A 101248-nucleotide genomic window follows, 5' to 3' on the forward strand; every position below is an offset into this window, starting at 1 on the left:
GGTGGGCGGCTCGCCGGGGCGCATCATGCGGTAAATCTCGACCAGCGCTTCCAACTGAGAGCCGGTGGTATCCAGCTTCAGAGTGTCGGAAATGAACGAACCGCAGTCGAGGTCGTTGGTGTAGAGGGTTTCGATATGCGTGATACCGCCCTGCGCCATACGCTCGAGGACTTCCGGAGTGATTTCCGTGTTACACGGGCAGATCAGCTCACCGGTTTTGGTATCGATTTGGTCTTTGGCCAGCGTTTTGCCGAACAGGTACTCCATCGGCACTTCCAGACGCTCAAGGCCGGCTTTTTCAAGCTGACGAATGTGCTTCTGAGTGATCCGACGGCCCTCTTCGACGATGACGCCGCCTTCGCCATCTTTGATGTCGAACGTGGCCGTTTCACCGCGCAGACGTGACGGTACCAGCTCCACCGAGAAACCGCTCTTCTCGATGTGGAACTTGCTGGTTTCGAAGAATTCGTCGAGGATCTCTTCGGTGCTCATGCCCAGCGCACGCATCAATACCGAGGCCGGCAGTTTGCGGCGGCGGTCGATACGTACGAAGACGTTGTCTTTCGGGTCGAACTCGAAGTCGAGCCAAGAGCCACGGTAAGGAATCACGCGAGCAGAGTAGAGCAACTTCCCTGAGGAGTGGCTCTTGCCTTTGTCGTGATCGAAGAACACACCGGGCGAACGGTGGAGCTGAGAAACGATAACCCGCTCAGTACCGTTGATGACGAAGGTACCGTTCTCGGTCATCAGGGGGATCTCCCCCATGTAGACTTCCTGCTCTTTGATGTCTTTGATGGCCTTGTTCGAAGAGTCGCGATCGTAGATGATCAAGCGAACCTTGACACGCAGCGGAGCGGAATAGGTCACGCCACGCAGCTGACACTCTTTGACATCGAACGCTGGCGTACCGAAACGGTAGCTCACGTACTCCAGGGCCGCATTGCCTGAGAAGCTCTCGATCGGGAACACGGACTTGAACGCCGCGTGCAGGCCAACCTCGTGGCGCTCGTCGGGCGAACGATCCTGCTGGAGAAAGTCGTAGTAGGAATCAAGCTGGATGGCCAGCAAGTAAGGCACATCCATCACTTGGGGCAGTTTGCCGAAATCCTTGCGGATGCGTTTTTTCTCAGTATATGAGTAAGCCATCTGTATTCCCCAGCTTGTTCACCATGGGTGACCGATGCGTGGTCATCTGCCCCGCGGGCGTTTCAGACGCAGACAGCAAGCTCCTAAATCGGTAGCTCGCCGTCAAAAATCTTGATAGATAACAGTGTTACAGTAGTGCTGTTCGCGCTTTGCTGTCGCTTGCCAACATCACTCGCGCTTCACAACTGACGCGTCACAACAACGTACGCTTCACAACAACGGTCTTACTGTTTTGCTGCTTTTTACCGCAGCGCTTCTGCTGTTGCCTTGCAGCATATTACAACAGAAAAAGGCCGGCAGCGGGATAGCCCGCCGCCAGCCGTGGAAGCTTACGCAGCGCGTAAAGCCATCAGCACAAGGATTACTTGAGCTCGACGGTTGCGCCCGCTTCTTCCAGCTTCTTCTTAGCGGCTTCAGCGTCTTCTTTAGACATGGCTTCTTTGATGGTCGCCGGCGCGCCGTCAACGGCACCCTTGGCTTCTTTCAGGCCAAGACCGGTGATTTCACGAACGGCTTTGATGACGTTAACTTTCTTGTCACCAGCAGATGCCAGTACCAGGTCAAATTCAGTCTGCTCTTCAGCAGCTGCTTCGCCGCCAGCAGCCGGACCAGCCATCACGGCCGCCGCTGCAGAAACGCCGAACTTCTCTTCCATCGCTTCGATCAGCTCGACAACTTCCATGACGGACATGTCGGCTACAGCATTGATGATATCGTCTTTGGTCAGTGCCATTGTTTCATTCCTAACTTTGCGGGAGTCTCGGTCGACCGAGAACTCAGGGTTCATTGCTTGGTTCAGGCAACGCTACGACTCGATCGTTCACGCCGCCTGCAAGAAACGCTGCTTAGGCAGCTTCGGCTTCTTGCTTTTGGTCGCGCAGTGCGGCCAGAGTACGAACCAGCTTGCCAGCGGAGGCTTCTTTCATGACCGACATCAACTTGGCAATCGCCTCGTCGTAGGTCGGCAGGGTTGCTAGACGATCGATGTCAGCAGCCGGAATCAGCTCACCTTCGTAGGCCAACGCTTTGACTTCGAAGTTCTTCTCATCTTTGGCGAAATCCTTGAACAGACGAGCGGCAGCGCCCGGATGCTCAGTAGAGAAAGCCAGCAGAGTAGGACCAACAAAGCTCTCGTTCAGGCACTCCCACTGAGTGCCTTCGAGTGCGCGGCGAGCCAGCGTGTTACGAACAACGCGAAGCTCTACACCGTTCTCGCGGGCCTGCTTACGCAGATCGGTCATTTTGCTGACCGTAACGCCACGAGAATCGGCAACTACGACGGAGAGTGCGCCCTTGGCCGCTTCACTGACCTCGGCAACAATCGCTTTCTTGCCTTCAAGTGCTAGTGGCACAGTGATCACTCCTTCGTGCCGGAACCCATCAAGGCTCCGGTGGTTACCATCTCTTCCAAGGCATACTGCTGGCCTTGGAAGCCTTGGGGGATGGTGCTCACCAGAAAGCGGCTTGCGAAAAGCGTTAACCAACTGGCGGCCACACCATCTGCGCAGGCGCTCTAGGGCGATTAAGCCGCCCCGTCTCAAAAGACGAGGCGGCACCTGCGGTCTTTGACGGCGCCTCGCTCGACTGACTGCCTAGCGAGGGACCGCAAAGTTCTTGCTCGGTACTTACTAAAACCTGCCGACGACTCGCTTATACCAGCGCAGAGTGGTCGATGGTCAAACCCGGGCCCATGGTAGTGGACAGGGTAATTTTCTTAAAGTAGATGCCTTTGGAGGAGCTCGGCTTGAGCTTCTTCAGGTCAGCTACCAGTGCTTCCAAGTTGCCCTGAACGGACGCCGCGTCAAAATCCACTTTACCTAGGGTCGTGTGGATGATGCCGTTCTTATCGGTACGGAAACGCACCTGACCCGCTTTGGCATTTTTGACCGCCGTCGCCACGTCAGGCGTCACGGTGCCTACTTTCGGGTTCGGCATCAGGCCACGCGGACCAAGAATTTGGCCCAACTGACCGACAACGCGCATCGCATCCGGAGAGGCGATGACCACGTCGAAGTCCATTTGGCCTTTTTTGACTTGCTCAGCCAGATCGTCCATACCCACGATGTCAGCACCGGCTTCTTTAGCCGCATCAGCATTGGCACCTTGGGTGAAGACGGCTACGCGAACGTCTTTACCAGTACCGTTAGGCATGACGGTAGCGCCACGTACGACCTGATCGGATTTACGCGGATCAACACCCAGGTTGATCGCCACATCCAGAGACTCTTTGAACTTGACAGTCGACAGCTCGGAAAGTAGCGCAACGGCTTCTTCCAGAGAGTACGCTTTGTTCGGGTCTACTTTCTCGCGAATGACTTTCGCGCGCTTAGACAATTTAGCCATGATCAGAGACCCTCCACGTTTAAGCCCATGCTACGAGCGCTACCAGCGATGGTGCGCACCGCGGCGTCGAGATCAGCAGCCGTCATATCCGGCTCTTTGGTCTTGGCGATCTCTTCGAGCTGCTCGCGAGTCACGGTACCGACTTTCTTCTTGTTCGGCTCACCAGAACCGGACTTGATGCCAGCCGCTTTCTTGAGCAGAACGGCGGCCGGCGGTGTTTTGGTGACGAACGTGAAGCTACGGTCAGAGTAGACAGTGATCACGACAGGCGTCGGCAGGCCCGGCTCAATTTCTTGAGTCGCAGCGTTGAACGCCTTACAGAATTCCATGATGTTCACGCCATGCTGACCCAGCGCGGGGCCTACGGGCGGACTCGGGTTGGCTTTACCTGCAGCAACCTGCAGTTTGATATAAGCCTGTACTTTCTTGGCCATGGTAAATACTCCAGTTGGGTGATAGCGCCTGACGGCTCCCCGGTACGCGTAAAGCAGCGCTGGGCTGCTTTACATGAATCCAGACTGGCGCGCATAGGACACCAGCCTGCAACATTTTGAGATTACTCTTTTTCTACCTGCGAGAACTCGAGCTCAACAGGCGTTGCACGCCCGAAGATCAGCACGCTGACCTGCAGGCGGCTCTTGTCGTAGTTCACCTCTTCAACGACACCGTTGAAGTCAGCAAACGGACCATCGATGACACGAACGGACTGACCCGGCTCGAACATGGTTTTGGGTCGCGGCTTGTCGGTGCCGTCTTTCACACGACGCAGAATGGCTTCCGCCTCGCGACTGGTAATCGCGGCGGGCTTCTCTTTGGTGCCGCCAATGAACCCCATGACACGCGGCGTTTCATTCACCAGGTGCCAAGTTTCATCCACCATTTCCATCTCGACTAACACGTAGCCCGGATAGAACTTGCGCTCACTCTTGCGGCGCTTACCGTCACGCATCTCAACCACTTCTTCCGTCGGCACCAGGATCTCGCCAAAGCGATCTTCCATGCCGTACATCTTCACACGCTCGATAAGCGAGCGCATGACATGCTTTTCGAAGCCGGAATAAGCGTGGACGACGTACCAACGTTTGGACATGAAAACTCCTAACCAATGACGCCGGACATCGCCCAGCCAAGAAGAGTATCGATCAACCACAGCATCAGACCCACCACCAGCACAGCCACTAGCACGATCGCCGTGGTTTGGATGGTTTCAGGACGGGTCGGCCATACAACGCGCTGAATCTCTTTCTTGGCGCTGATGGCAAGCTCAACCAAGTCACGGCCTTTGGTGGTTGTTAAGGCGATCAAACCCGCAAGCGCACACAACACCACCACACCTAAGACGCGGTAGAGCAGGCCAACATCGGTGAAATAGGTATTACCAACGACTGCAACGACAAGCAGCGCCACAACCGCCGCCCACTTGAGCCCGTCATGGCGCGTCTGTTGCACCTCTTCGCCATGTTTTACGGAACTAGGCTTCATAAAAACGAGACTCCCAAGGGTGCAGCGAGCGACAAAGGAATTCTAGAAAAAGACATACCAACCTGGGGAAGGTTGGCAGGCCAGGAGGGAATCGAACCCCCAACCTGCGGTTTTGGAGACCGCTGCTCTGCCAATTGAGCTACTGGCCTGTATCGTCACGTGCGCAAGCAAACGCCTACGCAACAGCGGGCGCCATGATAGCGGAGAAACCCCCACCTGACAACCCTTACTTTTACCCTCCACCCAATGGGAGAGCAAAGACAAAAAAAGCGAGCTTCGCTCGCTTTTTTTGCAATATGGAGCTCATGGACGGAATTGAACCGTCGACCTCACCCTTACCAAGGGTGTGCTCTACCCCTGAGCTACATGAGCCAAACACATCAAACTGGAGCGGGCGGCGGGAATCGAACCCGCACCATCAGCTTGGAAGGCTGAGGTTCTACCATTGAACTACGCCCGCCGAACTTGCCTGTAGAATGACAATCCGTTGCACGAGAAACAGTAGCTAATGCCCGCTTACCGGCTTTTCATTCCCAAACGCTGACCAACTCAGCGCTCGATCAATCTGGTGGAGAGGGAAGGATTCGAACCTTCGAAGCTTTCGCGGCAGATTTACAGTCTGCTCCCTTTGGCCACTCGGGAACCTCTCCAGCTGTGGCGGCACATTATGCCAGCCTCCAAAACGGTGTCAAGCCTGCAAACCCTTTATTTATCAAAGCTTGCTGGAAGCAGCACTTTCAAAGCACGGCATCCGCTCTGGAACGCGCTGCATTCTGTCAAAGCAGCATGGAGAATGCAAGGCCTGCACGAATTTTTTCTAATGATACCGGCTCTGGCACTCGCGGCGCGCCCGACATCTTTCCAGCACGTTCGGCAAACGTGAGCGGATAGCAGGCCTCCAACCCACCATAGACCATGTCGGGCCACACCGCGTGAGGCACTTGCACGCCACGGGATACCACACGGGCATCGCCGCCGGTCAGCAGCACCGGTAGCGTCACCCCCTGCTGATCGCATACTTCACTGTAAATGCGGTTGATGGCGCTAACGGCGGCCATGTAAATACCATGGTTCACCGCATCCACCGTGCGTCTCCCCGGCTCTAATAACGCATCGGCTTCGCTTTCCGGATCGATGGCGACATTGCGTGTTCCCAACTTCAGGCTCTCTTTCATCAGCCGCAGCCCTGGGATGATAAAACCACCTAGATGCATACCGCCCGGTAATACGAAGTCGATGGTAATGGCACTCCCGCAATCCACCGCGCAGCACCCCCCCGCCAGCTGGTAGCCTGCCAGCGCCCCCATCCAGCGGTCGACGCCGAGTCGCCCCGGCTCTTCATATCCGTTGACGACACCGAGCGCCTCTGACGTCGAGCGAGCCACGTACACATGGCGCACCTGGCGCCGCAGCAGCGCGACGGTCTCTTCAAGCACGGCCGTCCTGGCCACGCTGGAGATACGTACCGCTTCCACGACGTCCAAATCGGGAATGTCTGCCCCGGGACGCCACTCCTCTCGCGTCCACACGGCGCCTCGCGAACGGATCTCGCTGCTCTCGGCATCCTTGAGCCGCCACTTCGACAGCGTGTTGCCGATATCCAAATCCAAAATCATAGGCGCCTACGTACGCTAATCTCACCGCCGACCAGGCGTCGCGAGTAACCATTTTCAGTAACCCATAGGTTACCACTTTCATCGACATCCCCGGCGACGGCATCGCTGGTACGCTCGCCTTGAATCACACGGATGGGCAGGCCTGCGTAGGCATGCCGCTGATTCCAGGCATTCAACCAGGGAGCAAACCCGCGGGTTTCGATCCCCGCCAGCATGTTCAAAAGCCCTGCTACCATGTCTGCCGCTAGCTGATTACGCGAAATGCCCGGCTGCGCATCGAACAGCGCCGCCACCGGCTGGTCGATCGTGGCGCGCAAGCTATCTGGCAATGACAGATTCATGCCCATGCCGATGACCACTTCGCAGGGGCCAGCCGCGTCGCCGGTCACCTCGATCAAAATACCGGCCAGCTTGCCGAGTTCACCACCCTGCTCGGCCAGCAGCACATCGTTGGGCCACTTCAACTTGGGCGACACACCATAACGTTCGAGCACTTGGGAGACCACCACACCGACGGCCAGACTAAGCCCCTCCAGCGCATTGACGCCAGACTCGAAGCGCCAACCCATCGACACCATTAGGCTCTGCCCCCAGGGAGTCGACCACACTCGCCCCCGGCGACCACGCCCAGCCGTTTGCAGCTCGACGAAGCAGACCTCGCCATGCCCCGCCCCTTGCGAAAAGCGTTCGCGCAGATATTCGTTACTGGACGGCAGCTGATCTTCGACGAATAGCCGTGTCAGCAAATGGCGGGCATCGGCGGGCAGCCGTTCGACGATCTTGGCGCCCTCCAGCGGTTCTAACGGGTAGGCGAGCCGGTAGCCGCGCCCTTTGACGGCCACCAGCTCGACACCCAGCACCTCTAATTTTTTTAGTTGTTTCCACACGGCGGCTCGGGAAACGCCCAGCGCTTCGCCTAATTGTTCACCGGAATGAACCTCGCCATCGCTTAACAAACGCATCAGGTTACCGATGGTCATGTGCTTGCCCCAACTGGGAAAACGCCTATCTTAACGGAAGCGTCACAACAGCGAAAACTGCCGCGTTTAGGTTATTGACTTGCTGCTTTGTTTAAGACAGCGCTGGTAGTAGACCATCCCCAGACCCTATAATGCCGCCCTATTTTTCCAGCAGGATCGCGTCGTGATCGAGAATCTTCGCAACATTGCCATCATCGCCCACGTAGACCACGGTAAAACTACCTTGGTAGACAAACTGTTAAGCCAGTCCGGAACGCTCGACCGCAAGGCCGAAGGCCAAGAGCGCATCATGGACTCGAATGACCAGGAAAAGGAGCGCGGTATTACCATCCTGGCCAAAAACACCGCTATTCAGTGGCAGGATGGTAATGGCAAGGGTTACCACATCAACATCGTCGACACGCCTGGGCACGCCGACTTCGGTGGTGAAGTCGAGCGCGTCATGTCCATGGTGGACTCGGTACTGCTACTGGTCGACGCCGTTGACGGCCCGATGCCGCAGACCCGCTTCGTGACCCAAAAAGCGTTCTCCCAGGGCCTGAAGCCGATCGTCGTCGTCAACAAGATCGACCGTCCTGGCGCGCGCCCCGACTGGGTCATCGATCAAATTTTCGATCTATTCGACAACCTCGGCGCCACCGACGAGCAGCTCGACTTCCCGATCATCTACTGCTCGGCGTTGAACGGTATTGCCGGCATGGATCCGGAAGAGCTGGCCGACAACATGGACCCGATGTTCCAAGCCATCGTGGACATCGTCGAGCCGCCGAAGGTCGAAGTCGACGGCCCCTTCCAGATGCAGATCTCAGCGCTGGACTACAACAGCTACGTCGGCGTCATCGGCCTGGGCCGCATCACTCGCGGCAGCGTCAAGCCGAACCAGCAAATCAGCGTGATCACTAAAGAAGGCAAGACCCGTAAGGGTAAGGTCGGCCAGGTGATGACCCATATGGGCCTCGAGCGAGTGCAGACCGATGAAGCCACCGCTGGCGATATCGTCTGCATCACCGGCATCGAAGATCTAGCGATCTCCGACACGCTGTGCGACGTGAATAATGTCGAAGCGCTGCCGCCGCTGACCGTCGATGAGCCGACCGTCTCCATGACGTTCCAGGTCAACGACTCGCCGTTTGCCGGTAAAGACGGCAAGTTCGTTACCAGCCGCAATATCAAGGATCGTCTGGATCAAGAACTGATCCACAACGTGGCGCTGCGCGTCGAGCAGGGCGAAACCCCCGAGAAGTTCAAAGTCTCTGGCCGTGGCGAGTTGCACCTGTCGGTATTGATCGAAACCATGCGCCGTGAAGGCTTCGAGCTGGCCGTTGGCCGTCCGGAGGTCATCATCAAAGAGATCGACGGCGTCAAGCAGGAGCCCTACGAAGAAGTCATCATCGACTGTGAAGAGCAGCACCAAGGCTCGATCATGGAAGAGCTCGGCTACCGCAAGGGCGAAATGACCAACATGAACCCGGACGGTAAAGGCCGTGTTCGTCTGGACTTCATCATACCCGCCCGTGGTTTGATCGGTTTCCGCGGCCAGTTCCTGACCCTGACGTCTGGTACCGGCATTCTAACCAGCCGCTTTGACCACTACGGCCCGCTAAAGCCCGACGCCGCCATCGAGCGTCGTAATGGCGTCATGGTCTCCATGGTCGACGGCAAAGCGCTGGCCTACGCGCTTTACACGCTGCAAGAGCGTGGCAAGCTGATCGTCGACCACGGCACCGAGGTGTACGAAGGTATGCTGATCGGTATCCATAGCCGTGCCAACGACCTAGTGGTCAACCCCACCAAAGGTAAGAAGCTGGATAACATGCGCGCCTCGGGCAACGACGAGAACATCGTACTGACCCCGCCAGTGAAGTTCACTCTGGAGCAAGCCATCGAATTCCTCGATTCCGATGAACTGGTCGAAGTAACGCCGAGCTTTATCCGCCTACGTAAGAAACTGCTCAAAGAGAACGAGCGCAAGCGCTCCAGCAAAAAGTAAGCTGACCGCTGCCGACACAAAGCCCGCCGCCGCGCGGGCTTTTTTATGTAAGTTCTCAGCGTAGCAACCTTTTTCGTACGACAGCCCCTCTGGCCGCGCGTTTTGGTTCATCGCCAAGCGTGCTCGTTAACGCACCCTAAACGCTAGTACGCTGGAAAGCGCTGACGTTCTATCGCAAAGTAGCGCTATTCTCAGCACGCCCTCGGGGTGCTGACATGCCATAATTCATACAAGTGTTTGGATACTTACCCCCATCCTGGCACCCCTATACGGACACTCCTTCACATGAGCGGTCATAACGTCTGGACACACAAAGGCACGTTTTTATTGGCGGCGGTGGGCTCTGCCGTCGGCCTCGGCAACCTCTGGCGCTTTCCCTACCTCACCGGTGAAAACGGGGGCGGGGCGTTCATCCTTATTTACGCGCTGACCATTTTTGCCGTGGGCATTCCTATCCTCATCGCCGAGACCATGCTGGGGCGCACCAGCCGTCAAAGCCCTATCATGGGTATGCGGCATTTGACTAAAACGCATCGCACATCACGGGCGTGGGAGTCGATAGGCTGGCTGGGCGCCGCCTCCGCTTTTTTGATTTTGAGCTTTTACTCGGTGATCGCGGGCTGGGCGCTGCACTACACCTGGCTGATGCTCACCGGTTCGCTGGTTGGCGCAGACGCGCAAACCATCAGCGAGGGCTTCAATGCGCTGCTCGCCTCGCCCGGATTAATGACGCTGTACCACACGCTGTTCATCGTGGGCTCCGCGCTGATCGTCGGTATGGGTATTCATAAAGGCATAGAGTCGGGCCTGCGCATCATGATGCCTGCGCTGTTCGTCATTCTGATCGTGGTGCTGATTTACGGCATCATCAATGGCGATGTAGGCGCGGCAGCGAGCTTCCTGTTCACCTTCAACATTGGCGATCTCAGCCTGGAAGGCTGGCTGCAGGCCATGGGTCAATCGTTCTTTACCCTAAGCCTCGGTATGGGCGCGATCATGGCTTACGGCGCTTATATGTCCAGCGACGCGTCGCTCACACGGACGGCCATTGCCGTCGCGTTCGTCGATACCGCCGTTGCCATGGTCGCGGGCCTGGCCATTTTCTCGCTGGTGTTCGGCGCGGGCCTGGAAACCGGCCAGGGCCCCGGGCTGATGTTCGTGACGCTGCCGCTGGCCTTTGCCGAGATGCCGTTTGGTGCCTTGGTCGGTGGTGTGTTCTTCATTCTGGTATTGGGGGCCGCCATTAGCTCCTCCATTTCGCTGATCGAGCCGGTCGCGGCGTTTCTGGTCGAGCGCTTCGACATGACGCGTCCCCAGGCGGTCACCATCATGGTCGTTGCGGCTTGGGCCATGGGGCTACTCACGGTGGTCAGCTTCAACGTCTGGGCAGAAGGCACGATTTTCCATACGCTGTTTGGACGCAGCGCCTTCGATGTCATCGAGCTGCTGACCAATATCTTCATGCCGCTGGGTGGCCTGTTGATCGCCCTGTTTGCCGGCTGGGCGCTGACCCAGAGCGAAGTCATGAAAGAGCTCGGCACCAATGCCACCTGGTTCGCTTTCTGGCGCTTTTTAGTGCGTTTCGTCGGGCCGGCGGCAGTATCGTTCGTCTTTTTACGTACGATACCCCACATTGAGGGGTATCTGATTCCAACGCTCGGCGCACTGCTCATCGTGGCGGCTTTTGCGCTTGCCCAGCGTCTGCGCCACTCTAAACCTTGATAACAATATCCCTGCTGCAGGCGGTGACGAGGCCGCCTGCCTTACGAGGACACCATGCAACCGCTTATCGAAGTACAACACGTCAATAAAGCGTTCGGTGGGCTACATGTCATCAACGACTGTTCGATCCAAGTCGAGAAAGGGTCGATCACCGGCATGATCGGCCCTAACGGAGCCGGTAAATCGACGCTCTTCAACCTGATCGCCGGGGCGCTGACGCCGGACAGCGGGCAGATCCTGCTCGATGGCGAAGACATCACCACCTTGAGCGCCGACCAGCGTTTCCACAAAGGACTGCTACGCACCTTTCAAATTGCCCACGAGTTCAGCCAGATGAGCGCGCTGGAAAATTTGATGATGGTGCCCCCCCGACAGGCCGGTGAAAATCTGTTCAATACTTGGTTCAAGCCATCGCTGGTGCGCGAGCAAGAGGCCGAGGTGCGCCGCCGCGCGCTGGAGGTCATCGACTTCGTCGGCCTGCACCATGTGCGCAACGAACTTGCGGGCAATCTCTCCGGCGGACAGAAGAAGCTTCTGGAGCTTGGCCGCACCATGATGACCGATGCCAAGGTCGTTCTGCTCGATGAAATCGCCGCCGGGGTGAACCGCACCCTGCTCGGCGATTTGATGGGCAACATCGAGCGGCTCAACCGCGAGATGGGCTACACCTTCCTGGTCATCGAGCACGACATGGACATGATTTCGCGGCTCTGCGATCCGGTCATCGTACTGGCCCAGGGCAGCGTCATGGTGGAAGGACACATCGAAGCGATACAGAACGACCCGGCAGTCATCGAGGCCTACTTCGGCTCGGATGCCGCCTAACCCCGGCAATACGCTTCACACCGTCACGACCAACAGCCCACCCACGGCTACAACAACATGATCGCGTCTGGAGACCCCAGCGCGACGCTTGCTGAGACGCGTTTATGTCATCGACACAGGCATCACCCCAGCCACTGCTTGAAGCACGCGACGTGCACGGTGGTTATGGCAGTATGAACATTTTAAACGGGGTCGATATGACCCTGTATGCCGACGAGGTCGGCGTCATCGTCGGCCCCAACGGCGCGGGAAAATCCACCATGCTCAAAGCCGTATTTGGGCTTCTGAACGTCAACCAGGGCGAAATCCTGCTCAACGGCCAACCCATCCACAATTTACCGCCCAACCAACTCGTGGAGCGAGGCATGGGCTTCGTCCCCCAGGAGAAAAACGTCTTCCCCAGCCTCTCGGTGAAAGAGAACCTGGAGATGGGCGCCTACCTGAAGCCGCAGAACGTCAAGCGCATGCTGGAACAGGTGTACGACTTCTTCCCGCCGCTGGTCGAGAAGCGCCACCAGCCGGCGGGCGAGCTCTCCGGCGGCCAGCGCCAGATGGTGGCCATGGGTCGTGCACTGATGGCAGAGCCCAGCCTGCTGCTGCTAGACGAGCCCACGGCCGGATTATCGCCACTCTATATGAATGAGATCTTTGATCGCGTGAAGAAGATCAACGCCGCAGGTGTGGGCATCTTGATGGTCGAGCAGAACGCCAAGCAGGCCTTGGCGATTGCCGATAAAGGCTTTGTCCTGGCAGCAGGCCAGAACCGCTTTACGGATACCGGGGCGGCTCTGCTGGCCGACCCCGATGTCGCCAAAAGCTTTTTGGGCGGCTAGCCCGGGGGAGAAACGCGTGAACGAACTGGCTTTTTTCATTAATAATGTGGTGATTGCGGGCAGCGTCACCGGCTCGATTTATGCCATTGGCGCGATTGGCGTGACGCTGATTTTCAGCATCATGCGTTTTGCCCACTTTGCCCATGCCGACATGATGACCTTCGGTGCCTTCATGGTGCTGCTGCTCACCACGGCGTTTCCTGCCGTCGGGGCCAGCATTGGCGTTCCCACGGCGCTGATCATGCTGCCGCTGGCGATGCTGCTCACCGCCCTGCTCGCCGTCGGTATCGATAAGGCCTTCTATAAGCCGCTGCGCGCCCATGGCGTAAAGCCCATCGTCATGGTGATTGGCTCATTGGGGGTCACGCTGATGCTGCAGGGCTTGATTCGTTTGTTCTCGGGCACCGGCGGGCAGAGTCTGTATGTCGATGACCGCAAAGAGATCTTTCGTCTAGCGCTACCGTTCGAAGGCGCGCGGGCACCGATCGTGATCACCGAACCGCAGATCTATCTGTTCGTGATCACCATCGTTGCGGTGATGGCGCTCCACCTGTTCCTCAACCGTTCACGGTTAGGCAAAGCCATGCGCGCCATGTCGGATAATCCGGAGCTGGCCCAGGCATCGGGCATTAATACCAATACCATCGTGGCGGTCACCTGGGTGATTGCGGGCGGCCTCGCAGCGATTGCGGGCACGCTGCTCTCGTTGGACGTGACCTTCAAACCGGACCTGAGCTTCTTCCTGCTGCTGCCGATCTTTGCGGCGGCCATCGTCGGCGGAGTGGGCCATCCTTACGGCGCGATTGCCGGTGGGTTCGTGGTGGGCTTTGCCGAAACCTTGGCCGTCTTCAACTGGAACGTGTTGATACGCCCTTTCCAAGACAGTTTTCCCGAGTGGCTGGCGCTGCCGTCGAATCTTGCCTTCGTGGGTACTGAATACAAAATCGTGGTGCCGTTCTTCATTCTGGTGGCCATCCTGGTGTGGCGCCCGACCGGCCTGTTCAAAGGCAAGGTGATCTAATGAGCCATCCAACCAATACTCGCAATCCGGCCTACACGCCGAAAGACGCCACCCCGCAGCGCCGCTTCCCGCTGCGCGAGCTGGTGCTGTTTGGTGCGCTGCTCCTCGCCGTTTTGGCGGTGTATGCCCTGATGGGTGCGGCCTACAGCACCCGCATGCTGGTCGAAGCCGCCTGTTACGCCATTCTCGCTTTGGGCCTGACGATTCAGTGGGGCTACGCCGGGCAGTTCAATGCCGGGGTTATGGGCTTCGTCGCCCTCGGCGGCTTCTGCGCCATGCTGTTTAGCGTACCGGTCAACGACGCCTTTTGGGGTACCGAGCTGCCGGGCGAGCTAGGCCAAGTGCTGCTCTATGGCCTTGCGGCCACGGTCGTGGTCATCGGTGCCACCAAACTCGACCGCTTGGGTGTACCCAAAACGCTGCGCACCGTGATCGCCGTAGTGCTGGCGGTGGTACTCTACCTCGTCGTGATCAGTCTGTTGCGCGATGTCACCAGCCAAATTCAGTCCCAGGCGGGCTTTGTGGGCGGATTTGGCCTGCCGCCTTGGGTGGGCTGGATCGTCGGCGGCGCGCTGGCCGGTGGCGTGGGCTACTTCATCGGCCATGTGTGTCTTGGGCTGCGCAGCGACTACTTGGCGATTGCCACCCTGGGTATTGCCGAGATCATCAAGGCGTTTTTGAAAAACTCCGACTGGCTGACCCGCGGCACGGCCACGGTCTCGCCGCTGCCTTGGCCCACGCCTGGCCCTGCCGAACTCGGCTTTACCCTCTCCCGCGCCATCTATCTATCGGTGACGGCGGTGGTCATTGCGGTGATCTTCTTCCTGCTGCACCGTGCTTATCACGCCCCTTGGGGGCGAATGATTCGCGCGATCCGCGACAACGAACTCTCATCGGCGGCCATGGGTAAGGACATCAACAAGCGTCGCCTGGAGATTTTCGTGCTGGGCTGCATTTTGATGGGCCTGGGGGGCGGCATGTTGGGCACGTTCAACAGCCTGTTCGATCCGCAGGGCTACCTACCGCTGAACCACACCTTTCTGGTGCTGGTGATGGTCATCCTGGGCGGCCCCGGCAATAACCTGGGCACCATTTTTGGTGCGGTGGCCGTCTACATCATCTGGATCATGTCCGAGCCGCTGGCGCTGTTTTTGATGGAGCTGTTCGTCGCACTCGGAGAGAACGCCTTTGGCTGGGAGGCACCCAGCAATATGGACAGTCGAGCGCTTCAAGCGCGCGTCCTGGTGATCGGCATGCTGATCACCCTGGTACTGCGCTTTGCCCCCAAAGGGCTGCTGCCTGAAAAGATCAAAAGCCACGGCTAATGACACAGGCATCGCCCAACGAAAAGCGCCCCGCTCAATGAGCGGGGCGCTGTGTTATGTAGCGATGGTAACGGCTTACAGGTCCACTTGCCCTTTGCTGGTAAAGGTGCCGTTTTCTACAGCCATCTCGACGACCACGCCCGGTACATCACCGTTGTCATCGAACTCGTGGGAGCCGGAGGCGCCTTCGTAGTTGATGTCCGTACCCGCAGCGATCAGCTCGACGGCTTTCTCCCACTCACCGGGCAGGATCACTTCACCGGGCGCACTCGATACGCTGCGCAGTGCTTCCGAGAGCCCTTCACGGTCTGCGCTGCCGTTCTGCTCGATGGCTAGCGCAATCAGGAAGGCCGCATCGTATGCCTGAGCCGCAAACACGGCGCTGGGATCGATATCCGCCTCAGTCGCTGCGTTGTTAAATATTTCGGTGCCGGGTAGCTCTGGGCTGCCGGGGCGAGTGGCAATCATGCCATCCAATACGTCGGCACCGATCGCTTCGACTAGGCTGTCGCCCACCATCCCGTCAGCGCCCACGTACTGGGTGAACATGCCACTCTCATAGGCTTGACGCAGTACCGTTTGGCCAGACGTGTCAGCGTAGGCCAAGACGACCAGGGTATCGGCACCGCTGGCGGAGAGTGAGCCCAGCTCGGAGCGGTAATCGGCCCGGTTATCTTCGTGGGCGAGGTTCTCGGCCACTTCGCCGCCACCGGCGGTAAACGCGGCGCTAAAGGCGTCCGACAGACCACGTCCATAGTCGTTGTTGACGAAGGTAACGGCCACATAGTCGATGCCTTTATCCAGCAGCAGCTTGGCCAGCATTTCCCCCTGGAAGGCGTCCGACGGCACGGTACGGAAGACCAGATCGTTGTCGTCCAGCTCCGATACCGCAGGCGCGGTCGATGCTGGCGACACCATCAGCACACCGCCAGGGATCGCGGCGTTGTTGGCGGCGGCAATCGTGGCACCGGTGCATAACGCCCCAACGATGGCCGTGACGTTCTCGGAGTTCACCATGCGGTCGGCGGCGTTGGAGGCGGCCGACGCATCGGAACAGGTGGTATCGCCCGAAGGCATGGCCAGGGTTTGCCCCCCCAAGATACCGCCCTGCGCGTTGACCTGTTCGACCGCCAGCTGAGCCCCAGCAAAGATCGGCGGTGTCAGACTCTCGATCCCCCCCGTAAAGCCGCCCAAGAAGCCAACTTTGACCTCCGCTTGGGCCATCCCGGTTAAAGCAAGTGATGAGGCCGCTACGGCAATGGCTAGTGCGCGCTTATTGATCATATTATTTGTCGCTCCCAGTAGATTGAGTGCCCTGACCGTCCAGCGCAGGGCTACCCATAATCTGGAACCGTCCCGTCAAAAACACAAGCAACGGTTTCTAACGCTCGTGGTTTTTCGGCTCTGATGCCTCTAAATGCTCAGCCAGTCGCTTCTGTCGGCGCTTGTTGCGGTACATGCGCACCAGTGCAATGAGCAGCGCACACGCCACCATGACGGCCAGTACCGCGCCCTGCCAGGGGCGGGCACCGTCACCGAGCACGGTTTCGAGAGTAATGATCAGCGCGAGGCCTAGCGCCTGACTGCCTATGGCCAGAGCGCGCAGGGTGTCAAAAGAGGATTGCGGCATCGACATCTCCATCGTGAGTAGCGTGCATGGTATGGTGCCCTAGTGTACCTGCTTACCGGAATGACGATGAATGCCATAGCCCTCGGCCCCCTGCTGATTTCGACGCCACGGCTTTACGCGCTGGCCTGCGCGCTGCTGCTGCTGCTGAGCAGCCGCTACCTGCTGGGGCTATCCGCCAGACCCCATGGCCGCTGGTTCAACGGCTTGTTGCTCGCCTGGCTCGTCGGCGCGCGGGTGACGTTCGTCGTCCTCCATTGGGAGAGCTACGCTGCGTCCCCGCTGGACGCGCTGAAAGTATGGCAGCCGGGCTATCACGCCCTCGGCGGCCTGCTTGCTGGCTTGCTTTGGACCGTCTGGGCACTGCGCGCGCGGCTATTGGCGATGATCGGCGGCCTGGCCATGACGGTAGGCGCCGCCAGCCTTTGGCTGGTGCTGGTCACGCTATCACCGCTGGGTCAATCATTTGCCGTCACGTCGCTACCCGATGTCACGCTAGACGATCTCGACGGCAACGCGGTGTCGCTGCCGTCGCTGACCCATCAAGGCGAACGCATCATCGTCAATCTGTGGGCCACCTGGTGCCCGCCCTGCCTGCGCGAGATGCCGCTGCTGGAAGAGGCGGACCAGCGCGAAGGCGTCACCGTCATCGTGGCGAATCAGGGCGAGGACTTGCTGCCCATCGCCCGCTATTTGGACGAGCAATCGCTCAGCTTCCGTTACCCGCTGCGCGACCCCGAGCAGACGCTGATGGCGCGCTTCCAAGCGCCGGGGCTTCCGACGACGGTGCTCTTCGATACGACGGGCAGAACCCTCGACGTGCACGTCGGTGAACTGACCCGCGCGCAGTTGGAGCGCTGGTTGAGCGATTGACCACGATAGACCTTAATCCCCCCGCTGCTTTGCGTTAGAATCCCCCGCCCTGTTAGCCGCCGGTCACCTGCCCCGGCGGCGTACGACCCGATTTTGACGACTTCCTCGAGGCATCATGAGCGATTTTTCTCCCGGCCAGCGCTGGATTAGCGACGGCGAAGCCGAGCTTGGACTCGGCACCGTGCTTAACTGCGACGCCCGTAGCGTTACCATTTTGTTCAGTGCCAGCCAGGAAACCCGCACCTACAACACTCGCCAGGCGCCGCTCACCCGCGTGATGTTCGGCAGCGGCGACCGCGTTCTCTCTGCCGATGGCTGGCAGATGATCGTCGATGACAGCAAAGAGAGTCGCGGCCTGATCACCTACATCGGTGAAGACAGCGACGGCACTCTGCGCGAGCTGCCCGAGGCCAAGCTGGCCGATACCATGCAGTTCGATCAGGCCCGCGACCGCTTGCTCACCGGTCAAGTCGACCGCAACGACTGGTTTGATCTTCGCTTTCGCACTCTTCACCACTTCCAGCGCATCGAGCAGCACGGGGCCCTCGGTTTTGCCGGGCCGCGCATCGACCTCATACCCCATCAGCTCTATATTGCCGACGAAGTCGCCGGACGCCATGCGCCGCGGGTTCTGTTGGCCGACGAAGTGGGCCTGGGCAAAACCATCGAAGCCGGCCTGATTCTGCACCGCCTGCTGCTGGCTGGCCGGGTAGAGCGCGCGCTGATTTTGGTGCCCGACAGCCTGACCCACCAGTGGTTGGTCGAACTGCTGCGCCGCTTCTCGCTGAACGTCACTCTGCTGGACGAGCACCAGAGCCAGGCCCACGGCAGCGTCAACCCGTTCGAGAGCGCCCAGCTCGTGCTGGCCAGCCAAGGCTGGCTGTTCGCCAACATTCATCGCCAGGACCAAGCCCTGGCCAGCCGCTTCGACCTGCTGATCGTCGATGAGGCCCACCACCTGGATTGGAGCCCGGAGAAGAGCGGCCCCGGCTACCAGTGCGTGGAACAGCTCGCCGCCGAGATTCCCGGCCTGCTGCTGCTTACCGCCACGCCGGAGCAGATGGGTCTGGAAAGCCACTTCGCCCGCCTGCGGCTACTAGACGCCGAGCGCTACCACGACATCGAGCGCTTCAAAGAGGAGGAGCAGCACTACGTCGCGGTGGCAGGCGCCATCGATGCCCTGGAGGAGCTGCCGCACACCGCGAGCGCCCGCGAACGCGTCGCCGCCGTGGCCGACGACCGCGACAGCCAGGCGCTGCTCGCCACGCTGTGCCACCCAGAGGCCAGCCCGGAGCAGCAGGACGCCGCACGCGCCCAGCTGCGCGATGCACTGCTCGACCGCCACGGCACCGGCCGCGTGATGTTCCGCAACAGCCGCCGTCACGTAGGTGGCTTCCCCGAGCGACGCCTGCATTTAGCTCCGCTCGAACTGCCGTCGGCCTACCGCCGCGTGCTGCGCCGCCTGGAGCGCGACGACGACTATTTGGACGAGCTGCTGATCGAAACCGGCATGGACCATCCGGACGTACTGATCTACCCGGACGCCATGTACCGCGAGCTCAGCAACGACCCGCTGAACACCGAGGCCTGGTGGCACATCGACCCTCGCGTCAACTGGCTGCTCGAAAAACTCAGCGACGACAGCGAGACGGGCTTCGCCAACGACAAAGTACTGGTCATTGCCCACCACCGGGAAACCGCAGAAGGGCTCGCGGAGGGCCTGCGGGTCTTGGGCGGCTACCATGCGCCGGTCTTCCACGAAGGCCTGTCGCTGGTCGAGCGCGACCGGGCCGCCGCCGCGTTTGCCGATGAAGAGGATGGCTGCCAGGTGTTGGTGTGTTCCGAGATCGGCTCCGAGGGGCGCAACTTCCAGTTCTGCCGCCACTTGGTCATGTTCGACATGCCGCAGCACCCCGACCAGCTAGAGCAGCGTATTGGCCGCCTTGACCGGATCGGCCAGCGCCACGCCATCGAACTGCACGTGCCTACGTTTACCGGCAGTCCCAGCGAGCGCCTGCTGCGCTGGTACCACGAAGGCATGGACGCGTTCAGCGCGCCCCATGGAGTGGGCAGCGACCTGTTCGATGCCTTTGGCGATGCTCTGGCCGATGCGCTGCTCGACGACGAGATGCTCGACGAGATCATCGACGAGACCCGAGAGATGTTCATCGCCAAGCTCGCCGAACGGGATGCAGGCCGCAACCGCCTGCTGGAACTCAACGCCTGCCGCCCCGGGCGAGCGCAGCAGGTGATCGATGCCGTGCGCGAGCTGGACGAGGATCCGGCGCTGCCTCGCTACGTGGAGCGTGCGCTGGATATCTTCGGGGTCGACAGCCAGGAGATCGGCAACGGTCTGCTGCACCTTCAGCCCAGCCAGCACATGCTGGATGGCCTGCCCGGGTTGGTCAAAGGCGAAGAGGGCTTCTCTGCCACTTACAGTCGCGCCCAGGCACTGGCGCGGGATGACGTACAGCGACTCTCCTGGGAGCATCCGCTGGTGCGCGAAATGATCGGCCGGGTTCTCGATGGCACCATGGGCAATACCGCGCTGGCGCTGCTACGCCACCCAGCGATTCCCAGCGGGCGTTTGATGGCCGAACTGGTGTTTCGCACCCACTGCCCGGCCCCCAAATCGCTGCACCTGAACCGCTTCTTGCCGCCCACCGCCGTACGCGTACTGCTGGATGAGTCAGGCGCCAATTTGACCAGCAAAATCTCGTTCACCGGGTTGGGCAAAAACCTGCAGAAGGTGAACAAGTCGCTGGCGCGGGATTTGATCAAGAGCCGCCATGATCAGCTTCGCGAGCTGCTCACCCAAGGAGAAGGCGAAGCCGAGCGTGAACTGCCGAGTATCGTAGAGGCCGCAGAAATCCGCATGCGCGCCCAGCTCGACGCCGAGCTGGCCCGCCTGACGGCGCTGGCGGAGCACAATCCGGCGGTGCGTAGTGAAGAGCTGGAAGCGCTGCAGCAGGAGCGTCAGGCGCTGAGCAGCGCTATCGAAAACACTCGCCTACGACTCGACTCGGTGCGGGTGATCATCACCGTCGACCCCAACGCGAACTAAGGCTCACGACGGGCGGCTATAGGATGGCCGCCAGTGCTTGGTCGAGCGTCGGGTACTGAAACTCGAAGCCCGCTTCGCGTAGCCGCTCGGGACGCATGTCTGCCCCGGTCAACAGCAGCCGCGACATCTCCCCAAAGCCCGCTTTCAGCACGAACGCGGGCACCGGAAACATGGCCGGACGATGCAGCTGCTTGGCCAGCGTTTGGGTGAATTCGGCGTTGGTCACCGGATGCGGTGCGCTGCCGTTGAACGCACCAGAGAGGGCTGGCTGGGTGATCAAATAGATGATCGCGGCCACCAGGTCATCTCGATGAATCCAGGGCATGAACTGCTGACCATCACCAAACCGCCCGCCTAGGCCGAGTTTGAACGGCGGCAGCATTTTTTGCAGCGTCCCGCCCCCCGCTTCGAGCACCAGCCCAATACGCAGAATCGCCAGCCGGATGCCCATCGTCTCCACGGGCTTGGCCGCCGCTTCCCACTGAGCGCACAGCCGATGCGCGAACTCGTCGTGGGGCGTGGTGGTCTCGTCCACCACCTTGTCCCCCTGATCGCCGTAATAGCCCATCGCCGAACCGCTCACCATGACGCTCGGTAAAGGTTGGCCGTTGGCCGTCAGCTGCTCGCAGAGGGCAATGAGCTGCTGGGTACTCTCGACCCGTGAGCGGATGAGTCGCTCTTTCTGTTCGGTGTTCCAGCGTTTTGCCGCAATGGGCTCCCCCGCCAAATTCACCAGCGCGTCTGGCGGTGTGTCCACGAAGGCTTGCGCGCTATCGCGGATATCGCAGGTCTTGGGCAGTTTACCGCGCACGTTGTGGGGCGTTCGGGACACCACCTGCACCTCGTGCCCTTGGTCGATCAGCACTTGGCTGAGTCGCTGGCCCACGAAACCGCTGCCCCCGGTGATTAATACCCGCATGGTGTCACTCCTTTGCCGTTAAACGTGGTGTGCAGGAGAGTGTTGCCTGCCACCGCCGGATGAGCGGTCTCGGTGGGCGAGGTTCGGTCACTCATACACATTGCAACTTATTTAATTGTACGATATTTATACATAACTGCTACGATAAAATGGAACCCGCCTACTGATACCGCGAGGACGTATGGCCGCAACGGCAAACGAGAGCTATCCATCACCCTTTGCGCTTCGCGTGGCCATCGTGGGCGCCGGGCTGTCTGGGCTGGCCTGCGCCCATCGACTGGCGCAGCAGGGCACCCAGGTTCGGCTATTCGATAAGGCACGCGGTCCCGGCGGGCGAATGTCCAGTAAACAGCGCCCTGCCGCCATGCTCGACCTCGGCGCCCAAGCCTTTACCGTGCGTGATGAGCGTTTTGCGCGTCAGGTCGACGAGTGGCGACACGCCGGTTGTGTGGACATCTGGCCAACACATCGCTATCAGGCTAGTGCATCCGGCTGGCAAACACACGACGATGGGCAGATACGCTATTGTGGAGCGCCGCGCATGAGCGCCATTACTCGCTACCTGGCCGACGGGCTGAGCGCGTTCGCTGATGCCACGCTCTTGCTCGAAACGACCATCACGGCCTTAGAGCGCCAGCCCAAAGGCTGGCAGCTTCGCGATGCTCAAGACAACCGGTACGGTCTTTTCGATTGCGTGGTGATCAGCGCCCCGCCGCCCCAGGCGAAAGCGCTGCTGGCAGATTGGGAACCGATGCTGTCCGACGCCTGTGAAGAAAGACCGCAGCGGAGCTGCTGGGCGGCATGGGCCATATTTGACGAATCGCTTCCAAGACTTCCCGTCGGCGACCAGTGGCAGAGCCTGCATCTTGAGCATCCTGCTCTACGCTTGGTCTCTCGCAACCACACCAAACCAGGGCGAAAGCACCAGCCGGAAAGCCTGAGCCTGCTGGCCCAACTCGACTGGAGCGATGCACATATCGACGCGACACCAGCATCCGCGGCGCAGCAGCTATGGGAGGCATTCGTCATCACACTGCCCAGCGACACATCGCTCCCCTCTCCTATTGACGTAGGGGCGCACCGCTGGCGCTATGCCCAGCCTGCCTCGCCAGGCAGGCAGTCGTTCTTGTACAGTGAGAGCGGTTTAGCACTGTGCGGTGACAGCTTCCGCGGTAGCCGTGTCGAGGATGCTTGGCTCTCTGGAAACGAGCTGGGGGCGGCATTATTAGGCCGGTCGGTCTAATAATACTCCGACTAACAGCGCACCAAGATGGACACCGCAAAGGTTGTACCCAGTCGCCACAAATTGTACAAAGGTGCCTATAATAGCGTGATCCTATTCCATCGATTAGGTGTTATTCAACGAATCGCTATACGACATCGCTATACGGCTAGATGGCCCTGCGCCGAGCTGGCGCGGCAACATAGCTATCGCAATTATTGACAGACCCCTGCAGCGCTGGCTGCAGGCAACCAAGAGGCAATGGCGCCCATGAGCAACAAGGCGACCCACCCACCCGATACTCCCCTCTATCCGATCCGGGAAGTTTCCCGTTTGACGGGTGTGAACTCGGTCACTCTACGCGCCTGGGAGCGACGCTACGGTTTGATTCGTCCACAGCGCACGCCCAAGGGCCACAGGCTCTACGCCCAGGACGATATCAGCCGCATCGAGCGCATTCTTCAATGGCTAAACCGCGGCGTACCGGTCAGCCAAGTGGCGGACCTGCTCGACCAACCTGAAACGGTCGAGGCACCAACGCCGAATGCCGGTGACTGGGCCAGCCAACGCCAGCAGCTTCAGGCGGTCATCGAAGCGGTCGACTTGCCGAAGTTAGAAGCCCTGTATCACCAGAGCCTGGCGCTTTATCCGCTGAGCGTGGCGATCAACGAGCTTTGGCAGCCGGTCATTCTGACCCTAGAAGCCAAGTGGGCCGCCGAGCCCGACGACTTGGTACGCCGCACGTTCGAAGCGTTTTTCCGCAGCCAAGTAGGTATTCGCTTGCACTACGCCAACCAAGCGACACGGGGACCGCTGATCCTACTCAGCGCTATGCCTGACGACCCCGGTCCGCTTTGGGTGTTGATGTGCGCGCTCATGGCCAGCGAACAAGGCTACCGCGTGCAACTCTTCGATCACTCGCTGCCACTCGACGATTTGCCGCAAGCGGTATCTCGCCTACATTCATCGATGGTGCTGCTTTCCAGCGGTCAGCGGGAAAACGATCGCTATATTCGCGACGATTTACCCAAAGCCGCCGAAGCCCTCGGCGTGCCCCTCGGCGTTTGCGGCGAAGTGGCGCGGCTGCGCGAGAACGACCTCCGTGACGGCGCCGTTCACATGCTGGGGGACGACCTTCCCCAAGCGATTGCTCGTTTGCGCCCGCTGCTACGTGAATCCGGTATCCTGTAAACGCGGTGGCATCGGCTAACCTAAGGATTTTGCATGAACCTGCAGCTTGTTTGGTTTCGCAGCGATTTACGTATTCATGACAATTCCGCACTCGCCGCCGCTGCCGCCAAAGGGCCGGTCGTAGCGGTTTTTTTACGCAGCATCGAGCAGTGGCGTGACCACGGTCACGGTGCGAACAAGCTCGATTTTTGGGCGCGCGGCGTCAGTGCACTGAAGACGTCGCTCAACGGTCTGAACATCCCGCTTCTGCACCGCGATATCGAACGCTACGACGACGCCCCTCAAGCGCTGTTGGAGATTGCCCAGAAGTACGGCGTCGAGCGGCTACACTTCAATTACGAGTATCCGCTCAACGAGCAGCGCCGCGATCAGGCAGTACTGAAGGCCTTTCAACAGGCAGAGATAACTGCTCATGGTCACCATGACGCCGTTGCCTTTGCCCCAGGCAGTTTGCTGACCGGCAAAGGCGATTACTACGGCGTGTTTACACCCTTTGCGAAAGCGTGGCACAAACAGGTAACGGCGGATCAGCTTGCGCTGCGCGACACGCCAGAAGCCCAGTCGCCCCTCGAGATCCAAAGCGACTCGCTTCCGTCTCTGCCCGCGCTCGACGACGAGCCGCTGGATGGCCGCCAGTGGCCCGCAGGCGAAAACGCCGCTAGCGACAACTTGGAGCGCTTCTTGCGTTTTCGCGGGCGGCATTACAAGGATCAGCGCGATTTTCCCAAGGTGCGGGGAACCAGCGAGCTGTCACCCTATTTAGCCCTGGGGATGATCTCGTATCGCCAGTGCCTACAAGCCGTGATGAGCGAAAACGGCGGGAGCCTCGCCGACGGCGACGCGGGCTTGACGGCCTGGGTGAACGAGCTGGTGTGGCGGGAGTTTTATCAGCATGTGGCGGTCGGCTTCCCCCAGGTGTGCCGCTACCAGCCGTTTCAAGAACACACCAAGCAGCTCGACTGGCGCGATGACGACGACGGCTTTGCCGCTTGGTGCGAGGGCCGCACCGGCTACCCCATCGTGGACGCTGCCATGCACCAACTCGTGTCGACCGGCTGGATGCACAACCGTCTGCGCATGATCACGGCCATGTTCTTGAGCAAACACCTGCTGATCGACTGGCGACGTGGTGAGGCTTTTTTCATGCGCCACTTGGTGGATGGCGAGTTCTGCGCCAACAATGGCGGCTGGCAGTGGGCCGCTTCGACGGGAACCGATGCGGCACCCTATTTCCGCATTTTCAACCCCACCACCCAATCGACTCGCTTCGACCCCGACGGCGAGTTCATCGCCCAATGGCTGCCCGAGCTTGCATCGCTGCCAGCCAAAGCGCGACACGCCCCACCAAAAGACATGCTCGATCCCATCGATTACCCAGCGCCCATCGTCGATCACAAAGCGGCGCGCCAGCGGGCACTCGACGCCTTCAAAGCGCTCTCGAAGTAGCCGCCACATACGCCTCTTCATGGCGGCCATGTGCCGCTATGCTGCCTATCTACCTACCATTCTCTCATCATGACGCCCTGTCACTTGCAAGGAGTGTGCGATGACCGACGACCGCGCTTTGGCCAAGTTTTGTGCTTTCTTCAACAAACTAGACAACACCTGTACAGAAAAACTATACGAGGTATATACTGAGGAAGTTGTTTTCAACGATCCGCTACATCACATTGAGGGTCGCAAGGCGCTAGAGCGCTACTTCGCCACGATGTACGAAAACGTTGAGCGCTGCCGCTTCACGTTCCATACCCAGCAGATGCAGGGGTATCAAGCGTTCGTGACGTGGACCATGGAGTTCGTTCACCCTCGCTTGGCCCGGGGAAGGCCAGTGAGTGTGGAGGGTTGCAGTGCGCTGACGTTTACCGAGGACGGAAAAGTGTCGCGTCACCGCGACTATTTCGATGCTGGGGCCATGCTGTACGAGCACCTTCCCATCATGGGACGTGTCATACGCTGGTTAAAGCAGCGCCTGGGTTGAGTCGTGTGACCTCGTTGATACGCACGCAGGCTGCGTGCTAACAGGCCGCTACAGGAGAGCAGGATGAGCACATGGAATACGTCCCAACGTATCTGGCTGACCGGCGCGACCTCCGGCATTGGTGAAGCGCTGGCCAAACAGTTAATCGAACAGGGACACCGCGTGGTATTGAGCGCCCGCAACGAAGAGGCATTGCATGCGCTTTGCAATGGCCATGACAACGCTTATCCGTTGCCCCTGGACGTCAGCGACCATCAGGCCGTATTAGCCGCCGGTGAGCAGATTCGCGAATGGCTGGGCGCATTAGACGTTGCACTATTCAACGCGGGCACCTGCGAGTATCTCGACGCGCGACACTTTGATATGGCGCTCGTCGAACGTGTTTTCACTCCAAACCTGTTTGGCACGCTGTATGGCGTCGACGCCGCCCTTCCGCTGCTGCGTGCTGCTCGTCAGGAAGGCAAACCAGCACGCTTGGCCGCGACATCGAGCGCCTCGGCCTACTTGCCGCTGCCTCGCGCGGAGGCTTACGGCGCGTCGAAGGCCGCCGTGAGTTACTTTCTTGAATCTCTGCGTCTTGATCTGCACCAGGAAGGCATCGACGTCAGCTTGATCCACCCGGGCTTCGTGAAAACACCGCTCACCGACCGCAACGACTTTCCTATGCCCATGCAGGTCACGGCCGACGAAGCCGCCAAGGCGATCATTGCAGGGCTTGCCAAAGGTCGCCTGGATATCCATTTCCCACGGCGGTTTACCTATATCGTCAAATGTTTGGGCATTTTACCCCCCGCCCTGCGGCGATGGATTGGCCTGCGCATGACGCGGCAAACCAAGGAGTCACCATGAGCGTCACAGCGTCACAGCGCATTGCGGTTATTGGCAGCGGCATCAGCGGGATGGCCGCCGGATGGTACCTATCCTCACAGCATGAGGTGACGCTGTTCGAAGCCGATCGTCGACTAGGCGGCCATACGGCCACCATGGACGTCGAGGTCAATGGCGAGCCCTACGCCATCGATACCGGCTTCATCGTTTTCAATGACTGGACCTACCCCCATTTTCAACGCTTGTTAGCGACCCTCGGCGTGCCCAGCCAAGCCACCGAGATGAGTTTTTCGGTGCATGAGACGGACGTCGACTTCGAGTACAACGGCCATACGCTCACGTCGCTCTTCGCCCAGCGCCGCAATCTGCTCAATCCCTCGTTCTATCGTCTGCTACGCGATATTTTACGCTTTAACAAACAGGCCACCGCCGACCTAGAGAGCAAACGGCTACCGGCGGACATGACGCTGGGTGAGTACCTCGATAGACACGGCTACGGCGACGCGTTCCAGCGTCGTTACCTGCTGCCCATGGGGGCCGCCATCTGGTCGGCGAGCATTGGTGATCTACGCGCTTTCCCACTGACGTTTTTCGTTCGCTTTTTCCGCAACCATGGACTGCTATCGGTCAACCACCGCCCCCAATGGTATACCCTCGTGGGCGGCTCCAAGCGCTATATCCCTAGCTTGACCGCGCCCTATGCGTCGCGCATCCGTCTCAACACCCCGGTGACCCACATCACTCGCAGCGACACGGGTGTCGTGGTGACCACGGCCCAGGGCAGCGAACGCTTCGACCAGGTCGTACTGGCCTGTCACGCTGACCAAGCGCTCGCCATGCTAGGAGATGCCTCTGCCGCCGAGCGCGAGATCCTGGGAGCAATGCCTTACCAGGACAACGAGGTCGTGCTGCACACCGACACCTCGCTGCTGCCCCGCCGCCAGCGCGCCTGGGCAAGCTGGAACTACCGGTTGGATGGCCGCGGCGCCGACGAGCGAGTATCGGTCACTTACAACATGAACATCCTGCAGCGTTTAGCAGCAGACACCACGTTTTGCGTCACGCTGAACGATTCCGACAGTATCGATCCGACCAAGGTGCTTGGCCGCTACACCTATGCCCATCCCCAGTTCACGCTGGCAGGTCAGGCCGCTCAAATGCGCCACGACGAGATCTCGTCGGTGGCACGGCGCACCCACTTCTGCGGCGCCTACTGGCGCAACGGTTTTCATGAGGACGGCGTTTGGAGCGCGCTACGTGTGGCGCAGGCACTGGGCTGTGACGAAGCCGCTGAGCCGCCCACCACGCCGACGGCGCTGCCCGCGCATGAGTTGATGCCCAACAGCGTTGGGGAGGGGCTGGGATGATCGCTGCGCCGCGCTCGCGCATCTATCGCGGTACGCTTCGCCACCGCCGCTTTACGCCCAAGGTTCACACGTTTAGCTATCAGATGTGGATGGCGTGGCTCGATCTCGATGAGCTCCCCACGCTCTTCGACGGCGTGCCGGGATTCAGCGCGCGACGCCCGGCGCTGGCGCGCTTTCGTCGCGAAGATTATCTGGCCCCGACGGACCGCCCGCTGCGCACCGCCGTGCGGGAAGAGTTGGCCCGCCAGCTAGGCAGCGCCCCTAACGGTCGTATCTGCATGCTGACCCAACTGCGCACCCTCGGCACGATGTTCAACCCTATCACCGTGTACTACGCCTACGATGAGCTGGGACGCCTAGCCGCCGTGCTGGGTGAAGTCACCAATATGCCCTGGCGCGAGCGTACTTGCTACGCCTGCCATGTCGAGACCGACCGCCACGCGCATCAGGCACGCTTTGCTAAAGCCATGCACGTGTCGCCCTTCAACCCCATGGAGATGACCTATCGCTGGAAATTCAATTCGCCCGGCGACCAGCTCTATCTGCATATGGAGAACTGGCAGCACGAACAACGCCATTTCGACGCTACGCTCACGCTCGATGCAGCGCCCGCCACGCGCGGCGTGCTCCTGGCCACCCTCGCCAAGCACCCTTGGATGAGTCTGAAAACGGTCGCGGGAATCCATTTTGAAGCGCTTCGCCTGTGGCTCAAGCGCATCCCCGTTTATAACCACCCTAAGCGCAAGGAGACTTCAAAATGACCACCCTGCGTACCACGCCTCCCAATAGCCAGCCAGCGCGCCAAGACCGCTTCACTCGCTGGCTAAAACCCCGTTTGCTGGCTCAGTTGGATGCCTTTCGCGGCGGACGCATCACGTTGATCGAGGGCAACCAGTGCCATCACCTGGGTCAGGAGGGCCCGCTACAAGTCACCGTGGTGATCCGTCACTCACGCGCCTGGAAGCGGCTCGCCTTTGGCGGCACCGTCGGTGCCGCAGAATCCTATATGGACGGCGATTGGGACGCCGATGACTTGGTGGCGTTGGTCCGCCTGTTTGCGGCCAATCTGGATCATGTCAATGGCCAGATGGAGAACGGTAGCGCTCGCCTCACCCGCTGGCTGCTGGGACTGGCTTACCGCTTCCAACGCAACAGTCTGTCCGGTTCCAAGCGCAATATCGCCGCGCACTATGACATCGGTAACGATCTGTTTGCGACATTCCTGGATACACGCCACTGGATGTACTCCAGCGCCGTCTTCCCCTACCCGGAAGCCAGTTTGGAAGAGGCCTCGACCTATAAGCTCGACATCATGCTCGAGAAGCTGGACGTTCGCCCCGAGCACCACTTGTTGGAAATTGGCACGGGCTGGGGCGGCTTGGCCATTCACGCTGCCAAGACACGCGGCTGCCGGGTGACCACCACGACGATTTCCGAGGAGCAGTACGCACATACCGCCCTGCGCATCAAAGAAGAAGGGCTGGAAGATAAAATCACGCTGCTGAAGCAGGATTATCGCGAGCTGACCGGACGTTTCGATCGGCTGATCTCGGTAGAAATGATCGAGGCGGTGGGACATCAGTATCTCAATACGTATCTCGAAAAGATCGACAGCCTGCTGACCGATGATGGTCAAGTGATGCTGCAAGCGATCACCATTCGCGACCAGCGCTTCGAAGAGGCCAAACGCGACATGGACTTCATCAAGCGCTACATTTTCCCCGGTGGTTTTTTGCCCTCCCATCACGCCATGCTCTCGAGCGTAATGCGTAAAACGTCTCTCAACGTCGTAGCGCTCGATGAGATTGGCCAGCACTACGCACGGACGCTGCGGGAGTGGCGCCACCGTTTCGAGGCGAGTCTCGACCAGGTACGTAGCCAAGGCTATGACGAGCGCTTCATTCGTATGTGGCGCTACTACCTGTGTTACTGCGAAGGCGGCTTTATCGAGCGCTCCATCGGCACCTGCCACCTGTTGCTGGCCAAGCCAGCGGCCAAACCGGCCCCGCTCACCGGAGCGCTGTAAATGGCGTCGCCCTCCCCCATGCCAGTACGCGCGATGTTATTCAATGCGCTGCGCTTCGAGGCGGGCTGGCTGCTATGTGTGCTGGGCGGCTCATGGATCGCCGCGATCAGCGGGGCGGCACTGCTGGGCTGGCACTTTTGGCACTGGGCCAAACCCGGCGAATGGCGTTTCATCGGGCTATTCGCTCTATTGGGGCTGGCGCTGGATGGCGGACTACATGTGGCAGGCGGCTTCGATTTTGGCGACCAAGCGCTCGTTGCGGGACTGCTGCCCGTATGGCTATGGATGCTCTGGCCGCTGTTCGCCACGCTGGTATTTCACTCGCTTGCTTGGCTATGGCGCTACCCTTTGATTGCCGCCGCGTGCGGGGCGATCAGTGGCCCACTCTCTTATTTGGGAGGCGCGGCGCTGGCCAACGTAAGTTTGGCAGCGTGGCTTTTGCCGGTGCAAGCGGTCATCTGGGCCGCGCTTTGCCTAGGCATTAGCTACTACGCACGGCGGGTCGCTGCAACGACTCAATGAACACCCTCGGCAAGCGCCACCGGCGACCAGCGCTGCTCTAGCTCGGAGGCAGGCAGCGGTTTGGCGAAGTAAAATCCCTGCACCAGCGTACAGCCCGCTTTGATCAAAAACTGACACTGGGCTTGAGTTTCAACGCCCTCCGCCACGACTTCCAGTCCCATCCCATCGGCCATGGCCAACACCGCCGTGACGATGGCCGCATCGGCTTGGTCATTGGGGAGCTCGCGGATGAACGCACGGTCCAGTTTGATCTTATCCACCGGCAGTCGTTTCAAATAGCCTAACGATGAATAGCCGGTACCGAAGTCGTCGATGGCAATGGCGTAGCCAAGCGCCCGAAGCGCCTGTAGGCGGGGGCCCATGTCGCCGGCACGCTCGTCCAGCAGCACCGACTCGGTGAGCTCCAGACCAATTTGCGACGGTTTGAGCTGATAGCGCTCCAAGCAGGTCGCCAATTGGGTTTCCAGATCGCCCTGAAAGAGCTGCAGCGCCGAGATGTTGATCCACACGGTCACTTTGGGCATACCGCTGTTTTGCCAGTGTGCTTGCTGAGCACACGCTTTCTCGATCACCCAGCTACCTAGCTCGGCCATCAGACCATGACGCTCGGCCAGAGGAATGAACTCGCCCGGCGAGATCATGCCATCCTGCGGATGGCGCCAGCGTAGCAATGCCTCCATGCCCATCAGCTCACCGCTGCCTGGGTGGTGCTGAGTTTGGTAGTGAAGCTCTAACTGGTCACCGGACACCAGCGCGGCGCGCAGATCGCTGACCAGCGCCAGCTGGGGATTATCCTGCTTGTCCAAGGCTGGTCGAAAACGCTGGCTATGGTTACGCCCCAATCGCTTGGCGCTATACAAGGCGGACTCCAAACGCTGAAACAGCACGCCGGAGTCGCGGCCATCTTCGGGTGCGCGGCAGCTGCCAATGGTCAGCCCTAGGCGCAGCGACTGCTCATTGATCTCGAAAGGGCTGCACATATGATCGCGCAGGGTCATGATCCATTTGTCGTGATCATCGAAGGTGGTGGTGCGAATCACCAAAAACTCATCACCCCCCAGGCGGCCGACGACGCTGCCCGCCATGTAGCTGGTGAGCCGCTGAGCAAACCGCGCAAGCAACCGATCCCCCTGCTCGACGCCCAGACTGTCATTGACCGACTTCAAACCATCGATATCGATCAGCGCCATGTCCAAACTCTCACCCGCGCGCAGGTGGCGCAGCCTTGAGGCCATTAGGTCATGCAGGCGGCGACGATTAGGTAGCCCGGTCAGCGGGTCCTCGTAGCCGATGCGGCGCAGGTCACGCTCGCGAGCCTTTTGCGCCGAAATATCGGTAAACAGACTGATGAAGTGGGTAATCTTGCCGCGTTTGTCGGTCACGGCACGAACCTTGAGCCACTCGGGGTACTCATCGCCATGTTTGCGGCGGTTCCACATTTCCCCTTCCCAACGGCCCGTGGCTTTGAGGGTGCTCCAAAAGCTTTCATAGAAGGCTTTGTCGTGGCGCTGCGCCGCGAGGGTTTCAAGCTTGCGGCCGACCATCTCCTGACTCTCGTAGCCGGTAATGTCGGTAAAGGCCGGATTGACGGCCAGAACGCGATTTTGCACGTCGCTGATGACCATGGCATCCCCCGCCAACCCCATGGCATCTTGGGCAAGCCGCAGGCGCAACCGCTGCTGACGAACTTGGTGCCAAGCATCCCATAAACCCAACGTAACCAAGCTGGCGGCCACCATGCGCAGCGCGGTATCAGGAATCCATACACACGCAGGCAGCGCCATGAGCGCTACCCAAACCAGCGGACGATTAAGAGAAACAGGCAGCCACATGGCGGGTCTTGTTGTCCTATCAGCAGTCACTAACTAAAAACAAGGGTCGACGACATCATGCCGTCTAACCCAAAACTTGGATAGAGCATATTACGTCAATAGGCCGTTTATTGTGCGAATTCGCTAAGTGAAACGTTACACTCATGACGATTGCCGTATTGGCAAATCATTAAAAAGCATTAGAAAGTGACGATAAGGCGCCCGTGACGTGCATTCGGTGGTCTCGGGAAGTAGACTAGGCGCAACAACCATCTTCATACTCGGAACGATTCAGTGACCAAGCAACACTCCTTTGATCGCGAAGAACTGCTGGCCTGCTCGCGTGGCGAGCTTTTTGGCCCAGGCAATGCACAGCTGCCAGCCCCCAACATGCTGATGCTCGACCGTATCACGCATATCCATGAAGAGGGCGGTGAACACGGCAAAGGCGAACTGATCGCCGAGCTGGATATCACTCCGGATCTGTGGTTCTTCGACTGCCACTTCCCCGGCGACCCGGTGATGCCTGGCTGCTTGGGTCTCGACGCGATGTGGCAGCTGGTAGGTTTTTATCTGGGCTGGCTTGGCCATCCTGGCCGAGGCCGTGCGCTAGGCTGCGGCGAAGTGAAATTCAGCGGCCAAATTTTGCCCGACGCTCAAAAAGTGACGTATCGCATCAACATGAAGCGCGTCATTACCCGTCGGCTCATTTTAGGCATCGCCGACGGCACCGTGTCCGTCGACGGGCGCGATATCTACCAGGCTAATGACCTGCGCGTTGGCCTATTCACCTCCACTGCGAATTTCTAACAGGAGGCTCCCATGCGACGAGTGGTAGTCACCGGCCTTGGCATCGTGTCGTGCTTAGGCAACGACCAGCAACAGGTCCTAGACGCGCTCAAAAGCGGGCGCAGCGGTATTCGTTTCAAGGAAGAGTACGCCGAGCGCGGCTTCCGCAGCCATGTGGCGGGCAGTGTCGATATCGATCTCGATACGCTGATCGACCGCAAGCTGCGCCGCTTCATGGGCGATGCAGCGGCTTACGCCTACGTCTCCATGGCTCAAGCCATCGAAGACGCTGGTCTGACCGAAGCGCAAGTGTCGAACGAGCGCACCGGCCTGATTGCCGGTTCGGGCGGCGCGTCTAGCGCCAATCAGGTCGAAGCCGCCGATCTCATGCGCGAGAAAGGCCTGCGCCGCGTTGGCCCTTACCGCGTGACCCGCACCATGGGTAGTACGGTATCCGCCTGCTTGGCCACGCCGTTCAAGATCAAAGGCGTGAACTACTCCATCTCTTCTGCCTGTGCGACCTCGGCCCACTGCATTGGTAGCGCCATGGAGCAGATCCAGCTCGGCAAGCAGGACGTAGTCTTTGCTGGCGGTGGCGAAGAGGAGCACTGGACGCTGTCGTGTCTGTTCGACGCCATGGGTGCTCTCTCTACGCACTATAACGACACCCCGGACAAAGCTTCTCGCCCTTACGATCAGGCCCGCGATGGTTTCGTCATCGCCGGTGGTGGCGGCATGCTGGTGCTGGAAGAGCTCGAACATGCAAAAGCGCGCGGCGCCAAGATCTATGGCGAGCTCGTCGGCTATGGCGCGACCTCGGATGGCCATGACATGGTGGCCCCCTCTGGTGAGGGCGCGATGCGCTGCATGCATCAGGCCATGGCCACGGTGCAGGGCGATATCGACTACATCAATACCCATGGCACCTCGACGCCGGTTGGCGATGTCGCTGAACTGAAAGCGATTCGAAGCGTGTTCGGCAACTCAACGCCCGCCATGAGCTCGACCAAGTCGCTCACCGGCCACTCGCTGGGTGCCACTGGCGTACAGGAAGCGATCTACTCGCTGCTGATGATGCAGCACGACTTCGTGGCCGCTTCTGCCAACGTCGAGCAGCTCGACGAGCAGGCCGACGGTTTCGATATCGTGACCGAGCGTCGCGACGGCGTCACCCTCGAGCGCGTGCTCTCCAACAGCTTTGGCTTTGGCGGCACCAACGCCTGCTTGGTGTTCCAGCGCTACGACGGCTGATATCCATGTACGGCATCAAAAACGGCGCCTTCGGGCGCCGTTTTTGCGTGAATATGTGTGGATAGTTGCTCAGCGTCGCTTAGCGAGCCACGGGCCTTGGGACCTCGGAAATCTCCTGCAGCTGCCCCTCGATCCAGGCTTCGACATCCACCAACACCTCGTCGGGCGTGCGCCCTTCGGTCGCGATGGGCGGTCCAATGCGCACGCGAAGCACCCCTGGGCGCTTGACCCAGTGACGACCAGGCCAGCGCTCACCGGCATTGTGAGCAACGGGAAGCACCGGCACACCGGCTCGGCAAGCAACGACGCTACCGCTTTTGTTATAGCGCTTGCGCACGCCAGGATCTACCCGCGTGCCCTCTGGGAAAATCAGGACAGACAGGCCAGTGCCCAGGCGTTCGACGCCCTGTGTCAGCACCTGTTTCATGGCTCGCGCGGGCTTGGAGCGATCCAAACTGATCGGGCGTAGCAAGCGCAGCCCCCACCCAAAAACGGGAATGCGCAGCAGCTCGCGCTTGAGCACGGTGCACACCGGCGGCTTCATCACCTGCAGAAAGACCGTCTCCCACTCACACTGGTGATTGGCTTGAATGACGCAGGGCCCTGACGGGATATTCTCCCGCCCCTGAATCTCATAGCGCACACCGCAGGCAATGCGGAACCACACCATCAAGAAGTAGTTGTAGAGATTCAACAGCCGATAGCGAGCCGCCAGTGGCAGAAACGGTGCGATGGGTAAAAAAAGCACCCCAATGAGCAGCATGGCAGTGAAATAACCTACATAAAACAGCAGGCTGCGACCCACATTGATCAAACTGACTCTCCTGTCCCAACGTCATCGGGCTGCTGGTCGCGGGTGAGACACCAAGCATCCAGCATGCGTCCAACTTCCAGCCGCCATGGCTTTTGATGAACGCCAAACACATCCAGCACGCGGCGACAGTTCAATACGCGGCGTAATTTAGCATCGTGGTGATGGTTCAGTGCTTGCACCTCACCTAGCGCGACCGTCTCACCTCGGCCCTCCAGGTGTGTCGCCAATTGTGTGCGCACCATCGAGGTAAAGGTGAACGCACTGACCGGCTCCGTCCCTGCCAAATGGTAGGCCCCCCAAGCGTCGGCCCCGCAGGCCTGCTGCTGCAGCATACCGATGAGCGCCATCGCCACTGCATCGGCCGATGTTGGGCAACAGACGACATCCTCGGCGGCCCGAACCGCCTGCCCGGTCACCAAGCTATCAATGATTTCATTCAGCCAAGCGTGGCTGCCTTCCAGCGCGAACAGGGGCCCCAAGCGCACGATCAGGTGTCGGTGGTAGTCGGCGCGAATGCGGTCGCCGGTCTGGACGAGGCGGCGCAAACACTCGTCGCGTGGGGCGGGCACGACGTGCTCATCGATGGGGATATCGAATCCCTCTTCGTAAAGCTGATCGGACACGCACCAGACCAGCGCCACTCCTTGGGTTTGACACGCATCCACGCAGCGCTCCACGGCGTCCGCATGGGCTTTTACCTCGGCAGGGGTCATGCTCAGCGGATGCGCCAGCGGCGGAATGATCACCGCATCGGGCGCGATGGCCTGCAGCTGGCTCGCCGAAACGGCGAGGCCCTGTTCGATTACCAGCTCGGTATCGGTGCGCCGGCTCGCTTCCCGAGCCAATGCTAAACTCAAGCAGTGCCCGGCATCCAGTATCAGCAGCTTCAAGACAGACCCTCTTCCTCAACCCAAGAACGTAAACTCTTGCGTCATGCGGTGACGAACGCCTGCCAGCGTTAGAACGGAATTTCGTCGTCGAAGTCGTCGAAATTGCCCGGATCAGGCGCACCGTAGCTGTTGTTCTGCTGGTTAGGCGCAGGCTGCTGGGGCGGCGCAGAGCGCTGCGGAGCGCCTTGATTGGGGTAACCACCTTGTTGGGGTGGCTGCTGCTGACCATAGTTTTGGCCATAGTTCTGCTGCGGCGGGGCCTGCTGAGCAGGTGCCTGCTGGGCATAGCCACCTTGCGGCGCACCGCCGCCCTGGTAGTCACCGCTGCGGCCATCGAGCATCTGCATGTCGTTGGCGACGATCTCCGTACTGTAGCGGTCCTGGCCATTTTGATCCTGCCATTTGCGCGTTTGCAGGCGGCCTTCGATATAGACTTTCGAGCCCTTTTTCAGGTACTGCTGGGCAATTTCGGCCGTTTTGTTGAACAGCACCACGCGATGCCATTCGGTGCGCTCCTGACGCTGGCCGCTTTGACGATCCATCCAGGTATCAGAGGTGGCCAGGTTCAGGTTCGCCACCGCGGTACCGGAGGGAGTGAAACGGACTTCCGGATCCTGGCCTAAGTTGCCAATCAAAATAACTTTATTAATCCCGCGCGCCATAAGGTCGCTCCTCATCATTCATCGTGTACATTAGCGGTCACTGACAGCTGGTCACAGCTAAGCCAGCGGTGAGTCATTAGGTTCGTGGCGGCGACATCAGTCTCGACAACGCCGCCTGGTCCAATGCGTCGCGATTGACCTTCAAGTAGACCAAACGCTCTTCTGGCACGACCATCACATCTTCTACGCCGACCACGTCGGCAAGATGCTCCATCAACAGGTTCATCGCATCGGGCTGCGTTTCGTGCAGCGCCATCACTTCACTCGAGAGCGGCGGCGGCGACGGCATACGCCACATGGCCGTCCACCACCCTAGCGCCAACAAGGCACAGCCTATGAAGACGGCGTTCAACCCCCAAACGTTGGCTAACAAGCCGCCCAGCGTGCCGCCTAAAAAGGCGCCTAAAAACTGGCTGGTGGAGTACACCCCCATGGCCGTCCCCTTGGCACCCGCTGGGGCCAGCTTACTGAGCATGGAGGGCAGCGTCGCCTCCAGCAAATTAAATCCGGTGAAAAACACGAACAACCAAACGAACAGCCAACGTCCTTGCGAGAGCGACATCCCCAGGCTCGCCAGGCTCAAGGCAATGGCCCCAATGGCCAGCAGGCACATCAGCTTCATCCGCTGACGTTTTTCCGCGACGATGACCAGCGGCACCATGGCGACGAATGACAGTGCCATGATGCCGAGATAGGCAAGCCCATGGTACTCCGCTGCTACGCCTGCATTGAGCAAGCGAAACGGAATGGCGACGAAAATGGCCATCAGTACCAAATGCAGCGCAAAAATCGATAGATCCAGTCGCCACAAATCGGGTCGAGTCATCACGCTCTTGAACTGTTTGCGATCCAGCCCAACGTCGCGGTGGCGCAACCGGCGCGGAGCGGGCGGCACCCAGCGCCATAGCACCACCAGTCCCACCAGCGTCAACAGGGCGGTAAACCAAAACACGCCGGAGAGACCGGCCCAGGCGGCCAGCCAGGGACCAAGCACCATGGCAATGGCAAACGACACGCCGATCGAAAGACCGATGGTGGCCATGGCGGCGGTGCGAACCTGCTCGCGGGTTTGATCGGCCAGTAGCGCCATGATGGCCGCCGCCACGGCGCCACCGCCCTGCAGCGCGCGCCCGGCGATCACGCCGACAATCGTATCCGCCATTGCAGCGATCACACTACCGACGGCGAAAATCACAAGCCCCATGGCAATCACTCGCTTGCGCCCGATACGATCAGAGAGCAGGCCAAACGGAATTTGCAGCGACGCCTGGGTAAGGCCATAGATGCCTAACGCGACCCCCACGAGCAGCGGCGTTGCACCTGCCAACGTATCAGCATAGAGCGCGAGTACCGGCAGAACCATGAAGAGTCCCAGCATACGAGACGCGTAAAGGCCAGCCAAGCCGCTGATTGCACGGCGTTCAGCGGCCAGCAGCAGTGCGGAAACCTTGCGCATAGTGCCCTTGTGTATGGTGGATGGGCCAGAACGGCCTGAGATAACCGACCATTCTAGCGCTTTGTCACCACGCTGGAAACGCCAGCGCGGTGGCGACAGCAGAGACAGTTTTGCCGGGAAGGGTACAGCAAACGTATAATTACGCTTTTGCCACGCGATTCGAGGTGTTGATGGACAGCATTCTGGTCAGGGGTGCCCGCACCCACAACCTCAAGCAGATCGATGTGGAGCTGCCCCGTGACAAACTGATTGTCATTACCGGGCTCTCCGGTTCCGGCAAGTCATCGCTGGCGTTCGATACGCTCTACGCGGAGGGGCAGCGTCGCTACGTGGAGTCGCTTTCCACCTACGCGCGACAGTTCCTGTCGATGATGGAAAAACCCGATGTGGATCACATCGAGGGACTCTCTCCGGCCATTTCCATCGAGCAGAAGTCCACCTCGCATAACCCTCGCTCGACGGTCGGTACGATCACCGAAATTTACGACTACCTGCGCCTGCTGTTTGCCCGCGCCGGCACACCGCGCTGCCCCGAGCACGGGGAAGACCTAGAAGCCCAGACCATCTCGCAAATGGTCGACCAAGTCATGAATCTCGCCGAAGGCACCAAGCTAATGCTGTTGGCCCCAGTGGTGAAGGGCCGCAAAGGCGAGCATTTACAATTGCTCAGCGAGCTGCGTGCCCAGGGGTTCGTGCGGGTGCAGATCGACGGTCAAGTGCTCGAACTCGACGACATCGCACCATTGGATAAGCGTAAAAAACACGATATCAGCGTGGTGGTCGACCGCTTCAAAGTACGCGACGACATTGCCCAGCGGCTGGCAGAGTCGTTCGAGACGGCGCTGAACCTGGCCGACGGCACGGCGATGATTCACTTCATGGATGGCGAGCAGGAGGATCTCGCCTTTTCATCGCGCTTTGCCTGCCCGGTGTGTGGCTACTCGCTCTCCGAACTCGAGCCGCGCATGTTCTCTTTCAACAACCCGGCGGGGGCCTGCCCGACCTGCGATGGCTTGGGCGTTCAACAATACTTCGACCCCGACAAGCTCATCAGCCACCCGGAGCTATCTCTGGCGGAAGGCGTCATTAAAGGGTGGGATCGGCGCAACATTTATTACTTCACCCAGTTACAAGCACTGGCCAAGCACTACCGCTTCGAGCTGGAAACGCCCTGGCAGGACTTAGCGCGACACGAGCGCGACATCATTCTCAACGGCAGCGGCAATGAGCAAATTCCGTTCGTGTACGTGGGGGATCGCGGCCGCAAAGTCACTCGGGAGCATGCGTTCGAGGGTGTCTTGCCCAATATGCAGCGCCGCTATCGCGAAACCGAGTCCAACATGGTGCGCGACGATCTCGCCAAGTACATCGCCGTCCAGCCGTGTACGACCTGCGGCGGCTCGCGGCTACGCAAAGAGTCGCGCCATGTCTACGTGGACGAACACAACATTGCCGATATCGTCCACCTGCCGATTGGCGAGGCGTGGAACTACTTTGCCGAGCTCGACTTACCCGGTCGTAAAGGCGAGATCGCCGCCAAGATCGTCAACGAGATCCACGCGCGCCTGGAGTTCTTGGTCAACGTGGGCCTGGACTACCTGAACCTGGAGCGCAGCGCCGACACCCTCTCGGGCGGCGAAGCCCAGCGCATTCGTCTGGCCAGCCAGATCGGCGCGGGGCTGGTAGGCGTCATGTACATCCTGGACGAGCCCTCCATCGGCCTGCACCAGCGGGATAACGATCGCCTGTTGAAAACCCTGGAGCGGCTGCGCGACCTGGGCAACACCGTGATCGTGGTCGAACACGACGAGGACGCCATTCGCGCGGCGGACCATGTGCTGGACATTGGCCCCGGTGCCGGGGTGCACGGCGGTGAAATCGTCGCCCAAGGCACGCCTCAGCAGGTGATGGACAACCCTCACTCACTGACCGGTCAATATCTCTCTGGCACCCGCGAAATTGCCGTGCCGCCCTATCGCATTCCCGGCAATCCCGATAAGCAGCTAGTGGTACACGGCGCGACGGGCAATAATCTGCAAAACGTCACCCTCAGCCTGCCGCTCGGGCTCTTCATTGCCGTCACCGGAGTATCCGGTTCGGGCAAGTCGACGCTGATCAACGGCACCCTGATGCCGATTGCGGCCCGCGAGCTCAACCGTGCCACCACGCTCACTCCCGCGCCATATGAGAAGGCCGAGGGCCTCGATCAGCTCGATAAAGTGATCGATATCGACCAGAGTCCGATTGGTCGCACGCCGCGCTCTAATCCGGCCACCTACACCGGCATTTTCACGCCCATTCGTGAGCTGTTTGCGGGCACCCAAGAGGCACGTTCACGGGGCTACAAACCGGGCCGCTTCAGCTTCAACGTCAAAGGTGGGCGCTGCGAGGCGTGCCAGGGCGAAGGCATGATCAAGGTCGAGATGCACTTTCTGCCGGATATCTACGTGCCTTGCGACGTGTGCAAAGGGAAGCGCTATAATCGCGAAACGCTGGATATTCATTACAAGGGTAAAACCATCCACGAAGTGCTGGAGATGACCGTGGAGGACGCCCTGGCATTTTTCAGCCCAGTGCCTGCCATCGCCCGCCGCCTACAAACGCTGATGGACGTTGGGCTTTCGTACATTCGCTTGGGCCAGAGCGCGACCACCCTCTCTGGCGGTGAAGCCCAGCGAGTGAAGCTCGCCCGCGAACTCGCCAAGCGCGACACCGGGAAAACGCTCTATATTCTGGATGAGCCCACCACGGGACTGCATTTCGAGGATATTCGCCAACTGCTCACGGTCTTGCATCGCCTGCGCGATCACGGCAATACCATCGTGGTGATCGAGCACAATCTGGATGTGATCAAGACCGCTGACTGGCTAATCGACCTGGGCCCGGAAGGCGGCTCGGGTGGCGGACAAATCATTGCCGAAGGCACCCCGGAGCAGCTTGCCAAGCAGCACGTCTCGCATACAGGGCGCTTTTTGGCCCCGCTTCTCGAGCGGGGTCACCGCGCGTCAACCACCTCTTAAGCGGCCGTCCCGGCGCAAACGCGCCGGGAGACGCAAAAGAGCGAGCATGCCGCGTGACGACTGCTTATAGTAAGTAACGACGCCGTTTAACAAAGGTGGTTTGCACGAGGAGAAGCACGCGTGGAACAGGATAAGAGCTGCATTATTCGCCACTTTAGCCACTACTGTACGCTGACAGACGACGAAAAGCAGTTGCTCAATTCACTCGAAGAGAGCCCTGACGACATCAAGGCTGGTTCGCTACTATGGGAGATGGGCGCCCCTGCCAACGAGTTTTGCACGCTGCGCAGCGGCTGGGCTTACTCTTACCGTCACCTAGAAAATGGTGATCGGCAGATTCTCGAAGTTTTCCTCCCCGGGGACATCATCGGCCTGCGGGAGTTTGCGTTTTCTCAGCGTCTCGAGAACGTGCGCATGATTACGGACGGAGTGGCCTGCCATTTCCCCCATAAACGGATGCTCGATCTCTTTCGTGAGTCGCTGCCGCTCACCTCGGTGATGTTCGCCATCGGCGGCCGTCAGCAGGCGCTGCTCACCGAACGGTTGGTGAACCTCGCACGGCGCAGCGCGCGCCAAAAGATGGCCCACTTCCTCCATGAAATGTACCTGCGCCTACGCCAAACCAATGACGATATTAGTGGGCAGTTCCGTCTCCCGCTCTCCCAAGAGCAGCTGGCCGATATTCTGGGGCTGAGCCCGGTGCATGTCAGCCGCACGTTCAGCGCGCTCAGCGAGGATGGTTTGGTCTTCCGCGACCGCCACCACGTGTCGATTCCCGACCTGGATGCTCTGGCCACGGAAGGAGAGTTCGATGACTGCTACCTGACCGATAACGTCCGCCCCCTGCTCGACGGTTGATCCTCCGATGACGGCTGATGCGACGTGTGCCGCCCGCTGGCCCAGCGCGCAGCACTTAGCAAAGGGGGCGCGTCAGCCACACTTGGACCAGCCGCATCCGGCGTAGCAGGTAGGACAGCCATCCATCATGATCAAGTCCCCTCGGCACTCGGGGCAGGTGCCCACGGTGGCCGGCGCGCCGCTGGCGGATACAGGCGCGCCTGAGGCCTCATCGACAGTTGGACGCTCCTCGGGCTGCCAAGCATGGCCATGCTGCATTCGGTGGGCGTAGCGGGCAACCAGCGTCTCGACCGGCACTTGGTGGCCGTCCTGATCCAGAAAGCCACGCCGATAGAGAATCTGCTGAATCGACCAAGCAATCGCCGCCACTTCAGAATCGTGAAACATGGGCTTATCCCAGCGATTCATGCCACAGCGCACCAATCCCTTATCCCAGGCCACCTTGCGAAGATCCGCCACGGCCTGCGTGACATAGCCGCCCCGCGCCGCTAGCGACAGGCTACGCATCGTGGCAGTGATCCACTGATGCTCGCTGGAGAGCTGGCCCGACGGAAAGAAAAACTCCACCGGGCGCTCGATCACCACGCGCTTACCACCGACCACCCCCTCCACCGGCATGAACGACACCAGCAAATAGACCTTCTTACGCCCTTCGGCCCCCACGTAGGAGATCTTCTCCGACACCGCCTCCAGCGTCCCCTCCGGACGCGAGGGGATACGGACCGTCAGCGGGTCCTCCTCGGCCAACACGGGCTCGGGGGTAGGCCGTTCCGGCTGTTTGATTCGGTAACCGACAATTTTCGACGTGATTTCGACCGCCATAACGCTCTCTCCCAATGTTTGACCGTTGCTCAAGCCTACGCGTGCGCTGGTTACCACTTACCGTAAGTGCCCTCTTTCAAGGCATCGAACAGGTTGGCCGCGTTGTGCTCCTCACCGTCATAGAGCACTTTTTCATCGCCCGTCAGTTCCAGCGTTTCGCCACTCTCTAGTTCGAAGACGTAGGTGGTGTTCTTGAGATCGTCTTCCCGCACCAGCACCCCTTGAAACGCTTCTGGATTGAAGCGGAAGGTCGTGCAGCCTTTCAAACGGCTCTCATACGCCTGCAAATAGAGGTCTTGGAACTGCTCGAACGGGAACTCGGTCGGCACGTTGACCGTTTTGGAAATGGCAGAATCTACCCACTGCTGCGCGGCGGCCTGCACGGCGACGTGCTGTTCGGGCGACACCGAGTCGGCGGTGATGAAGTAATCCGGCAGATCGCTTTCTACCGCATCGGCAGCGATGAAGTGGCGATAGGCGGCCAGCTCGAAGGAGACCACTTCCACCTGCTCCTTTGTCTTTTTGCCGGACTGAATGATGTTGCGGAAATAGCGATGTGAGAACGACGGCTCGATACCATTCGAGGCGTTGTTGCCCATGGAGAGCGAAATAGTGCCCGTCGGGGCAATCGAGCTGTGATGAGTGAACCGCGCGCCGTGCTCGGCGAGCTGCGCCACCAAGTCCGGCTCCAGCTCGGCCACTTTGGCCATGTATTGGCTATAGCGGGCATGCAGAATGCGGCCCGGCACTTTGTCACCGACCTCGTAACCGTCGCTGGCCAGCTGTGGGCGCTCGCGCATCATTTTTGGCGTGATGGTGTGCTCCTCTTCGAGCACCGGCGCCATGCCCTTCTCTTTAGAGAGTTCCAGCGCTTGCTTCCACCCTTCCAACGCGAGGTGACGACTCACTTCCTCAGTGAACGTCAGCGATGCCTGAGAACCGTAGGGTATCTTCAACATGGTCAGTGTCGAACCGAGCCCTAAAAAGCCCATGCCGTGGCGGCGCTTGGCTTCGATTTCGCGCTGCTGTTGGGGAAGCGGCAGTCCGGCGATTTCCACTACGTTATCGAGCATTCGGGTAAAGATCGCCACGACGTTACGATAGCGCTCCCAGTCGAAGCGCGGCTCGGCGCTAAACGGTTCGATCACGAACTTGGTCAAGTTGACCGATCCCAGTAGACAGGCCCCTTCTGGTGGGAGCGGTTGTTCACCACACGGGTTGGTCGCGCGAATATCTTCACAGAACCAGTTGTTGTTCATACGGTTGACCTGATCGATCAAGATGAAGCCTGGCTCGGCGTAGTCGTAGGTGGAGGCCATGATCGTGTCCCACAGCTCGCGGGCCTTGATCACTTCGACAATGCGGCAGGCCACGCGCCCCTGATCATCCACCGTGTAGCCCTCTTCGATCACCGGCCAGTCGCGGTAAATGATGTCGTCAGCACTAACGTCCTCTTTTTCACCTGGGTGCAGCGGAAAAGCCAGCGGCCAGTCGGCGTTGTGCTTCACTGCTTCCATGAACTCGTCGGTGATCAGCAGGCTAAGGTTAAACTGGCGCAGCCGCCCGGCTTCACGCTTGGCCTGGATGAAGTCCCGCACGTCGGGGTGACCGACATCGAAGGTCCCCATCTGGGCACCGCGACGTCCCCCGGCGGATGCCACGGTGAAACACATCTTGTCATAGATATCCATGAAGGCCAGCGGGCCATTGGTGCCCGCGCCTGCGCCAAACACGAAAGCGCCTTTGTGTCGCAGCGTCGAAAAGTCGTAGCCAATGCCCGCGCCCGATTTCAGGGTCATCCCAGCATCGACCACGGAATCGAGAATATCGCGCATGGAGTCATGGATGGTACGCGAGACGGTGCAATTGATCAGACTGACGGCGGGTTTGTAGGCGTCGGCACCGGCATTGGAGAGAATACGGCCGGCGGGAATCGCGCCGTTCTCCAACGCCCAGCGGAACTTGGGCAGCCACTCGTCAGCGTGCTCGCCCTCGACGGCCGCTAGCGCGCGCGCCACGCGTTCGAACGTCGCCGAGACATCCTGATCTACCGGCTGGCCATGGCGATCTTTCAACCGATATTTGGCATCCCAGATCTCTCTTGAGGGGGCCTGCAGAGGGACCTCACTGGATGTCTTCATCGCCTTGGCTGCGGTGTTCATGTCACGAAACTCCTTCACGAGGGATCAATAGCGGCTAAAACGGCCCGATGATACAAGGCATCGCCAGAGAGTATAGCCCCGACTTTCTACTATATCGGCTGCTTTTTTTAGACAAACCCACTAGATATAGAAAAAACAGCACCTTACCCTTTTGATTATTCACAACACGCTATAGGCTTAGGGTTTTCGATGACGATACGATCTATGAGCCCCACTCGCGCACTCTCTTCCTACGCGTTGTCCACGCTCCTGCTGGCGAACCCGGCGCTGGCGGCCACGTTCAACGTGAGTTCTACCGAACCCCACGGGCACTGGCAGTCGATGGCCCTTAGCCTTGGCGACGAACGCCACTTCCGCGCCGTGGAGACCCACAGCTACTCAGACGCTACGCTCAGCGTGAACACGACCCAGGGTGTCTGCGACCTGCCTTGGCTCGAGATGCGAGTGACGCTGGCGCAACAGCAAGGCGAAAGCCGTGCGGTGAACCTCGTGCCGACGCGGCTACGCATCGACGACCAGCCGATCATCGACACCATGGCGGAGTTCATTACCGAGCGCGGCGATGACGGCTTTTATGCCCATTTCTATTTGCAAGATATGGAGACGCTGATCGAGGAAATGCAGTCGGGGGAACAGCTCTTCCTTGGCTTCGATCAGAACGAGCGGGAGCCTTGGTACATGACCTTTAGCCTGGCGGGTGCAGATGCGGCCATCTCGCGCATGCAAGCGTTGTGCAGTGCGGCCGCCGAGACGGCCCGCACGCCTTAAGTCACGCGCTCTTCGGCGAGTTCTACGCGGTTACGGCCGCTACGCTTGGCTCGATACATGGCAGCGTCGGCCCGGGCCATCAACGTTTTACAGCTATCGCCGGGCTGCCAAATGGCGACACCGATGCTCACCGTGATGGGCTGATCCAGACCGCTGACGTGCAGTGTCGCCACCAGGCTACGCAGCCGCTCAGCCAAGCCGACCGCGGCGTCCATGTCCGAGTGCGTGGCGAGCACCACGAACTCTTCGCCGCCCCAGCGGCCCAGGTGGTCACAGCCACGTAGCGAGGTTTCCACCAGGCGCGCCAGCGATACCAGCACGTCGTCGCCCACGCTGTGTCCGTGGGTATCGTTGATCTGCTTGAAGTGATCCACATCGAATAGCAGCAGCGCAAAGGCAGCGCCGTACCGTTTGGCCGCGACCAGTTCGGCATCGATGGCCTGTTCGATACGGTAGCGGTTCCACACCTGGGTGAGCGGATCGAAGTGGGCGAGCTGCTCCAAGCGCTGATTAGCAGCGGCAAGCGCCTTACGCTCACGCTCTAAATGCATGTTCAGCGTGCTGATCTCGTAAGCGGAGATCGCCAGCGTCAGGTCTTCTCCCAGGTCCATCACCGCCAGGCGCTCGACGCGCTGCCACGCCTCGCTTTTGCCCACTACCTCTTCGCACCAGGCCGCCGACGGCGCCACCATCACCGGGGGTAGCGGTGCCGAGGTCGGTTGCATCGCCCAGTAAAGCGTTTCTACCTGCTCGGGGCGAAAGAAGATCAGCCAGCCGCGCTGAGCCACGCTCATGGGCAGCGGCACGGCCAGAATGCCACATTGGTCTGGCATGTTCAGGGATTCGGTCAAGGGCTCGCTGGCCACGCCACGGGTACACCAAGGCCCGCTGTGTCGATGCGCTTTGTCGAGCCGTTTGACGAACTGAGCGACGACTGCGGCGTCGGGCGTATGACCGTCCGCGTAAACGCTGCCTTTCAGCCACAGTGCAACACCGTGGGCGCGAAACAGCGAGCACCATGTCTCCGCTTGGGCTGACAACAACTCGATGGGGCTTTGCGGCTCGACACGGGCATTCGTCGAGAGCACCAAACTATCTTGTACGCGCTGAAGATAGCGGGCCTCTTGTCGAGCCCTGAGTAGCAAAAGCCGCTGGGTCGCCATCTGGACGAGGGTGCGAACGGCATCGCGGACTGGCGGCGACACCGGATGAGGCGCTGCCGAGTGGCAGAACAGCAAGCCCCACAGCCCGGTGTCGCCCTGCATGGCCAGGCTCATCGCACCGCGTACGCCCAACCGTTGCAAGTAGCGCTGACGCTCCGGCGCGGGGGCACGTAAAAAGCAGTGGCGCAAATCGACGCTCTCGCCCTCTGGCGTACACGGCAGCGGCGGTTCTGCATGGGCGCTGGCGTCATGAATCAAACGGATCGGATGGCGCTCGTAGGTGCGGCGCAGCGTGATCGGAAAGTCACTGGCAGGAAAGCGTTGGCCCAGCAGCGCAGGCAGGTGCCCGCCTTGCGCTTCGGCGACGATCAGCCCGTGCCAATCGCTGTCGAAATGACAGACCGAGACGCGATCATGACCGGTGAGCTGTTGCACGGCGGTCACTAAATAATCCAGCAGTTCTTCTTGATGGGTCGCTTCGGCTAGACGCATCAAGCGCTCGTTGACGGTCCCCAGCAGGCGTCGTTTGCCCAGCGGGCTGAGGGGCTCGATTTCGACCACCACGTGGCGATGCGTGCGATAAGCGTGAACCTGCAGGCGCGTAGTGTCATGTAGCCGACGGAAGGCCAGCGGGCTCGCTAACCGCTGGCGTCCATGCAGCTCTTGGCGCAATCGCTGGCTCAACCGCTTGCCCAGCACGGTGGCGGGGGAAATCGCACGGAGCTCGGTGTCTGCCAATCCCAGCAGTTTGGTTAGGTTGCGACTGACCGCCTGAATGCGCCGACTCTCACCGTCGAGCACCATGACGGCGCCAAACGATTGTAGTAGCGAGTGATGCTTCGACACGCAGATAGCCTCGAGATAGTGCTTTACCCCTCGACCTGCTGCCTCAGCAGCAGTTCAACGCGCCGGTTGGCTGCTCGCCCTTCCGAGGTAGCGTTACTTTCCATGGGTTGGGTGTCGGCATAACCGACCGCCCGCATACGTGAAATGGCAATGCCTTGCCGCTCTAATTGGCGCACGACCGCAATGGCACGGCCTACTGAGAGCTCCCAGTTCGATGGAAACCTCGGCGTCGAGATAGGCACGTTATCGGTATGACCTTCAACGGAGATTTGCCCATCGAAAGTCGCCAGCACGGAAGAGAGTCGTTCTAACACATCTTGCCCTTGGGGCGTTAGCACATCGTTGCCGCTGGGAAACAAAAGGCTGTCGTCGATGCGCAGCGTCACGCCCTCTTGACCTTGCGAGACGCTTACACCGGGAATGTCGAGTCCCGCCATATGAGGTTGCAACCCTTCATGGCGTGGCTGAATACCCGTGGCCAAGCTAGCGAGCGGCAGTGAGGTCACGGCGCTGGCGACGCTCAGGGCCTCGTGGCTCTGCCCTTCGCCGCCGCTCGGCGGCGCCAAGGCTAGCAGCAGAACGAACAGCGTGATGAGCAGTGTGAGTACGTCCAAGTAGCTGGTTAGCCAGCTCTCGTCACTCTCACCCACTGCAGCGGGCAGCTCCAGGGCATGCCGTGAGTCGCGGTCAAGCATGGCGCTACCCTTTCAATGCGGAGCCAACGTCGGGGCGGGGTTTGACGTTGGCGTCCCGGATCTCATCGTGGTAGTTCGCTACGAAGGAGTTGAGCGTCTCTTCAATGAACGATGGCAAGCGGCGCTTGGTGATCAATGAAATCCCTTCGAGCACCATGTTCATGGTAATCAACCGCTCCTCGGTGCGCCGCTCCAGCTTGACGGCAATGGGCTTGAACACGAGGTTGGCCAGCAAGATACCGTAGAAGGTGGTCAGCAGTGCTACCGCCATGCGGGGGCCGATGACCTGAAGGTCTCCGGCATCCATGACTTCGAGCATGTTGACCAGCCCCACTAACGTGCCGATCATGCCGAAAGCGGGCGCGTAGGTCGCCATGGTGCGAAAAATTTGCGCTTCGGCGTGTTCGCGGGCTTTCAAGCGGGCGATACGCCAGCGCAGCATGTCGAAAATCTCATCCTCTTTGGTATTGGCGATCACAAGTTGAATACCGGTTCGTAGAAACGGGTTGCGGGTGTGCTCGAGCTCCCGTTCGACGGCCCGCACGTCACCTTTGAACCAGAGCCGCGACATGGACACCAGCTCGTTGATGTCGTCCCGCACATAGGTATTCTCACGGCGGAACACCAAGCCCACCAAACGCACCACTCGCAGCACTTCTTTCAACGGATAGCTGATGAAGGTCGCCGCCAGCGTACCGGTGATGACGATGGCCAGTCCCGGCACATTGATAAAACTTTCGGGCGACTCTGCAGTAAAGAACAGCACGCTTACCAGCAGCAACATGCTGGCAAAGATACCGATCAACGTAGATGGGTTCATCAACGGCTCCTCGCCGAGTAGGGTGAGTGGGTATTAGGATTCATCGTGATCGCGTAAACGCGCGCGCAGACGGCTCACCGCCTGACTGTGTAGCTGGGAGACCCGCGATTCGGTGACGCCCAGCACCGCGCCGACCTCTTTAAGGTTCATCTCTTCTTGGTAATAGAGCGCCATCAGCAGCTTTTCACGCTCGGGTAATGCCTCGATGGCCTCGATCAAGGTGTGTCGCTGCTGCTCATCAAGCAATTGGTCAAACGGCCGATGCTGGGCATCGTCACCCGCCGGCTCACCGCCATCGGCGACCAGCTCTTCGAACGGCAGCAGTTGACCACTGTTGGTGTCATTCAACAGCTGCTGGTACTCGCTCAGGGGCATCTCCAGCTCGCGGGCAATTTCACCCTCTTCAGGGGGGCGGCCCAACTGCTGCTCCAAGCGGCGTACCGCATCGTCCACTGCCCGCGCCGAACGACGTACGCTGCGCGGCAGCCAGTCGCGAGTGCGCAGCTCGTCCATCATGGCACCGCGAATCCGCTGGCTGGCGAACGTCGCGAACGTGGCACCCTGGGCAGCATCGAAGCGTCCCAGCGCCTCTAATAGCCCCACCATGCCTGCCTGGATCAGATCATCTAGCTCAATACTTGCGGGCAATCTTACCTGCAGCGTTAAGGCCTGACGTCGCACCAGTGGCATGTATTGGGTCAACAGCTCACTTTGTTTGATCCTGCCTTGTGCTGTATACATCCTCGTGCCTCGCGGCTGAACGGCCTTTACCGATAATTCACTATCACCTGTAGCCCCTGCACCCTCACTGGCCGCTGGCCCGGCGACAGTGCAAACCGAAAGTGCAGCGGCGCATTTGCCAACATGCCTTCCAGCGCAGTGGTACTGCCGCGCATGCCCGACAGTGCCACGCAGCGCTCAGGGTGACACAACCAAGCGTTGACGGGGTGACTCGGTGGGGTTTCGAACCGCCACTGCACGCGCGTTAGCGTCGCTCCTCCCAGCGGGATGCCTGCTGGTGGCGAAATGGCCTGGCTCTGACTGGTGCGGTCGCTCATGGCGACCAACACGCCAGGCACGTCTCGGCTCCAGCTACCCGTTGCCGCCTCGACGCTAACGACCCACATGATGGTTGCCAGCATCGCTGCGTAGGGGCTCACCCTTTTCACTGTTAACAACTTTACGGCTTTTATCAACGTCTGTCGGGCAAATAGCCTCATACGCGGGCCCTCTATTCGGCGTAGGTCGCTAACGACAGCAAGCCGATCATCTGTCTCAACGTGCAAGCAACAAAAGCTCGATATCCAAATAGTAAGCGGCGGCGTCACGCAAGTTCTCCAGCAGCCCCTGACGCGGCAGGTGCGGTTCATGGAGTGCCAGCAGGCGTCGCGGACCGCCATGCTCTCGCACTTTTCGAAGCACACGGTACATGCTGGCAAAGCCATCGGCATCGCTAGTGACCCATAGCGCCCATCGTGCATGCTCCTTCGCCAGCATGGCCAGCGACGGCGTATCGGCCATGACGACCTGAATCTGCCAATCCTGCGGGTCGCCCGCCCACTGACGCCCCAACGCCGACCACTGCCCCAAACGTCCACGCACTTTATCGACTTGTGCGGCGCCGGTATGCGGTAGCCCTATCACCACCAGCGGTTTCTGAGGGCGCGGTGGCGTCACCGTCGCCGGTTCAGTGGCGGCAGCGACAGTGGGCGCCAGAGCGTCTTGGGTATGCACCGCCGCCTCTTCAGTACTGACCGGCGAGGCAGGAGCGGCGGACGCATGGGTATCTTGTGGTTCGTCCTGTGCGGCTCGCTGCTGACGCTGTAGATCGGCCCATTTCCGCAGGCCCGCCGCTTGATCCTGGCCGCTCATATCAGGTCCTCGCGACTGACGCTACCGAGCTGGCGAATGGCATCGCGTGCCATCAACACGTGCACCAAGGCGTCGAGTAGCGCCGTATCGCGGCGTTTACGCTGACTGCCCAGCAGGCGCAACAGGTCGGCTCGCAACGCTTGCACCGCGTCGTCATCGGCCAAATCCAAGTGACTGGCTACAGCGGCGGCGCCGCTGGCCATGAGCAGGCGTAGCTCGCTGCTCACCTCGCCGCCATCCGCCTCTTTTAGCTGCTGCCAGGCACGCTTGGTCAACGCGGATAGCCCATCACTCTGTAACTGAATGACCAGTAGCGATACAACGTCGCTGCCTAGACGCGCGGGAGTTAGCCAGTAGCGGCGCACGACACGCTTGCTGCTTTCTGGATCGCACACGTCGCCCACCCAGGCCAGCACCGCGTTGCCGGTGGCATCGTGGGCCTCCACGTAGGCTGTCGACAGCTGCATGCGTTGACCACGAAAACGAATGGCAACACGGTGGGTGAGCGTACTCTCTTGAAACAGCGTGCGCAGGGTATGACGCTCGCCCTGGCAGTGTACACGCTGACCGGCGTTGACGGCGCTGACCCAGGTCAAGCGCTGGTCGTTAAGCCATGCCAGCGCGTCGGACTCCGGCAGGGTAGGCAGCAGATGAACGGCGATGTCTGCCGCGCAGCCCGCCAATCGTGGTTGCCACCCAGCAGGTTGGCGATGCTGCAAACGCGTCAGTGCCAACCATGCCCCTTGATCGTCGAGCGCCACGTCCGGCATCGACCAGTCACAGTTGCGCTCGTTGCGCCTGGGCGACCATACGACGCCCATGGCATCGTGGGTCGCTTCCGCGCCAGCCAGCAGCGTGTCTAAACGCTGATCCTGCACCACGCTGGGCAGCGCAGCGATGTCCCAGGCGGCCTCCAAACGGTGAAAATCGGCGACCCGTTGGCGCAGCCGAGTCAGTACCGACGTCAGCCGGCGCCCCTGGCCTAGCACATCCCGCGACCAGCGCGGCAGGCTCGGCGCGCTGGCCGGGCCGCCTTGATCCATCGAAGCGCTCGAACTGGCCGAGAGCGCTTGGTCGATCAGGCCAGAAGGCGTGGCCACGGCCATGTCTTCCGGCACCTGCTGGCCGTGTGATCCAAACAGTACGCGCATGCCGTGGCGCATTACGATATCCAGAACGGGCGCCAGTCGCCCGGCCTCGTCCTGCTTGGTGATGATGCAGTCGTCGAGCTCGGCCCCTGCGGCCCGCGCTGCCTGACGGTAGCGCAACACCACCTCTTCCAGGGTCTCTGGCTGGCTGGCCGCATTGAGCAATAGCACCAGCCGTACGGTCGACTGTCCGCCCTGCAAGTGCGCAATCTGCTCGATCACGCGCTGATCTCGTTGGCTCATCCCAACGGTATCGATGATGACCCACTGTTTGCCTTGCAATCGGCCGACCAGCTCGTCGATAGGCTGTTCTGCGTCGAGCGCGTACATCGGCGTATCCAACAGTCGGGCGTAGATGCGTAGCTGCTCGTGGGCACCGATGCGGAAGCTATCAGTGGTCACGAGCGCCACCGGACGAGTGCCATGGCGCATGACGAAACGCGCCGCCAGTTTGGCCGTGGTCGTGGTTTTACCGACCCCAGTAGGCCCTACCAGCGCCACGATGCCGGTTTGATCGAAAAAGCGATCTTCGTGCGCCAGCACCTTCAGCCGCGCTATGAGCTGTTCGCGCAGCCAAGCGCTGGCAGCGTCATGGCCGCCTTCCTGGGTCAATAACTCCTCGGGCAGCGCTTCGAGCACCTCATGGCTGAGTTCGGCGCTAAAGCCCACCCGCACCAGCATGGCTAGCAGATATTCATACGTCGTTTGAGTGCCGCGCGGCGACTCCACCATCGGCTGACGGCGAGAGAGCAGCTCGCGCATGTCCTGCATTTCTCGGAGCAGGCGCTCGCTCATTGCCTCCAGCGGATCTGGCTGTGTCGGCAGTGAGAAAGCCGCGGCGGGCGCCGGGGCGTCTCGCGATACTTCTGAAGGCTCTGCGGGTGACGGATCGAACTGGTCGACCGCGTCGTCGGCCATGGCCAGAATTTCAACGCCGCCTTCGGTGCGGCGATTAGCGACGATCAAGGCATCGTCACCCAGTATTTCGCGCACTTGGCGCATGACATCGCGACTATTGGCTCCGACAAAACGTCTCACGCTCATGGTTCACCTGTTACCAATTTAGCGGCCACCGACCAGGGTGGTCACGCGCAGGGTGCGGTCGTCGGGAATTTCTGCCTGGGACATCACCACCAAGTGGCGCATCCGGCGGCGTAGGAAGCGCGATAGCACCGCGCGCAACGAGTGTTGAACGACCAGCACGGGCGCTTCACCACTGCCTTCGTGCTTCTCGAGCGCCTGCTGTGCCTGATTCATCAACGTATCCGCCAGCCCCGGCTCCATGGCCCCGTTACCGTTCATGGCCTGCATCAATACTTGTTCGAGCTGCGCGTCCAGTCCCATGACGTGCAGGGTCTCCTGGCCAGCAAACCACTGTTGTGTAATCGCGCGACCCAGCGCGATACGCACCAGAGCGGTCAGCTCATTGGGGTCTTTCTGTTGTCCCGCATACTCAGCCAAGGTGTCCAACACCGTGCGCATATCGCGAATCGAGACGTCTTCATCCAGCAGGTTCTGCAAAATTCGCTGCAACACGGTCAGAGAGATCGCTTTGGGCACCACCTCTTCGACCAGCGATTTTTGGTCTTCGCCCAGTTTGTCCAGCAGCTTTTGCACTTCTTGCCGCCCCAGCATCTCGGGAGAGTGACGGTGCAGCAGATGGTTCAGATGGGTGGCGATCACCGTGCTGGCATCCACGACCGTATAGCCGTAGACCTGAGCGTGCTCGCGCTGGTTGCCATCGATCCATACCGCAGGCAGTCCAAAGGCTGGGTCTTGCGTTGGCGTGCCTTGTAGCTCACCGGACACTTGGCCGGGGTCGATGGCCAGCCATTTGCCGGGCTGCGCGTCGGCACGGCCGATTTCGGCGCCTTTCATGGAAAGCACGTAGGTATTGGGCGGCAGTTCTAAGTTATCGCGAATGTGTACCACCGGGGGCAAAAAGCCCACCTCCTGGGCGAATTTCTTACGGACGCTTTTAATGCGCCCCAGCAACTCCCCTTTTTGCCGCGAATCTACCAGCGGAATCAAACGGTGGCCCACTTCCAGACCCAGCGTGTCAACCAGCTGTACGTCTTCCCAACTGGCTTCTGGCGTCTCTTGAAGAGGCGGTGGCGCCGTGGCGATCTCCTCTTTGACCAAGGTCTGCTCTTTGCGACGCATCAGATACCACGCCAAGCCGCCCAGCAGCGCGGTGAAGACCAAGAATACGAAATTGGGCATGCCGGGCACCAGGCCGAGCAACCCCATGACCATCGCCGCTAGAATCATGACCTGAGGATTGACGAACAGCTGGCTGATCATCTGCTGACCAACGTCCTGCTCGGTATTTACCCGAGACACGGTGACGCCTGCAGCCGTCGAGATGACCAGAGCCGGGATCTGAGCCACCAAGCCATCGCCAATCGTCAGCAGCGTATAGGTACGCGCGGCATCGGCAAAGCCCAGATCGTGCTGCATCATGCCAATCAGCAGGCCACCAATAATGTTGACCACCATGATGACCAGACCCGCCACCGCGTCACCACGAACGAATTTACTGGCACCGTCCATGGAGCCGTAGAAGTCGGCTTCCTGGGCTACCTCGGCGCGACGCTTTTTCGCTTCATCTTCGCCAATTAACCCAGCATTCAAGTCGGCGTCGATGGCCATCTGCTTGCCAGGCATGGCGTCGAGCACGAAGCGAGCGCCCACTTCGGCGATACGCCCCGCACCTTTGGTGATGACCATGAAGTTGATGATGACCAAGATGAGGAAGACGACTAGCCCCACTGCAAAATTACCGCCGACGAGGAAGGTGCCGAACGCCTCAATGACCTTGCCCGCCGCATCACCGCCTTCGTGGCCTTCCATCAATACCACGCGGGTGGAGGCCACGTTGAGCGAGAGGCGAAGCAGCGTCGTGAACAGCAGGACGGCCGGAAAAGCGGCGAAGTCCAGCGGCTTTTCGGCAAACATGCTGACCAGCAACACCATGATGGACAACGCAATGTTGAACGTGAACAGCAGATCCAGCGCGAACGGCGGGAGGGGCAGAATCATCATGCCCAGAATCATTAAAATCAGCAGCGGGCCCGCAAGCAGCTTCATGCTCACGTCATTCATCCAGGGTCGCTGATTGATCAACTGGCTTAAGCCTTTCATGTTTGCGCCTCATTGCCACCGGCACGACGGCCGGGACTGTCCATTTCCGGGGGAACCGGTAAATTATCGGGAGTGGGGGGCACCTCGCCTCCTTGCTGTGCAACGTGCTTCAGGCGATAGGCCCAGGCCATGACCTCGGCCACGGCGGTATACAGTTCGGCAGGCACTTCGGCCTCTAAGTCGACATGATGATACAGGGCACGCGCCAATGGCGCTGCTTCCAATCTCGGAACGCCAGACTCTTCACCTATTTCACGGATACGTGCGGCCACGGCGTCCGCGCCTTTGGCCACCAGCCGAGGGGCCCCCATACGCCCCTCCTGGTATACCAGTGCCACCGCGTAATGCGTTGGGTTGGTGATGATGACATCGGCGTCGGGGACTTTACTCATCATGCGTCCGCGCGCCATGGCTTGCTGCTGCTGGCGAATACGCCCTTTGACATGGGGGTCGCCTTCGGAGTCTTTGTGCTCCTGTTTGACCTCTTCTTTGGTCATACGCAGTTGCTTGGCGTTGTTCCATAGCTGGAACGGCACATCGATCAAAATCACTACGATCAGCGACAACACGATGAGACCAGCCGCCAGAGCGGCCATGTTCAGTGCGCTCACCAGCGCCTGCTGAATGGGCTGATCCATCAGTCCCAAAAACCGCCCCATATTAAAATATAAAAAGCTGAACGCCACACTTCCCACCAGTACCGACTTGGCGATAGCCTTTGCCAATTCGGCCAGTGCTTGGGTGGAAAAGAGTCGTTTGATCCCTTTGATCGGGTTCAGCTTCGAGAACTTGGGCTGGAGAGATTTGGAGGAAATGAGCCAGCCGCCCAACAGTGCGGGCGCTACCAGCGCAATGACCGTGAGCAGCAGAAAGAGCGGTAGCATCGCGATGAGCGTTCGCTGCCCCAAGTCCAGCGCGTTGACCAGCATCGAGGTAGTTTCCATGGCTTGGCGACGTTCGAACAAGAACGCCTGCTCCATCACCATGCCAAGCTGGTCATAGAGCATCTGCCCCATGCTCCATAGACCTATCACGCCCCCGAGCAGCATCAGGAAGGTCGTCAGCTCTCGGGACCGAGGCACCTGGCCCTCTTCCCGCGCTTTGTCCAAGCGTCGAGGCGTGGCCTCTTCGGTTTTTTCCTGATCGCTGTCGTTATCTGCCATGCTGTCATCCGGCTGACGAGTGGTCGGTCGACCAAAATAAGGCACACCACAAGCTCAGCCGCCCTTGAGGACGGCTGAGCTGGGGTCTTATTTTGCCAGAGGCAGAGGCTTACAATATGCTAATAACCCGGCATTAAAAGCCTAATTCGTCCAATAAGTCGTCTACCTGATCCTGTCCGGTGACGATATCAGGGGCGTTCGCTTTCACCTGCGGCCCATTGAGAAGGTCTTCATTGCGACGCGCGTTCTCGTTTTTCCACTGATCTTCCGCCTTGCGCTGCATCGTTTCGCGCGCTTCTGCGCCCGGCACGTTGTCGATCAGTACCTGAACCAGCTGGTGCTCGATCTCACGAATCACGTCCATCATCTTTTTGATGACTTGGCCCGTGAGATCCTGGAAATCCTGAGCCATCATGATGTCCAGCAGCTCTTTATTGGTCGCTGCGGTGATCTGCGGCACATCGCTCAGGTAGGTCCGCGTTTCTTTGACTAGCGCCTTGGCGTCATCCAGTTCCTTGGGTGCTTCGAACCACTCACCCCAGCGTTTATCCAAGGCTTCGGCACGCTCAGAGAGCTGGTCTTGCAGCGGCTGCGCCCGATCGATGGCGTTGAGCGCCTTGTCCGCCGCCTGCTCGGTCATCGTTGCCACATAGTGCAGTCGGTCACGGGCATCGGGAATCGCTTCGGCGGCCTTCTCGATCTCCTTGTCCAAGCCAAGCTCGCGCATGTTGTCACGCAGCATGCGGGTGAGCTTACCAATACGAAAGATCAGGTCTTCAGCGGCTTCTTCGGACAGTTGGGCAGAACCACCCTGCTCATTCTGACTCATTGTGTTGTCTCCTCGTTAACCGAGCACCTTGGCTCCGCCGCGTCATTTACCCATTTTCTCGAAGATTTTATTCAGCTTCTCTTCTAGGGTGGCGGCTGTGAACGGCTTGACGACGTAACCATTGGCGCCCGCTTGTGCGGCGGCAATGATGTTCTCTTTTTTGGCCTCTGCCGTCACCATTAGAACCGGCAGATCTTTCAACGCATCATCCTGACGAATTTCTTTGAGCATCTCCAAACCATCGAGATTCGGCATGTTCCAATCCGACACGACGAATTCGAAGTTGCCAGCGCGCAGCTTGTTCAACGCGTCTTGACCATCTTCGGCTTCATCTACATTGGTAAACCCGAGCTCTTTCAACAGGCTGCGGACGATCCGGCGCATGGTGGGAAAGTCGTCTACTACCAAGAAGCTCATGTTCTTATCGGCCATGGGTCATCCTCTCACTAACATCATGTATTGGGTGACTGTGAATTCAGTCAGGGTTAAAACTCTTCCCACTCATCGTGGGCCTGGGTCGTCGTTTGATGCCGCGGCGGTGCAACAGGAGCCGCAGCCGCCGATGTGTTCTGAGCCAGCTTGTGCGGTGCACGTTGGGTAGCGGCATGCTGTGCCGGCAGGGCGCTACGCGCGGACGAGTCGCTCAGCACCTGAAAGATGGCCACCGCTTCTTCCAAGCGATTCGCCTGCTCTTCCAGCGACGCCGCAGCGGCAGACGCTTGTTGCACTAGCGCCGCGTTTTGCTGTGTCACTTGATCCATCTGCCCAACGGCCTGACTCACCTGCTCGATCCCGTCACTCTGCTCCTGAGAGGCGGCGGAGATCTCATCCATGATATCGGTCACACGACGCACCGCCGTGACGACATCGGTCATCGTTTGTCCTGCCTTTTCTACCAGAGAAGAGCCCTGGTTGATTTGACTAACAGACGCCTCGATCAGCGTTTTAATCTCTTTTGCCGCATCGGCACTGCGGCTAGCGAGGTTGCGCACTTCGCCTGCCACGACGGCAAAGCCGCGCCCCTGCTCACCGGCACGCGCCGCCTCGACCGACGCATTGAGCGCTAAGATATTGGTCTGGAAAGCAATCGAATCGATCACACTGGTAATATCGGCCACCTTTTGTGAGCTGGACGAGATGCCCTGCATGGTATCGACCACTTGCTGCACCACTTCGCCCCCCTGCTCTGCCGTGGTCGAGGCGTCCGCTGCGAGCGTGCTGGCCTGACGAGCATTGTCGGCATTCTGTTTCACCGTGGCCGTCATCTGCTCCATGCTGGCGGCCGTTTGCTCGATCGAGGCGGCCTGCTGCTCGGTGCGAGACGACAGATCCGCGTTGCCGCTGGCGATTTCTCGCGTACTATGGTGAATCTCTCGGCTGCCCTCACGTACCCGCGTCACGGTCGTGCTGAGATTCTGCTGCATGGTCGCCATGGCCGCAAAAAGGCGCCCAATTTCGTTCTTGCCTGCTTCAGGCAACGGCTGAGTCAAATCTGCCTGAGCGATACGGTCCAGCCGCTGAACGGCATCGTTCAGCGGTGCAATGACCGTACGGCGCAAACCCATATAGATCGCTAAGGAAACCAACAGCGCCATCCCGACGGCGAGCGCATTGATCAACGTGAAGGTATCCCCCTGGGCCTCCGCGTCGGCACGGGTCGTCGCCACACGCTCGAAGCCGTACTCTACGAACGCCGTAATACTCGCTGCCAGTGCTTCCAGCGGCTGGGCTAACTCCCCCCGCAACTGATTGAAGGTATTGATATCCATGAACGCGAAGCTTTCGTGCTGCTGCTTGACGAGCGCGAGCACCGTGTGGAAATTGTCCTCCACGGCCTCCCCTAGCGCTTGCCCTTGGGGCGTACGAGGCGTCGCTGCAAAGTTATTGAAGCGCGCCTCTGCCCGCTCGATCCGATTGGCTGCCACCTCTACCTGCTCATTGGACTGCTGCGTACGACCCACCATCAATAGATTGGACGCCGTTTCCATCGCCAGCATGGCCTGATTGAGGAGCGAGTCGGCGCGGTTCAACTCGTTGAGCTGCTCGTTGCCGATCTGATTGAGCGTGGCAAGATTACTCTGCGCACTGCGATCGGCCATGATGCTCAGCCCGGCCACCACGAGAATAAGGGTGACCAAACAGGCAAGTGCCGTGACGACGGCGGTATGGATACGGAGATTGCGCAGCAAGCGGTTCATTGTTGTCGTTTCCCTTGTCAATAGCTATCCAGGTGATGTTCGATATCGTGGTGTCAAACCCGCTGCGCGCGACCGGAAGCGGCGATTAGCGCCATCAGTCGAGACGGGATGTCGTCGAGCGCCACCACTTCGACCGCTCCACCAACGGCAATCGCCTCACGCGGCATGCCGAAGACCACGCAAGACTCTTCGTTCTGAGCGATGGTGGGCGCGCCAGCCTGGCGCATCTCTAATAAACCGGCCGCGCCGTCCTTGCCCATCCCAGTAAGAATCACACCAATGGCGTTTTTACCGGCGTGCTTCGACGCCGAGTGAAACAGCACATCGACGGAGGGGCGATGACGGTTGACCGGTGGCCCATCGTTGAGCCGTGCGACGTAGTTAGCGCCGCTGCGGGCCAGCTCCAGGTGTTGGTCGCCGGGCGCGATATAGGCGTGCCCTGGCAGCACGCGCTCACCGTCCGTGGCCTCTTTCACGGTAATACGGCACAAACGATCCAGACGCTCGGCAAAAGAGCGTGTAAAGCCGCCTGGCATGTGCTGAGTGATCAGAATCGCTGGCGCATTGGCAGGCAGCGGCTCCAGCACCGCACGAATGGCTTCGGTGCCGCCGGTGGAAGCACCAATGATGATCAGCTTTTCACTGGTCATCATCGGGGCTTTGAGCTGACTCGGAGGGGGCGTGTTTTTGTGACGCGCTTGGCGCGGTCGAGAGCGTGCGGCAGCGCGGAGTTTATCGGCAATCTCGTTGGCGTACTCCATCATGCCGCTGCGAATACCCAGGCTCGGCTTGGCGACAAAATCCAACGCGCCCAGCTCCAGCGCTCGCAGGGTGATTTCAGAACCGCTTTGCGTCAGCGATGACACCATCAGCACCGGCATCGGGCGCAAACGCATCAAGCGCTCCAAAAAGTCGAGTCCGTCCATACGCGGCATCTCGACATCCAGCGTCAGCACATCAGGATTATGCTGCTTGATCAGATCCCGGGCAGCAATGGGGTCAGGCGCAACGGCGACGACTTCCATGTCGGGCTGAGAGTTGATGATTTCTGTCAGCAAATCACGGATCAACGCCGAGTCATCGACGCACAACACTTTAATCTTGGCTGCGCTCAAAGCACGCCTCCTCTTACGATAGCCATTGCCGCGTTGCTCGTCCGAGCCCTATCCCAAGGTCGAGCACAACGCGCATTTTTTATTCGCTTATTTCGCGAGGGTGTAGACTGTTTGCCCGCGCAACTTAAACGCATCGCTGATATACGAGAAGTTTTCGGAGTGACCGGCAAAGAGCAGGCCATCAGGCTTCATCAGCGGCGCGAACCGCTTCAATATCTTAGCCTGCGTATCTTTATCGAAATAAATCATAATATTACGACAAAAGACCGCATCGAATGGCCCCTTTACTGGCCACTGTGGCGCCAGTAGGTTGAGCGGCATGAACTCGACCAGCGCCGAGACCTCCGGCCGCACCCTGGCAAGCCCCACATGGTTGCCTGTGCCCTTTTGAAAGAACCGCTTGACGCGCGACTCATCGAGTTTGCGCACCTGCTCCTGGGGATAAATGCCCTTACGTGCTTTGGCCAACGCTTCTGTGTCGATGTCCGTGGCGATGACCTTGGCTTGCGACGCCTTGGGCCCCAACGTTTCCAACAGCGTCATGGCGATGGAGTAAGGCTCTTCTCCCGTCGATGCCGCTGAACACCAGATGGTGACGGGATCAGGCTTGTGCTTGATATGCTCGGCCAGCAGTGGAAAGTGGTGAGCTTCACGAAAAAATGCCGTGAGATTAGTCGTCAGTGCATTGGTGAACGCCTCCCACTCTTTCGCGTCGGGCTGACGCTCCAGCCGCGACAGGTAGTCGGTAAAGCGCGTCATGCCGTGATGACGCAGCCGCTTGGCCAAGCGGCTGTAGACCATTTCACGCTTATGCTCGGCCAAAACGATGCCTGCGCGCTGATAGATCAGCTCTCGAATACGCGCAAAATCCGCATCGGTCAGCACCAGATCGCGTTCGATCTGTCCACTGGACGCCCATTGGCCTGCGTCGCTACCCCGTTCGCGTTGGTCTGTCAAAACTCTTCCCACTCCTCTACAGTGGCCATCTGCCGCTTCTTGTGACTCGGCACCGGCGCTGTGGCACTGCTGATCTGCGCTGTTGCAGGTGATGCCTTGACGTTCGGTAAAACGGTGGCGCCCGTGGAAACGGCTGGCGGCGTCAATGGTCCCTGACTGGTTAGCCGGAATGCTTCTACCGATAGCGCCAGCAGACTTGCCTGCTGCTCTAATGCCATGGCCGCTTGTGCCGTTTCTTGCACGCGCACGGCGTTTTGCTGTGTGGCTTGATCCATTTCTGCGACGGCCTGATTGACCTCCGCAATACCGCTGCTCTGCTCCTCCGAGGCGGACGAGATATCGTGCATGATATGGGTCACGCTACGCGCCGCTTCGGCAACTTCGCTAATCGCCGCCTCGGCTTTCTCGACGAGCCCAGCTCCCGCACTGACCTGCTGACTGGAGGTATCGATCAACGCACGAATCTCTTGCGATGCGCCAGCACTGCGCCCGGCCAACTTGCGCACCTCTTCGGCCACCACGGCGAACCCACGGCCATGCTCACCTGCCCGAGCAGCCTCGACCGACGCATTCAGCGCCAAGATATTGGTCTGAAATGCGATCGAGTCGATGACGTTGATGATCTCGGTCATTTTTTGGGAGCTTTGGGTAATCCGCTGCATATTGGCGACCAGTTGCGTCATCAATTCACCGGTTTGTGTCACTCTTGTTGCATTATTATCGGCCAGACGACGCGCTTCTTGAGCATTATCACTGTTTTGACGCACCGTCGTGGTCATCTCCTCCATGCTCGAGGCGGTTTGCTGTAGCGACGCGGCCTGCTGTTCGGTGCGCGATGAGAGCGCCTCGTTGCCACTGGCGATATTCTTGGCGGCAGGCGTCACCACGTCGATGCCATCTTTCACATCGCGGATGATGCTGCTCAAGCTTTTGCGCATGGTGTTCAGCGAGTCCATTAATTGACCTATCTCATCACGCCGCTTGGGCGGTACGCGAGCCGCTAGGTTGCCACCGGCAATTTGCAGCGTGAAACGCGAGGCACGCTTTAGCGGCGTAATAATCGAGCGCAGCGTTACGACGCTGATGAGCACCAGCAGCAACAGCCCAACACCCAGCATCGCTGCCTGAGCCGTCAACATGGTCGCTTGGCCACGCTCGGCATCTGCCGCCATGGCTTCGGCGGCTGCCTGCTTCTGTGCAATCAGCTCATTGACCATGCCCGACAAGGCCCGCCCATCCTCGTTCATCACACTGATCACGGCATCCAAGCCGGTAAAGGCTTGATAGGTCTCTTCAGCCTGAAGCACGCTCGCCGCTTGATTCATCCCATTCGTCAGGAAGGCCTGAAGCTGTTCGTTGAACGACTCGGCCAGAGGAGTTGCGTTCACCTCTCGACCATAGAACGCCTCCCACACGCTGGCCACTTCAGCCGCGTTGTCGGCAACGGCCTCGCCCATCTCAAAACGTTGATTGATCAGTTCCATCCGCTCGGGTTCGATCATCGACTGACGCGTCTGGGCAATGGTTTGGTCGATCTGCTGCAAACGAATGACGTCCCTGAGTCCGTCGTCGTTTAGCTCGCCTAGCCGCTCACCCGCTACGTTCAAACCATAAAGGCCTAAGCCGCCGCTAGCCATGAGCAGCGCCCCTGCGACGACGACCATGCCGATCAGCTTGGCACGAATGGTGTCGAGCCGGATGCGTTTGAGACGCTGCCAACCCCCTTTTTGACGTAAGCGACCTTTATCGAGGTAGAGACGTTTATTGCGCCCTTCGCGCATTTCCGCGTAGCGCTGCTCGGCTTGCGCAATGGCGTCTCGGGTTGCTTGCACGCGTACCGAGGTGTAACCAATCACTTGGTCATTTTCTACGATCGGGGTCACGCTAGCGTCGACCCAATAGTGGTCGCCGTTTTTACAGCGGTTTTTCACGAGCCCCCGCCAGGTGTCTCCCGCCTGGACGGTTTGCCAAAGGTTATGAAACGCGGGTGGCGGCATGTCCGGATGGCGAATCAGGTTATGCGGCGCGCCAATTAGCTCGTCGTGTCGATAGCCACTGATCTCGATGAACGCCGGGTTGGCGTAGGTAATGCGCCCTTTCAAATCCGTACGCGAGACCAAAAAATCGTCTTGTTTGAGTTCAACTTCCCGTTGAGTCACTGGCTGGTTATTACGCATCTTGCTGCCTTGTTATTGATGTTGTAGCGCGTGTGGAGCCTTGCGATTAGCGAAAATGCCGTCGCGTCAAAAGGCTTCCCACTCGTCTTGGCTGGTGGTAAGAGGTTTCGCCACCGGCTGGGCAGAGCGGGTCGGCACCGAGGCGATGGTCGCCGTGGTGGTCATTCGCGTTGGTGCCTGGGCTGGGCTCTCGCCCGCCACTTGGAAACGCTCGACGGCCTCACGCAGGCGCGCCGCCTCGCTCTCGAGTTCGTTGGCGCTCCGCGCGGCTTGCTGCACCAACTGCGCATTTTGCTGAACGACTTGGTCCATTTGCGCAACGGCCTGATTCACTTGGCCGATACCGTTACTCTGCTCTTCCGATGCAGAGGCAATCTCATCCATGATGTCGCTGACGCGTTGGACGGCGGCCACCAAATCCTGCATGGTCTGGCCTGCCTGATTGACACGCTGAGTGCCCACATCCACTTTACCCAGCGATGCATCGATCAAGGTGCGAATCTCTTTGGCGGCACTGGCACTGCGGCTGGCCAGGCTACGAACCTCCTGAGCCACGACGGCAAACCCTTTGCCGTGCTCGCCGGCACGGGCCGCCTCGACCGACGCGTTCAGCGCCAAAATATTGGTTTGAAAAGCGATGTTATCGATCAACGTGATGATATCAGCGACCTGATGGGAGCTGGCGCTGATCTCTTGCATGGTGTCGACGATATGGCTCACTTCTTCGCCGCTGCGCCGTGCCGTCAGCGTCGCGTCGCCAGCCAACTGGCTTGCCTGCCGAGCATTGTCGGCATTGTGGCTAACGGTCGACGCGAGTTGCTCCATGCTCGATGCCGTCTCTTCAAGGGACGAAGCCTGCTGCTCGGTGCGCGAAGAGAGGTCGTTGTTCCCACTGGCAATGTGCTGGGAGCGCTCGAAGATGGTCGTCCCACTGCGCCTGACGACGCCAACGGTCTCAGAGAGGGAACCCTGCATATGGGCCATGGCGGTATAGAGCTTGCCAATCTCGTTGTTGCCGGGAGAGCGGATCTGCTGGCTGAGATCGCCTTGCGCCATCCGCTCGAAATAGCCTACCAACCGGTCCAAGGGGCGCAGCACGTTGGCACTCACGCCCCATATCACCACCGCGACCGTGAGTAACGTCATCACGACCACACCAATCAATACCCAGCGAATCTGGGAGGCAAAGGCTTGGAACGCCAACTGCTGAGCTTGTGGATCACTGGCACTTTGGACGATGTTCGCGCCATGATGCAACGCATAAAGCCCAATACCGCAGGCGATGAGTACCCATACTGAGAAGGTGGCCAACACGAGCCCCCAGCTTAGACGAACGGTCATGTTGCTCATCAGTTGACGTACTAGCTGTGTCACACGCTTTTCTCCAAACACAACCATACTGGCCAGCGCTATCCATGGCGCCAGAGTGGGTATTCATTGACTTAAGGCGGGCACACTCCCTGTGCCCTGCGGTAGGTCTTTAGTGGTGGCTGGTGCTGTCGACCAGCGCCATTTCCTCGCTGGTGAGCAGCTTGTCGATATCGACCAGGACGAGCATCCGATCGTCTAGGCTGCCGAGACCGCTCAGGAAATCGGAGGAGAGCGTAACGCCAAATTCGGGCGCGGGTTTGATTTGATCCGGCGTCAGGGTCATGACGTCGGATACGCCGTCGACCACGATGCCGACGATACGATCCGCGACGTTGACGACGATGACGACCGTCTGGCCACCGTACTCGACGTTATCCAGATGAAACTTGATACGTAGGTCCACGATCGGCACGATGACGCCGCGCAGATTCGTCACCCCTTTAATAAAGTCGGGCGCATTGGCGATACGGGTCACGTTTTCGTAACCGCGGATCTCCTGCACCTTCAAAATATCGATGGCGTACTCTTCATCGCCCAGCGAGAATACGAGAAACTCACGGTTTTCCGCTTCGGCGGCGGCTAGCACCGCCTCATTAGATGCTTGACTCATGACGGCTCAGCCTCCTTGTAATAAGAGAGATGGGGTTGGTTAGCGACTTTCCCTGCTTCTTTTTTGGCACGGCTTAAACGGTGTAAGCCAGTGATATCGAGAATTAGCGCAACGCTACCATCTCCCAAGATGGTAGCGGCCGATACGCCGGGCACTTTGCGATAATTGTCTTCGAGGTTCTTCACCACGACCTGCTGCTGGCCGATGAGCTCATCCACCAACATGGCGTAGCGACGCCCTTCCCCCTGAACGATGACAGCAATACTCTTGGTCGGGTCGGTAATGGCGTTTTCGACATCCAGCACTTCGTGAATGGCAATGACTGGGAGGTACTCATCGCGCACTTTGAGCACCACATCGTCCCCTGCCATGGCGTACATGTCTCCCTTGGCAGGCTGTAGCGACTCCAGCACGGTAGACAGGGGCAGAATAAAGGTTTCGTTGCCGACTTTGATCGACATACCGTCCAGAATGGCCAGCGTTAGTGGCAGTACGATCCGCGTATTGGTGCCTTCGCCTTTTTTGGACTGAATTTCAACGCGCCCACCCATGCCTTGGATGTTTCGCTTGACCACGTCCATCCCCACGCCACGACCGGAGACATCGGTCACCTCTTTCGCCGTGGAGAAACCGGGCGCAAAGATCAGTTGATAGACGTCCTCGTCCGACATGGTATCCGAGACGTTGAGGCCGTTTTCACGAGCTTTGGCCAGCAGGCGATCCCGGTCCATTCCGGCCCCGTCGTCGCGAACTTCGATCAGAATATTGCCACCCTGGTGACGGGCGGAAAGCACCAGTTTGCCGGTACGCGGCTTACCCAACGCCTCGCGCTCGTCGGGCATCTCGATACCGTGATCCAAGCTGTTACGCACCAAGTGCGTCAGCGGGTCGGTGATGCGCTCGACCAAGCTCTTATCCAACTCGGTGGATTTGCCTTCCGTCACCAGCTCGATCTCTTTACCGAGCTTGCCTGCGGTGTCACGCACGACTCGTGGGAAGCGGCTGAACACGAACTCCATGGGGATCATACGAATCGACATGACCGCTTCTTGAAGGTCGCGGGCGTTACGCTGCAACAAGCTCATGCCATTTTGCAGGGAACTATTGCCCACCGACTGGTCGCCAAGGTCACTGACCGTTTGATCGAGCATCGACTGTGTAATGATCAGCTCGCCTACCAAGTTGATGATCTGATCGACCTTATCCACCGACACACGAATCGAGGATGACTCTGCGGCCGCTTTTTTGGGCGCTGCCTTCGCCGATTTACTGGCGGTTGCTTTGGCAGGCTCTTTCAGCGCAGGTGCAGCCGGCTTCGCTTCAACAGCCGGTGCTTCTGCGGCAGGCGTGACGTCTTTCGCTTTCGCGTCGGGCGCCGCAGCGGGGGCTGCTGCGCCCAACGCCGTGATTTCAATTTGGTCAGGCTCGATAATGAAGCACATGACGGCTTCGATATCATCGGCACTGACACCACCGCTCAGGGTGACTTCGTAGCGTTTTTCATCGCCCGACTGTGATTGAATGTCGCCTAACTGCTCTAGCTCTTCGACGAGTAGCCCACGGTCTTTGTCGCCAACGTTGAGAAGCGCCACTTTGAGTAACTGCTCACTGCCAGCCGCCGTCTCTTTCTCCTCTTGAGGTGCCTCTTTCTTGGGGGCCGGAGCCGGAGCCGCAGCGGGCGCATCGAGCGTCTTGCCAATCTCTTCGAGGGCAATTTGCTGTAACGTCTGGCAGATACGCTCGTACGCTTCTTGGTTAGGCTCTTCCTCGTTGCGGTAGGCATCGAGCTGCTCGTGCATGATGTCTTTGGCCTCTAAAAAGGTATCCACGTGCTCGGCACGCAGGGTCAATTCGCCTTTGCGAGCATGATCCAGCAGGTTTTCGAAAATATGCGTGGTTTTCTGGAGCACGCTAAAACCGAAGGTCCCTGCGCCACCTTTGATCGAGTGGGCGGCTCGGAAGATAGCGTTTAGCTGCTCGCTATCCGGATCATCGACATCCAGTTCCAGTAAGTGCTGCTCCATATCGGCCAGCAGCTCTTCCGCCTCTTCAAAAAAGGTGTCAAAAAAATCCGCTATATCCATGCACCGCTCCACGTGAACGTCATATTTTTTTGTGACAAGCCGAGATTACTGTTCATCGTCGACCTGCGGCATATTGGGTGGCACTTGTTCTGCTGGCACTGGCTCATCGAGCGCCGTGTCGCCGGGCAACGCTTGGTCGGGGAGCAGTGCCTCAGGCACATTGCCCTCCGGCAGCGTGTCATCTGCCGACAGAATGCCTGGGTTGCGAATGGCTTCGGCGATCTCCGGCAGCAGCACCACGAGTTCGATACGGCGATTGACAGGATCCGTGGGCGAAGTGTCAGACAACAGTACGCGGTCCGCAAAGCCCGATACGCGTAATAGTTGATCTGGATCAAGCCCCCCGGCCACTAACTCGCGACGCGACGCATTGGCACGATCATTGGAGAGCTCCCAGTTGCTGTAACCCCGGTAACCACCGGCATAGGGCACGCTGTCGGTATGGCCACTGATGCTCAAGTCATTCGGCAGTTCGTTCAGCAGCGGCGCCATGGTGCGCAGTAGACTGCGCATATACGGCGCCACCTGGTCGCTGCCCAGCTCGAACATCGGACGCTGTTCGGTATCCAGCAGCTGAATACGCAGCCCTTCCCGAGTCAAATCGAAGCGCATCTGGTTGCGCAGCTCACGCAGTTCCGGATCCCGCTCGATGGCACGCTCGATGCGCTCCTGCAGCTCATCGAAAAAACGCCTTTCCTGGGCGCTTGGCCGCGTTTGCTGCAGTACGTCGATGCGTGCCCGCTCACCGTCACTATGCGTCGGATCAGGGCCGCCGCCGGGAATCACGCTGGTACTGCCCGACATGTCTCCTCCGGTAATGGCCGTCACGAGCGGGGTACTGAAGTACTCCGCGACGCCACGCCGAGTCTCTTCACTGGAGACACTCAAAATCCACATTACCAAGAAGAGCGCCATCAGCGCGGTCATGAAGTCCGCCAGCGCAATTTTCCACGCCCCCCCATGGTGGGCATGAACCACTTTCTTACGCCGGATGACGATCGGGCGTTTATCGCCGCCTTTACTCATGCATTACCGCCCTTTTTGGCGTCGCGCACATACTCTTCCAGTTCGGTAAAGCTGGGTCGTTCAGCGGTATGTAAAGCTTTACGACCAAATTCGACGGCGAGCTGCGGGGCGTAGCCGTGCAGGCTCGCCAGCAGCGTCACGCGGATGCACTGCAACATTTTTTCCGCTTCTTTGGCCTGGCGGTCAGCGTAACTGGCGATTGGGCTAATGAAGCCGTAGCCCAGCAGAATCCCTAGAAAAGTACCGACCAGCGCCAGCGCGATCATCTCCCCCATTTGCGCAGCGGAAGCGTCTGCATACGTCAACGCCTTGATGACCCCCATGACCGCCGCCACGATCCCGAAAGCCGGCATGGCGTCACCCACCTTGGAAATGGCGTCAATGGGCACGTGCGCTTCTTGTTCGAAGACCTCGATTTCATGGAGCATCAGCTCATCGATCTCCATGGGCTCCATGCCGCCGCTGACCATCAGGCGAAGATAATCGGTCAGGAAGTTCATGATATGGGGGTCTGCCAGCACCGAAGGGTGCTCTTGAAAAAGCGGGCTCTCTTGGGGATTGTCGATATCGCGCTCGATGCCGAGCATGCCCTCGCGGCGCACCTTGGAGAGGATCTTGTACTGTAGTGCCATCAGCTCCATATAGAGCGCTTTGTTATACTTCTTGGTACGCTTTAGCCGCGGCAGGATCTTGAACGTCGCCTTGATGGCTTTGCCGTTGTTGGCAGCAATGAAGGCTCCCACCCCCGCCCCGCCAATCATCAGCAGCTCCGTCGGCTGATATAGTGGCCCCAGGCTTCCACCTGCCAGTACATAACCGCCGAACACACATACCAGTACGACCACATAACCTAAAAGAATCAGCACAAGCAGAGTCCTTGCGATATCGGTTTTTTTATCAAACAGAGCAGGGTCCCAGGCTTGTCCACGCAGGCACCGCTCTATCCCAACTGCTACTTAGCAACATCATACTAAGACGAATGCGCTGTTTAATGAAAAAGTACCACCGCCTTTTACCGCTATCTAAGCGTTAGAGAGGTAGTTTATTGACTCACCGCCACGCCGCTAGAGGTGTGACAATTTTATACGTTCAGCGCGATGCTTTACGGGTCTTGCCAGCCCGGGAAGGGGGCTGACAAATACCGCAGACATAGTCGTGCGTTGGGCTGTGGGCATGAGCGACGAAGTGGCCTTCACAGCGTGTACAGGTGGTCAGCTGCAAAAGATCGCTTTCGAAAAAGCGCACCAGTGTCCAAGCACGTGTCAGCCCAAGCACAGGCTCCACACCTTCCAAAGAAATCTGCTCTTCGTACAGTCGATAAGCCTTAACGAAGGCGTCGATGCGCTCACAGCCCGCGCCTTTCAGCAGCCCGACATAAATGTTGTAGAAGAACGAGGAGTGCACGTTGGGCAGCCAAGTGACGAACCAATCCGCAGAGAATGGCAGCATTCCCTTAGGCGGCGACATTCCGCGCACTTCTTTGTAAAGTTTGATCAAGCGGGTACGGCTCAGCTCCGTCTCCGTCTCCAACACCTGCAAACGTGCACCTAATTCGATCAGCTCAATGGCCAGCTGTACTTGGTGCATTTCATCAACCAAGCTTTTCTGGCTCACTTCGACTCTCCTGACGTCAGTGATCTCATCGGCTCACAGGCAGATAGCAGTGACGCATGCAGCCCCGACAGCCCTTGATCCCTAGGGTTTTCAAGAATGTCGCGCAGCCGCTGTCCACTCGAGTGGCTGAACCGGCAGACCAACTGGTTGCTCCGCGCCAGCTTGGTCAATTGCCACGCATTGAGCGATATCAAAAGGTCGGCGAGCTCACCATCGATTTTTAGGCGAAACATCGCTGCCTCACGATCTTCGCTCAACAGCCGCTGCGCAAGTAATAGATACGCTAAGTTGATCTCTTGAATTTCATCGAGAAAGCTTGTTTGACTCATAGTGTCCCATCGAACGACACAGGCGCTACATTGTGACCGTTATACTGGCGCCATTGATGACTTTTGTTCCCAGTATCATGGTTGCATACAACGCTTGCATTGGCTACTTGAGCCTTTCACGCTGAGTCAGCCCACTGTCCGATAGCTCAAAGACCCAGACGAGCAGCTCAGCGACGACCTGATACAAGCTGGCAGGTATCTCTGCATCTAAGTCTAACTGCATTAATAGCGCTACCAATTCTGGGGCATCATGTACGTAGATACCCTGGCGCTGCGCTTCCGCCATAATCCGCTCTGCAAGCTCCCCGTATCCTTTTGCCACGACACGTGGAGCCCGCTCTCCCTCTTGATAGGCCAGCGCGACGGCTTGGCGGCGTCGATCATCCGCGATCGCCATCATCGCTCTCCAATGTTACATGTCTCACCATGACACGAACTTTACGGAAATCGAAGGCACTTAACCGCTGCTCCAACGCGCCAACGCCCTCTTCTAGGCGCTGTTGAGTCGTCACATTATCGGCCGTCAAATCGATCGTTAGAGTTCCCTGATAAAGTGACAGCGCAATGCTAAAGCGTCCGAGATTAGGGACATCGAGCTGCATTTCCGACCGCCACCCCTCGTCTGCCTCACCCTCGTCCCCCCCCGCGCCTTTTTGCCCGTCGCGGCCGGGCAGATGGATCACGAGCGCCATAAAAATCCCCGCCCAGACATCACCTTCCCAGCGCAGCGTCGGCGTTACCATCATCTCCAATTGCTGACGCACGAGCCCTTGCAAGCTCTCGTGAACGATCTCCTTGGGCCCTCCTCGACTCGACACGTCCCATTCGCTGCTCACTGGCAAGCCCACGGGCACCTGAGGCAGCTCTCGACTGACCGTCAAGGGAGGTGGCGTAGCGCTGGGGCTGGGCGGCAACAGGGCGGGACGCTCTAGCAGTAGCTGACCGTCCGCTGCCGGGGTCAGCGATGTATTAGGCAAAATGGCTAACGGCACCGAGCTCGCCAATAGCGCCGACGCAGGAGCCGTGGAGGTGGTATTCAGCACTGCCGATGTAGCGTTAGGCACGAAGATGGCGGCAGGGCGAGGACCAGGCTGCATTTGTGGTTCACGCATCAGCTGTTGACGGGGAGCCTCACCTTGAAACCAGCGCTTAAGGTGGGATTCGTAAAAGAGACCGCTGTCTCGAATACTCGCCTCTAATCGGTTAGCCAATACCGTTGCCGAGGGCGTCTCCTGCGTTGTCATTAGCGGCGCTTGTGGACGTAGCACGGTGGGAGGAGCAGGAAAACGCAGCAACACATCGGCGATAGTGCGCGCCGCCGGACTGAAATGCGTTTGCGTGGAGCTAGGAGCCCCCGTGGGCAGCGCGCCCGGTGGCGCTTGTCGAAACCCATCGGGCGAGCCTGGCAAGCGCTTTAGATCACCCAATAGCGGTGCGAGTGGGCGGCCATCCAGCCCAGCATCACCCTGTAACGCTCTTGGTCCGTCTCCGGCATATACCGGTTGAACGGGCGCATTCAAAGCACGCTGTGTGGACACCTCGGCTTGGCGGCCAAGCACCTGATGCAACAGGGTGTCGATAAGCGGCGTAATGCCACTCACGACGCCCCCTTATCGCGAGAGGGATCGCTCTCGTAAGCGTCGTAGGCCCCCTGCTGGGGCGCATAAGCGCGGTGCAAATCCCGCTGACGCTGGGTGACACCGATCAACTTGCCAAGCTCATCACGCCGGGCAACCAAGCGGCGACGAATCTCAACGTCATGCTCCAGAATTTGCTCTAGCAGTTCAGACTTGCGCTGCTTACCCTGCGCATCGAGCACGACCGTGACATCTAATTCACGCAGCTCTTCAACCAGCACCACGTAATTACTGCGCTGTTCGATCAGTTCTGCCCACTGCTCTGCGTTCGCCAGCTCATGCATATGGTGAACGCGCACCAGCAGCTTTGAATAAGCATCCAAGAGTGCCTGTTGCGAATGACGATGGGCTGTTTCGGAAGCTGCCATGCTTGCCTCATGCACTCTGCTGTTGACCGATTTCACGCCATGCGGAAGCGATATCTTCAAGTAAACGCTCGGCTTGATTGAGGCTTTCTTCGTCGTTGCGTAAGTTAGCCGCCAACAGCAAGCGAGCGATATAGTCGTACAGTGACGCAAGCCGCTCGGCAATAACGCCACCTTTCTCTTGATCAAGGGCCGCCGCCAGGCCGTTATTGATAATGTCGAGAGCCTTGGAAATCGAGCGCCCTTTTTCGGCCCGATTACCAGCTTGCATATGAATACGTGCTGCACGGATGGCTGCCTGAGCACCGTCAAAAAGCATCACGATCAGTTGATGCGGGTCAGCAGACATCACACCACTTTCAACGCCGACACGGGCATACGCACTTGCACCACGTCCATTAGCGGCGCCACCGCGAGTGTAAGTCATTGGCGGGCACTCCTGTATGAGGTAAAACGACAGCCGTTACTTCGCAGCGAACGGCTGTTTCAACTGAGTGGTTGAGCATGCTTGCTCAGCTATTCAATATATCGGCGCGGGCGTCGCGGACTTTAAGCATAATGGCGTTTTAATTTTGCCACCCTGCGCGGGACACCTATGTCGAGACGGCTACTTCACGGATGGGTTTACCCAGTCGTTCCAAGACGTCGCCTCGAATGACCGCACCCAAATTGTCACGCATGGGTGGCTCTGACTGCTGCGTCAACACGACCTCTAGCGGCGAACCACTGTCATCGAGACGTAGTACCCAGGCCAACTGTTCGCTCGAAAAGAGCGCCAAAGAACCCACCGGTAGCGTTTTGAAATGTTCGATGTAACGCTTGATCCAGCGCGGGTCGAACTGATGCGGATGCGCAAGGAGGTGTCGGTAGATCTGCTGAGCGGTGCGCCCTGGGCGATCCGCACGGTCGCGCCGCATGGCTTCTACCACATCGACGACCGCACTCGCTTTTGCCAACTCGTTGATGTCCTCACCGGTCAACCCTTCTGGATAACCGCTACCATCAAGCCGCTCATTGATACCACCAATGACGGCTTGCGCCACGGTGGCAGAGAGCCACTGGCAGGTATGTAGACGCGCCAATAGTAGCGACACGTGCTCACTGAGCGCGCGACGATGGGTCGCCTCAAAGCTAGGCGCCTTGAACACTACCTGAGGTATCAACGCTTTACCAAGGTCGTGAACCAATCCACTTGCCACGATGGCCTTACGCACTTCCCGGGGCATGTTATTGCCTACCAAGTCCAGTAGATGCACCGCCACGGCGATACCGTGGCGCACCAGCAGCGGCTCCAATGAAAGACAGCGAGAAGCAAACAATAGCCCTTCACGATCCTCTTCGTGCAGCATCAACAAACGGTCGGCATTGCGTGAAAGCTGGCGTGAATCGATGTCGCTCCCCTGCTGAAGCAGCAGCAACTGGGCATCCAAAAACGCCGCCACTTTGACCAAGCGCCGCGCCATTGGTGTCGCGTAGCGACGAATATCTCGTCTTCCCACGTGCTCGGTATCCGGCGCACGACGACTAGGCTGCTCGAAAAGGGGCGACGGCTGACGCTCTTCTTGGGCTTCTTTTTTATAACGCGACGCTTCGCGCTCGATCTCGCAGACGAAGTACCAAATCTGGCGCTCTTGTTCGGACGTGCAGCCTGTAAAACGGAAGCCAACGCGCAATAAGTGACGCTCAGGGTCGGTTTTTTGGTGCCGCGCAACCGCGTGAACCTCGAAGTAAGTGCCATTAGGGAAAGTCAACGCAATCTTCAGCGGCGCATCGGTCTCTGCCAGCACGCCACTAGCGGCCAACGGCAACTCAAGCTGGCAACCATCTTGCGACAGGTCGCGCAGCTCGCCCAGCACACTTTCATCCCCATCCCCAAAGACGGTCGCCGCCACCACCATACCCATGCGCAGTTCGGCACGATAGGACTCACGACGCTGCAAAACGTCGACTGAGGCAGGATAATCACTGCAACATAAAAAACGACCGCCAGAACGGCGGGTTTCGGTCAACGAGAGAAGCGGCGTTCTCACTACTTTACCCTGGGATTGACCACGCAAGAAAAACTGCTCTCCTTGCTGCAAGCGGCCCAGCAAGTAGTCGACGGAGGAGAGATCCATGACGAGCGTGTCGCCCTCATGCTGCTCCATCAACACAATAGGCTCTGGACTCGCATCAGGGGCTGCCAAGCAAAGAGACACGCCGCCACTCTCGATCATGGTGTTTAATAGAGAGCTTATGGCCGACGCGCTAGTGACGCTCTCGTACTCATCTTGCTGGACTTCCATGCGTGCCTCACTTTCCCCAACGCGTTATGTATTAACACCCATCACAAAGTAACAAAGCATAACAGAAGCTTTCATTGAGCCGTATGCCCGCCATAGGGCTAATAACACTTTCTTTTCGTCTATAGTAAAAACTATAAAGTTGATGGCAAACATGCCGATAGACTTGTGAAGAGGCTCATCACCGAACGGTAAACGGCCTCACGCCTTTACTCGGTTACGCTACCTAGCCATGACTGGCTTCGCTTAGGGAGGAACGTTGTATATGGGCCCATTCATCGTTGATTCAATCGCCTCATCACTCGTCGCCGCACTGCCGCAGGAGCGCTCACGCCATGATTCCAGCCTCATTGCGATCACGCCTACCCCCCTCCAGCCAGCACCCTCAGACACTCAACCCGCGACCAGAGAAGAGCTGGTGGAACCTATCCAGCGCATCAACGATGTCATGCGCCCTCGTGGGCTTGAATTCGACATCAGTGAGGATTCATCGCGCATCATCACCCGAGTGATCGATCGAGAAACGGGTGATGTGATACGCCAAATCCCCGCAGAAGAGATATTACAAATGGCCGAACGCCTGGAGGAACTGCAAGGCAAGCTTATCTCTTCACAAGCGTAACGGTAGCAGCGCACGGCCAAGAGCGTCGGCATCGTGTCAGCCGACCACCCTCTCGGCTTAAGCTAAACGCCTTACACCTGCATATTCATAACGTCGCGGTATGCGGTCACTAAACGATTGCGTACTTGCATACCCATTTGAAAGGCCACGCTCGCTTTCTGCATATCGACCATGACATCGTTCAGTTCGACGTTCGGCTCACCGGCCTGAAACGCCATCGCTTTCGCGTTGGCCGACTGCTGTAAACGATTGATACGCTGAATAGAAGCCTGCAGCTCACTACCAAAGCCCGACTGCCCAACCGACGTCGTTAGCTGCTCGCCCTTGATCGGCTGAGCCGCCTGGGCGGCGAGCCCTTGCATCTGCTGCAGCGCAGACTGTATGGAAGGTGAACTCATACACTTGCCTCAATTTGCGGGTGGCCATTTAATGCCGCAAGCCTACCATCGGTACGAAAAGCCTCATACGTACAAATGCGTGTGAAAAGCCAAGCTTTTCGTTCATTTATGGTTGACGCCCCCCAGGATAATGGCGTCCATCACAATTCCGCTTCATTCTTTCAGCGGATAACCGCGATTGACGGATATAGCCTATGCCTTCTTTGGTGATGCGCCTTGGTCGACCCCCGTTTTGCCTTCCCATCTGGAGGGACGCATGAGCGAAACGGGTGCGACGGCAGGCCGTCAAAACAGCACGACACAAAGCCCTCCGCGTAGTGGGGCTGCAGAGAACGACACCAACAGCCCATCGGTTTTTGAGCGCACTATGAAGCAGTTGCGCGGCAATCCGCTTGTGGTCGTTTTGGTGGCCGCTGCTGCGTCTATCGCAATTGTGGCCGCCCTCTTCATGTGGGCCAGCAGTCCCGACTACCGGGTGCTTTATAGCAACCTCAGCGAAGCTGACGGCGGCCGAATCATTACAGAGCTAGATACCCGTGGCGTTCCCTATCAGTTCAGCCAGGGTGGCCAAGCCCTGCTGGTACCCAGCGACCAAGTGCACACCCTGCGCCTTCAACTGGCCGAACAGGGTCTACCGCAAGGGGGTAACCTGGGTCTAGAGCTCATGGAAACGCAGGCGTTCGGTATTAGCCAGTTTGCTGAGCAGGTCAACTTCCAACGTGGACTGGAAGGTGAGCTTGCCCGGTCCATCGAGTCTCTGGGGCCCGTCGAACGCGTCCGAGTGCATCTTTCCATGGCGAAGCCGTCGGTCTTCATCCGCGACCGGGAGCCTGCCAAGGCATCCGTCGTGCTCACTCTGTTACCTGGGCGGGTACTGGGTGAGGGTCAAGTGAGCGCCATCGTCCACATGGTGTCCAGCAGCGTGCCCGAACTCGCCATTGAGGACGTCACCGTCGTCGATCAAAACGGGCGTCTACTGACAGCCAACAGCGCCCAAGGCAACGATCTAGACGGCACTCAGCTGGCCTATATCACGGAAGTCGAACGCTCTTACCAGCAGCGGATCGAAAACATCCTGTCGCCTATCATGGGCAGCGACAATGTACGCGCCCAGGTAGCGGCTCAAATCGATTTTTCGCGTCGTGAGCAAACCTCCGAGCGCTATAGCCCCAACCAAGCACCTAACGAGTCCGCCGTACGCAGTCGCCAGCTGAGCCTGTCGTACGATGGCGAAGACCCGTTAGCGACCGGCATTCCTGGCGCGCTCAGCAATACTCCGCCAGGTGTCGCTCCCTCCCCCATCAATCAGCCAGATGCAGAAGAGGGCGATGGGAACGACGATGCCGAGCCCGGTGCGCTGCGCAACCTGCGTCAAGAAGACGTGGTGAATTACGAAGTCGACCGCAGCATCGAGCACGTTCAGCATCGCCTAGGCCAAGTCCAAAGGCTCTCTGCAGCGGTCGTTGTCAATTTCCGTCGCGTGACCAATGAAGAGGGCGAGGTAGAACAGGTGGCTCTCAGCGCCGAGGAGATCGCCCAGATCGAACGCCTTGTTCAGCAGGCCATGGGATTCTCTGAGCTACGAGGCGACCAAGTCGAAGTCGTGAATACGCCCTTTGCCGCCGATGACGAGACTCGCATCGAACCGGTGTGGTGGCAGCACCCCGACAACATCGCCATGGCGACGACGCTGGGCCGCTACCTTCTTGTCGCTATTGCCGCCTTGCTACTCTATTGGCTGATTTTGCGCCCGCTGATCAAGCGCTACACGCAACCTCCGGTGATGGCGGCTGCCATGCCTGGAGGAACGCTGAGTACACGCATAGGAGATGAAGAGGACGAGCAGGAGAGTGAGAGTGATGGCGACGAGGAAGACACCTACAGCAGCAAGCCCAAGCGCCGTCGCAAAACGTCGCTCTACGAACACAACCTTAACGATCTGCGAGAGATGGCTCAGGAAGACCCCCGTATGGTCGCGATGATCATTCGCAGTTGGATGAACGCCAATGACTAGCATTGCCGAAATGAGCGGCGCTCGTAAAAGCGCCATTCTCCTGCTGGCGCTGGATGAAGACAGCGCCGCAGAGGTGTTCAAATTCCTCAGCGCCAGCGAAGTGCAAGAGATCAGTACCGAAATGGCGCGGCTTCACCAAGTCTCCCATGAAGACATGAAAGCCGTGCTAGAAGCCTTCCATCGCGAGACCGAAGAGTTCGTGGCCCTGAACCTCAACTCAAGCGAACACATTCGGTCGGTGCTGACCAAGGCGCTGGGCAGTGAGCGAGCCACCAGCCTCATCGAGGACATTCTCGAATCTACGGGCGAAAACTCGGGTATCGATGCCCTGAACCTGATGGAAGCATCCATGGTATCGGAGCTTATCCGCGACGAGCACCCGCAGATCATTGCGACCATCCTGGTACACCTGGATCGTCATCAGGCGGCCGATATTCTCGAGCTGTTCGAAGAGAAGTTGCGTAACGATGTCGTCCTGCGGATTGCCACGTTCAGCGGCGTTCAGCCTGCCGCTCTGCAGGAGCTCACCGAGGTGCTCAGCAGTATGCTCGATGGCCAGAACCTCAAGCGTAGCAAAATGGGCGGCGTAAGAACGGCGGCCGAGATCCTCAACCTGATGAATTCGTCTCAGGAAGAAGTGGCCATCGAGACCGTTCGTTCGCACAGCGAAGATCTTGCCCAGAAAATCATCGACGAGATGTTCCTGTTCGAGAACTTGCTGGACCTGGACAACCGTGCCATTCAGATGGTGCTGCAAGAAGTCGAGACGAACTCCTTGGTGGTGGCACTCAAAGGAGCCCAAGACGCGCTGGTGGACAAATTCCTGCGCAACATGTCCCAGCGTGCTGCCGACTTGGTTCGCGAAGACATGGAAGCCCGTGGCCCCATTCGCGTTTCCCAGGTAGAAACCGAGCAGAAAGCGATTCTACAAATCGTTCGCCGCCTGGCTGATTCAGGTGAAATCGTCCTAGCAGGTGGAGACGACGAGTATGTCTAATACGCATGCTCCCGAGTTTGACCGTCACGGAGATTGGCGACGTTGGCAAATGGACGAGCTGACCTCGTCCCGCCGCTCACAATTCGACAGCCATGGCACTGTGCCTAACGAACACCAGCGAAAAGTCGAGGCGGCACGGCGCGCAGCAGAGGAAGCGCGGGTACGTGAAGAGCAAGAGCGTAAAGACATTTACGAACGACTGCGCAAAGCCGCCGAAGAAGAGGGGTACCAGGCAGGGCTGGCGCGCGGACATGAAGAGGGGTATACCCAAGGCCTTAACGAAGGCCGCGAGCATGCCGCGCAAGAGCTCAACGAACAAATCCGCCAGAGCGTGACACCTCTGGCGGCGTTAGCTAAACAGTTCTCCGATGCTCTTGAGCGCCTTGACGACACCATTGCTCACGACCTGGTAGAGCTTGCTTTGACCACCGGCAAGCAGTTGGCAGGCGAGGCATTGGCAGACCATCCCGACCATATTCTCGCCATCGTGCGGGAGCTGCTGCACACCGAGCCTCCGCTCGTTGGCAGCCAACGGCTATGGCTCAACCCCGCTGACCATGAACTCGTCGCTGAGCACTTAGGCAGCGAGCTAGAAGCGGCCAGTTGGACGCTGCAGCCGGATGACCAGCTGGCACGTGGTGGCTGTCGCTTGACCAGCGCCCAGGGCGAATTGGATGCCACGTTCGAAAGCCGTTGGCAGAGCGTCCAAGCTCAGCTCCGTAAGCGCCACAGCGCGCCATCATCAGGAGCGTAATGCCATGAACCATTTACGTTGCCCGCATCAGCACCGATGGCAAAAAGCTCTCCAACGCACGACTCAGCGCGTGGGAAGGCTACCGTATTACCGCACCAGCGGTCGCGTGGTGCGCGCAACGGGCATGGTGATCGAAGTAGTCGGGTTACGTGTGGCGGTTGGCAGCGCCTGCCAAATCGAACTTCCGGGCGCCGATGGCCGCCTGAACGACAGTGATAAGCATGCCGAAGCCGAAGTCGTTGGCTTCTCGGGCGATAAGCTTTACCTGATGCCGCTGGAAGAAATTTCTGGCTTGATGCCAGGCGCACGGGTGACTCCCTTGGTCGATGGCAACGGGCATAGTGCTCGTCGCTTCCCAGTCGGCGACGAACTGCTGGGGCGCGTACTCGATGGTAACGGTAACCCGCTCGACGACCGTGAAAGCGTCGAAGAGGCACCCCGCACGACTCTGCAGTCTCGACCACTCAACCCGCTGTCTCGAGCGCCCATCGAGTCACAGATCGATGTCGGCATCCGCGCCATCAACGCACTGCTTAGCGTAGGCCGAGGCCAACGCATGGGGCTATTCGCTGGCTCTGGCGTCGGTAAATCGGTACTGCTGGGTATGATGGCACGCTATACCCAAGCCGATGTGATCGTGGTTGGCTTGATCGGCGAGCGCGGCCGCGAAGTGCAGGATTTCATCGACAATATTTTGGGTCCAGAGGGCCGTCGACGCGCCGTGGTCGTCGCCGCCCCTGCCGACACGTCGCCCCTCCAACGATTGCAGGGGGCCGCTTACGCCACGCGCATTGCCGAAGGGTTCCGCGACGCTGGGCGCAACGTGCTGCTGATCATGGACTCGCTAACGCGCTATGCCATGGCTCAGCGGGAAATCGCGCTCGCCATCGGCGAACCGCCCGCCACGAAAGGGTATCCGCCATCGGTGTTCGCCAAATTGCCTGGCTTGGTCGAGCGGGCGGGAAATGCGGAGCGAGGCGGCGGCTCGATTACGGCGTTCTATACCGTACTCACCGAGGGAGATGACCAGCAGGACCCTATCGCCGATTCGGCCAGGGCGATCTTGGATGGCCATATCGTGTTATCACGCACGCTGGCCGAAGCAGGCCACTACCCTGCCATCGACATAGAAGCGTCTATCAGTCGTGCGATGACTGCCATCGTGACGCAAGAACAGCAGCAGAAAGCGCGAACGTTCAAACAACTCTTTTCACGCTATCAACGCAACCGCGATTTGATCAGCGTGGGAGCCTACAGCCCTGGGCATGACCCTCGGCTAGATGAAGCCGTCAATCGCTTTCCTGATCTAGAGCGATTTCTTCAACAAAATATCGAGGAGTGTGCGCCGCTTGAGGAGTCCCGCCAAGCCCTGCACACGGTAGTGGGAGGCTAAATGAGTCATCAACAGCTCGATATGCTGACAGACCTTGCCCGCGATGCACGCGACCAAGCCGGCAAACTGCTGGCGCAAGAGCGCCAAACTCAGCAGCAAACCGAAGCGCAGCTTCAGTCGCTCAATCGCTATCGGGCGGAGTACGCCGAGCGTTTACAGCAAGCCATGCGTGACGGTATCGACCCCGCTACCATGTACAATTATCAACAGTTCTTGGCGTCACTGGATGCTGCTCTTAGCCGTGCCCGACAGGCGCTAGCGGCGCAGCAAAAGCGCGTGCAACAAAGCCAACAGCACTGGCAACAGGAGCAGCGCAAACTCTCCTCTTACGATACACTGGCCTCGCGCCGGTTATTAGAAGAGCACCGCCGACAAGCGCGTCACGAGCAGAAAGCGAGCGACGACATGGTCACTAATCGTCTGGCTCGCCAACAGTCTGACAAATCCCTTTAGCGTCGCGTCAGGAAGCCTATTCATGAATATTCAACTGTTACTTTCTGCGAGTCCTAGCCAAGGCAATGGCATGTCGGCTTCACAGGCAACCGGGGCTCAAAGCCTCTCCAACAACGGTCTTTTCCGCCAAGCCATGCTTCAGGCGAATGAAGGACAGCCACGCCTGCCGCAAGAACTCGCTACCGGTGCGACATCCGCCTCACAGACATCGGCTGCTCTGAAGGAGTTCGCCTCGCTATTGGAGTCACTAGGCATTGAGCTCGACCAAGAAGAGCTCGCGACGCTTCTCGCGCAGCTACACAACGCAGAGCAACCCAGCGCCGACCAGCTAGCCGCTCTGCCCGGCATGCTCAGCAGCACCGGAGAGACCTCACCATCAGCGCTTGACGAAATTTCCAGTCGTCTTGCGCTGGTCGCAGCCTTCAGTGATGCAACGACTCAATCCCGCGACGTCACGGCTGAGACCGTGTCGATTGCTGATATTGCCGAACAGTTAGCGATAAGCCAACAAGATGCTGCCGCGTTAGTCGCTGCTTATCAGCAACTCGCTGCCGGCACAGGCTCGGCCGGTGACTCTACACTTGAGTCCCGCAACCAGCACATCGTCTCACTGCTCGCCGCCAACTCTACGGCTCATGCATCCTCGAGCAGTCAGCCTGCCACATACAGCACGCTGACGGCATCGGCTGCGCAAATGAATGCATCTCAACTTCGCGTCAGTAGTGAGGCAATGACGAGTGCCTTGGCGGTCAGCAATGGCGCTAATGACACAGCTGCGCGGCTGGGTAGCGCCAGCGAACTAGCACTCAACGTGCCTAATGTTCATGGCACTCCTGCCCCTGCTGCCGTTCCATCGGGCACCTCGCTCCCCTCCTCGATCGGTACTCCCGTATCGCATCCGGCGTGGCCATCCCAGCTCGGTCAGCAACTCGTTCAATTTGCTCAGCGAGGGGGGGAGCAACACATTCAGATGAAACTGCACCCCGCCGAACTTGGCCCGCTCTCCATTTCATTGAAAATGACCGAACACGGTGCCCAGGCGCACTTCTTATCGGCTCATGCGCAGGTTCGTCAGGTATTGGAGCAGGCGATTCCGCAACTACGCGACGCGCTGGCCGAACAAGGCATTTCACTGGGTGAAACGTCAGTGGGTGAGCAAAACGCTTCCAATGAACAAGCCTTTGCCCAGCAGGGTAATGGCGGCGGCGGGCTGATTGACGGCAACGACGTCGAAAGTAATGGGCCAACAGCCACGTTGGACAGCACGCCGGTAACCCTGGATGGACGCGTCGATCTCTATGCTTAAGTCGCCTCGGCGTTTGGCATGACCTATGTCGTCATGATCGGGTTAATTAACTAAACCAAAAGATAGGCTCCCCAAGGAAGCCTGTTCGTTTCTTCACCATCACCCGCGTTAGGCATAATGCTTGGCTAGCGTCATGCGTGAACATCATGGGAACAACAATGGCAGAATCAAGCGGCGGATCAAAAAAACTGCTTTGGGTAATGATCATTCTTGTCTTGCTCTCGTCAGCAGGTGCAGCGGCGGCGATCTACCTCGTGCTCGACCAGCGTGACGGCAGCACCGATGGAGAAACCCAACAGCAAACGGTCGCACACACGCCTCCGGTGTTTACGCAGATCGAACCCTTTACCGTCAATCTTGCGGATGACCGCTTTGGATCGCGCCTACTTTACGCGGGTATTACCCTGCGTGTGGGTAACGAACAAAGTAAAGCACTCATCGAAGAGCACATGCCGCAAGTTCGCAGCCGTCTGCTCATTCTGCTCTCAGGCAAGCAAGCCAACCAGCTGACCTCGACAGAAGGCAAAGAGACGCTCGCCCAAGAAATCATTAACCGCTTGAGCGTTCCACTGACGGAAAACCAGCCCCCGCTAGACCTTCGGGAAGTGCTGTTTACCGAATTCATTGTGCAATAACCTAGGGAACGGAGCCGTTCATGTCGCAGGACGATCTACTGTCCCAGGAAGAGATCGATGCCTTACTCAAAGGCGTCAGCGGAGATGACGAGCCCTCGGTAGCGTCTTCTCAAACGCAGGATGAGTCGCGTATACGTCCTTATGACCCGTCGACACAGCACCGGGTCATTCGTGAACGTCTTCACGCGCTCGATTTTATCAACGAGCGTTTTGCGCGTTATTTCCGCAACGGCTTGTTCAACCTGATTCGGCGCAGCTCAGACATCACGGTAGAGTCTGTTAGCTATCAGAGCTTCAGCAACTTTTCACGCAACGTACCGGTACCCACCAACCTCAATATCGTATCGATGAAACCGCTGCGAGGCTCTGGACTGGTGGTTTTCCCACCGAATTTGGTTTTCATGGTGGTGGACAACCTATTTGGGGGCGACGGACGTTTCGTCACCAAGTCGGATGGGCGTGAGTTCACCAACACCGAGCAGCGCATCATTCAGCGATTATTGAATCTGGCGATCGATGCGTATCAAGAAGCCTGGAAAGTGGTATACCCCATCGATGTCCACTTTTTACGCTCAGAAGTGCAGTCGAAGTTTGCCAACATCACTAACTCTCCCAACGAGATCGTGGTGAATACCAAATTCAACATCGAAGTTGGCAACCTCTCGAGCAGTTTTCAAATCTGTATGCCCTACGCCATGATCGAGCCGCTGCGTGACCTGTTGGTGAACCCGATCAACGATAGTAATCATGACAGTGACGGCTCCTGGTCACGTCGTATGGCAAGCGAACTCCGCCAATCGGAAGTAGAGCTGGTGGCCGAGTTTGCACAAATTCCCAGCCGTATTGCGCAGGTCATGGGACTGAAAAAAGGGGATGTCTTGCCGGTGGATATCCCTAACACGATTACCGCACGTGTCGATGGGGTTCCCGTCATGGAGTGCGAGTACGGTAGCCAGCGCCAGCAACGCGCGTTACGGGTACTGCGCATGATCGACCATGCTGCTATGAATAACGTATCGTCCAAGGACTTTATTAAAGGTTCAACGCGACAGAAAGCCAAGGAATCCAAAGCATGACTGATCCTAATAAACCCGATCAAAAAGTCTCTGATGACGATTGGGCGGAAGCCATGTCTGAGCAAGAAGAGCCGTCGTCTGACGCGGATGCCGCCAGCGAAGACGAGGACCCCTGGGCAGCTGCCATGGCTGAGCAGGAAGCAGCCGAGCAGTCTCATGCAGAGGATGAGCCCGCCCCAGAGGCGCCTCAAGCCAAGTCTGCAAGCGAAGAGGTGTTTCGCCCACTGAGCGGTGAGCAAGGAAATGCCCCCTCCCGTGATCTAGAGATGATCATGGACATTCCGGTCAAGCTGACCGTAGAACTCGGCCGCACGAAGCTCACGATCAAACAGCTCCTGGAGCTGGCGCAAGGCTCCGTTATCGAGCTAGAGGGCCTTGCTGGGGAGCCTATGGATATCCTGATCAACGGCTATTTGATTGCCCAGGGCGAAGTGGTCGTCATCGAAGATAAGTACGGTATCCGTATTACGGAAATTATCACGCCGTCCGAACGGATTCATAAACTCAACCGATGAGCGTGGCGACTTCCAGCGCTCAGCCCTCGGTCGATGCGCTAAGCGGCGGTGACGCCCTGGTGGGCATGGCCGCGTTGGGTAAAACGGCTGCGGCGCTCGCACTCGTCATAGCGATCATTTTGGTCTGTACGTCGCTGCTCAAGCGCTGGCAACAACACCGGTTCGACCAGGGGGCGCGGCTTCGGATCGTCGGAACCACTGCCGTTGGCAATCGTGAGCGCGTGGTGGTCGTCGAAGTGGAAGATACGTGGCTAGTGTTGGGGGTCAGTAGTGGCCGTATCAGCAAACTGCATGAGCGGCCCGCTCCACTAGACCGCCCCCCGACGCCTGAATCGCCGCCCTCTCGTTTCTCGCAGCGCCTAGCCAATGCGCTGGCCAAGAATCGTGGTAAAAGCGCCTCACCCTCTTCAGACTCTCAGCACTCATCATGACTCACGTTTCGCCCGTTGCTTGGCCCTTTCTACGTCGCTGGTGGCTGTTGGCGCTGTTTCTGGTTGGCAGCCTGATAGCCTTACCCGCCGCCGCTCAGCAGCTACCCGGCCTTGTATCACAGCCAATGGAAGATGGCGGCCAGCAGTGGTCGCTCTCGCTACAAACGCTGCTATTTTTAAGCTCGCTGGCCTTTTTACCTGCGATGCTGTTGATGATGACCAGCTTCACACGCATCATCATCGTATTGAGCTTGCTGCGCACCGCCATGGGAACGCAGGCAACGCCGCCCAATCAGGTACTACTGGGCATTGCGCTGTTTCTGACGTTTTTCATTATGTCGCCCGTCTTGAGTCAGGTCTACGATACCGCCTGGGTGCCTTTGACGGACGAAGTGATCAATTTCGAAGAGTTCTTACTGCGTGCTCAACTCCCCTTTCGTGAGTTCATGTTGGCACAGACGCGGGAACCCGACCTCGCTCTCTTCGTTCGTCTGGCCGATGTCGGTCCGCTGCAAGGCCCCGAGGAGCTCCCCATGCGGGTGCTGCTTCCCGCTTTTGTCACCAGCGAACTCAAGACAGCCTTTCAAATCGGCTTCACCATCTTCATTCCATTCTTGATCATTGATTTAGTGGTGGCGAGCACCTTGATGGCACTAGGGATGATGATGGTGCCTCCTGTGACCATCTCACTGCCTTTCAAGCTCATGCTCTTCGTACTAGTCGATGGCTGGCAGCTCATCATTGGCTCGCTGGCTGAAAGTTTTTATATGATTTAACGTCGCATGCGCGGCAAGGAGCCTCTATCCATGACACCTGAAATGGTGATGAGCGTTGCTTATCAAGGCATGCGCGTAACGCTTTTTTTGGCGGGACCCATGCTGTTGGCGGCCCTCTTTACAGGTCTGATTATCAGCCTGTTTCAGGCGGCCACTCAGATCAATGAAATGACGCTTACCTTCATTCCAAAGATTCTGGCCGTTTTTGCCGTTCTAGTACTAGCAGGCCCTTGGCTCATCGGTTTGATTACCGACTTTACAACGCGCCTATTCACCAATATTCCCGCCATGGTGATGTAACCATGGTCGACGTCACCTTTGCGCAGCTACAGGGGTGGCTAGTCGCTTTCTTTTGGCCTTTCGTACGCATTACAGCGTTTATGACGGCGACGCCTCTCTGGGGCCACTCTAGCATCCCAACGCCAGCGAAAGTGTCTCTGGCAGCGGTCATTGCCGTCGTCATTACTCCTGTTTTGCCTCCCATGCCAAACGTCCCGCTCATGTCTTGGGCGGGGCTTGGCATCATCGTCGAACAAATGCTGATCGGTATCGCGATTGGACTCGTGATGCATATCGTCTTCGCGGTCGTTCAGGCCGCCGGTGAGTTCATCGGCTTACAGATGGGCTTGGCCTTTGCGAGCTTTTTCGACATGTCGAGCGGCACGAACATCATGGTGCTCTCACGCATTCTCTACATGGTCACGCTACTGATGTTTCTCGCGTTTAACGGCCATTTGATGGTGTTGGAGGCGTTGGTGATGAGCTTTCAAACGCTGCCTATCGGGATCGGTACCTTGAACCCGAATGCCTTCGAATTACTGGCGCGGTATGCAGGAACGATTTTTGCCTCCGGCATGCTGCTGGCTCTTCCTCTGGTGGCATCGCTGCTGATCATTAGCCTATCGCTAGGCATCCTCAACCGCTCAGCGCCACAGCTGACCGTCTTCAATATCGGCTTTCCCACGTCGTTGACCGTTGGCATTGTGCTGCTCATGGTGTTGATGAGCGATATCGGCCGCTTTCTCCAACAGCTGTTTAGCCAAGGGGTCAATTTTACCCAGAGCCTCATCGAGACCATGGCCCCCTTGAACTAAAAAGCCTCAGCATCCTGGCTGAGGCTTTCAGTAGACGTGAGGCGCTGAGACGCTACATGAAGTCGAACAACGACATGCCTTTGATATCCACGAACGCTTTTTGAGCCGCCTGCAGGCCTACTTGACGCAGGCTATACTCCGAAATCGCATCGGCATAGTCGAGATCGACCAGATCCGATAGCGTCTGCTCATAGTTGAGCATACGGTTATTGCCTACCGCATCGATGACATCCAGCTCATTGAGCCTTGCGCCAGCAGAAGCGCGTACCGTCAACACATTGTCTAGTGAATTATCTAATTCACGCATGGACGTATTCAGCGTATTGCGAAGGGCAGCCTTTTGCGTATCGTTCTCTGCTGGGGTCTCTAGCACACGAATCGCTGCTTCCATGGTGCGGAACAGGTCAGCGGGAAGCTGGTCGCTGCCAGGCCGCGCTACCGAGATCTCATCACCGACCTGAGGAGCTCCTTTCAAGGTCAAACTGACGCCACCAAAACTTATTTGCTCGCCGGCAGGGTCATAAGCTTGGTCTTCAAGGCCCGCTACTTGCTGCCAAGCAGCACCATCAAACTGCTCAACGGTATAAGTGGGGTTACCAGCCCCATCATCGTCGAAAAGGACGCGAAAGCTTTCACCATAATTCGGGTCGTTGACGCTGGTCACTTGAGGTCCACTAAACGTCACGCTTCCCTGATTGGCTACGTCAGCGTTTGCGATGTAGCCTGCTCCGCTAGGCACACCTTGGAAAATCGTTGCTCCATTTTCTGTGACAGGCATGAGGCGAGACGAGTCGACACGCTGAGAACGCGCGTTAACATCACCATTGTATTCAATACTGCCCGTCGCAGATTTAACGAAAGGCGGCGCGTTATCTTTATAACCACCAAAAATATAGCGGCCGTTACCATCGGTGGCATTCGCCTGCCCAATCATCGTCTCGTAAACGCCTTTCAACTCACTGGCGATGGACTCCCGATCGACATCACTCAAGGTATCACTGGATGCTTGGATCAATAGTGTTTTGGCACTGGTCACCGCATCACTAATACTATTCAGAATACTTTCTGTCTGTGCCAGTGAATTACGTGCCGATACCCGAGCATCTTCATACTGCTGTGTGATGGCTTTCGACTGGTCCACCCCTACCGCACGTGATGCCGCTTGCGGATCATCGGACGGGTTGACGACCCGGCGGCCGCTGGCAATTTGCTGACCAATCTTTAGAAAGTCATTTTGCTGACGGTTAATGGAAGCCGTACTCTGCTCATACATAGTGACCGTACTGACACGCATCGCCTAAGCTCCTATTAGTTCCGCAGATTCAAAATGGTATCCATGATCGTACCTGCCGTATCGATCACGCGGGCATTCGCTTGATAAAATTGCTGGTATCGAATCAGGTTAGCCGCTTCTTCATCCAAGTTAACGCCTGACTCGGACTGCTGTACGGCCCGGAGCTGATCCGTTAGCCCCTGACGCGCATCCAGGTTGACTTGGGTAATGTTGGTGCGATTCCCCACGTCACTAACGAGCGCACCATAGGCACCGCTGACCGAGGCACTCCCCCCTACGATGTTTTTACTTTGAAGATCTTGGAGCAGCAAGGCGTTGCTATTATCGCCTGCGCCTGCAGCGATCCAATCGGCCGGATCATCGTTGGGATTGATGGGCAAACCCGCCGCAATTTTATCGGCATCGATGAGATTGACTTCCATCCCATTGGCCGCTCGACGCAAGGGTTGAACCTCGAACTGGTCCCCATTGGCCGGTGTATTGCTGAACGTCATGGAGATGCCGCCAAACGACAGCGTATTGTTGGCAGCGTCCCACCCTGTCCCGATATCGACGTTTGCACCGCTATCGTTACGCGTCACTGTAGGAGTGCCGCCAGCAAAACTGACGGTGTAATCTGTTGCACGAAGTTGAGCGATGTTGTCTGTGTCAAACGCGATTGCATCGATCGTGACGGCACTATTGCCCTCATAACTGTAGGCCTGGGGTGTCCTGACATTAAAGAAGTCATCGCCCTGAACGCCGTCCAAGTCAACGCCCTGTTTATGCTGTTCGTTAAACGCCACGGATAACGACACGGCGAGCTGTCCGACTTGGTTCTGAGTTTTATCGAGCGTCTCAGAACGGAAGGTCATCAAGCCACCTAACGCGCCTCCTTTGACCGTAGACTCGTCCAACTGAATCAGGTTACCGCCTCCATCACGATATCCCACGATCGTCCGCTGTGGATCGTAGTCGGCCTGCACGGGTTCTAATTTGAACGAGCTAGTTCCCGTGACGAGCGGCTGACCGTTGGGCAAGCTAATGTTGTACGTCTTGCCATCCTGCACGTTGAGCCGCAAATCCATGCGCTCGTTGAGCTGAGAAACCAAAAAATCTCGCTGATTCAGCAAGCTGTTCGGAGCTTCACCAGTTCGTGCGCGTGCCAGCGAAATCTCTTTGTTAAGGCCGGCAATTTGCTCCACCGTATTGTTGACTTGAGTGATTTCGTCTTTGATCTGGTTATTGATATTGCTCTGCATGTCCTGCAAATAACCATCGAACGAACGAAACTGTGCGCTCAGCGTGTTTGCCGTTCCCAGCACCCCTTGGCGTGCTGCTGGGTCAGAGGGCGAGCTTGCCAAGTCTTCCAAAGACGAGAAAAACGTCTGCATGAGCGGGGAAAGACCTGCGTCTCGATCGGCCAACAAGTTATCAATTTGTGAGACTTGGTTGTAATACGTTTCTAAAGCGCTGGACTGCGTCTTAGCATTATTGAGCTGATTGGCCACGTAAGTATTGAACTGGCGCTCGATATCATCGACACGTACGCCGCCCCCTACACGTCCCTCACCGAGCTGGGTAAGCTCGCGATTATAACTGGGCGTATAGACGTTACTAATGTTGTTGCTTGTCGTATTGAGGGCATTCTGCGCCGCATTGAGGCCGCTTAAGCCGATCGAAAACATGCTCATGGTTCAATTCCTTAGGCCGGTATCTATTTATCGGCAATGCGCAGGCAAACTTGAGGCATCGCTAGCGAGAATCCGCCAGCAAACTCTCCGTTGTATTTAAGGGCCCCATCGTGTTCATGACCGAGACCAGCTTGTCGGCGTAACGCGGGTCGGTCGCATAGCCGCCGCGCTGCAACTCACGGGCAGCCTGCTCCGCATTGGCCGCTTGTAGAACACCGGCATAGCGAGGGTTGTTGCCAATCAAATTGGCATAATCGGTAAAGGCATGCTCGAACGAGTCATAGACACGAAACGTATCGACGACCTGCGTACGGCGACCGTTCACGTACTCATGGGTCACGATGTCGGTGGTCTTGCCCTGCCAATGGCTACCGGCTTTGATACCAAATACGTTGTAGCTGTTATGCCCCTGCCGAGTGGCTATTTCGTGACGCCCCCAGCCCGTCTCCAGGGCTGCCTGCGCTAAAATGAGTTCAGCAGGTACCCCCGTGGCAGCACTCGCCGCCTGGGCAGGCGTGGCCAGCGTGTTTAAGAAACGCTCGACATGGTCATGGGAAGACGTCACCGGACGCCGGGGCTCCGCCAACATGGCGGGTGCGCTGCTGGATTCCAATTGCTGGACGGCGTCCAGCTCGTCATAAAAACGGCCGCTACCCGTCGTATTGGCAGGCGCCTGAGCACTGTTCGGCTGTAGTGGATTGTCTAGCACGCGCGGCGTCCCACGAGGAATACCTGCAATCAGTGCCTGAAGTTCTTGATCAGGGTTGCTAACTTGACCAACCGCCCCTTGACGCTGTAACTGTTCCACCAATGCATCGGCCAAGCCAATGCCTCGGGAAGCCATGACCTGTGACCACTGCTGGTCGAGCATGGATTGATAGAAGGTCGTGTCGCGGCTCTCTAGCAACCCTGAGATTGGCGTGGCATCCCGCATGCTTTTGACCATCATTTGGATAAAAAGGGCTTCAAACTGTTGCGCTGCGCCTTGCACCCCAGCCTCCGGGTCGAGGCGGGCATTGTGCTGTAGCCGCTGAAAACCGCTCATATCCAGCGCGAACTGACTGGTCATATCCCCCATACTCATTAAATGATCTCCAGCTCAGCACGCAAAGAGCCCGAAGCTCTCAATGCTTCCAGAATTGACATTAAATCTTGAGGGGTGGCGCCTAACGCATTGAGCGCGTTCACCACTTCCGCCAAGTCAGCCCCTTCGACGATCTGTAGGTACGCCTCTTGCTGTTCGATATTGATATCTGCATCCGGCACGACCACGGTGTCGCCTTGCCCCAAGGAGTTGGGTTGGCTCACGCCAAACTGGGTGTCGATCATGATCGAAAGATTGCCATGCGCGACGGCCGCACGACGTAGCGTCACCGCACTATTCATCACCACGGAACCGGTTCGTGCGTTCAGCACGACTTTAGCGGGCGCTTCGGTGGGCGTCACCTGCACGTTCTCGACTCGCGCCATGAAATTGACGCGGTCATTGGCATCCATAGGACCATCGAGGGCGATGACCCGTCCATTTCGCGCGTAGGCAACGGACTGCCCGAATTCACTGTTGATGGCAGAGACCATGCGCTGCACGGTACCAAAATCGGCGTCATTGAGCTGCAGCTCCAACACCCCGCCGTTGCCCCCCAAGTTGAGCGGCACTTCCCGCTCGACCAGGGCGCCGTTAGGAATCCTGCCTGACGCCTGCTGATTGATCTGCACACTACTGCCGCCTGCTTGTGCTCCCGCACCACCTACCAGCATGTTGCCTTGGGCAATCGCGTACGTATCACCATCGGCGCCTTTGAGCGGCGTCATGAGTAGCGTACCGCCCCGCAAACTGCTGGCGTTGGCAATCGAAGAAACGACGATGTCCAAACGCTGCCCGGGACGAGAGAACGGAGGAAGGTCTGCCGTCACCATGACGGCGGCCACATTACGCAGTTGTAGGTTGGTGCCTGGCGGCACCGTCACGCCTAACTGCGACAGCATGTTGGTCAAGCTCTGGCTAGTAAATGGCGCTTGGGTGGTCTGATCACCGCTACCGTCTAACCCCACCACCAAGCCATAGCCAACTAACTGGTTATCTCGCACGCCTGCAAAGCTCGCCAGTTCGCGCACGCGTTCAGCGTGGGCTGGCAGCATTACCAAACAAAGCGCCAACAGCGTCACGATACGCAAGGTTGCTGTTAGATATCGATACGCTTTCCACTGCATAGCCATTTCACCAGGTCTCTGTTGTCGAGCTTGTTGACACGCCTAGAACGGCGACACATTCAGGAAAAAGCGCTGCAGCCACCCCATATGCTGCGCTTCGTTGATATAGCCATCGCCCACGTACTCGATACGCGCATCGGCGACTTGAGTCGACGGCACGGTGTTTTGCGCGGTAATCGTGCGAGGATTCACGACACCCGAGAAACGAATGAACTCGGTGCCCTGATTGATCGCAATCTGCTTTTCACCGCGCACGCGCAGGTTCCCGTTATTCATGACTTCCAACACGGACACTGTAATCGTACCGGTAAACGTATTGTTGGCTTGTGAGCCGCCACCGCCTGCAAAGTCACTGGCGCCTTCGATATCGAAACCGTACTCCGCCAGCGTATCCAACACGTCGGGTAGCTGGGCCAGGTTAAGGCTTGCACTGCCCGAGCGGTTGGCATTGGATTGGGCATTCTTACTCGCGCTCACCTCTTCATCGAGCACGATGGTCAGAATATCGCCGATGGTACGGGGACGGCGGTCCTCGAACAGCGGCTGATAGCCACGACGTGCCTGGTAGATGGAGCCATTGGGTATCGGTGGCGGCCGATCGACAATGGTGATTTGCTCTTGCTCACCGACGACCGATGCCCGAGGTATCTGCGCGCACCCTGCCGTCAATAACACCAGTAGTGCCAAGCTCGCCATCACGATGCGGCGTAACTTAAAGTTTGATTTCAGCATAGCGCGACCTGTTAAGAAGCCCTGACGAACTTTGACATTAGAGCTGGCTTAGACGCGCTAGCATTTCATCGCTGGTAGAGATAGCACGACTATTGATCTCATAGGCACGCTGCGTTTGGATCATATTGACCATTTCTTCGACGACGTTCACGTTCGATGTCTCCACATATCCTTGGAACAGTCGTCCGGCACCGTTGTTACCCGGCGCATTTTGGTTTGGGGCGCCCGAGGCACCGGTTTCCAGGTAAAGATTGCCACCGATGCTTTCCAAGCCTGCTGGATTGATAAAGGAGGCAACGTTGATCTGCCCAATATCGGCATCTTGAGCGATACCAGGCTGCCGAACACTTACGGTTCCATCTTCCCCAATGGTGACCGATAACGCATTGGCGGGAATGAAGATCGCTGGCTCAATCGGGTAGCCATTGGCGGTGACCATCTGACCATTTTCGTTTAGCTGAAAACTGCCGTCACGGGTGTAGCCAATTGTGCCGTCAGGTAACAACACCTGGAAAAAGCCTTCCCCATTGATCGCAAGATCTCGGGAATTGCCCGTTTCTTCCAAGCCCCCTTGCGTGTGCAGACGCTCCGTGGCCACGGCACGCACCCCGGTGCCAATCTGCATACCAGAAGGCAGGCGGTCCTGAATGTTGTTCTGGGCACCCGGCTGACGCATGTTTTGATAAAGCAGGTCTTCAAAAACAGGCCGAGAACGCTTGAAACCATTGGTACTCACGTTCGCAAGGTTATTCGAAATGACATCGAGTTTGGTTTGCTGGGACTCGAGCCCGGTTTTAGCAGTCCACAAAGACTTGATCATACGTAGGTTCCCTTGGCTGAGTGGCTGCAATTAGCCTTGAATAGAGAGAATACTGTTGGCTCGCTGAGCATTTTCATCCGCCGAGCTGAGCATTTTCATTTGCATGTCGTAACGGCGCGCTACGTCGATCATCGACACCATGGCATCGACGGCACTCACGTTACTGCCCTCCAGCGCACCGCTAACCAACCGTGCATCTTCGTCAGCTTGAAGCACACCAGGCGCCCCATCTGCACCAGGGGGCGCTCTGAACAAACCATCATCCCCGCGCTCCAGACCCAGCTCATCTGGCGTCACGAGCTTGATACGACCAACATCCACCATTGCCGCGGGACCTTCTCCCTGAGGAATCGCACTAATCGTGCCGTCGGCACCTAGAGAGATTTGCGCCCCCTGTGGCACCGCAATGGGGCCAGCGTCACCCATGACGGGACGGCCGACACTCAACAGCACACCATCGCTGTCGAGCTGCAAGTCACCACGTCGGGTATAGGTTTCGGTCCCATCGTCTGCTAACACCGCCATCCAAGCATTCCCCTGCATGGCCACGTCCAACGTACGCCCAGTACGCTCGATGGGGCCTTGCGAGAAATCGGTTCCCGGCGTCGTGGCAACGGCAGATACCCGGGTAGGCAATGCACCATCGCCTTGCACGGGCACAGAGCGCACGGCCTGAAGCTGAGCGCGGAACCCAGCGGTCGACACATTCGATAGGTTATTACTCACTACCGACTGCTGATCCATCGTGTGTTTTGCGCCACTCATGGCGGTATAAAGCATGCGATCCAAGACGTTTACTCCTTACCCGTTCGCCCAGTCATTAAATGTTAATGATGGTTTGCAGCAGCTCGTCCTGGGTGCTAATGGTCTGGGAGTTTGCTTGGTACGCACGCTGAGCCACGATCATATCGACCAATTCACGCGCCATATCAACGTTGGATGTTTCGATCGCATTTGGTTGGATCAAACCACGCAAACCAGCCCCTGGGGCACCTAGAAGTTCCTGGCCTGAGGTGCCGGTAGCGGCCCATAGGTTATCCCCTTCAGGACGCAGGCCCTCAGGATTACGGAACGTCACCAGTGTCACTTGCCCCGCGGCACGCGACTCCTCATTGGAGTAGTTACGCATGATGGTGCCATCTTCCTCAATGGTGATACCCACGAGAGCACCTGCGGTATAGCCGTCTTGAATAGTGTCATTGACCGTGGACTCACTGGCAAACTGTGTCGTTCCCTCGAAACTCAGCTCAATATCCAAAGCCGCTAACGGATTGCCTGCCCCGAACTCATTATTATTGAACGTGGCATTATTGGTGTTCTCCGCCTGCAGAGTACCGTTTTGGGTAAAGGTGAGATTACCTAACGCGACGTCGTAGGTGCCGCCATCAGCAGGCCCACCCGAGAGGCGACCATTCACGTTCCACTGGTTAGCCGCTGTCTTTGTAAAGTAGAGGGTTAAGTTACGTGCGTTACCTTGCGAATCAAAGACAGTCGCGTTAGTGGAGTAATTGTAGGTATTCGCATTATCGGCGTTAAACGCAGCAGCAATGACTGGCTGTCCAGAGTTCAAGTTCAACGAGACACCTAACTCTGTCGTAGCGTTTGCAGGTAAGTCACCCGGCGGAATTTCCATCGGGACGACATTACCCCCTTCTTGTACGTTACCTTCGGCATCGGCAGGGTAACCCATAATCTGCGCGCCTTGAGCATTCACAAGACGGCCATCAGCGGTCATGGTTAACTGGCCGTTACGAGAATACCCGATCTCGCCATTCGGCTGCTGATAGCGAAAGAAGCCTTCACCTGCAATGGCTAAGTCCATGTTACGGCTGGTGGATTCGATGTTACCCTGGCTGAAATTCTGCAATACAGCAGATGTTCGCACCCCCAAACCAACGCGCGAGTTTGCAAATACATCCGCAAACTGAATATTGGAGCTTTTAAAGCCAACAGTCTGCGAGTTAGCGATGTTGTTACCCACCACGCCTAGTTTTTGCTGCTGAGCGTTCAAACCACTGAGTGCTTGCGTAAAACTCATGATATTCCCCTGGAAAAAGTGTCGGCTAGCGAATCATCAAAGAATTTGTTTGATTTGATCGAGTGTCACTTGGCCATAGATCGCGCCAAGGTCAAGGCGTACATCACTGCCCCCCGCTCCAGGCGAAACGCCTTGAACAAGGGCATAATTCAAGGCACGTGACTCTAGCAACTCGCCCTCGGCATTGGTTGCTTTAAAATTGACCCGGTAAGCGCCTTCAGGAACCGCTTCGCCGCCATTGGTCATCCCACCCCAACTAAACGATTCTACGCCTGCAGCCACACGGCCTAAGTTATTGGTGTAAACCACTTCCCCTGATTGGCTCGTCACGGTGACTTCAACTTTCTCGGCAGGGGTATCCAACTCGATGCCGAACGGCGTAGCGTAGGAACCATTCTCAGGATCCACGCTCACCATTACGTTATTACCAGGAACCAGCACGGCCTTATCGATCAGGCCTGCGGCCTGCAGCGTTTGTGCCGCATCCATCTGTTGGGTAATGCCATTCAAAGTAGCGTTCAGCTCTTCAATACCGCTGACGGTATTGATCTGAGCAAGCTGAGACGTCATTTCCGAATTATCCATCGGATTGAGCGGATCTTGATTCTGGAGCTGTGTAATTAGCAGGGTCATGAAGCTATCGCGCAGCTCAGCGGACTGCCGCGTGGAGAGGCCAGCGGTCGAACCACTGCTGTTGATACTATTAACGACACTCGTGTCAATATTCATTATTAGCCCTCACCGAGCGACAGCGTTTGAACCATCATTTGCTTGGTTGTGTTGAAGACTTCCACGTTGGCTTGATAAGAGCGTGACGCAGAAATCATGTTGACCATCTCATGCACCGGATCCACGTTAGGCTTAGCCACATAGCCTTCTTCATCGGCGGCGGGGTGATTCGGCATGTACTCCATACGTAGCGGAGAGTCGTCTTCCACGACTTCAGTAACCCGCACCCCACCCACGCCAAAACGATTATTCTGGGACTGGGTCTCAAACATGACCTGTTTGGAGCGATACGTCTCACCATCTGGGCCCGCAATGCTATCGGCATTCGCCATGTTGCTGGCGGTGACGTTCATTCGCTGGGCTTGGGCGCTCATGGCGGAACCGGCGATCTCAAACGCTGAAAACATCGACATAGCTTATTCTTCTCCTATTACTAGGTTATTCAGGCTGCATCGCATTTTTCAGGCCTTGAATACGACGGTTCATAATGGTGAGCGCGGCCTGATAGCGCACCGCATTGTCGGCAAACTGTGTTCGCTCGCGATCCATATCGACAGTGTTACCATCCAAACTGGGCTGGTCTGGAATCCGATACAGTAAATCTGCACTTCCTGCGCCTCGCCAAACAGGCCCTTCACCTGCCAGATGCCGGTCTGACGTACGCGCCAACGCCAAGCCACCGCGCTGCTGCTGAGCTTGGCCACCATCGACGGCTTTCTTCAACTCGCTGGCAAAATCGATGTCTCGCGCTTTGTAGTTGGGGGTATCGGCATTGGCAATATTGGCGGCAAGTACTTGGTGTCGTTGCTGCCGCAACCCTAGCGCCTGCTGGTGAAAGTTAAAGGCAGATTCAAGCTGATCGATCATGCCGACCCTCGCTCGCTGAGAGGCAAAAAATAAATCGGAAATTGTTGATGATGAATAATAGGCGTGCGGCTTTCACCTTAAAGCATGGAACAGCTACCGTTTACACCAGCATTTCCCATGATGCGTGGGGTACTTTTGCATTACACTGCCGGGCTGATGCTTGCCATCTGTCTTTCTAAACTGAGCGATCTTCTCATGCGCTACTTGCTGCATTTTGCTGCACGCTGCTCAATAGTTCTTAACGTTTTGTTATTACTTCTTTATGTCGGCGCTCCTCAGCCCGTCTTGGCGCAAGCTACGGATCAAACGCTGCTCGACACAGTGCAGCAGTTTCTGTACCAAGAAACTCAAACACTGGGGCAGGAGGTCGTCATCGATATCGCACCACCATCGCCGCACCTGCCACCCTGCCTTCAACCCACCCCCTTTCTCCCTAATGCAAACCAAGCGCCAATCGGTCGTGTGTCGGTGGGCGTTCGCTGCGGAGAAGACGGACGCCAAACTCGCTATCTGCAAGCCCAAGTAGATGTGATAGGTCGCTACATCGTGGCTGGCCAAGACATTGCGCGCGGCACACTCATCACATCGTCCATGCTGGCTCAGCGTGAAGGCAATCTGAGTGATCTGTCATCTCAATCGCTAACCAGTGAGGAGGATGTCGTTGGCAAAGTTGCTCAGCGTCCCATTCGCAGCGGTAGCACCTTCCAAGCACATTTCTTACAAGCTCCCAGCCTCGTTGAACGCGGCCAGCGCGTCACGGTCATAGCAGAAGGTTCTGGCTTTCGCGTCTCAAGGGAAGGAGAAGCGCTAACGGATGGCGCAGAGGGCGAGACCATTCGTGTGCGTTTTGGCCCTCGAGACATCATGAATGCGCGAGTGATTGGCCAAGGGACTTTGATGGTGGATTTTTAGCCGATCATCTAAAGTTTCTTTTTAGGAAGCCGATAAAGGATCATATAGCGCACGGCGCCCCAACGTTGACGATGAGGCCAACAACGTGAAAATTGATAACCTTAATCCGCTGCTTCGTAATACACCAGCGCAGCAGCGTGACGATGCTCAAAAAATCAGTGGCACCAAGCCATCGGAAACGGGTAACACGACCCGTGAAGCCACTCAGCTTAGCCAGTCTAGGATCGATGATAGTCAAGATATCGACATGACTAAAGTCCAAGAAATTCGCGATGCCATTCGCGAAGGTCGGCTTGAAGTACGTGCCGACCGAATCGCTGATGGCCTGCTTGCCAACTTGAAAGACCTATGAGCCTATCACGCCTTCTTTCCAGTCAGTTGCAGCGTCTTGAAGCACTTATCGAGCTACTTACCGATGAGCAAGAGCAGCTGACCAAAGGCAGTATCGATGGTGAAGTGTTAACAGACATCGCTGCCAAGAAACAGGCACTGCTTGCAGAGCTTGAGCGTATGGAAGTTTTACGCCGCGGCGTTCAAACCAAGCTTGGCTATCCAGAAGGCGCTCCTGGCGCCAAACAAGCTGCCACCGATGCAGATTGCTTAGCCACTTGGGAAAGCCTGCTCGAAAAGAGTGAACGCGTATCACGCATGAACGCGCTGACCGGCCAAATGCTGTCCGTGCGCATGAAGCACAATCAAGAAATGCTCGACTATATCCGGAAAATTGCCGAGAAAACCCTGTATAAACCGAATGGTCGTAACAGCGCTCAGCCAGGACGTATCAATGCGTCGGCTTGAACGACAAGCATAGACAAACCCTATACAAAACGCTTCAATGAGAACAACACTGTTCACTATTGGAGCGTGTCATGTTTCCCTATCTCCCCGAAGATTTTACCGCCGTTATTGCAGGTGCCAATGGCGGCATTGGTCGTGCCATGTTGCACACCCTTTTGGCTGCACCTCAAACAGGGCGCGTCATTGCGGCTAGCCGTTCAACGATAGCGATGCAGCATCCAAAACTCGAGGCGCTTTCCGCGGACATCACCACGTCGACAGGTCGCGATGCGCTGTGTAACGCATTGGATGGGCAGCCCGTTCACTTACTCTTCAATGCCGTGGGCGTTCTTCACGATACGTCCAAGCACATACAACCCGAAAAACGACTAGAGCAGTTGGATGAGGCAGCCTTTGCCCACGTCATGCACGTCAATGCGGCAACGCCTGCGCTACTCATTGGTGCCCTCAAGCCCTCACTGCAAGGCCAGCACCCCACGATCATCGCCAGCCTCTCTGCTCGAGTCGGCTCCATTACCGACAATGGGTACGGCGGCTGGTATAGCTACCGTGCCAGTAAAGCTGCGCACAACATGTTGATGAAGACAGCGGCCATCGAGCTGAGCAGGCTTAATAAACAGTCGATCGTTCTTTGTCTTCACCCAGGCACGACGGACACCTCTCTGTCGAAGCCGTTTCAAGCACGCGTCCCTGCCGAAAAGTTGTTCAGCCCAGAGTTCGTGTCAACACGGCTAATCGAGGTCATAAACAAGCGATCCCCCGAGGAAACCGGCAGCTTTTGGGACTGGGCGGGTGAGTCGATCGAGTGGTAACGACCTTGGTATTTTCGCTTAATTATTAGAAGTTCTTACAGCAAAAAGCCCCGCACAAGGTGTGTACGGGGCTTATCGAGCGCACAACAAAAAACCCAGCCGGTTGGCTGGGTTCTTTGCGGTATAAGTGCCTGACGATGACCTACTCTCGCATGGGGAGACCCCACACTACCATCGGCGCTAAGCGGTTTCACTTCTGAGTTCGGCATGGGATCAGGTGGTTCACGCGTGCTATGGTCGTCAGGCGTAA

98 protein-coding genes, 4 tRNA genes and 1 rRNA gene (1 of these 103 running past the window's edge) are annotated in these 101248 nt (G+C 58.3%); 40 read left to right on the forward strand and 63 right to left on the reverse strand.

Going from position 1 to position 101248, the window contains the following annotated elements; all coding sequences use genetic code 11:
* The 13 genes from rpoB to MHM85_RS13665 form a co-directional block, all read right to left on the reverse strand.
* Positions 1-1146, reverse strand: partial view of a DNA-directed RNA polymerase subunit beta gene (gene rpoB / locus MHM85_RS13605; RefSeq protein WP_153843239.1) — the beginning only. 2931 nt of this gene lie to the left of the window's left edge; 1146 of the gene's 4077 nt are visible here — the first part of the coding sequence; it begins with the start codon at positions 1144-1146; the stop codon falls past the left edge of the window.
* 361 nt (positions 1147-1507) lie between these two features.
* Entirely contained in the window at positions 1508-1879 is a 372-nt protein-coding gene (rplL, locus tag MHM85_RS13610; protein ID WP_139527866.1) for a 50S ribosomal protein L7/L12, read from the reverse strand.
* A 112-nt stretch (positions 1880-1991) separates the two neighbouring features.
* Complete coding sequence (gene rplJ / locus MHM85_RS13615; protein WP_139527865.1) at positions 1992-2498, reverse strand: 50S ribosomal protein L10; 507 nt, start codon at positions 2496-2498, stop codon at positions 1992-1994.
* A 298-nt stretch (positions 2499-2796) separates the two neighbouring features.
* Positions 2797-3489: a 50S ribosomal protein L1 gene (gene rplA, locus MHM85_RS13620; protein WP_139527864.1), complete on the reverse strand. Its 693-nt coding sequence runs from the start codon at positions 3487-3489 to the stop codon at positions 2797-2799.
* A 2-nt stretch (positions 3490-3491) separates the two neighbouring features.
* Positions 3492-3923 (reverse strand): 50S ribosomal protein L11, encoded by a 432-nt coding sequence (gene rplK, locus MHM85_RS13625; protein WP_139527863.1) that lies wholly within the window; start codon positions 3921-3923, stop codon positions 3492-3494.
* A gap of 122 nt (positions 3924-4045) precedes the next feature.
* Positions 4046-4579: a transcription termination/antitermination protein NusG gene (gene nusG / locus MHM85_RS13630; protein ID WP_139527862.1), complete on the reverse strand. Its 534-nt coding sequence runs from the start codon at positions 4577-4579 to the stop codon at positions 4046-4048.
* Positions 4580-4587: 8 nt separating this feature from the next.
* Positions 4588-4971 (reverse strand): preprotein translocase subunit SecE, encoded by a 384-nt coding sequence (secE, locus tag MHM85_RS13635; RefSeq protein ID WP_139527861.1) that lies wholly within the window; start codon positions 4969-4971, stop codon positions 4588-4590.
* A gap of 73 nt (positions 4972-5044) precedes the next feature.
* Positions 5045-5120: transfer RNA gene (locus MHM85_RS13640), tRNA-Trp, on the reverse strand.
* A gap of 148 nt (positions 5121-5268) precedes the next feature.
* A tRNA-Thr gene (locus MHM85_RS13645) sits at positions 5269-5343 on the reverse strand.
* Positions 5344-5357: 14 nt separating this feature from the next.
* A tRNA-Gly gene (locus MHM85_RS13650) sits at positions 5358-5431 on the reverse strand.
* 106 nt (positions 5432-5537) lie between these two features.
* Positions 5538-5621: transfer RNA gene (locus MHM85_RS13655), tRNA-Tyr, on the reverse strand.
* Between the two features lie 126 nt (positions 5622-5747).
* Positions 5748-6587, reverse strand: coding sequence for a type III pantothenate kinase (locus tag MHM85_RS13660; protein WP_139527860.1), 840 nt, complete (start codon positions 6585-6587; stop codon positions 5748-5750).
* Positions 6584-7567 (reverse strand): biotin--[acetyl-CoA-carboxylase] ligase, encoded by a 984-nt coding sequence (locus MHM85_RS13665; protein WP_239286257.1) that lies wholly within the window; start codon positions 7565-7567, stop codon positions 6584-6586. The genes MHM85_RS13660 and MHM85_RS13665 overlap by 4 nt, the downstream gene beginning before the upstream one ends.
* 163 nt (positions 7568-7730) lie before the next feature.
* Between MHM85_RS13665 and typA the strand changes: the two genes are divergently transcribed.
* The 6 genes from typA to MHM85_RS13695 all read left to right on the forward strand — a co-directional run bounded on the left by typA (position 7731) and on the right by MHM85_RS13695 (position 15283).
* Entirely contained in the window at positions 7731-9557 is a 1827-nt protein-coding gene (typA, locus tag MHM85_RS13670; RefSeq protein ID WP_139527858.1) for a translational GTPase TypA, read from the forward strand.
* 285 nt (positions 9558-9842) lie between these two features.
* Positions 9843-11279, forward strand: coding sequence for a sodium-dependent transporter (locus MHM85_RS13675; RefSeq protein WP_139527857.1), 1437 nt, complete (start codon positions 9843-9845; stop codon positions 11277-11279).
* A gap of 54 nt (positions 11280-11333) precedes the next feature.
* Positions 11334-12104: an ABC transporter ATP-binding protein gene (locus tag MHM85_RS13680; RefSeq protein WP_239286259.1), complete on the forward strand. Its 771-nt coding sequence runs from the start codon at positions 11334-11336 to the stop codon at positions 12102-12104.
* Between the two features lie 104 nt (positions 12105-12208).
* Complete coding sequence (locus MHM85_RS13685; protein ID WP_153843243.1) at positions 12209-12937, forward strand: ABC transporter ATP-binding protein; 729 nt, start codon at positions 12209-12211, stop codon at positions 12935-12937.
* Between the two features lie 16 nt (positions 12938-12953).
* Entirely contained in the window at positions 12954-13958 is a 1005-nt protein-coding gene (locus MHM85_RS13690) for a branched-chain amino acid ABC transporter permease (protein WP_139527854.1), read from the forward strand.
* Positions 13958-15283, forward strand: a complete 1326-nt coding sequence (locus MHM85_RS13695; protein ID WP_239286261.1) for a branched-chain amino acid ABC transporter permease — start codon at positions 13958-13960, stop codon at positions 15281-15283. Before MHM85_RS13690 ends, MHM85_RS13695 begins: the two co-directional genes overlap by 1 nt.
* 75 nt (positions 15284-15358) lie before the next feature.
* On the opposite strand, the gene MHM85_RS13700 is transcribed toward MHM85_RS13695, so the two are convergent.
* Entirely contained in the window at positions 15359-16567 is a 1209-nt protein-coding gene (locus MHM85_RS13700; protein ID WP_139527852.1) for an ABC transporter substrate-binding protein, read from the reverse strand.
* Positions 16568-16664: 97 nt separating this feature from the next.
* The gene (locus tag MHM85_RS13705; RefSeq protein WP_239286263.1) at positions 16665-16913 is read right to left on the reverse strand and encodes a hypothetical protein; all 249 of its coding nucleotides are present in this window, start codon (positions 16911-16913) and stop codon (positions 16665-16667) included.
* Positions 16914-16979: 66 nt separating this feature from the next.
* Here MHM85_RS13705 and MHM85_RS13710 point away from each other — a divergent pair, with 66 nt between their 5' ends.
* Together MHM85_RS13710 and rapA are read left to right on the forward strand one after the other, a co-directional pair.
* The gene (locus MHM85_RS13710; RefSeq protein ID WP_239286265.1) at positions 16980-17783 is read left to right on the forward strand and encodes a TlpA disulfide reductase family protein; all 804 of its coding nucleotides are present in this window, start codon (positions 16980-16982) and stop codon (positions 17781-17783) included.
* A 115-nt stretch (positions 17784-17898) separates the two neighbouring features.
* On the forward strand, positions 17899-20847 hold the full coding sequence (rapA, locus tag MHM85_RS13715) for an RNA polymerase-associated protein RapA (RefSeq protein ID WP_239286267.1): 2949 nt from the start codon (positions 17899-17901) through the stop codon (positions 20845-20847).
* Between the two features lie 16 nt (positions 20848-20863).
* On the opposite strand, the gene MHM85_RS13720 is transcribed toward rapA, so the two are convergent.
* Positions 20864-21766 carry a TIGR01777 family oxidoreductase gene (locus MHM85_RS13720; RefSeq protein ID WP_239286269.1) on the reverse strand — a complete coding sequence of 301 codons (903 nt, stop codon included), beginning with the start codon at positions 21764-21766 and terminating at the stop codon, positions 20864-20866.
* A 181-nt stretch (positions 21767-21947) separates the two neighbouring features.
* On the opposite strand from MHM85_RS13720, the gene MHM85_RS13725 reads away from it, so the two are divergent.
* From MHM85_RS13725 to MHM85_RS13765, 9 genes are all read left to right on the forward strand, one after another.
* Positions 21948-23009 carry an FAD-dependent oxidoreductase gene (locus MHM85_RS13725; RefSeq protein ID WP_239286271.1) on the forward strand — a complete coding sequence of 354 codons (1062 nt, stop codon included), beginning with the start codon at positions 21948-21950 and terminating at the stop codon, positions 23007-23009.
* Positions 23010-23258: 249 nt separating this feature from the next.
* Positions 23259-24179, forward strand: coding sequence for a MerR family transcriptional regulator (locus tag MHM85_RS13730; protein ID WP_176558247.1), 921 nt, complete (start codon positions 23259-23261; stop codon positions 24177-24179).
* A 33-nt stretch (positions 24180-24212) separates the two neighbouring features.
* The gene (phrB, locus tag MHM85_RS13735; protein ID WP_153843250.1) at positions 24213-25625 is read left to right on the forward strand and encodes a deoxyribodipyrimidine photo-lyase; all 1413 of its coding nucleotides are present in this window, start codon (positions 24213-24215) and stop codon (positions 25623-25625) included.
* Positions 25626-25725: 100 nt separating this feature from the next.
* Positions 25726-26157, forward strand: coding sequence for a nuclear transport factor 2 family protein (locus tag MHM85_RS13740; protein WP_219862372.1), 432 nt, complete (start codon positions 25726-25728; stop codon positions 26155-26157).
* 63 nt (positions 26158-26220) lie between these two features.
* Positions 26221-27006 carry an SDR family NAD(P)-dependent oxidoreductase gene (locus tag MHM85_RS13745; protein WP_139527843.1) on the forward strand — a complete coding sequence of 262 codons (786 nt, stop codon included), beginning with the start codon at positions 26221-26223 and terminating at the stop codon, positions 27004-27006.
* On the forward strand, positions 27003-28352 hold the full coding sequence (locus MHM85_RS13750; RefSeq protein WP_153843252.1) for an FAD-dependent oxidoreductase: 1350 nt from the start codon (positions 27003-27005) through the stop codon (positions 28350-28352). The genes MHM85_RS13745 and MHM85_RS13750 overlap by 4 nt, the downstream gene beginning before the upstream one ends.
* Entirely contained in the window at positions 28349-29113 is a 765-nt protein-coding gene (locus tag MHM85_RS13755; RefSeq protein WP_153843253.1) for a DUF1365 domain-containing protein, read from the forward strand. Before MHM85_RS13750 ends, MHM85_RS13755 begins: the two co-directional genes overlap by 4 nt.
* Entirely contained in the window at positions 29110-30378 is a 1269-nt protein-coding gene (locus MHM85_RS13760; RefSeq protein ID WP_153843254.1) for a cyclopropane-fatty-acyl-phospholipid synthase family protein, read from the forward strand. Before MHM85_RS13755 ends, MHM85_RS13760 begins: the two co-directional genes overlap by 4 nt.
* On the forward strand, positions 30379-30900 hold the full coding sequence (locus MHM85_RS13765) for a DUF2878 domain-containing protein (RefSeq protein ID WP_153843255.1): 522 nt from the start codon (positions 30379-30381) through the stop codon (positions 30898-30900).
* On the opposite strand, the gene MHM85_RS13770 is transcribed toward MHM85_RS13765, so the two are convergent.
* Positions 30894-32732, reverse strand: coding sequence for a GGDEF domain-containing phosphodiesterase (locus MHM85_RS13770; RefSeq protein WP_139527838.1), 1839 nt, complete (start codon positions 32730-32732; stop codon positions 30894-30896). The genes MHM85_RS13765 and MHM85_RS13770 overlap by 7 nt on opposite strands.
* A 273-nt stretch (positions 32733-33005) precedes the next feature.
* Between MHM85_RS13770 and fabA the strand changes: the two genes are divergently transcribed.
* On the forward strand, positions 33006-33521 hold the full coding sequence (gene fabA, locus MHM85_RS13775; RefSeq protein WP_139527837.1) for a 3-hydroxyacyl-[acyl-carrier-protein] dehydratase FabA: 516 nt from the start codon (positions 33006-33008) through the stop codon (positions 33519-33521).
* A 12-nt stretch (positions 33522-33533) separates the two neighbouring features.
* On the forward strand, positions 33534-34751 hold the full coding sequence (gene fabB / locus MHM85_RS13780; protein ID WP_139527836.1) for a beta-ketoacyl-ACP synthase I: 1218 nt from the start codon (positions 33534-33536) through the stop codon (positions 34749-34751).
* A gap of 79 nt (positions 34752-34830) precedes the next feature.
* Here the strand turns inward: fabB and MHM85_RS13785 are convergent, their stop codons facing one another.
* The 4 genes from MHM85_RS13785 to MHM85_RS13800 all read right to left on the reverse strand — a co-directional run bounded on the left by MHM85_RS13785 (position 34831) and on the right by MHM85_RS13800 (position 38573).
* Positions 34831-35565: a lysophospholipid acyltransferase family protein gene (locus MHM85_RS13785; RefSeq protein WP_139527835.1), complete on the reverse strand. Its 735-nt coding sequence runs from the start codon at positions 35563-35565 to the stop codon at positions 34831-34833.
* A complete protein-coding gene (locus MHM85_RS13790) occupies positions 35562-36455 on the reverse strand; it encodes a sugar nucleotide-binding protein (protein ID WP_139527834.1) in 894 nt (297 codons plus the stop codon). Before MHM85_RS13790 ends, MHM85_RS13785 begins: the two co-directional genes overlap by 4 nt.
* A gap of 68 nt (positions 36456-36523) precedes the next feature.
* Complete coding sequence (gene ssb / locus MHM85_RS13795) at positions 36524-37117, reverse strand: single-stranded DNA-binding protein (RefSeq protein ID WP_139527833.1); 594 nt, start codon at positions 37115-37117, stop codon at positions 36524-36526.
* Between the two features lie 76 nt (positions 37118-37193).
* Positions 37194-38573, reverse strand: a complete 1380-nt coding sequence (locus MHM85_RS13800; RefSeq protein ID WP_219862369.1) for an MFS transporter — start codon at positions 38571-38573, stop codon at positions 37194-37196.
* A 170-nt stretch (positions 38574-38743) separates the two neighbouring features.
* Here MHM85_RS13800 and uvrA point away from each other — a divergent pair, with 170 nt between their 5' ends.
* On the forward strand, positions 38744-41593 hold the full coding sequence (gene uvrA / locus MHM85_RS13805) for an excinuclease ABC subunit UvrA (RefSeq protein ID WP_239286273.1): 2850 nt from the start codon (positions 38744-38746) through the stop codon (positions 41591-41593).
* Positions 41594-41713: 120 nt separating this feature from the next.
* The gene (locus MHM85_RS13810; RefSeq protein WP_239286275.1) at positions 41714-42451 is read left to right on the forward strand and encodes a Crp/Fnr family transcriptional regulator; all 738 of its coding nucleotides are present in this window, start codon (positions 41714-41716) and stop codon (positions 42449-42451) included.
* Positions 42452-42523: 72 nt separating this feature from the next.
* Here MHM85_RS13810 and MHM85_RS13815 read toward each other — a convergent pair whose 3' ends face one another.
* A complete protein-coding gene (locus MHM85_RS13815; protein WP_219862365.1) occupies positions 42524-43273 on the reverse strand; it encodes a ribonucleoside-diphosphate reductase in 750 nt (249 codons plus the stop codon).
* Positions 43274-43323: 50 nt separating this feature from the next.
* Positions 43324-45435, reverse strand: a complete 2112-nt coding sequence (locus MHM85_RS13820; protein ID WP_219862363.1) for an adenosylcobalamin-dependent ribonucleoside-diphosphate reductase — start codon at positions 45433-45435, stop codon at positions 43324-43326.
* A 204-nt stretch (positions 45436-45639) separates the two neighbouring features.
* Here MHM85_RS13820 and MHM85_RS13825 point away from each other — a divergent pair, with 204 nt between their 5' ends.
* Positions 45640-46203: a hypothetical protein gene (locus MHM85_RS13825; protein WP_168444417.1), complete on the forward strand. Its 564-nt coding sequence runs from the start codon at positions 45640-45642 to the stop codon at positions 46201-46203.
* On the opposite strand, the gene MHM85_RS13830 is transcribed toward MHM85_RS13825, so the two are convergent.
* From MHM85_RS13830 to MHM85_RS13960, 27 genes are all read right to left on the reverse strand, one after another.
* A complete protein-coding gene (locus MHM85_RS13830) occupies positions 46200-48212 on the reverse strand; it encodes a sensor domain-containing diguanylate cyclase (RefSeq protein WP_219862361.1) in 2013 nt (670 codons plus the stop codon). The genes MHM85_RS13825 and MHM85_RS13830 overlap by 4 nt on opposite strands.
* A gap of 23 nt (positions 48213-48235) precedes the next feature.
* A complete protein-coding gene (locus MHM85_RS13835) occupies positions 48236-48907 on the reverse strand; it encodes an OmpA family protein (RefSeq protein WP_139527825.1) in 672 nt (223 codons plus the stop codon).
* Between the two features lie 4 nt (positions 48908-48911).
* On the reverse strand, positions 48912-49727 hold the full coding sequence (locus tag MHM85_RS13840) for a MotA/TolQ/ExbB proton channel family protein (protein ID WP_139527824.1): 816 nt from the start codon (positions 49725-49727) through the stop codon (positions 48912-48914).
* A 33-nt stretch (positions 49728-49760) separates the two neighbouring features.
* Complete coding sequence (locus MHM85_RS13845; protein ID WP_139527823.1) at positions 49761-50468, reverse strand: RNA polymerase sigma factor FliA; 708 nt, start codon at positions 50466-50468, stop codon at positions 49761-49763.
* Between the two features lie 26 nt (positions 50469-50494).
* The gene (locus tag MHM85_RS13850; RefSeq protein WP_239286277.1) at positions 50495-50887 is read right to left on the reverse strand and encodes a flagellar protein FlhE; all 393 of its coding nucleotides are present in this window, start codon (positions 50885-50887) and stop codon (positions 50495-50497) included.
* A gap of 115 nt (positions 50888-51002) precedes the next feature.
* Complete coding sequence (locus tag MHM85_RS13855) at positions 51003-51599, reverse strand: hypothetical protein (RefSeq protein WP_139527821.1); 597 nt, start codon at positions 51597-51599, stop codon at positions 51003-51005.
* Entirely contained in the window at positions 51596-53791 is a 2196-nt protein-coding gene (gene flhF / locus MHM85_RS13860) for a flagellar biosynthesis protein FlhF (RefSeq protein ID WP_239286279.1), read from the reverse strand. Before flhF ends, MHM85_RS13855 begins: the two co-directional genes overlap by 4 nt.
* Before the next feature lie 18 nt (positions 53792-53809).
* Entirely contained in the window at positions 53810-55891 is a 2082-nt protein-coding gene (gene flhA, locus MHM85_RS13865) for a flagellar biosynthesis protein FlhA (protein WP_219862357.1), read from the reverse strand.
* On the reverse strand, positions 55888-57054 hold the full coding sequence (gene flhB / locus MHM85_RS13870) for a flagellar biosynthesis protein FlhB (protein WP_139527818.1): 1167 nt from the start codon (positions 57052-57054) through the stop codon (positions 55888-55890). The genes flhA and flhB overlap by 4 nt, the downstream gene beginning before the upstream one ends.
* 133 nt (positions 57055-57187) lie before the next feature.
* The gene (gene cheZ, locus MHM85_RS13875) at positions 57188-57883 is read right to left on the reverse strand and encodes a protein phosphatase CheZ (protein ID WP_139527817.1); all 696 of its coding nucleotides are present in this window, start codon (positions 57881-57883) and stop codon (positions 57188-57190) included.
* Positions 57884-57925: 42 nt separating this feature from the next.
* The gene (gene cheY / locus MHM85_RS13880; RefSeq protein ID WP_139527816.1) at positions 57926-58315 is read right to left on the reverse strand and encodes a chemotaxis response regulator CheY; all 390 of its coding nucleotides are present in this window, start codon (positions 58313-58315) and stop codon (positions 57926-57928) included.
* Between the two features lie 53 nt (positions 58316-58368).
* Positions 58369-60081: a methyl-accepting chemotaxis protein gene (locus tag MHM85_RS13885; RefSeq protein WP_239286281.1), complete on the reverse strand. Its 1713-nt coding sequence runs from the start codon at positions 60079-60081 to the stop codon at positions 58369-58371.
* A gap of 53 nt (positions 60082-60134) precedes the next feature.
* Positions 60135-61196 carry a chemotaxis response regulator protein-glutamate methylesterase gene (locus tag MHM85_RS13890; protein ID WP_139527814.1) on the reverse strand — a complete coding sequence of 354 codons (1062 nt, stop codon included), beginning with the start codon at positions 61194-61196 and terminating at the stop codon, positions 60135-60137.
* An 87-nt stretch (positions 61197-61283) separates the two neighbouring features.
* Positions 61284-62153, reverse strand: a complete 870-nt coding sequence (locus MHM85_RS13895) for a CheR family methyltransferase (RefSeq protein ID WP_139527813.1) — start codon at positions 62151-62153, stop codon at positions 61284-61286.
* Entirely contained in the window at positions 62150-64330 is a 2181-nt protein-coding gene (locus MHM85_RS13900; protein WP_153843265.1) for a methyl-accepting chemotaxis protein, read from the reverse strand. The genes MHM85_RS13895 and MHM85_RS13900 overlap by 4 nt, the downstream gene beginning before the upstream one ends.
* A gap of 66 nt (positions 64331-64396) precedes the next feature.
* The gene (locus tag MHM85_RS13905; RefSeq protein ID WP_176558250.1) at positions 64397-65680 is read right to left on the reverse strand and encodes a methyl-accepting chemotaxis protein; all 1284 of its coding nucleotides are present in this window, start codon (positions 65678-65680) and stop codon (positions 64397-64399) included.
* Positions 65681-65810: 130 nt separating this feature from the next.
* Positions 65811-66311: a chemotaxis protein CheW gene (cheW, locus tag MHM85_RS13910; protein ID WP_139527811.1), complete on the reverse strand. Its 501-nt coding sequence runs from the start codon at positions 66309-66311 to the stop codon at positions 65811-65813.
* Positions 66308-68395, reverse strand: coding sequence for a chemotaxis protein CheA (cheA, locus tag MHM85_RS13915; protein ID WP_153843266.1), 2088 nt, complete (start codon positions 68393-68395; stop codon positions 66308-66310). The genes cheW and cheA overlap by 4 nt, the downstream gene beginning before the upstream one ends.
* A gap of 45 nt (positions 68396-68440) precedes the next feature.
* Positions 68441-69421, reverse strand: coding sequence for a flagellar motor protein MotB (motB, locus tag MHM85_RS13920; RefSeq protein ID WP_219862349.1), 981 nt, complete (start codon positions 69419-69421; stop codon positions 68441-68443).
* Positions 69418-70287 carry a flagellar motor stator protein MotA gene (motA, locus tag MHM85_RS13925; RefSeq protein ID WP_153843268.1) on the reverse strand — a complete coding sequence of 290 codons (870 nt, stop codon included), beginning with the start codon at positions 70285-70287 and terminating at the stop codon, positions 69418-69420. The genes motB and motA overlap by 4 nt, the downstream gene beginning before the upstream one ends.
* 223 nt (positions 70288-70510) lie before the next feature.
* Entirely contained in the window at positions 70511-71035 is a 525-nt protein-coding gene (gene flhC, locus MHM85_RS13930; protein WP_139527807.1) for a flagellar transcriptional regulator FlhC, read from the reverse strand.
* Positions 71032-71364: a flagellar transcriptional regulator FlhD gene (gene flhD, locus MHM85_RS13935; RefSeq protein ID WP_139527806.1), complete on the reverse strand. Its 333-nt coding sequence runs from the start codon at positions 71362-71364 to the stop codon at positions 71032-71034. The genes flhC and flhD overlap by 4 nt, the downstream gene beginning before the upstream one ends.
* Before the next feature lie 103 nt (positions 71365-71467).
* On the reverse strand, positions 71468-71761 hold the full coding sequence (locus MHM85_RS13940; protein WP_139527805.1) for an EscU/YscU/HrcU family type III secretion system export apparatus switch protein: 294 nt from the start codon (positions 71759-71761) through the stop codon (positions 71468-71470).
* Positions 71745-72965 carry a flagellar hook-length control protein FliK gene (locus MHM85_RS13945; RefSeq protein ID WP_219862347.1) on the reverse strand — a complete coding sequence of 407 codons (1221 nt, stop codon included), beginning with the start codon at positions 72963-72965 and terminating at the stop codon, positions 71745-71747. Before MHM85_RS13945 ends, MHM85_RS13940 begins: the two co-directional genes overlap by 17 nt.
* A complete protein-coding gene (gene fliT, locus MHM85_RS13950) occupies positions 72962-73369 on the reverse strand; it encodes a flagellar protein FliT (RefSeq protein WP_139527803.1) in 408 nt (135 codons plus the stop codon). Before fliT ends, MHM85_RS13945 begins: the two co-directional genes overlap by 4 nt.
* Positions 73370-73376: 7 nt before the next feature.
* Entirely contained in the window at positions 73377-73793 is a 417-nt protein-coding gene (gene fliS / locus MHM85_RS13955) for a flagellar export chaperone FliS (protein ID WP_139527802.1), read from the reverse strand.
* Between the two features lie 166 nt (positions 73794-73959).
* Entirely contained in the window at positions 73960-75651 is a 1692-nt protein-coding gene (locus MHM85_RS13960) for an HD domain-containing phosphohydrolase (protein WP_219862345.1), read from the reverse strand.
* 262 nt (positions 75652-75913) lie between these two features.
* Between MHM85_RS13960 and MHM85_RS13965 the strand changes: the two genes are divergently transcribed.
* Positions 75914-76270, forward strand: coding sequence for a flagellar protein FlaG (locus tag MHM85_RS13965; protein ID WP_153843272.1), 357 nt, complete (start codon positions 75914-75916; stop codon positions 76268-76270).
* Positions 76271-76341: 71 nt separating this feature from the next.
* On the opposite strand, the gene fliE is transcribed toward MHM85_RS13965, so the two are convergent.
* A complete protein-coding gene (gene fliE / locus MHM85_RS13970) occupies positions 76342-76668 on the reverse strand; it encodes a flagellar hook-basal body complex protein FliE (RefSeq protein ID WP_139527799.1) in 327 nt (108 codons plus the stop codon).
* Between the two features lie 256 nt (positions 76669-76924).
* Here fliE and fliF point away from each other — a divergent pair, with 256 nt between their 5' ends.
* From fliF to fliR, 13 genes are all read left to right on the forward strand, one after another.
* Positions 76925-78682: a flagellar basal-body MS-ring/collar protein FliF gene (fliF, locus tag MHM85_RS13975; protein ID WP_153843273.1), complete on the forward strand. Its 1758-nt coding sequence runs from the start codon at positions 76925-76927 to the stop codon at positions 78680-78682.
* Positions 78675-79679 (forward strand): flagellar motor switch protein FliG, encoded by a 1005-nt coding sequence (fliG, locus tag MHM85_RS13980; RefSeq protein WP_139527797.1) that lies wholly within the window; start codon positions 78675-78677, stop codon positions 79677-79679. Before fliF ends, fliG begins: the two co-directional genes overlap by 8 nt.
* Positions 79672-80433 carry a flagellar assembly protein FliH gene (fliH, locus tag MHM85_RS13985; RefSeq protein WP_139527796.1) on the forward strand — a complete coding sequence of 254 codons (762 nt, stop codon included), beginning with the start codon at positions 79672-79674 and terminating at the stop codon, positions 80431-80433. Before fliG ends, fliH begins: the two co-directional genes overlap by 8 nt.
* Before the next feature lie 4 nt (positions 80434-80437).
* On the forward strand, positions 80438-81826 hold the full coding sequence (fliI, locus tag MHM85_RS13990; RefSeq protein WP_139527795.1) for a flagellar protein export ATPase FliI: 1389 nt from the start codon (positions 80438-80440) through the stop codon (positions 81824-81826).
* A complete protein-coding gene (gene fliJ, locus MHM85_RS13995; RefSeq protein ID WP_239286283.1) occupies positions 81827-82279 on the forward strand; it encodes a flagellar export protein FliJ in 453 nt (150 codons plus the stop codon).
* Between the two features lie 22 nt (positions 82280-82301).
* Positions 82302-83585, forward strand: a complete 1284-nt coding sequence (locus MHM85_RS14000) for a flagellar hook-length control protein FliK (RefSeq protein WP_239286285.1) — start codon at positions 82302-82304, stop codon at positions 83583-83585.
* A gap of 158 nt (positions 83586-83743) precedes the next feature.
* The gene (fliL, locus tag MHM85_RS14005) at positions 83744-84220 is read left to right on the forward strand and encodes a flagellar basal body-associated protein FliL (RefSeq protein ID WP_139527792.1); all 477 of its coding nucleotides are present in this window, start codon (positions 83744-83746) and stop codon (positions 84218-84220) included.
* A 20-nt stretch (positions 84221-84240) separates the two neighbouring features.
* Entirely contained in the window at positions 84241-85296 is a 1056-nt protein-coding gene (gene fliM / locus MHM85_RS14010; protein WP_139527791.1) for a flagellar motor switch protein FliM, read from the forward strand.
* A complete protein-coding gene (fliN, locus tag MHM85_RS14015; protein WP_139527790.1) occupies positions 85293-85811 on the forward strand; it encodes a flagellar motor switch protein FliN in 519 nt (172 codons plus the stop codon). The genes fliM and fliN overlap by 4 nt, the downstream gene beginning before the upstream one ends.
* Entirely contained in the window at positions 85808-86242 is a 435-nt protein-coding gene (gene fliO, locus MHM85_RS14020) for a flagellar biosynthetic protein FliO (RefSeq protein WP_139527789.1), read from the forward strand. Before fliN ends, fliO begins: the two co-directional genes overlap by 4 nt.
* A complete protein-coding gene (gene fliP, locus MHM85_RS14025; RefSeq protein WP_139527788.1) occupies positions 86239-87018 on the forward strand; it encodes a flagellar type III secretion system pore protein FliP in 780 nt (259 codons plus the stop codon). Before fliO ends, fliP begins: the two co-directional genes overlap by 4 nt.
* 30 nt (positions 87019-87048) lie before the next feature.
* Positions 87049-87318, forward strand: a complete 270-nt coding sequence (gene fliQ, locus MHM85_RS14030) for a flagellar biosynthesis protein FliQ (RefSeq protein ID WP_044629584.1) — start codon at positions 87049-87051, stop codon at positions 87316-87318.
* Positions 87319-87320: 2 nt separating this feature from the next.
* The gene (gene fliR / locus MHM85_RS14035; protein WP_239286287.1) at positions 87321-88112 is read left to right on the forward strand and encodes a flagellar biosynthetic protein FliR; all 792 of its coding nucleotides are present in this window, start codon (positions 87321-87323) and stop codon (positions 88110-88112) included.
* 52 nt (positions 88113-88164) lie between these two features.
* Here the strand turns inward: fliR and flgL are convergent, their stop codons facing one another.
* From flgL to flgB, 11 genes are all read right to left on the reverse strand, one after another.
* Positions 88165-89406: a flagellar hook-associated protein FlgL gene (gene flgL, locus MHM85_RS14040; protein ID WP_239286289.1), complete on the reverse strand. Its 1242-nt coding sequence runs from the start codon at positions 89404-89406 to the stop codon at positions 88165-88167.
* Positions 89407-89420: 14 nt separating this feature from the next.
* Positions 89421-91079, reverse strand: a complete 1659-nt coding sequence (flgK, locus tag MHM85_RS14045) for a flagellar hook-associated protein FlgK (RefSeq protein ID WP_239286291.1) — start codon at positions 91077-91079, stop codon at positions 89421-89423.
* A gap of 61 nt (positions 91080-91140) precedes the next feature.
* Positions 91141-92163: a flagellar assembly peptidoglycan hydrolase FlgJ gene (gene flgJ / locus MHM85_RS14050; RefSeq protein WP_239286293.1), complete on the reverse strand. Its 1023-nt coding sequence runs from the start codon at positions 92161-92163 to the stop codon at positions 91141-91143.
* Positions 92163-93290, reverse strand: coding sequence for a flagellar basal body P-ring protein FlgI (locus MHM85_RS14055; protein WP_239286295.1), 1128 nt, complete (start codon positions 93288-93290; stop codon positions 92163-92165). The genes flgJ and MHM85_RS14055 overlap by 1 nt, the downstream gene beginning before the upstream one ends.
* Positions 93291-93332: 42 nt before the next feature.
* Complete coding sequence (locus MHM85_RS14060) at positions 93333-94022, reverse strand: flagellar basal body L-ring protein FlgH (RefSeq protein ID WP_139527782.1); 690 nt, start codon at positions 94020-94022, stop codon at positions 93333-93335.
* A 37-nt stretch (positions 94023-94059) separates the two neighbouring features.
* On the reverse strand, positions 94060-94842 hold the full coding sequence (gene flgG, locus MHM85_RS14065) for a flagellar basal-body rod protein FlgG (RefSeq protein WP_139527781.1): 783 nt from the start codon (positions 94840-94842) through the stop codon (positions 94060-94062).
* Positions 94843-94872: 30 nt separating this feature from the next.
* Entirely contained in the window at positions 94873-95631 is a 759-nt protein-coding gene (locus MHM85_RS14070) for a flagellar basal body rod protein FlgF (protein WP_139527780.1), read from the reverse strand.
* 31 nt (positions 95632-95662) lie between these two features.
* Positions 95663-96880: a flagellar hook protein FlgE gene (flgE, locus tag MHM85_RS14075; RefSeq protein ID WP_139527779.1), complete on the reverse strand. Its 1218-nt coding sequence runs from the start codon at positions 96878-96880 to the stop codon at positions 95663-95665.
* Positions 96881-96916: 36 nt separating this feature from the next.
* A complete protein-coding gene (locus MHM85_RS14080; protein ID WP_196781571.1) occupies positions 96917-97609 on the reverse strand; it encodes a flagellar hook assembly protein FlgD in 693 nt (230 codons plus the stop codon).
* 2 nt (positions 97610-97611) lie between these two features.
* A complete protein-coding gene (gene flgC, locus MHM85_RS14085; protein ID WP_139527777.1) occupies positions 97612-98022 on the reverse strand; it encodes a flagellar basal body rod protein FlgC in 411 nt (136 codons plus the stop codon).
* 25 nt (positions 98023-98047) lie between these two features.
* A complete protein-coding gene (gene flgB, locus MHM85_RS14090) occupies positions 98048-98476 on the reverse strand; it encodes a flagellar basal body rod protein FlgB (protein ID WP_239286297.1) in 429 nt (142 codons plus the stop codon).
* Positions 98477-98761: 285 nt separating this feature from the next.
* On the opposite strand from flgB, the gene flgA reads away from it, so the two are divergent.
* From flgA to MHM85_RS14110, 4 genes are all read left to right on the forward strand, one after another.
* Positions 98762-99388: a flagellar basal body P-ring formation chaperone FlgA gene (gene flgA, locus MHM85_RS14095; RefSeq protein WP_231125606.1), complete on the forward strand. Its 627-nt coding sequence runs from the start codon at positions 98762-98764 to the stop codon at positions 99386-99388.
* An 85-nt stretch (positions 99389-99473) separates the two neighbouring features.
* Entirely contained in the window at positions 99474-99740 is a 267-nt protein-coding gene (gene flgM / locus MHM85_RS14100; protein WP_139527769.1) for a flagellar biosynthesis anti-sigma factor FlgM, read from the forward strand.
* Entirely contained in the window at positions 99737-100186 is a 450-nt protein-coding gene (locus MHM85_RS14105; RefSeq protein ID WP_239286299.1) for a flagellar protein FlgN, read from the forward strand. Before flgM ends, MHM85_RS14105 begins: the two co-directional genes overlap by 4 nt.
* Before the next feature lie 71 nt (positions 100187-100257).
* A complete protein-coding gene (locus MHM85_RS14110; RefSeq protein WP_153843278.1) occupies positions 100258-100998 on the forward strand; it encodes an SDR family NAD(P)-dependent oxidoreductase in 741 nt (246 codons plus the stop codon).
* Between the two features lie 129 nt (positions 100999-101127).
* Here the strand turns inward: MHM85_RS14110 and rrf are convergent.
* Positions 101128-101243, reverse strand: a 5S ribosomal RNA gene (rrf, locus tag MHM85_RS14115).
* Positions 101244-101248 lie beyond the last annotated feature (5 nt).

This window comes from Halomonas sp. McD50-4 (genome assembly GCF_022348135.1).
Taxonomy (GTDB): domain Bacteria; phylum Pseudomonadota; class Gammaproteobacteria; order Pseudomonadales; family Halomonadaceae; genus Vreelandella; species Vreelandella piezotolerans.

Coding starts and splice junctions, on each gene's coding strand:
- MHM85_RS13710 (WP_239286265.1), top strand. CDS start 16,980: ATGAATGCCATAGCCCTCGGCCCCCTGCTGATTTCGACGCCACGGCTT.
- fliJ (WP_239286283.1), top strand. CDS start 81,827: ATGAGTCATCAACAGCTCGATATGCTGACAGACCTTGCCCGCGATGCA.
- MHM85_RS14060 (WP_139527782.1), bottom strand. CDS start 94,022: ATGCTGAAATCAAACTTTAAGTTACGCCGCATCGTGATGGCGAGCTTG.
- MHM85_RS13940 (WP_139527805.1), bottom strand. CDS start 71,761: ATGGCGATCGCGGATGATCGACGCCGCCAAGCCGTCGCGCTGGCCTAT.
- MHM85_RS13685 (WP_153843243.1), top strand. CDS start 12,209: ATGTCATCGACACAGGCATCACCCCAGCCACTGCTTGAAGCACGCGAC.
- MHM85_RS13720 (WP_239286269.1), bottom strand. CDS start 21,766: ATGCGGGTATTAATCACCGGGGGCAGCGGTTTCGTGGGCCAGCGACTC.
- rplL (WP_139527866.1), bottom strand. CDS start 1,879: ATGGCACTGACCAAAGACGATATCATCAATGCTGTAGCCGACATGTCC.
- MHM85_RS13770 (WP_139527838.1), bottom strand. CDS start 32,732: ATGTGGCTGCCTGTTTCTCTTAATCGTCCGCTGGTTTGGGTAGCGCTC.
- flgE (WP_139527779.1), bottom strand. CDS start 96,880: ATGAGTTTTACGCAAGCACTCAGTGGTTTGAACGCTCAGCAGCAAAAA.
- MHM85_RS13845 (WP_139527823.1), bottom strand. CDS start 50,468: ATGTATACAGCACAAGGCAGGATCAAACAAAGTGAGCTGTTGACCCAA.
- flgJ (WP_239286293.1), bottom strand. CDS start 92,163: ATGAGTATGGGGGATATGACCAGTCAGTTCGCGCTGGATATGAGCGGT.
- flgG (WP_139527781.1), bottom strand. CDS start 94,842: ATGATCAAGTCTTTGTGGACTGCTAAAACCGGGCTCGAGTCCCAGCAA.
- rapA (WP_239286267.1), top strand. CDS start 17,899: ATGAGCGATTTTTCTCCCGGCCAGCGCTGGATTAGCGACGGCGAAGCC.
- MHM85_RS13765 (WP_153843255.1), top strand. CDS start 30,379: ATGGCGTCGCCCTCCCCCATGCCAGTACGCGCGATGTTATTCAATGCG.
- fliM (WP_139527791.1), top strand. CDS start 84,241: ATGTCGCAGGACGATCTACTGTCCCAGGAAGAGATCGATGCCTTACTC.
- fliH (WP_139527796.1), top strand. CDS start 79,672: ATGTCTAATACGCATGCTCCCGAGTTTGACCGTCACGGAGATTGGCGA.
- fabB (WP_139527836.1), top strand. CDS start 33,534: ATGCGACGAGTGGTAGTCACCGGCCTTGGCATCGTGTCGTGCTTAGGC.
- rplA (WP_139527864.1), bottom strand. CDS start 3,489: ATGGCTAAATTGTCTAAGCGCGCGAAAGTCATTCGCGAGAAAGTAGAC.
- flgL (WP_239286289.1), bottom strand. CDS start 89,406: ATGCGTGTCAGTACGGTCACTATGTATGAGCAGAGTACGGCTTCCATT.
- flhD (WP_139527806.1), bottom strand. CDS start 71,364: ATGAGTCAAACAAGCTTTCTCGATGAAATTCAAGAGATCAACTTAGCG.
- MHM85_RS13820 (WP_219862363.1), bottom strand. CDS start 45,435: ATGAACACCGCAGCCAAGGCGATGAAGACATCCAGTGAGGTCCCTCTG.
- uvrA (WP_239286273.1), top strand. CDS start 38,744: ATGGACAGCATTCTGGTCAGGGGTGCCCGCACCCACAACCTCAAGCAG.
- MHM85_RS13755 (WP_153843253.1), top strand. CDS start 28,349: ATGATCGCTGCGCCGCGCTCGCGCATCTATCGCGGTACGCTTCGCCAC.
- MHM85_RS13815 (WP_219862365.1), bottom strand. CDS start 43,273: ATGGCGGTCGAAATCACGTCGAAAATTGTCGGTTACCGAATCAAACAG.
- MHM85_RS13825 (WP_168444417.1), top strand. CDS start 45,640: ATGAGCCCCACTCGCGCACTCTCTTCCTACGCGTTGTCCACGCTCCTG.
- fliS (WP_139527802.1), bottom strand. CDS start 73,793: ATGACTTACACTCGCGGTGGCGCCGCTAATGGACGTGGTGCAAGTGCG.
- cheA (WP_153843266.1), bottom strand. CDS start 68,395: ATGGATATAGCGGATTTTTTTGACACCTTTTTTGAAGAGGCGGAAGAG.
- fliL (WP_139527792.1), top strand. CDS start 83,744: ATGGCAGAATCAAGCGGCGGATCAAAAAAACTGCTTTGGGTAATGATC.
- flhB (WP_139527818.1), bottom strand. CDS start 57,054: ATGGCAGATAACGACAGCGATCAGGAAAAAACCGAAGAGGCCACGCCT.
- fliQ (WP_044629584.1), top strand. CDS start 87,049: ATGACACCTGAAATGGTGATGAGCGTTGCTTATCAAGGCATGCGCGTA.
- flgC (WP_139527777.1), bottom strand. CDS start 98,022: ATGTCGATGTTTTCAGCGTTTGAGATCGCCGGTTCCGCCATGAGCGCC.
- fliG (WP_139527797.1), top strand. CDS start 78,675: ATGACTAGCATTGCCGAAATGAGCGGCGCTCGTAAAAGCGCCATTCTC.
- MHM85_RS13675 (WP_139527857.1), top strand. CDS start 9,843: ATGAGCGGTCATAACGTCTGGACACACAAAGGCACGTTTTTATTGGCG.
- MHM85_RS13725 (WP_239286271.1), top strand. CDS start 21,948: ATGGCCGCAACGGCAAACGAGAGCTATCCATCACCCTTTGCGCTTCGC.
- MHM85_RS13855 (WP_139527821.1), bottom strand. CDS start 51,599: ATGAGCGGCCAGGATCAAGCGGCGGGCCTGCGGAAATGGGCCGATCTA.
- MHM85_RS13885 (WP_239286281.1), bottom strand. CDS start 60,081: ATGAACCGCTTGCTGCGCAATCTCCGTATCCATACCGCCGTCGTCACG.
- flgB (WP_239286297.1), bottom strand. CDS start 98,476: ATGATCGATCAGCTTGAATCTGCCTTTAACTTTCACCAGCAGGCGCTA.
- MHM85_RS14105 (WP_239286299.1), top strand. CDS start 99,737: ATGAGCCTATCACGCCTTCTTTCCAGTCAGTTGCAGCGTCTTGAAGCA.
- flhA (WP_219862357.1), bottom strand. CDS start 55,891: ATGAAAGGCTTAAGCCAGTTGATCAATCAGCGACCCTGGATGAATGAC.
- MHM85_RS13905 (WP_176558250.1), bottom strand. CDS start 65,680: ATGAGCAACATGACCGTTCGTCTAAGCTGGGGGCTCGTGTTGGCCACC.
- fliT (WP_139527803.1), bottom strand. CDS start 73,369: ATGGCAGCTTCCGAAACAGCCCATCGTCATTCGCAACAGGCACTCTTG.
- MHM85_RS13660 (WP_139527860.1), bottom strand. CDS start 6,587: ATGATTTTGGATTTGGATATCGGCAACACGCTGTCGAAGTGGCGGCTC.
- MHM85_RS13965 (WP_153843272.1), top strand. CDS start 75,914: ATGGGCCCATTCATCGTTGATTCAATCGCCTCATCACTCGTCGCCGCA.
- motB (WP_219862349.1), bottom strand. CDS start 69,421: ATGAGTAAAGGCGGCGATAAACGCCCGATCGTCATCCGGCGTAAGAAA.
- fliI (WP_139527795.1), top strand. CDS start 80,438: ATGAACCATTTACGTTGCCCGCATCAGCACCGATGGCAAAAAGCTCTC.
- fliO (WP_139527789.1), top strand. CDS start 85,808: ATGAGCGTGGCGACTTCCAGCGCTCAGCCCTCGGTCGATGCGCTAAGC.
- MHM85_RS13665 (WP_239286257.1), bottom strand. CDS start 7,567: ATGACCATCGGTAACCTGATGCGTTTGTTAAGCGATGGCGAGGTTCAT.
- secE (WP_139527861.1), bottom strand. CDS start 4,971: ATGAAGCCTAGTTCCGTAAAACATGGCGAAGAGGTGCAACAGACGCGC.
- rplK (WP_139527863.1), bottom strand. CDS start 3,923: ATGGCCAAGAAAGTACAGGCTTATATCAAACTGCAGGTTGCTGCAGGT.
- cheW (WP_139527811.1), bottom strand. CDS start 66,311: ATGAGTCAAGCATCTAATGAGGCGGTGCTAGCCGCCGCCGAAGCGGAA.
- MHM85_RS13760 (WP_153843254.1), top strand. CDS start 29,110: ATGACCACCCTGCGTACCACGCCTCCCAATAGCCAGCCAGCGCGCCAA.
- MHM85_RS13730 (WP_176558247.1), top strand. CDS start 23,259: ATGAGCAACAAGGCGACCCACCCACCCGATACTCCCCTCTATCCGATC.
- cheY (WP_139527816.1), bottom strand. CDS start 58,315: ATGGCCGATAAGAACATGAGCTTCTTGGTAGTAGACGACTTTCCCACC.
- MHM85_RS14000 (WP_239286285.1), top strand. CDS start 82,302: ATGAATATTCAACTGTTACTTTCTGCGAGTCCTAGCCAAGGCAATGGC.
- flgK (WP_239286291.1), bottom strand. CDS start 91,079: ATGAGCATGTTTTCGATCGGCTTAAGCGGCCTCAATGCGGCGCAGAAT.
- MHM85_RS13800 (WP_219862369.1), bottom strand. CDS start 38,573: ATGCGCAAGGTTTCCGCACTGCTGCTGGCCGCTGAACGCCGTGCAATC.
- MHM85_RS13680 (WP_239286259.1), top strand. CDS start 11,334: ATGCAACCGCTTATCGAAGTACAACACGTCAATAAAGCGTTCGGTGGG.
- MHM85_RS14110 (WP_153843278.1), top strand. CDS start 100,258: ATGTTTCCCTATCTCCCCGAAGATTTTACCGCCGTTATTGCAGGTGCC.
- flhF (WP_239286279.1), bottom strand. CDS start 53,791: ATGAGCGTGAGACGTTTTGTCGGAGCCAATAGTCGCGATGTCATGCGC.
- MHM85_RS13705 (WP_239286263.1), bottom strand. CDS start 16,913: ATGCCGCAATCCTCTTTTGACACCCTGCGCGCTCTGGCCATAGGCAGT.
- ssb (WP_139527833.1), bottom strand. CDS start 37,117: ATGGCGCGCGGGATTAATAAAGTTATTTTGATTGGCAACTTAGGCCAG.
- MHM85_RS13750 (WP_153843252.1), top strand. CDS start 27,003: ATGAGCGTCACAGCGTCACAGCGCATTGCGGTTATTGGCAGCGGCATC.
- MHM85_RS13960 (WP_219862345.1), bottom strand. CDS start 75,651: ATGGAAGTCCAGCAAGATGAGTACGAGAGCGTCACTAGCGCGTCGGCC.
- MHM85_RS14080 (WP_196781571.1), bottom strand. CDS start 97,609: ATGAATATTGACACGAGTGTCGTTAATAGTATCAACAGCAGTGGTTCG.
- nusG (WP_139527862.1), bottom strand. CDS start 4,579: ATGTCCAAACGTTGGTACGTCGTCCACGCTTATTCCGGCTTCGAAAAG.
- phrB (WP_153843250.1), top strand. CDS start 24,213: ATGAACCTGCAGCTTGTTTGGTTTCGCAGCGATTTACGTATTCATGAC.
- MHM85_RS13840 (WP_139527824.1), bottom strand. CDS start 49,727: ATGAACCCATCTACGTTGATCGGTATCTTTGCCAGCATGTTGCTGCTG.
- fliN (WP_139527790.1), top strand. CDS start 85,293: ATGACTGATCCTAATAAACCCGATCAAAAAGTCTCTGATGACGATTGG.
- MHM85_RS13835 (WP_139527825.1), bottom strand. CDS start 48,907: ATGCTTGACCGCGACTCACGGCATGCCCTGGAGCTGCCCGCTGCAGTG.
- MHM85_RS13700 (WP_139527852.1), bottom strand. CDS start 16,567: ATGATCAATAAGCGCGCACTAGCCATTGCCGTAGCGGCCTCATCACTT.
- MHM85_RS13695 (WP_239286261.1), top strand. CDS start 13,958: ATGAGCCATCCAACCAATACTCGCAATCCGGCCTACACGCCGAAAGAC.
- fliE (WP_139527799.1), bottom strand. CDS start 76,668: ATGAGTTCACCTTCCATACAGTCTGCGCTGCAGCAGATGCAAGGGCTC.
- fliR (WP_239286287.1), top strand. CDS start 87,321: ATGGTCGACGTCACCTTTGCGCAGCTACAGGGGTGGCTAGTCGCTTTC.
- fliF (WP_153843273.1), top strand. CDS start 76,925: ATGAGCGAAACGGGTGCGACGGCAGGCCGTCAAAACAGCACGACACAA.
- MHM85_RS14055 (WP_239286295.1), bottom strand. CDS start 93,290: ATGCAGTGGAAAGCGTATCGATATCTAACAGCAACCTTGCGTATCGTG.
- cheZ (WP_139527817.1), bottom strand. CDS start 57,883: ATGAGTCAGAATGAGCAGGGTGGTTCTGCCCAACTGTCCGAAGAAGCC.
- fliP (WP_139527788.1), top strand. CDS start 86,239: ATGACTCACGTTTCGCCCGTTGCTTGGCCCTTTCTACGTCGCTGGTGG.
- MHM85_RS13745 (WP_139527843.1), top strand. CDS start 26,221: ATGAGCACATGGAATACGTCCCAACGTATCTGGCTGACCGGCGCGACC.
- MHM85_RS13900 (WP_153843265.1), bottom strand. CDS start 64,330: ATGCGTAATAACCAGCCAGTGACTCAACGGGAAGTTGAACTCAAACAA.
- MHM85_RS13740 (WP_219862372.1), top strand. CDS start 25,726: ATGACCGACGACCGCGCTTTGGCCAAGTTTTGTGCTTTCTTCAACAAA.